Source organism: Enterococcus sp. DIV1096b (assembly GCF_050498765.1).
GTDB classification, from domain to species: domain Bacteria; phylum Bacillota; class Bacilli; order Lactobacillales; family Enterococcaceae; genus Enterococcus_D; species Enterococcus_D entomosocium.
The window spans coordinates 346,030-461,372 of record NZ_JBMHEK010000001.1 but is presented as its reverse complement, the minus strand read 5'-3'; the positions used below and the strand labels follow the sequence as shown (position 1 = coordinate 461,372).

Genomic DNA, 115,343 nt, shown 5'->3' with positions numbered 1-115,343 from the left:
TTTGATTATTAGAAATTTCACGTGATGGCACAAAAGCAGAAAGAACAAATGCTCTTTCTGCTTTAAGATTTTAGTGGAAGAAATGACTTTCTTTGGAAATGTCACTTAGTTTCTTCGTAGAGTTGACTAGATAAGGATACGCGTACGTACCGACGATCCCAAAGACTAGGAACAAAATCGTTAAAATGATCAACTGCGGGATAGCGTTTGGCCAATAGATCCCACCGGCTGATTCTCTTAACAGATTGACCGCATGAGTAAACGGCAGTAGCGGATTAATGAATTGGAAGAACTTCCCAGAGACTTGGATTGGGTAATTTCCTCCCCCACCTGAAATGGAGAGAACCAAAATAATGATGGCGATCCCTTTCCCGAGGTTGCCGAACAGTCCCGCCAGTACGTAGACGATCATCATAAAGGCGAGTCCGACGAGTAATGCGAAGAAGACACTGTACACAGGGTTGTGGACATCGACGCCTAATAAAAACATATTTCCTAGGGTCACGATCAAACTTTGGGCGACTGCCATCGTCAAGAACGTCAGCATCCGTGCCACAAAGGTTTCACGTTGTGTAAAGCGTTTTTTGTCTTTCTTCTCTAAATGATACTCCGTTGTAGCGACACTTGACAATAATAATGCCCCTACCCACAAACACAATGCGGTATAAAATGGTGTGCTAGCTGAACCATTGTTGGCGATTGGGTAGATTTCATTGCTTTTTAATTCCACTGGTTGTTTGAAGAAGTCGGCTTCATCCGTGGCATCAAGTTTCAATAATTTGATGACTTCCCCGAGATCGACTTCATTTTCTCCTGCTCGGATCGCATCAGCGGCTTTGTGGATGCCTGCTTTGATACTTGGCCAATCGTTATTGATTAAATCGACAGCCGCATCCAAGGCTTTTTCAACTTCTGGCAGTTTTTCATCCACCATCGCCATCGTAGAACTGATTTCTGATTTGATGGTTGGCCAATCGTTTTGCAAGAAGTCTACGGCCAGCCCTAATTTTTCTTCGACAACTGGTAATTCGTTGTTGTACAGGTCGGCTCCTTTGTTGATGGCATTGACGATTTCATCCATATGACCATTCAGCATCGTATTGGCATCGTGCAATTCTTGCTTGATGGCAGGCAATTCTTTTTGGTATTTTTCCAAAATCGTCACGGCATTGCTGACCACTGATTTGGTGGAAGACAGCAACGAGTCAAAATCGATTTCTTGGGCTTTTTTCAAGACATCTTCGGCAGTGGTGATGGTTTCGATTAGTTTGGTTAGAATGTCGTTGATGGTTGCAGTGATTGAATCAACATTGATGCTGTTCATAAGATCAGCGATGTTTTGAGCAGCTGCGGTAACTTGATCGAGGTACGCTGTAATTTCATCAACAGACCCATTTTGAACAAGGTTATTCAATTGCGATAAGCGGTCAGATAAAACTCCTAGCGATGTTTTAGCATTGCTTAGTTGCGTAATGATACCTTCTAAATCGGCGTTACTACCGGAATTCTGAATATTGGTTAAAAAGGCAATCAAGGAATCCAAGGCTGCTTGTTGTTGCTGGATGTTCTTTTGAAAGTCAGTGATCGTTGCACTGATTGCTTGACGCTCTTCATCCGTTAGTTCATTGTCAGCTAGTGCTTGACGAATCGTACTTGTCAGCCCAGCGGTAGTTGTTGCCACTTGACTGATCGACTCAATCGTCACCTTCACACTGCTAGAAATACTTGGCAGGGCATCTTGCAACTGTTGGGCCCCATCTTTGGTCGCTGTGGCGAAGCTGGCGGCTTGGTCGCCTAGTTGTTCGATCTGTGGTAACGCGGCTTGAACTTGTTCGATGACTTGCAGTCCTTGTTTGGCGGTATCGATGCCGTCCGTCATGGTGCTGGCAATGTCATCAAAATCATCATCGATCATCTTCAATTGTTTGCCGGCATTTTGGATCTCTGGGATCTTCTCTTGCAAGGTCAAAATGATGCTGGCTTCTTTCTTCAATGTCGGCAGCTTATCGTTTAGGCCAATCAGTTTTTCCCCCATGGCATCCACTTGCGGAATATAATCGGTAAATTCTTCGGCTTTTGCGATCTTTTCTTTGATTTCTGGAAACTTATCGTGCAAGGTGACGATCTCTTTCGTATAACCGTCGATCGTAGCCAAATTGTCATCGGTATCTAAGATCATGGATTTGACTTTGTTGATGCTGACTAAGTTGGAATCAATGTCATAGCCGATTTCATTGAAGACTTTTATTAACGTAGAGCTGGCGGTTTCAATAAAGTTCTGTGAGATCTCTTCTTGAAGGCTGCTAGCTCCTTTCTCGGTGATTTTTGGTGCGATGGCGTTGATTTTTTGGTTGCTGTAATACTCAATGGTCGGTTTTTCAATTGTCCCGCTGGTAAAGCTGATCAGATCATCTGAAAAATCAGCTGGCAGATAAATACCGGCGTAATATTTTCCTGATTTGACCCCTTCTACCAAGTCCTCTTTTGAATCCACGAAACGCCAGCCTAACTGTTTGTTATCATGGAGGGTGTCGATGACTTCATCACCGATATCGATATGCTTGCCTTGAAATTCTGCCCCTTTATCCGCACTATACACGGCGATTGGCAATTCACTGGTGTTGCCATATGGATCCCAAAGTGCTTTGATATTGAACCACGCATAAAGCGAGGGTAAGATCATTAAGGCAATGATCAAAAATGCAGAGATTGGATTGCTGAAAATTCGTTTCCAGTCCAGTTTATATAAATAGAAAACATTCTTTAGTTTATTCATTTTTTTCTTCCCCCACTAGTTCTTCGTCGAAGGATAATTTACCATGTTTTTCCCCCGCCGCCAACGGCTACGATCGACCAAGAAAAGTCCTTTTGACAAATGGACGTTTTTGTCAAAATGAAACCCCTTTACTTTTTGTTTTTTTTCGCTTATTGTTAAACTTTCTTTAACTTTACCATGATGGCGAAAAACAAACCACTCATATCCTTTGAACTGTTTTTTTACCGGTCTTTTCTTCACAAAAAAACTTCCTTTTTCTGCAACGAAAAAGGAAGTTTTTTTAGGTGTTATTTCAGTTGATCCTTTGCCAATAAATCATACACATACTTCAATGAGGTGGCTTCGCCATATAACTGAAGTCCGGCCTTCTCTTCTGGGGAGTAGACTTGATCAAAGCTTTGATCGGGAATCAGCACAACATCGATCTCCGCACGTGTCGCAGCTGTTGCTCCCACAAGAGAATCTTCCATGACTAATGCTTTTTCTGCTGCGACTTGCGCTTTTTCTAAAGTCAGCAAGTAAGGTGCGGGATCAGGTTTATGGGCGGAGACATCATCGCCAAAGGTCTGATAGTCAAAGGCCTGCAACAAATCGAAATGCGCCAACAATTCAGAGGCTCTTTTTTTCATCGTCGAGGTGGCTAGTGCCGTTTGGAAGCCTTTCTCCCTAGCCAATGCGATGGTTTCTTTCGCATAGGGTTTAGTTTTGAAGGTGCCATCAGTTATTTGCTGGGCAATATAGACTTCCCGTTCTGCTCGTAATTCCTGCACCCGCTGCTGACCGCCTACGAGGTCGGCTAATTTACTAGCCGTCTGTTGCCAACTTTGACCACGCCAACCAAAAATATCAGCGGCTGTAATCGGAAGCTGATACTTTTTAAATAGAGCCAACCACCCATCAAAATAGACTTTTTCAGTATCGACTAACAATCCATCAAAATCAAAAATCAAAAGTTCTTTCATAAACGCTCCTTCGTTTTGCTAAGATTTCCCCCTCACTCACTGGGTATCAAGACATTTCCCGACTTTTGTCAGCAGCTGCTTGCACTGCTTTGATGACAGCCGCACGAAAGCCATTTTCCTCTAAGGTTTTGACTGCTTGGATCGTTGTGCCCCCAGGCGAGCTGACACGATCCTTTAAGACACCTGGGTGTTCCTTCGTCTCTAGTACCATCTTCGCTGCGCCTAATACCGCTTGAGCAGCAAATTCATACGCCATCGGCCGCGGCATACCTTCTGCCACTGCTCCATCTGCCAAAGCTTCAATGAATAAATACGTGTAGGCTGGCGAAGAACCACTGACACCAATGACTGCATCGATCATGCTTTCTGGTACTTGCTCGGCTTTCCCAAGGCTTTCAAAAAGTTGTTTGACTTCGTTGGCTTCGGCTTCCGTTACTTGACCGTTGGGGCTGATAGAAGACATCCCTTCGCCGACAAGTGCGGGGGTATTTGGCATGACCCGCACGATTTTGTGCGCACCGATGATTTCTTCCATTTGCGCGATCGTCACACCCGCGGCAATGGATACTAGCAAATGTTCCTCAGTCAATCCTGCTTTTAAATCAGCAAGCAAGCGGGGAAAGACAAAAGGTTTGACTGCTAAGACGAAGATCTCTGCTTTTTCTGTGACATCCGCCAGCTTAGTTGTCCCAGTGATTCCGGTTTCTTTTTCTAATTGTGCCAAAGTCGGCTCGTAGCGATGGTTATAAACCAAGATCTCTGCTGGTTCATACAGCTTTGCTGCAATCAAGCCATTAATGATAGCTTTTGCCATGTTACCGGCTCCTAAAAAGGCGATTTTTCTCATGTATTTCACGCTCCACTTCTGATTTTGATACCACTTTTTGCTAAAAAAGCCTAATCAATGACTAGGCTTCAAATTCGATCATATACGGATGCAAGGCAGTGTTATAGATCCCTTCTGTATATTCTACCACTTCTCCTTGTAGATCATACGAATAACGGGTTCGTTTCAAGGCAGCGACCTCCGGCGTGATCATAAACTTCTGTTGCTCTTCAGTCAACGTCGTTGCCACAAACGCATCTTGAAAGCGATCGATGATCATTCGATGTTCATCCAACAGGCGATACAATGATTTTTCTTCAAAGACCTCGATGGAGGTTCCCTTTAGTTGCTTTGGCAAATGGTACTCATAGTAAATAAAAGGTTGGTGGTCAAAATAGTACATGCGACGTAAACGCATGACTTCTTTGCCCATCAAAGAATACGCAGGGTGTTCAGGCGCAAGTTCGACTAATTCATAGCTGAGGTTTTTCTTTGTGTATTCCTTGCCGGTCTTTTCAAGCAATTGGCTAAACGTCGTGCCTTTTGACAGCTTGTTGTAGGGGCGATTGCTTAAAACCGTCGTCCCACGTCCGCTGCGTTTTTCCACATACTCATCTGCCGCTAACAATTCGATGGCTTTGCGGACAGTGATCTTGCTGACATTGAAGGTAGCTTCCAATTCTGTTTCCGTCGGTAAAAATGAACCAATCGGGTAGCGACCCGACATGATGTCTTCTTTGAGCTTATCGGCAACATCACGGTAAAGAATGTGTTTGCGTTTCATTGCTATCTCGCCTTTCTCTCATTGGATTGGTCTGGTGTTCTCCTTATTCATCAAAGGTAGGAATGTCTTCTGGTTGCGGCTCGATCAAGACTTTCCGTGGCTTGCTGCCTTCAGAAGGGCCAACGACGCCTTGATCTTCTAATTCATCCACTAACCGAGCCGCTCGGTTATAGCCGATGCGAAAACGTCGCTGCAAGAGAGAAACGCTGGCGGTCTGCATTTCCACCACAAGGGCTTTGGCGTCTTCGAACAGCTCATCTTGCGGTTGTCCGCTGCTGCCGGCACTCGTTTCTTCCTCAGTGACCATCATTTTTTCTTCATAATTGGCTTCTTGCTGATCTGTCACGAATTCAACCACTCGTTCGACTTCTTGGTCGGAAATAAAGGCCCCTTGGACCCGAATCGGTTTGTTCTCACCCATCGGCAGATACAGCATGTCGCCGCGGCCCAGCAGTTTTTCGGCCCCGTTCCCATCAATGATGGTCCGAGAATCGACACCGCTGGAAACAGCAAACGCCATCCGTGATGGAACATTGGCTTTGATGATCCCTGTAATGACATCCACACTTGGTCGTTGCGTTGCTAAGATCATATGGATACCAGCTGCCCGCGCCATTTGTGCCAAACGAATGATGGCATCTTCGACTTCGTTGCTAGCAACCATCATCAAGTCAGCTAACTCATCAACGATCACCACAATGAATGGCAAGATCGGACGATTTTCGCCATCTTCTAAATTCTTATTGATTACTAAATCGTTGTAGCCAGTAATATTTCGGACCCCAGTTGCCGCAAATTTTTCGTAGCGTTCTTCCATTTCCTTGACCACTTTTTGCAACGCTTGCGCCGCTTTGCGAGGATTGGTCACAACGGGTGTCAAGAGATGGGGAATCCCATTGTAAACATTTAATTCAACCATTTTCGGGTCGATCATCATCAGTTTGACTTCATGGGGTTTTGCCCGCATCAAAATACTGGTGATGATGCCGTTGATGGCTACGGACTTCCCGCTCCCGGTCGATCCGGCAATCAAGAGATGGGGCATTTTCGTTAAGTCTGCCGTTTGGACACGGCCAGAAATATCGCGTCCTAAAGGTACTTCTAATAGTTTATCTGGATGATCTGGTTGGGCTTCGATCACTTCTCGGAATGAAACCATGCTGACTGCGCTGTTTGGAACTTCGATCCCAATCAATGATTTCCCTGGGATCGGCGCTTCCATCCGCACATCTTTGGCGGCCAAGGCTAAGGCGATATCATCGGTCAACCCGACGATTTTGCTGACTTTGACCCCTACTGCTGGTTGAACTTCGAATTTGGTTACTGCTGGTCCTAAGCTAGCTTTGACGACTTTTGCGTCAACACCGAAGCTTTGGAAGGTGGTTTCTAACACACCAATATTTTGTTCGATCTTTTTGTACTCGCTGCTTTGATCCGTTGAAGGGATCGAATCGAGTAATTGCGCTGAAGGCAATTCATAATCACGATTTTCAGCTTCTTCCGAAATCTCAAATTCCAATACTTCACCATCGTCATCGAGGATCTCCCCGTCTTCGTTGACCTTTTTGCTTGGTCCCGGTTTGTTTCCTGCTGGATGCGGTGCTTGAGCGGCCTCTGGTGCCGCCGCTTGCGGCAATTCTTGGAAGTGGTCGATGGGTACAAAGCTCAGCTGCTCTGGTTCAAAATCAGCTGGCGCTTGCATCTGCTGTTCTTTTGCTGATTTTTCGTCTTCTGTCATTGGTCGGACTTGATTCTTTTCTTTGATCTCCGCCATGACTGCTGCTCGCTCGGCTTCTTTTTTGGCTTCTTTCGCCGCTTGTTTCTCTGATGCTCGTTCCGCTTTGCGGGCTTCTCGTTCGGCTTGCTTTTCTGGAGAGCCTTCTAACAACCGCTGCAGCTTGTCACCAGCTACTTGCAGGTGCTCCACTAACTCGTGGCTGCTCATTTGGCTGAACAAGAACGCCCCGATCAGCATGAGTAAAACAGCGATGATGTAGCTGCCGATCTGGGAAACAAGAAAATAGGTCGCCCCATAAAGCATGGCGCCAATCATTCCGCCCCCGACATTTTGGGTCACTTGGCTGCGCCGGATATCGCCTAACAGCGTCATCCACGTCGTTTGGAAGATATTGGCTTGTTCTCCCACCACATTACTAAAGATTTGCGCATGGAGGATGATCAGTAAACCAAAATACACCAATACACAGCCGATCACTCGCCGAATGCTCTTAAACCGAGCATCGGTCGTTTTGATCGCTAACCAGACACCATAAGCAGCTAGGGCAACACTCAAAAATTGGTACGTGTTTCCGCCAACGATCCGAAACCCGTTGGCAATCAAGGTTCCTAAAAAACCTAAATGGAAAAAGCCAAATATCGAAAACAAGACAAAGAGCAGGCCGACGCCGACCAGCATTAATTTCTCTTGCTGTTTTTGTTGTTTTTTTGTTTTGCGTTTCTTTGCGCGTTTTTTTTGCGCCATTTCTATCCCTCTTTTCATCTTTCCCTATTATAACGAAAAAAGAAGGCGAACAAAAGTTTTCCTGTGAGAAATTTTGGTTAGGTGCTAGAATTTACGCGAAAATTTCTTAAATGATGAAAAAAACACCAGCTGCTAAGCAGCCAGTGCCTCTTGTTGACTTGTTTTAGTTTGGTGTGACGTCTTCGCCAAACCACTTTTCAGAGATTTCAGCAAAGGTACCATTGTCTTGCAATTCTTTCAAACCATCATTGATTTTATCTGCCATGGCTTGATCGTCTTTACGCACACCTACAGCAAAATCTTCTGCTTCAAAAGGGCTTTCGATTTCGTTGAAGTCATCGGTTTTGCCTGTTTGAGTCAAATAATATTCTGCGTAGACGCGGTCGATCAAAAGACCGTCGATCCGACCGTTTTCTAGATCGATAAAGGCTTCATTAAAACTGGCATACAAGGTTGCGTCATTGCCGTCTACAAGATCCTTCAAAACTTCCGGTTGGTTATTGAAGGTCTCATAACCAGAAGAACCTTCTTGGGCACCTAAGACTTTGCCCTCCATATCATCGAAGCTAGTAATGCCGCTGGCTTTTGCTGTGACCAAGACTTGTTTGTTTTCCATATAAGTATCTGTAAACAATACTTTTTCTTCACGAGCTGCGGTTTTGGTATACCCGTTCCAGATCATATCGATGGTGCCATTGCTTAGTTCGGTTTCTTTCATGGACCAATCGATTGGTTGAAATTTGACTTTGGTTCCTGTTAGATCCAAAATCGCTGTGGCTAAATCCACATCAAACCCAACGATGTTGCCTTGGTCGTCTTTAAAGCCCATCGGTACGAAGGTATCGTCTAGGCCGACGATCACTTCTTCTTTGTCAGCGGCACTGGTTGTGGTGTCATTGCTGCTGCCGCACGCCCCTAATAAAAATACACTTGCTGCTGCGATTCCCGTTAATAGTAATTTTTTCATTTTGTTCTCCCCCTTATTCTCCTGCTACTTTTAATAATTGATCGCCGATATTTTCGGCAAAAACCAAATCATGGGTCACCACGATCTGGGTCACTCCTTCTTTTTTCAGATCCAAGATCAGCTGTTCGACTTGCTGTCTCAAGCCTGGATCTAAGGCGCTGGTAGGCTCGTCATAGGCCAACACTTTGGGATTCATCGCCATCGCTCGTGCGATAGCCACCCGTTGCCGCTGCCCCCCAGACAATTGGAAGGGATATTGGGCTAATAGGTCACTTAACCCTAGTTTTTCTGCCAACTGTTCGGCTTTTGCTGTATACGCGGCTTTGTCTTGTTTTAGCACCATTTTTGGTGCCAAAGTGATGTTTTCATAAACCGACAAGTGGGGAAACAATTGGAAGTCTTGGAAGACGACACCGACGACTTGTTCTTGTTCTTTTGTGTCGGTGGGATCAAAGGCTTTGCCATCCAGTAAAAAGCTTCCAGAATCGATCGTTTCTAACCCAGCCAGTGTCCGAAGCAAGGTGGTTTTCCCGCCACCGGAAGGACCGACCACCGCTAAGATACTGCCGTCTTCGATCGTCAGGTCTAGCTGATCGATGACTTTTTTGGCGCCAAATGATTTTGATACTTGTTTTAGTTCTAACATATGTGGTTCCTCCTAACGGTAATAGTCCAGTTTGGTCTCGATTTGTTTTAACAATAACGTGAAGACGCCCGTCATCACCAAGTAAATCAAGCCGACCCCAACTAACGGAAGCAAGGTACTGTCTCGCTCCATGGCGATTTTTCCGATTCGCATCACGTCTGACAAGCCCAAGATGTAGACGAGGGATGTGTCTTTGACAAGATTGATGACTTCATTGCCGACAGATGGCAGGGTGATCTTGACAACTTGTGGGATGATGATTTTTTGGATCGTTTGGATTGGGGATAAACGCAAGACTTTCGCAGCTTCGTATTGTCCGGCTGGAATCGATTGGATCCCCCCACGGAAAATCTCAGCAAAATAAGCAGCGTAATTGATGATAAAGGCGATCAAGGCTGCTTCAAAGCGATCAAAGACGATCCCTAAAATCGGCAGACCGTAGAAAACAAAGATCAACTGCAGCAATAAAGGCGTTCCTCGCATCAACCAAACGTAGACTTGCACGATCAATTTCAAAATACGCAGGCGACTGGCTAAAACAAAGGCAAACAAGATGCCTAAGGGAATGGACCCGATTAAGGTCAGTGCGAACAATTTAACGGTGATTCCGGTTCCTGAAATTAGTTGGGGCATAACATTGACTAAATACTCAAACATGGTGACTTCCTCCTTGATAGGTTTCAATTTCGCTTGGCAGAAAAACAGCTTAGCGACGGCTTACTCCGACGCTTATGTGGCGCTGTGCGTTGGCTGGTGAGGGCAACTGGCAAGTTTCATTTTTCTAAAAAAGAAAAACAAAAAAAGCGCACACTGGCATTTGCCAGAGGACGCTAGATACGTGGTTCCACCTCAATTTGCCTTTCCTTCACAGGAAAAGGCCTCGTGCAGTCTTTGTGATCCTTCCACTTTCGGTTTTCGGTGAGCCGCAAAAAAAGAGAAAAAAAAACGTCCCCTAGCCATTACAGCTAAAGGACGTTATCAACGCGGTTCCACCTTTGTTTATCAGTGCTTCACAGCAACTGAACTCAGAAAGTCATCAATCAATGACTGCTGCTGTAACGGGCAAACCCGGTCTCTCCTACTTTTCTTTCGGAAAAACGACTCCAAGATGTGTTTCACAACCATGCGTTATCTCTTTGCACCAACCAGAGACTCTCTTCAAACAGCAAGCCTTGCTACTCTTCTTTTCGATGTCTGTTTCATTAAGTTGTGTCTTACTTTACTCGCTCTTAAAGAAAATGTCAAACATTTTTTCTGAAATTTTCGAAACTTTGTGGAATGCACCGATTTCGAGGGGAAGATTCAGGGTAAAGAACACGCAACTGCTTAACCGAAGTATGCTTCAGCTAAGGCTTGCCCTTGCTTGATTTTTGCCCATTGCTGCTCAGTCGAAAGCTCATTGCCGCAGTCACAAGAGGCAAAGCCGCATTGATGAGAAAGATAAAGCCGATCCTTAGGAATGATTTGACTAGCTTTGTCTAATAAGGCGATCACTCGCTCTTCATCGTCTAATGTGGCGGTTTTGCTGGATAATAAGCCTAAGACAACTTCCACTTCTGAACGATCTTTCAGCGCTTCTAAAGCCGAGATATCACCGGCACGGTCATCATCCCACTCTAGGAAAAAGCGGTCATAATGCTGATCACGTAAGAATTTTTCGGCGATCGCTTTGTAGGTACCACTGGCTGCCGCGCGGCTTTGGTAATTGCCGCGACAATTGTGGGTCCAGACTTTTAATCCTAATTCGTGGGCGTAATCAGCGACTTCGTTGTTGATCGCCACGAATTCATCGGCTAACGCTTCTAAGCCGTCATTGCCTTGGGTGAAGAAGCTCTTGTCATTGTCTTCAGCAAATAGTTCCCATAAACAATCATCGAACTGAACGATCTCACCACCGGCTTCTCGGTATTCCTGCAAGAATTCCTTGTAGGCGTTAAGCAGCCCTTCCCGCAAGGCTTCTTTCGTTGGATACACCTGACCTTCATCAACGAGGTCGTTAAAGACAGTCAGCTCGGTAAACGCGTGGGCAGCCCCCCAGACGGTGATTTTGACTGGCAGGTCGCCAGCTTGGCGTTTGGTTTCTTTAAACAATGTCAAGTAATGATGGTTTTTGCCAGATAATGGTTCTGTGATTCGGATGCCGATGTCTTTACGCGTCTCAAAATGTCCACCGTCCAAATCTTCAAAGGCATATCCATGATCGGAGATATAGCGCTCAACGCCTTTTAATCCCCAGAGAAAATCCAGATGCCACATCGAGCGACCATGTTCGCCATCTGTGATGACTGTAATGCCGTGTTCTTTTTGCGCTGCAATGATGTCAGCGATCGCTTTTGCTTCCGTTTCTTGGTAGCCAGGAAACGCATCATAAAACGGGTAGCGGATGTCCTCCCGATGCTCGATTTGATTTTTGTAGTCCAATAAATCTTGTGGTCGTAACAATGACCCCACAAGCTGAAATTTGTCTGTTGCCATATCCATTCCTCCTATACAAAGTTTTCAAAATTGTTAGATTTATTCTAGCAAACATCTTATACTATAGATAATACTTATAAACTTATATATTCCATAGGCAATACCTATAACACAAAAAGGAGGTTGCTTCCCATGCGTATCCAGCAGCTTGAATATTTGGAAAAAATCGTAGAGACCGGCTCTTTCAATGAAGCCGCCAAACAGCTTTTCATCAGTCAGCCATCCCTCTCCCAAGCCATGAAAGAGTTGGAAAAAGAGTATGATCTGCAGCTGTTTTACCGCAGTAAATTAGGGGTGACCTTGACCGATGATGGCCGTTCCTTTCTCAACTATGCTCGAAATGTTTTAGACCAAGTCAATCTCTTGGACGAACGCTTTCGCAAAGACAGCCATCGCAAGCATGTTTTCAGTGTTTCCGCACAACACTATGCCTTCGTCGTCCACGCCTTCGTGGAACTGGTCAAACAGTTAGGGGAAGATGAATTTCAATTCACCTTGCGGGAGACCCAGACACAAAATGTATTGGATGATATCCAGACGTTTAAGAGCGAATTGGGGGTCATTTATCTGAATGATTTCAACACGACGGTCCTCACCCGTTTGATCCACGAAAAAGACCTGCAATTCATTCCTTTATTTGAAGCCAAACCCCACGTCTTCATCGGCCGAGAAAATCCACTGACTCAGAAAAAAAGCATCACATTAGCTGATTTGGAACCTTATACCTATTTGTCGTACGAACAAGGGGAAACCAATTCCTTCTACTTTTCTGAAGAGATCTTAAGCACTTTACAACGCAAAAAACACATTCGCATCAGCGATCGTGCCACGATTTTCAATTTGATGGTGGGTCTCAACGGCTATACCATCAGCTCTGGGATCATCAGCAGTGAGCTGAATGATGAAAAAATCGTTGCGATTCCTTTGGAAGTCGATGATGCGATGACACTAGGTTACCTCAAACACAAGAAAATGGAACTGAGTGAGATGGCTTTGGACTATCTCGCCTTGTTGAAACAGCATATCAAAAATTACGGTTTCGACGTCTTTTAAAAAAACGATCCGCAGACAGTCGGTCGGGCTTCCTTGGTAAGGCGTCCCGACCCTGTTGCGGATCGTTTTGTACTGTTTGTTCTTCTTCTGTTCTTAAATTATCTTTCGCTGATGTAGTGGAGAAAAAATCAACGCAATGGTTTCCATTCCCACTCTTCGACTTCGGCGATATCATAGCCGTTTTCTCGAATAAAGTCATGGTGATACGCAACGGTGTCTGCCATTTTTTTGGCAAAGTCCGTTGCTTTTTCTCCATAGACCCATTCGGCGGCGTCTTTGGCTAAGTGGAAGCGATCCAATTCAGAAAGGATCCGCATATCAAACGGTGTCGTGATGTCGCCATTTTCTCGGTACCCATGAATATGAAGCTGTTGGTTGCGACGGCCAAAGAAGATGTCGCGAATCAGTCCTTCATACCCGTGGAAAGCAAACACGATCGGTTTGTCTTTCGTAAAGTAGGCTTCGAATGCTTCATCGCTCAACCCACGAGGATCGACTTCTGGACGACGCAATTTCAATAGATCGACCACATTGATGAAGCGGACTTTCAACTCTGGGAAGGCTTCAATCAGCAAGGAAACAGCAGCTAATGCTTCCAAATTCGGTTCCGTCCCGGCAGCTGCGATCACAATGTCCGGTTCTTGTCCTTCATCCGTCGATGCCCAGTCGATGATTTTCAAGCCATCTTTGACAAGCACTTTCGCTTCATCCGCCGAATAAAACTGCGGACGTGGGTGTTTCGAAGAGACCACTAGATTGATCTTTTCTTCAGAAGCGAGTGTTTCAGCCATGACAGCCATCAAGCTATTGGCATCGGCTGGCAAGTAGACCCGCACAAAGTCGGCTTTTTTCTCTGCAATATGGGTCATGATCCCTGGATCTTGGTGGGTGTACCCATTATGGTCTTGTTGGAAGACCGTTGATGAAGCGATCAAATTCAATGAGGGGTACGGGTTGCGCCAGTCCAGATCATGGGCTTTTCGTAACCATTTGAAGTGCTGCGTGATCATAGAATCAACGACTCTTAGGAACGACTCGTAGCTGGCAAAGAAGCCATGACGCCCCGTCAGCACATAGCCTTCCAAGAAGCCTTCTGCTTGATGTTCTGATAATTGTGAATCAATCACACGGCCCACTGAAGACAGCCATTCATCATAATCAGGATGTTTTGGCTCCAACCATTGGCGGTCCGTGACTTCGAACACATGGTTCAACCGATTGGATTTGGCTTCATCTGGGCCAAAAATGCGGAAGTTGTCAGGATTTTCTTTGATGATGTCACGGGCAAATTTCCCAAAGACCATCATATCTTGGGCAGTCGTTTCCCCTGGTGTCTCAATCGCAATGGCATGTGCTTGCCAATCTGGCAAGCGTAGCGGTTGCGGATCGATCCCCCCGTTGGTGATTGGGTTGACAGCCATCCGTTGCTCCCCTTTTGGCGCCAATTCTTGAATCTCAGCGTTGATGCGGCCGTTTTCGTCAAAAAGCTCTTCTGGACGATAAGACTGCAGCCAATCCGTCAAAGCATCCACGTGTTCCATATGTTTCGCATTGACAGGGATCGGCACTTGGTGGGCACGGAAGCCCCCTTCAATCGGCTCGCCATCCCAGACTTTCGGTCCAGTCCACCCTTTTGGTGTGCGAACGATTAAAACAGGCCAATGAGGCATAGCGGCTTCTTCCGCAGAACCTTTGCGGGCTTCTGCTTGGATCGCGTGGATCTGTTCGATGGCTTGATCCATCTTCTGTGCCAATTGCGGATGAACCGCTTCTGGATCGTCCCCTTCTACGAAATAAGGGGTCCAACCCATGCCTTCAAAATATTTCGTGAGATCTTGGTCGCTTTTACGAGCCAAAATCGTTGGATTGGCAATTTTGGCGCCATTCAAATGCAAGATAGGCAAAATTGCGCCATCATTGACTGGGTTGATAAAGGTATTTGAAAACCAGCTGCCCGCTAACGGTCCGGTTTCGGCTTCACCATCACCGACCACTACTGCTGCAATGACATCGGGATTGTCTAAAATAGCTCCGGTAGCGTGGGCGATGGAATAGCCTAGCTCGCCGCCTTCATGGATCGAACCTGGCGTTTCAGGTGCCGCATGAGAAGCGATCCCACCTGGGAAAGAGAAAGTTTTGAATAAATGTTTCATCCCTGCTTCGTCTTGGGTGGCTTTTGGATAGATCTCGCTGTAGCTGCCGTCTAAATAAGCATTCGCAACCATGACTTGTCCGCCATGGCCCGGTCCTTCGATATAAAACATGTTTAAGTCGTACTTATTGATGACGCGATTGAGATGGGTGTAAATAAAATTTTGTCCGGCGATCGTTCCCCAGTGACCAATTGGATTCACTTTCAAGTCTTTTTCTTCGATGGGGCGGCGCAATAAGGGATTGTCTTTCAAATAGATCTGACCAACGGAAAGGTAGTTGGCTGCTCGCCACCAAGCGTTCATTTTCTGATAATACTCTGGTGTATCGTAGGTTGTCTTCATTGTGCTCCTCCTTTTAGTCCATTGTTCCACTCTTACATAAAAGTCTATGCCCCCTATATTTAAAAGTCAATTTTGCTGATTGCTGGTGCTTTCAAGGGTTTGCTTGCCCGCACTTTACAGCCAGAAGGCAAGAAAGCTTAAGAAAAACGCAAAGAAACCGCCGGCATAGCCAACGGTTCCTTTTGTGATTGTGTACTTATTTGATCGTTACGTATTCTAATCCTACAAGTTTCGCCCATGTTTCGATCTGATCAGAATTTAAGACAAGTGAGACAACGGTGTGATGGCCACCGCCTGTTTCGATCCACTGTTTGACGCCATCGTGGAAGTTTGGTTTTGGCGTCCACATTACTCGTGCAACCGGTAGTTTTGGTGCTTCTTCAGTTGGCTCAAAGGCATCGACTTCATTGATCAATAATTTGTAGTGAGTGCCAAAGTCGGCCATCGAAACCACGACACCTTCGCCGCCTTGGCCGTCAAAGACGAGCCGGGCTGGGTCTTCACGATCCCCCATCGACAATGGCGAAACCACGATTTTTGGTTTGCTGGCTGCTAATACCGGATCGACTTCCATCATGTGGGATTGCAAGATGGCTTCTTTTCCTGGTGTCAGCTCATAGGTGTAGTCTTCCATAAAGCCAGTCGCTTTATTGTGAGCCATGATTTTCATCAAGCGGTCAATAGCGGCTGTTTTCCAGTCCCCTTCACCGGCAAACCCATAGCCTTCTGCCATCAAGCGTTGTACAGCTAAACCAGGCAACTGCTGCATACCATACAAGTCTTCAAAGTTCGTGGTGAATGCCGTATAGCCGCCTGCCTCAAGGAAGCGGCGCAGACCGATTTCTTGTTTGGCTTGTGCTTTGACATGACGTGCCCACTCTTCTTTGTCGTAATCGCCATAATCGAAATCATACAGCTGGCTGTATTCTTCAAAGAGTGCATCGATTTCTTCGTCAGTCACCGCATCGACAACTTGTACCAAATCGCCGATCCCAAAATAATCAACGGTCCAACCAAATTGGATCTGTGCTTCGACTTTGTCGCCTTCCGTCACCCCAACGTTACGCATGTTGTCGCCAAAACGAGCGACTTTAATTTGGAAGCTTTCATTGTAGCCGACTGCCACGTCCATCCAAGCAGCAATTTCTTTTTGGATGGCTTCATTTTTCCAATAACCGACAACGATTTTGTTTTGCTTTTTCAAACGGGCATTGATAAATCCGTATTCTCGGTCACCATGAGCCGCTTGGTTCAAGTTCATAAAGTCCATATCGATGGTTTCCCATGGAATTTGTTCATTGTATTGAGTGGCAAGGTGCAGCAATGGTTTTTGTAATAATTTCGTGCCGCGAATCCACATTTTTGCTGGTGAGAAGGTGTGCATCCAGGTGATCACCCCAGCGACTTCATCCCGATAGTTGACTTCTTTCATGATTTTCGTAATCGTATCGGCAGTAACAGCGAGTTCTTGTAAAACGACTGGATAAGGCAGCTTTGAGCTGTCATTTAAGCTTTTGACCATTTCTTCTGCATGGTCCCGTACTTCTTGTAATGCTTCTTCTCCATATAAGTGCTGTGATCCTACGACGAACCAAAATTCTTTTTTCCCGATTTCTAACATTCTACTTGCTCCTTTTTCGTTATTTTTGCCCGTAATAGGCATTTTCTCCATGTTTGCGTAAATAATGTTTGTCTAAGACCCGCTGCGGCAATTCGGGTGCGTAACTGTTGAGCTGGCGCGTGATAAAATTCATCTTAGCGACTTCTTCTAAGACCACTGCGTTCATCACCGCCGCATCCGCCGTTTTGCCCCAGGTAAACGGTCCATGACCGTGAAGCAAGACACCAGGAATTTCTTCTGGCGTGATGCCGCGTTCCTTAAAGGTTTCGACGATCACCTGTCCTGTTTGTGCTTCATAGCCTTCATCGATCTCGGCTTGCGTCAAAAAGCGGGCACAGGGGACTGCTCCATAAAACGTATCGGCATGGGTCGTGCCCATCGCTGGCAGATCGAGTCCTGCCTGAGCCCAGCTCGTCGCCCAAGTAGAATGGGTATGGACGATCCCACCAATTTCTGGAAATGCTTTGTATAAAACGGCATGCGTCGGCGTATCGGAGGAAGGATTTTTTGCTCCTTCCACTACGTTGCCCTCAAAATCACAAACCACCATATCACTGGCTTGCATGGTTTCATAGTCAACACCGCTAGGTTTGATGACAAACAACTGCTGTTGGCGATCCACAGCTGACACATTGCCCCAGGTGTATTTGATCAATCCTTGCTTCGGCAATGCCAAATTGGCTTGAAAGACTTCTTCTTTTAATCCTTCTAACACAAAATTCCCTTCTTTCTTTTTAAATCAACGCATCGATTGCCGCTTGCTCGATCGGCAACCCTGCTTGGTAACGTTGGGTAAAGACGGTGAATCCCTGAATGTCCGCTTCCGTTGGGACTAACGTCACGCCGTGATCATTTTTAAACACTTGATCTGCTAAAAATGCGGCCAAGGATTGTTCTGGCTTGTGGCGGCGTAGGTATGCTGCTAAAAGGGCGATCCCCCAGGCGCCGCCTTCACCAGCCGTTTCCAGGACCGTAACTGGCGCTTCCATGACAGCTGCCAAGACACGCTGGGCAACTTCTGGCGTCTTGAAGATCCCACCGTGACCAACGATTCGATCGAGGGCAACGTCTTCGGCTTCCAGAATCTTCATCCCGATCTTCATCGCACCAAAGGCACTAAACAGATGTAAGCGCATGAAATTTGCTAAAGTAAAAGAACTCTCTGGCGATCGGACGAAAAGCGGTCGTCCTTCAGGGATCTTGGTGATATTTTCACCAGAATAATAGCCATAAGAGAGCATCCCACCACAGTCTGAATCCCCTTTCAATGCTTCGTTGAACAAGGTCGCAAACAATTCTTCCGTGGAGAGTTTCATTCCAGCTGCGTCGGCAAATTCGCGGAAAAGTTTGACCCAGGCATTGATCTCCGAGGTACAGTTATTCGTATGGACCATCCCCACCAAATCACCAGAAGGCGTCGTGACCAAATCGATCTCTGGATACACTTGCGTTAAGGGTTCTTCTAAAACGATCATGGCAAAAGCCGACGTCCCGGCTGAAACATTCCCGCTTCGCTGTGCCACACTATTCGTGGCAACCATGCCAGTGCCCGCATCGCCTTCTGGCGGACATAACGGGATGCCGGCTTGCAAGGTACCGGTTGGGTCGAGTTTTTTTGCGCCTTCTGCCGTCAATGTGCCGGCTGGTTCGCCTGCTGTCAACACTTGTGGCAAAAGGTCTTTGATCTGCCAAGGATACCCCTGAATGCTGATTTGCGCATCAAATTGCTGCAGCATATTCGCATCATAGTTTTTTGTCGTACTATCGATTGGGAACATCCCAGATGCATCACCGATTCCGATAACTTTTTCTCCTGTCAGCTGCCAATGGACATAGCCGGCTAAGGTAGTGAAAAAAGCGACCTCTGGTACGTGAGCTTCTTGATTCAAAATCGCTTGATACAAGTGCGCGATACTCCAACGCTGCGGGATGTTGTATTGGAACAATGCCGTCAAAGTTTTTTCTGCTTCTTCCGTGATCGCATTGCGCCATGTCCGAAAAGGGACCAACAGCGTGCCTTGCTGATCAAAGGCCATATAGCCGTGCATCATTGCAGAAAAACCGATACTGCCGATCGTCGTCAAAGGTACCTCGAATTGCTGCTGGATATTGTGCGCCAACTCTTGGTAGCTGGCTTGCAGTCCTTGCCAAATCGCTTCTAGCGAGTAGGTCCAAATCCCTTGCTCCAATTGATTTTCCCATTCAAAGCTGCCAGAAGCGATCGTCTGAAACCGCTCATCGATCAAGACAGCTTTGATCCGTGTCGAGCCTAGCTCGATCCCAAGAGACGTGCGCCCGTCAATAATTGCTTGCCTTACTTGTTGCGTCATCTTCTTACTCTCCTTTTTGGTTATTGACTGAACCGCGAACGATCAGCTCTGGTTCAAAATAAAAGTGTTGTGCTTCTGTTGCCTTACCTGTAGTGATCCATTGTGCTGCCAATTCCCCCATCGCTTCTTTCGGGTGAGTCAGTGTGGTGATCGTCGGTGTGGACAAGGTGCTAAGGGGCGAGTCATCGTTTCCTACGATCGAAAAATCAGTAGGAACGTTCTTCCCAGCAGCCGTCAATGCTTGAATCAAACGATGCGCGATCTCATCGTTGTAACAAACGATGCCTGTGACTTGATTATCGGCAGCCGTCAAGCGCTGGATCGCTTGTTCAATAACGGCTTCTTTCGTCTCCGTCGTATACGTCAAGACGTCTTCTGCTGCAAACGTCCGCTTGGCTTGGGTCAACGCTTTGACAAACCCTTTCATCCGATATTTCCCTTGTAAGTCATCGATTTTCGTGATCATCATCAACTGCTGATGCTGTTGTTCTAATAGATAATTGGTTGCTAAAAAAACAGAACGTGTATCGTTGACACAAATATGCGGCAAGTCTAGTTCTTCGTAATAGGCATTGATCATGACGAGAGGAATCCCAGCTTCTTGGAGTGCGACATAATAGGCAAGATTCGGGTTGTACTGGCTGCTCTTAGTTGGTTCAACGATCAACCCGTCTACCCCTTGATCCATCATTTGCTGCAAGCACGCTCTTTCTTGCTCATGGTCATTGTTGGTTGAGCCTAAAAGCAGTGAGTAGCCTTGCTCCCGCAATGTCTGCTCCACGCCACGCATGATCGATGGGAAAATATAATCAGACAAATAGGTCATGATGATCCCAATCGTTTTGCGGTTTTTACGATTGACAGTCTCAGGTTTTGAAACGTAGGTACCTGAGCCCCGTTCTTTTCTTAAATAACCTTCATTGACCAAAACAGCGATCGCTTGGCGCACCGTGTGGCGGCTATAATGAAATTCTTCCTGTAAGGTTGCTTCTGAAGGGATCGCATCGCCTTCTTGATAGGTGCCTAAGCGGATCTTTTCTCTTAAGATATCCGCTAGTTGTTCGTACTTATTCGCCATTTTCATCCCATCTTTCAAAAGTTGTCCGTACATCTAAGATACCAAGAAACCGCTTCCTTGTCAATTGCTGCTAGGGATTTTTTTCTAAAAAACCATAACGAAAAGAAGGAAAACGACAAAATACCCTTATTTTCATCAGAATAAAACGAATAAAAACGCTATTTGTTGTATAATTGAATAAAATATTACTTATTACGTTTAAGGAGGTAAGTATTTTGACGAGAACACCTAATGAAACCTACGAGGAACCCATTATTCTGTATTCAAAAAAATATCGAGAGAATCGCAGACATGATGCCAGCTGTCGTTGGTTCATTACGAAAAAAGGCGTCTGGATAAACAACACCCATCCAAAAATCCCGGATGAAAAGATTCCCATGGCAAAAATTGCCGATGTGGAATTACATATAGGCAAAGGTCTCTTAGTGGACTACCTCCGACTGCAGGTACCAGGTAATTCTCATCTGCTTTATTTCACCAATCGAATCGATGCCCAAAAAGCCTATGAATTTTTAACGGATCATTTGGCAGCACTTGGCGGACAATCAGCCAAAAGTTACGTGGATGAAGAGGCTGGTAAAATCAAATTACTGTCTTATCATTATCGTGATGCTTGGATCATCGCAGAAGATACCCTCACGATCATCGACTACAAAAAGAAAGAAAAGCAGGTTTTGCAGATTCCCCAGATCACCAGTGTCAGTCTGAAAGAAGTTGCCGAATCTGGTCTTTGGAAAGGCAATGGCTTCTTGGAACTGTATATTGGCGGCGGGGCAATCAGAGAAACCCATTCTCGCAGAAGGACGGAACCAAACCACTCCCTTTGCTTTGCCGAAAAAGACCTGCTGATTGCTCGGATCATACAGCGCTATCTCACTAACTTCCCCCGTAAGCATGCGATACTGCCCCCGCGACCAACTGTAACCCCGACGGAACAGGTCATTGCTGATCTTCGCGAACTGAAAATGTTGGTCGATGAAGGAATTTTGACTGAAGAAGAATTTGCCTTAAAGAAAAAACAACTGTTAGGATTATAGAAGCCATCGCTTCGGGAAAAAAGCAGTCCTCCTGCCATGCAAAGGCAGAGATTTCGGTGAAGGGCTGTGCTTTTTTCTGGGAAAATTTTGAACGGTTTTTTTAGAACATGCTATACTAAATGAAGAATACGTAGAGTATCTCAAAGGAGGTCTTTCTCATTTTTTCTTTTAATGACATCAAAGCGCGTTTCCCCCAGGCAACGCTGCATGACAAAGTATCCACAACGAAGGACATCGAATCCATCGCTTTCGGCAAAAAATATATTTGGCTGCCAACTGACCAATTAAGTGACAGTGAAAAACTGCTGATCCAACTGGGAAACGGCTCTTTGCAACCAGAAATCGATAACCGAAACCATCCATGGTATCCGATTTTATTTGAACATCAGCCCGTTCAAGACCAAACGTGGGTCCGAATGCTGCAAGTTCATTTCACCCGAACCATTGACTCCTTGCAATCCGAATGGCTCGCAGAGATCCAGCAAATGCTCCCTAGCGTGGTGGATCTTTTTTTCCTCACCGAAGACCATGCGGTGATCGTAGAAAAACAAGACGACACTAATTTACCCATCGAAGATCTCGACGGCTTATTCGTGGCTTTGGATATGGATTTCGACTGCTATTCTCAGCTGTTCGTCGGTCCCTTCCATCATCCGCGCCACGATTTCACTACCTTATGGGCAAGTGAGTCTACCCTGTTCAAAAATGAGTTAAAAACGAAAACCACCAGTAAAAGTATGGATCTGCCCAAAGTGGTCTTTTCTCTTTTTCGCAATGGCTTTTCCGAGTATATTTCCTTGTTTCGTACCTTATATCTAGATTGGTTTGAAGAAGAGACCGAAACGATCATTCAATCCCTGTGGCGCAATCAAGGCAATGCAAGCTCCACAGCCAAAGAACTGTTCATGCATCGGAATTCTCTCCTATATAAGATCGATAAGTTTCAAACACTGACGCGCTTAAATTTAAAAAATATGGATGATCTGCTGCTTTGCTATTTATTGATCGATCAGTTCACCCATCAGAGCAATTAAACAACCTGCACAAGAAAACGTTTTTTTCTTGTGCAGGTTTCCGTTGCACATTCGAAGCGTTTTCATTTATGCTATTCATGTAAACTAAATGGAAAGAGGTAATCCCAATGGTAGAAATGGCCTTAAAAAATATCCACAAAAAATATGACAATAATGATGCGTATTCGGTAACTGATTTTAATTTAGATATCGCGGATCGCGAATTCATCGTTTTCGTTGGACCTTCTGGTTGTGGAAAATCAACAACCCTTCGAATGATCGCTGGTTTAGAAGATATTTCTGAAGGCGAATTGAGCATCGGTGGAAAAGTAATGAACGATGTGGCACCAAAAGACCGCGACATCGCGATGGTTTTCCAGAACTACGCATTGTATCCCCATATGACTGTTTTCAACAACATGGCATTTGGTTTGAAATTGCGTAAATACGACAAAGAAGAAATCAAAAAACGCGTAGAAAATGCCGCTGAGATCTTAGGTTTGACAGAATACTTAGATCGTAAACCTGCTGCCCTTTCAGGTGGTCAGCGTCAACGGGTTGCCTTAGGCCGTGCCATCGTTCGTGATGCCAAAGTCTTCTTGATGGATGAGCCGTTGTCAAACTTAGATGCGAAATTGCGGGTTGCCATGCGTGCGGAAATCGCAAAATTACACCAACGTTTAGAAACAACGACGATCTATGTAACCCATGACCAAACAGAAGCGATGACCATGGCTGACCGGATCGTTATCATGAAAGATGGTTTCATTCAACAAATCGGTTCACCAAAAGAAGTCTACAACACACCGAAAAACATTTTCGTTGCCGGCTTTATCGGTTCACCAGCAATGAACTTCTTCAATGTTACGTTGAATAACGGTATGATCTCTGATGGTCAAAGTTTGAATTTACGTATTCCTGAAGGCAAGAATAAGATTCTTGTTGAAAAAGGCTACGAAGGCAAACAATTAGTCTTTGGTATTCGTCCAGAAGATATCCACAGTGAACAAATCGCATTGGAAGCTTCTCCTGAAGCAACTGTACGTGCTGAAGTGGTCGTATCTGAACTATTAGGTGCAGAAACAATGCTTTATACACGTGTAGGTGCGACTGAATTTATCTCGAAAGTTGATGCCCGCGACTTCCACCGTCCAGGTGAAACAGTTGATTTAGCTTTCAACATCAACAAAGCGCATTTCTTCGACAAAGATTCAGAAAATGTCATCACACTTCCTTAATTTGTAGTTACCATGCACTGTTCTCGGATTTGCCCCCTAGGCAGTCGCATTTAACTAATATCCACTTTTATTCCTTATTTGTATCCCTCAAAAACAGACAGTCAGCCGACTGTCTGTTTTTGGGTTACTTTATTCTTCCTGAGGCACATAGCGCGCGGCCATGGTTTGAATGATCGGTGTTTGCCGAACTTGAGTAAAAACGATTTTGACAGCAGACACGCCGACCGCTTCAAAGCTGATGATTTTTTGATAGCCGATCGTCACTATTTCGGTCAGTAACTGTGGTCCTGCTACAGTTTGCAGAAAAATTTTTGCTTTTTCTACCCGTTGCCCATATTGAATCGCTTCCTTCAATACAAGTGAATTGATGACGACCGGTTCTGCAAAATGTAGGGTCAGCCATGGCCGTTTGTCTTCCAAGTCCGGTTTCCAATACTGGCCAAACGCTTGAGATAGTTGGAGCTTATCCATTCTGCTGGACACACTGGTTGAAGAACTCGCAAACGTGCCGTTCCTTTCAGTCGTCACCTCTTTCAATTGTTTAATCGAGTGACCTAATTGCTGCAATGCCTTTTGATCCGTTGGATGGATCATACCATCCGGCATCGGCGGCACATTAAGTAGAAAAGAACTATTGCCCCCAACGATCTGCTTGTAAAAAGACCAGAGCTCAGCGCCGCTTTTTACTTGTTGGTCTTCTGATGGATGATAAAACCAGCCGGGGCGAATCGATAAGTTGACCTCAGCAGGGTACCAAGCCAATTCGGCAGCTTCTTTAATGCCGTACTTTTTCAGCGCTTGTTGGCTTCCTAAATCCATTTCCATACTGGAAATCGATTGCCGAAACGCTGTGCTATCGGCTTTTTGCGAATGACTCGCTGTTTTTTCAGCATCCTTTAATGCTGCTGGCACCACACTCCATTCTTGAAGTCTGGTTTGCCCCGCTTCGTTTCCTACCCAACGGACATCCGGTCCGCAAACCGCAATCACTGCATTGGGTTGCAGCTCTCGAATCACTTGATAATACCGTTCCCAATCATAGTTTTGGCGTTTTCCATTGGGTCCTTCACCATTGGCCCCATCTAACCATATTTCGAATATATCACCATAATTGGTTAAAAGTTCTGTCAACTGCGCCGTATAAAAATCATCATAGGCTTGCCCCATTCCATAACAAGCTTCATGCTGATCCCAAGGCGATAAATAAATGCCGAATTTCAGGTCTGCTTGACGGCAAGCATCAGAAAGTTCTTTCACTAAATCACCTTGACCATTGCGCCAGGGCGTTGAAGCGACTGTGTAAGCAGTGTGCTGGCTTGGCCATAAGCAAAAGCCGTCATGGTGTTTACAGGTCAAAATGATTCCCTGCATACCGCTTTGCTTCATTGCAGAAACCCATTGATGACAGTCTAGCTTTTGCGGGTCAAATACCGTTGGCGACTCATTGCCGAGCCCCCATTCACGATTGGTCATCGTATTGAGACCAAAGTGGATAAAGCCATAAAATTCCAGCTGCTGCCACTGCAGTTGTCGTTTACTGGGGCGAATCTGGGTAAGTTCAGCTGGTTCGATAATCTGTTCCTCCATTCTATGAGTTGTTTGCTGCTTTAAAGAAACAGATACAAGATCGATTCTTGACTGTTTCCTCATTGGAAAAGATCCGCCGCCTTTACTGTACTTCCGTCATCTGTCCACTCACTGGCAAACAAAGCTCAAGAACTGACCGAAGCAGCATTCAATCGACGGTTCTTCCCTATCAGGTGATCAAACTACTTTACGATAAAAAGAGTAGTGCTTGCTTGGGGGATTCGCAAGGCACTACTCTAAACAACATATTCAAACGCTAAAAGACACATCTTTTTACGCGAGCCTAGCGATCGTTTTGTAAAAGGGTCAGGCTGTCTGTAAGGACAGCTTCGCCATCTAACAGCTCGTAATCTGTTTCTTTGATTAATTTATATGGCACCGCTTTGACCATGAGAAAGTCTTTTAATCGATTGACTTCGTACTTCGACTGCGGACCGATCAACAAAGCATCGACTGTTTGCTGCTGCAGGATCTGTTCAGCAATGATGGCTGGTGCCGAATAGATATGCACAGCTAGCCCTTTTTCATCTGCGGCCCGCTGCATGTTTTTCACTAAGAGACCCGTAGTGATGCCGGCGGTACAAATCAATAAAATCGTCTTTTGTGCTTGGTCCTCCATAAACAGGCCCTCCTACGAAATTTTCTTTTTCTTATTGTAGATATCCAGCACGACAGCCAGCAGCAAAATCAACCCTTTGATGGCTTGCTGCCAATCGACACCGACCCCTAAGATCGACATCCCATTGTTTAAGACACCCATCACGAGACCACCAACGATCGCCCCCATCACAGTACCAATACCGCCTGAGGTAGAAGCACCGCCGAAATACACTGCGGCCATTGCATCTAATTCCATTGACGTTCCCGCTTGCGGTGTGGCTGCATTCAACCGAGCCGCTAAAACCAAGCCCGCCAAAGCTGCCATCATCCCCATGTTCACGAAGACCCAGAAGGTGATTTTCTTCGTCTTGATTCCCGAAAGTTCGGCTGCTTTTTTGTTGCCGCCGGTTGCATAGATTTGCCGACCAGCGACGGTTTTGTTAGTCAAAAATCCATAGGCAGCCACGATCACCCCTAAGACGATCAAAATGATCGGATACCCTTGATAAGAGGCAAAGATGTAGGTAGCACCGAGAAAAACAACCGCAGTAAAGACGGCTTTAAAGGCAAAGGCTGCCATTGATTCCACTTCAAAAAGATTTTTTTTGCGGCGCTCACGGGTCCGCCATTGGCCTAAAATCAGGATGCCCGTGATCACTACACCTAAAATCATGGAAAGTAAATGGATCTGACCGCCTGCAATATCTGGCAAATAGCCGGTGGAAATTTGTTGGAATGCCTTGGGAAACGGTGCCAATGATTGACCGCCTAAGACGACTTGGGTCAATCCTCGAAACATTAGTAAACCAGACAAGGTCACGATAAATGCTGGGATACCGACATACGCGACCCAGAAGCCTTGCCAGGCACCGATCACTGCGCCCATCAGTAAGCAAAGAGGCACTGCCAACCAAGGACTGATGCCGTTATTGACCATCAAGACGCCTGCAATCGCACCGACAAACGCCATCACGGAGCCTACGGATAGATCGACATGTCCTAACAAGACGACCAAAAGCATACCGGCTGCTAAAACGAGAATATGACTGTTTTGCAACACGAGGTTGGTGATATTCAGCGGCCGCCAGAAAATTCCGTCGGTCATGAGCTGAAAGGCCACCAATAATACTGCTAAGATAATGATCATACTGTATTTGCTAAAGATTTCCAGTGCCTTTTCTTTCAGCGAATGGCTGCGTTCTTTTTTTAATTTATTGGTTGTTTCCATCTCAAACCCCACTCTCTTCTAGTGTCATTAGATTCATCAATCGTTCTTGGTCTGCCTCTTCCCGTAACACTTCGCCCGTGAAGCGGCCTTCGTTCATCGTGTAGATCCGGTCGCACATGCCTAATAGTTCTGGTAACTCCGAGGAGATGATACAGATGGCTTTGCCAGCTGCTGCCATCTCTTCGATGATCGTATAGATTTCGTACTTCGCCCCGACATCGATCCCGCGGGTCGGTTCATCTAAAAATAAGATATCTGGTGTGGTCATCAGCCACTTTGCCAAAACGACTTTTTGCTGATTCCCACCACTCAAACTGCCAACGTTTTGATAGATTGAATTGGTTTTCGTCCGCTTTTTTTTGCGAAATTCTTCTGCCATCGTGACTTCTTTTTCTTTATCGATGACCCCTTGGCGGCTGATTTTGGCAAGACTAGCGATGGTGGTGTTCTCGCGAATATCCATCAGCAGATTCAAGCCCAACGCTTTTCTGTCTTCCGACACATAGGCTAACCCATTTTTGATGGCGGTTGGCACGTCTTTGACAGAAATCGGTTGGCCGTCTTTATAGACTTCCCCCGAAATCGAACTGCCATAGGAATGACCGAAGACACTCATGGCAAACTCTGTCCGTCCCGCACCCATCAAACCGGCGATGCCGATGATCTCTCCTTTGCGGATCATCAAGTTCAAATTTTCATTCACCACACGGGTATGGTCGATTGGATGATGGACCGTCCAATTTTTGACTTCAAAAAACGGTTCACCAATAGCGGGTTTCCGCTCTGGGTAACGATTGGTCAAATCTCGCCCAACCATACCGCGAATGATACGCTCTTCAGAGATTTCGGCCCCGCTCAGCGTCTCGATCGTTTGCCCGTCTCGTAAAATCGTGATGCGATCCGCCACATTGACGATTTCATTCAGCTTGTGGGAGATAATGATCGAGGTGATCCCTTGGTTGCGAAACTCTTTGATCAGCTCTAACAGATTGGCACTTTCTTCTTCATTCAACGCCGCGGTTGGTTCATCTAAAATCAACAATCGGACGGATTTTGAAAATGCTTTGGCAATTTCCACCAGCTGTTGATGCCCGACACCGATTTGTGAAACCAGCGTATTCGGGTCTAATTTCAAGCCAACGATCTTTAAGAGGTTATCTGTTTTCTTTTCGGTCAGATCCCAATCAATAATGCCGTGTTTGGCTTGTTCATTTCCTAGAAAGATATTTTCTTTGATCGACAGGTAAGGACTTAAGGCTAACTCTTGATGAATAATAACAATTCCTTTGTCCTCACTGTCCCGCAAATCTTTGAACTTGCATAACTCCCCTTCATAATAGATCTCTCCATCATAGCTGCCGTAAGGATAGAGTCCGCTTAAGACATTCATCAGCGTGGACTTGCCAGCGCCATTTTCTCCACACAGTGCGTGGATCTCTCCTCGCTCGATCGAGAGGTTGACGTTATCAAGGGCGCGAACCCCTGAAAACTCTTTGACGATGCCTTTCATCATCAAAATATTATCTGCCATGTTCTTTCACCCTTTTCCTTTTTATGTAAAAGTGATGCGCTCCCTTTGTAAGAAAAGCGGAAAGAACGAATACTGGGGATGATTCGTTCTTCCCTGCTGCTTTAGGGGAAACTAGCATCTTTTCTCGCTGGATCTGCACTCCTTGCTTAAATGCCCAGCTCTTCTTCTGTATAGTAATCGGTATCGATCAATTCTTCTTTGTAGTTGTCGCTATCCACAGAAACAGGATTTGACAAGTAGGTTGGTACGACTTTGACGCCATTATCATAGGTTTCAGTATCGTTGACCGGCACTTCCTCGCCATTGGTGATGGCTTCGATCATTTCGATCGTGTTTTTCGCTAACACCCGTGTATCTTTAAAAATCGTTTGGGTTTGTTCGCCCGCGATGATTGATTTCACTCCTGCCACCGTCGCATCTTGACCGGTGATCACAGGCAGTGGTTTATCAGAGGAACCATAGCCCACACCTTTAAGCGATGAGATGATTCCTAGGCTGATTGGATCATAAGGTGAAAGAACAGCATCCAATGTTTGATCCGTATAGTTGGCACTCAACAAATTGTCCATCCGAGCTTGCGCGGTTGAACCATCCCAACGCAAGGTAGCGATTTGGTTGAAGTTGGTTTGACCGGAAGGAACGACTAGCTGTCCGCTGTCAAAGTATTGTTGGAAAACCGAAAGGACCCCATTATAATTGATCAGTGCATTGTTATCATCTGGAGAACCGCCGAATAATTCAATGTTAAATGGTCCTTCACCATCTTTGAGGCCTAATTTGTCTTCAATATAAGACGCTTGCAGCACGCCGACTCCAAAATTATCAAAGGTGGCATAATAATCGACGTATTCCGAGTTCATCAGTAAACGGTCATAGGCGATGACTGTGATGTCTTCGTTATGGGCTTTTTCCAACACGTCCGTCAGTGCCGAACCATCGATCGAGGCGATCACTAAAGTATCAACGCCTTTGGTGATCATGTTCTCAATTTGTGCCACTTGGTTTTCTACTTTGTCTTCTCCATATTGCAGGTCAGTTTTATAGCCAAGCTTCTCTAATTCCTCTACCATATTGTTGCCATCTGCGATCCATCGTTCTGCCGATTTGGTCGGCATCGCGATCCCAACAAATCCTTTGTCTCCGTCACCGTTTGCCCCGCTATCTGATCCATTCCCACAAGCTGCTAACAATCCACCAACCAATAAGGTGGATGCTAGGACGACCAATTTACCAAAAGTACCTTTCATTGTGATCCCTCCATGTCTTTTTCTTACATATTCAGTATAGCTAGTTAAGGAATCGCTTACATTTAGATTTTTTCGAGGTTTCTTGGATTTCTTGAGAAAAAACGGCCCAGTTACCCCCTTTTCTCTTCGGAATCTTGGATTTTTTAAGATTCCCTTGGTTTTTATTTGATTTGATATTTTGTGTAAAGCGCTTCCGTATTTTTTAGTAGAATAGACCATAGAGGTGAAAAAAATGAGGAATATAAAAATTGGGTTGTTCGTCTGTTTGTTTCTAGCTTGCTTGGCTGGTTGCCAAGCAAACAAAGAAACAACCACTGAAACAGCGGAAGAAAGTATTGTGATCGGTTTTTCCCAGTCGGGAACGGAAAGCAGCTGGCGTAAACGCCATACGGAATCGATCCGCACTGAATTAGAGAAGGAAGGCTATGAAGTCCTTTATCGTAACGGTTATATGAATCAAGAGCGACAGATCCAAGATATCCGTAATTTTATCGTGTATCAAGTCGATGCCATCGTCTTTACCCCCATTCAGGAAAACAATTGGGAACCGATTTTGGAAGAAGCGGCCCAAGCTGGGATTCCCGTTTTCGTGGTAGATCGACATGTCAATGTCAGCGATCCCTCTTTATTTTTGACCCATATCGGGCCAAGCTTCAAAGCCGAGGGCAATCGTGCAGGTCTCTACGTTAGTAATTATTATAAAGAGCATGAGAACAAAACAGTCAATGTTTTAGAATTGACGGGACTGGATGCTACGTCCCCGACGTATTTGCGCTCAGAAGGGTTCCGAGAAACCATCAAGCGTGATTATGCCCATAACAATGTGACGATCCAAGTCGTAGACGAATTAAACGGCGATTTCATCCGCCGTAAAGGCAAAGAAGTCATCGAACAATACATCGAAGCAGGCAAAATGGAACAGATTGATGTCTTGTTCAGCCACAATGATGAGATGACGTTGGGTGCCCTAGAAGCCTTAGAAAAAACCGATATTGAGCCGGGGAAGGATTTAGTGATCGTATCGATCGATGCTCAAAAAGAAATGATCGATAAATTGAAGCAAGGAGTGGTCAATTGTGTCGTTGAGTGCAACCCAGATGCCGGGGTGTTCGTCAAAAATGCCATCTCTCGCTACTTGGCTCGCGGCGCCGATGCCATTCCTCGTGAAATCTATGTCCATGAAACAGTTTTTTCCAGTGACATGGATTTCGATCAGATTCCACCGAGAAATTATTGAGGAGATGAAGATGAAAACAAAAAGTATCAAGGGCATCTTTCAACAGACGAATAAACTGATGATCCTCGTCGCCTTTATTCCCCTCGTACTAAGCAGTGTGTTTTACTCGCGGCAGATTTTCATTTAGCAAAATACCATCAACAATATTGAAGAAGCCAATCAACTATCGGAAAAAGTCGATGCCATTGTCTTGGAGGAGATGTGGGACTTAGTCTTTGGCCAAAAAACCGTCGAACAAGTCCAAGAAACCAATGTAATTGAGGAATTGAGAAGCGACCTGCAACACATCCAAGAAAATACCAGCACTGCGAAAGAGCTCAATATTTTAGCGGTCGCCTTTCGGACGCTCGATTCTTTAGAAACCTATCAGCAACAGTTGATCGACAATATTCTCAAGGATGAGCCGGTGGAAAAAAACCAATACGTCATGATCCAAGTGGATTCGGTGATCGATTTGCTATCCGATATTTTGCAGCAATTCGTCGGGGTAGAGATCAGCTTAGCCAGCCAAACCAATCACGAACTAGTCCAATCGGTATTGTTACTGATCCTTTTTCAAGTCGTGTTGCTTTTGATCATCTTTGCGATCATCAATAAAAACCGGCGCTTTGTTCGGGACAATCTGCAAGACCCATTGGATCGGTTATTAGATCTTTCCAACGAACTATCCCAAGGACATTTGAGCTACCGAGCAGAACTGCCAGAAACCCCAGAACTGCGGACCTTGACGAGTAGCTTGAATCGAATGGCAGATGACTTGACCCGGCTCTTGGAAGAAAATGCCTTGAAGCAGTATCACTTAGCCCAAAGTGAGGTGCGGGTCTTACAAGCCCAGATTACCCCACATTTCATCTATAATAGTTTAGATGCGATCGTTTCTTTGATTGAAGCTGCCCGTTACGAGCAAGCAACGGAAATGACCTATGCGTTATCGGATTTTTTCCGTATCTCCTTAAGCAAAGGGCAAGACTGGATTCCTTTGGAAAAAGAATTGCGGCATGTGGGCGATTACTTGAAGATTTTGCAGATTCGCTATGGTAGGATGCTGTCTTACACCATCGAAGATCAAACCGTCAGTCCAGAACTGCAGGTTTTGAAAATGGTCCTGCAGCCCCTAGTTGAAAACGCCGTTTATCATGGCACCAAGTTTGTCCGTCGCGTCGGCATGATTCGAATTACAGTGTCAGAATTGCCTCACCAGATTCAAATGACCATCAGTGACAACGGCATTGGGATCGACCCTGACCGTTTGGAGGAGATTCGTCGTAACCTTAAAGAAACCACTGATCCCGCCTCTGAGAGCGGCTATGGCCTATATAACGTCTATCGCCGTCTCCAGCTGAACTACGGCAGCGAAGCGCAACTGACGATCCACAGTCAATACCAAGAAGGCACCACGATTAACGTCACAGTACCAAAAAGGGAGGAACCCAACCATGTACAAAGTGTTCATAGTTGAAGATGAACATCTGATTCGCGATAGTTTACGCCACCAAATCATGACTCTCGCCAAACAATACCCGATCGTTTATAGCGATGAAGCCGCCGATGGCGAATTGGCGCTAGCTTCGATCCTTGATCTGCGTCCGGATATTATTATCAGCGATATCAAAATGCCGTTTATGGATGGCTTGGTCTTTGCGAAAGAAGCCAAAAAATTATTGCCGCAAGTTCGCATTATTTTTGTTAGCGGCTTTGATGATTTTGACTATGCAAAAACGGCACTGCAGCTGCAAGCAGACGATTACTTACTCAAGCCCATCAAAAACGAAGAATTAGAACAAGCCATCAAAACCGTCGTTCAACACTTAGATGAACAACAAACCACCCATCAGCAATTATCCAAAGAAGACGATTTATTCGAAATGGAAATCAAAAAAAATCACTTTCTGAATCATCTCTTTAAACAAAAGATCACGATCTCAGAAGCTTTTTTGCAAGCAGAAGAACTGGGACGGCGCTTTTCAGGCAAACAGTTTTGTGTGCTGTTAGCAAAAACCCCCTTCAATCAAAGTTTTTCTGACTACACTCGCTTTAGCCAGCAGCTGACCAAAGCCTATGAGCAAGATGATGCCGTCTTGTTCTCCAGTGTCTCTAGCCGCTTCATCAAGTTTTTACTTTTTGACCATGACCGAGAACAAGTTTTAGAAAAAGCCTATCAGATCGCTCAAAGCCTCGTTCATGGTTCTGGGGAAGAAGTGGCAGTGGCGATCGGACCTATAGCAGATCGTTTCTCGGGCATCCCTCTTTCTTATCAGAAAGCTCGTGACATGCTAAAAACCTATGGCAGCATCCGCAAGGAAAAAATCATCAGCTATGAAGATGACATTCGGGAAGGGGAACTGTCCCCCACCAATCCTTTCAAAACCGATCTTGCTTCAAGACTGGCAAATGCTGGGAAACAGACGATCCCTGAGCTGACCGATGAATTGATGGCGCCTCAAGGGACCGTTGAGCGAACGCAAATGTACCGTTTGTTCGTCTTGGTCGAATTGCTGGCATTATTGAAGAAAAAAGACAGTCATTCGCTGCCCCAGATCGTTCAGCACGCCCATGACTTAGACTATCTAGCGGCATTGACCCATGAGCCAGAGAACTATCAAACGACTCTGGCAGAACTGTTGCCGCTATTGACCAAACAACCCATCAATCCTGCAATGGCGAAATATCAAAGCGTCATCAATCAAGCCAAAGCCTTTATCAGTGAGCACTTTTCTGATCCCAATATTTCCTTAAATGTAGTTGCTGAAAAAGTTCATTTGAGTCCGGCGCACTTCAGCACCATCTTCTCGCAAGCCACTGATTCTACGTTTATCGAATACTTGACCGAGCAACGATTGACCTTAGCTAAGGAACTGCTGTTAACGACAAATCTACGGCTATCTGAGATCGCCTTTGATGTTGGCTATAATGACCCAAATTATTTTTCCTTTTTGTTCAAGAAGAAAGAAAGTATCTCACCGAAAGAATACCGTCAAAAAAATGCCTAGTTGAATGAATGGATACAAAAAAAGAGTGAGGGACAGCAAAATCGTCCTCACTCTTTTTTATTTTCTACCTCATTCAGTTATTTCTTCTCCATAGCAGCTTTTAAAGCAGCTGCTAATGGGCTTTCTTGCGGTTCTTCTTGATTGATTTTATTCATCAAGCGGCGTTCTTCGTGTTTCGACAGCTTTTTGCTGCGCTCTTTTTTATCCGCCATTTTTTCGGTGGTCCCATCGAATTTACAGCGGAAATAGGCGCCATTTTTGCCCTCAATGATCTCCATCTTTCGGTGACATTGCGGGCAACGTCGGTTTGAAACTTTCGGGTCTTTCCGACGACGGTACTTGCAGGTGCCACTAGAACAAACATAGATCTTGCCATCACGGGTATTTTTCTCCCGCAATGGTTCGCCGCATTCTGGACACCGTTTTTGGGTCAATGAGAAATCTTGGTACTTGCTTTCGCTTTGCTTGATTTCTTTGACCAGTTGTTTGGTGTCTGCTTCGATTTGTGCGAGGAAGGTTTGGGCAGAATAGGTGCCTTTCGCAATGGCTTCCAGTTCCTTCTCCCATTTTTCCGTCAACTCTGGTGTCACCAAGGAAGGATTGACTAAGACTAACAACTGCTTGCCTTTTGGCGATACTTGCAAGCCGCTTGGGGTCCGCTCCATCAGCTCAGATTTGATCAGCTTTTCAATGATCTCCGCACGGGTTGCCGGCGTACCGAGACTATGTTTTTCCATTTTACCTAAAAGAGTTCCTTCATTCAACGGTTTCGGTGGTGTGGTCAACTCTTTCTGGATGGTGAACTCAGGCTTGACGGTACTGCCTTTTTGCCAAGCTATGTCACTGGTTTCTTCTTCAGAAGTCGTTTTCCATCCCGCTTCTAACACGGTATTGCGGTTGAATACAAAGGTTTCTGAACCAAAGGTCACGGTCACTTTCTGCTGCTGCTTTTTATGGGGTTTCGCAAAGAGCATTAAGAAACGACTAACGATCATTTGATAGATCCGTTGTTCATCGGTAGTTAATTTTTCATAACGTGCCCGCTGTTCCGTTGGCAATAGGGCATGGTGATCGGTAACTTTTTTATCATTGAAGACAGCTTGCTGCACCACTTGTCCGCCATTTTTCAAGTATCCTTTGACTTCTGGGGCAAAATCCGCAACTGCCTGCAGGCGTTCCTTCATGGTTGCCTTCATATCATTAGTCAAATACTTGGAATCCGTCCTTGGGTAAGTGACGATTTTATGGGTTTCATACAAGCTTTGAACAAGCGACAAGGTCTTCTTGGCTGAAAATCCATAACGCTGATTGGCTTCTCGTTGGATCTCGGTCAAATCGTAGGGCAATGGTGCACTTTCTGTTTTGACCTTTTCTTCGATCGCTGTCACGCGACCATTTTGTTGACTCATTTGCTTGACCAATGCTTCGGCGTCGCTGCGTTCTTTTAGTTGATAGGGATTTTTTTGCTGCAGGCGGGCCTTGGCATCGCCTACGTTTAGGGTAATCACATGATAGGTTTGCGGACGGAAACTCTCTATTTGCATTTCCTGACTGCGCACCAAAGCTAAGGTAGGGGTTTGGACCCGACCCGCACTAAGATTGTCTTGATATTTGACCGTCAATGCCCGCGTGACATTCAACCCTACCAGCCAGTCGGCTTTTGCCCGCGCAAGGGCGGAGTAGTAAAGATTGTCGTAGTGCTTGGCTGACTGCAATTTTGCAAAGCCTTCTTTGATGGCTTTAGGGGTTTGCGAAGAAATCCACAAACGTTTGACTGGTTTGTCAAAACGAACCCACTCCAAAATCCAGCGAGCGACTAGCTCCCCTTCTCTTCCCGCATCGGTAGCGATCACGACTTCCCCGACATCTTTTCTTTGAGCCAATTGTTTGATGGCTTTTAGTTGATGACCGGTTTTTGGCAACGGCTTGATCCCGATGGACTTAGGGATCATCGGTAACGTTTCCATCTGCCATGATGCCCACTCTTTGTTTAAATCTTCAGGCATTTTCAAGCCCAATAAATGACCAAGGGCCCAAGTAACGATCGCCTTGGGTCCTTCGTAATAATTTTTATGTTTTTGCTCACAGCCCAAAACTTTGCTGAGGTCTTTGGCAACGCTTGGCTTTTCCGCTAGAATTAGTTGTTTCATAAAAATCTTTCCTGCTTTCGTCGACGACTTGCTGATATTCTTTGAGCAATGCCAGTCCAATATATTGTTGGAGGTAATCGTCGCATTCTTCGCACCAGCGTTCGTCTTCTTCATTCCAAAAAGCCGTCATAAAGTTTGATTTTGCATTTATGTACGAATACTCTTCTCTGATTTCTTGCCATTTTTGTTCATAAAATGACTGCGCCTCGCTGAAAGTTGCAAATGTGAACGCCTCTTGAATATCTGACTGCCATCCCTCAAAAAACCACCACGGTTCATTGTCCCCATACATGACTACTACTTGATACATTCCATTGCTCCTTTCACGATTCCTTCCCCATATTAGTCACTTTTACTTAAACTTGCAAGGAATAAGTTTCAGCATTTAAACATCGCTTAAAGAATTCATTAAACCTTCGTTTTTTTGTACGTTTTATCGGTTGCTTAAGATTACATCATTTCTATGCCCTTATAGTCTAGCACAGAAGTTTCCTGTTGTGAATATAACAGGAAAAGATTAAAAAAATATCAAACAAGATTTATTTTAACCTCGCAAAAAAAAATTTATCTGTGATGGATATGCTACAATAATGGCAACCATGAAACTGCCAGGAGGTGCCCCATGTATCTCGAACAAATCACTTTTCCCGATCAAGAAACCGAGTTTGATTTTTTCCTTTCTATCCAACGGACTGTCTATGATTCTTACTACCCTTTTCAGATTCTCAGTGCCCGCCGTTTTCAGCAGATCGATTTTGAACCAATCACGATTTTATATGGCGGCAATGGTTCTGGCAAAACCACTGCATTGAACGTGATTGCCGAAAAGATCCACGCGCAGCGCTTTGCTGCGTATAATCGGTCGAATTTTTTCGAGGACTATCTATCCTACTGTTCTGCTCGTAGCAACGACGAACCGCAAGAAAAAGTGCTATTGACCAGCGATGACGTCTTTGACTTCATGCTTGATATTCGAAACTTAAATCATGGGATCGATCATCGCCGAGAAGAAGTGTTTCAAGAATACTACCAAGCAAAGTATGCGGACTTTCGTTTCACAGGTTTTGACGATTACCATGAATTGAAGAAAATCAATCTCGCACGATCCAACACACAGTCCAAATTCACCCGCAAGCACTTGATCGACAACGTCCGAGAATATTCCAATGGTGAAAGTGCCTTTCGCTTCTTTCAAGAAAAAATTCGTCCCAACAGTCTTTACTTATTAGATGAACCAGAAAATTCCCTTTCTGCTGATCGCCAGCTGGAACTAGTGCAGTTACTGGAAGATTTTGTCCGCTATGAACAGTGCCAATTCATTATTGCTACCCATAGTCCTTTCGTTTTATCTTTAAAGGAAGCCAAAATCTATGATTTGGATCAAACACCTGTCGATGTTCGGAAGTGGACGCAGTTAGCTAGTGTCCAGCAGTATTACCGCTTTTTTCAAGCACATCAAGCCGAGTTTGATGATCGATCATGACCAAAGCAAACCATTTTCCGTCAAAGATTTCTTTTGGCATTTTTTTCCGCTACACTCACACAAAGACCAAAATCAAATTGATCAGAGCAATATAGAAGGCGACAACTCCCGCAATTTTGCCTCACTTGACTTCTGCTTGGTTATACTGATCGGAATGCTCCGCAATCTGAGCGGACAAAAAGTAGAACTTTTTAAAACAATCAAATACCCTACTAAACCAAATAGTACGGCTAAGGCAAGTTCGTTGATTTGGCTTGAAATGACCTGATTCTGATGAAGCATTACCACCCCTACGGCACTAACGTCCCCTCATTTCATGAGGTTGGCTCTTGTACGATTCATGCCCCTCCCCCTTTCTTTTAAAAATGCCAATGCATCAAAAACATTAATTTTCTGACTAAATTATAGCATATTTTGAATAAAAAAATAAAATCCAAGAACTCGTAAACGAATGTTCTTGGATTTTTATCAATCGAAAAAGATGATTACTTGCTGGCTAATCACCACCAGCAAAAATTTCTTCTTTATTATAAATCGGTGCATGTTTTTTCAAGTCTTCAAGTGTTCCTACTTGTCTCCCTTTGGAGTAAAAACCATCTAACAAGCCTAAAGATTGAAAAATCGTTTGCTTATAGGCAATTTCCGCATTCCATTCCGTGGTATCTAGTATTTGCAAAGCTTTATGGATTGCTTCGATGCCAGATGCTCCTGGCGCACTGATCAGTACCCCATGACTGTTGAGGAGCAACATATTCGGTAAGGCGAGTTGTTCTTTTTTCATGTAATCAGAAACTAATTCTGCTAATTCTGGTGAGCAATTAGGTTCAAAGTCTAGTACAGGAATATAGCCAATTTTTTGGGTCGCTTCTGTTAAGTTAGGCATATCCAATCCGGCGGTTGCCCAAAACATCGAGTGAGGAGAATGGGCATGTAAGACTGCTTTTATCGCTGGATTCGTATCATAAACCGCTTCGTGTAAGTTGATTTCTCGTGTCAGCTGACCAACCCCATCAATCACTGTTCTCGTATGAGGCTCAACGACTAAAATCTGGGCTGGTGAGACCTCTCCTAAATAGGCTTCTGACATCATAGTTGGTGTCATAATAATGTATTCTTTTCCAGTTTCATCGGTTGTTTTAAAAGAAAAATTACCGCCTGCAACATTTGTATTCTTCCGGGTAAAAATCAATTTTACGATTCGTGCTAAATCTTCCCGTTCTCTTTCAAAAATCATCCGTCCATCTGACATATTCAAGACCACCTTTTTTATTTTTCAAACGTTTTGTTGCGTAAGATTGTTTGTACAGCTTCCCTTACTTTAGCTGCTTCTTCCTCTTTTTTCTTTTTTCGTTCATCGTATTCTTTAAAAAGTACTGGACTGCCATATTTGTATACACAGACTGCTAGACCAATCGCTACGACATTAAATAGGTACTGTTGTGTCACCAAAGCTAAGAGATAGCAGCCAATTGCTAGAAAAAGAAGCAATTGCCATTTTATTTTTTCGCTCTTTCCCATTCCTGTCGTCCTTTCCTTTTTGAAAATATTAGCCATTCGTCGCACGTACTTGCGTCGATGGGGTCCCTTGTTCTTCATATCTTTGACTTGGTACCTTTACCTTATTCATATATTTATACAACCAGACAAACATTGCGATAAACACAACGGAACCGACGATACCCAAGATATTTCCTTTAAACGCTTCTGCAAATAAAATTCGAAATTCCGGTCCTTCGATCGAAGACCAAGTGATTTGCTGCCCTTTTTGTATTCCTTCTACTGCGCCGGTTCGATCTGCTAAGCCCGTTAGGATCGGCGTCAAATACGTAGCTGCATATAGATAGATTGGCATCGAAATAACCCCCATGATCAGCATACGAACCAAGTTTCCGCCGGTGAGCAATAATCCACCTACTGCGATCGAATAGTTAATGATTCCTGCTAAAGGCAACACAGCATTTCCCGGCAAGATGATAGCATAGCCAATAAAGACAGGTACCAACAAGATAGCAGTGACCCAAATCTCAGAGCGACCAGCTAATACGGGCCAATCTAACCCAATGTAAACTTCCCGATCTTTAAAGCGTTTTTTCATCATTTCCGACATTGCATCAGCCAGTGGTGAAAGAGACTGCATAAACATTTTTGAGATCATTGGGAACAAAGCCATTGCAGTCGCGATTTGAATAGCTAAGTTCAATGAGCCTGACACGCCATAAGCTGCAGCTAATCCCAAGCCCAAACCAATGAGAAAGCCCATCACCGAATTTTCAGAGAAGATACCGATTTTCTTTTTTAAGGCTTTGGTATCGGCCCGTCGATTAAAGAAAGGAATTTTATCCATAATCACATTGATCGGTAATAAAAGCACTGCTGAAATATTCATCAAGTGGGTCACTGTTACTAAAGGAATACCAGTCAAATCCTCAATGTGGCGTTGGAACATATCCCCCATTTTAAGTTCCAAGATAACCTGTACGATGGCGGTGATAAACCCAGCAAGTAAACTTCCACTGATAAAGTAGACCAGATAGGCAGTCAGCGCTTTGCCCCATACATTCCACATATCGACATTCAACGTCTTGGTCCAGTTCAAAATCAACATGACAAAATTCACGCTAAGAACGACGGCAAAGAAAACAAATGCATAGGACCATGACCAGGTGATACTTGCCGCTCCTGTCCACCCTAAATCTAGCGCAGGCAAGTTCAAGCCAGTATTTTTTGCCAATGCTTCGGAAGCTGGACTAACTGCATTTGACATAAAGCCAATGACCATAGACATCCCAGTAAAAGCAATACCTAACGTGATTGCAGACATAAAGGCTTTTTTGAATTTCATCCCTGCAACCAAGCCTAGGATTAAAATGATTAGCGGCACAAAAATAGCGGAACCTAAACCTAAGATATAATTGATAATGTCTTGAAATACTTGCATTTTTTTCACTTCTTTCTTTTGATAGGATGTTTTGTACTAGCCAATCAATTCTTTGATTTCTTCATAAATCGTATCCATACCCATACCGGTAAGAAACGGAATCCCAGCAAAAACGTGTACACCTAGCTCAGCGGCTTTTTCCAATACTTCATCATCTGGCTGAGCAACATACACATAAATTCCTGTCGACGGCAATTCATTTTGGATCGACTTGTAATCAACTGCTTCAACGGGGAAATCGATTCCGTCATCTTCAAGCATTCCAGCAATTTTACTTGCGATCGTTTGACTTGTTGCAACCCCACTTCCACATGCTACGATCAATCTTCTTTTCATCTTAAATTCCTCCAAAAATTTTATTTTGTATACTGTGTAACTAGCTGATAAATTGCCTGCACTTCTTGTGTTTCAATGAATGCCTTTACAAATCCTTCATCCATAAATAATGCCATTAACGATTGCAGTAAGCCGACTTGCTCTTTTGGTTCTTTGATTCCTAGAAAAAAGAGATCCTTGACCTGCATTTCTTGACTGTCGCCCATTTGCTTCATCTTCACCTCGTTTTTCATACGCACGATCGCAATAAAAGGCTTTTCGACATACGCTGGTTCTGAATGAGGCAAGCCAATATTCAAATACTGTGTAATCAGTCCAGTTGGAAAAGCTTGTTCTCTTGCTAGTAATCCTTCTACATACTGTTCATTCACAAAACCTTGTTGCTGTAATCGTTTTGCTATTTCTTCAAATAGTTCTTTCAACTCCTCTCCTTCCACATCGAGAAAAATTAGCCTTTCATCAAACATGCTCGTATAGCCCACCTATTCTTCCTCCTTGTTCAACTCAAATGATAAATATTGTTAAAGTTTGTTACAATATGTTTTACAATGTAAATATACAATAGTTAATTTTTCTTGTCAACGCTTTCTTTTGGTATTTTTTTCAAACTGATTCCTTTCACCAATACACGAAACTATCAAACTTTAACAAAGATGAACATTTTCCCTTGCTTTTTCCAAAAGTAAATGCTATTAATTAATGTATAAAGAACATCGATAAAAAAGAAACTTAAAAAAATCGTTAATCAACCAGAGGTGAAACTATGTTAAAGAAAGAACGGCAAGAAAAAATTCTAGCGCTAGTGAATCAGCACGATTACTTATCCATTGCAGAAATAGCCAAAACATTAGACGTTTCCGATATGACCATTCGTAGAGATATTACAGAGTTAGCGAATCAATCTTTATTGGTAAAAATCTATGGTGGCGCCCAAAAACTCGAAAAAATCGAACACGAGCTTTCTACTCAAGAAAAAATCGATACGAACGTTGCCGAAAAGAAATTCATCGGAAAAGTAATGAACAGTATCATATCAGACAACGATACTATCTATATCGGTGCGGGAACTACGATGCTCCACGCTTTACCTGAACTAAAAAAAGCAAACTTATTCGTGATCACAAATAGTTTACTTTCTTTTAATTATTTGATTTACAACACAGACTATCGTGTCTTATTGACCGGTGGAGAATTTTCCCGCACGACGGAAGAATTTTATGGGGAAACAGCAGAGAAGAGTTTTGAAAATTTAAATATCGATATCGCTTTTGCTGCTACAAATGGGATCTTTGAAAATAATATCACCACTGCAAATCTTGTTGAAGGTTCGATTCAACGAGTCGCATTCAAACATTCCCGCAAAAAATGCATCGTTGCAGATAGTTCCAAGTTTAATCGCTCTGACGTTTATACCTTCTACTCGCTTTCAGATATCGACTATTTGATCACTGATGATAAACTTTCTGAGACTACTTTTGACTATTATCGTTCCTTTACAGAGATCCTCAAGGAGGAACAAAAATGATTTTAACCATCACAATGAACCCTTCCATGGACTACAACTATCTTGTTCCTTCGCTAAAATTGGATCAAGTAAATCGGGTAGATAACCCACATACATCAATTGGAGGAAAAGGCATCAATGCTGGCAGAGTCATCGCACAATCTGGGGAAGCCGTTTTATTGACAGGTATTTTAGGTGGACCTGTAGGCAAAACGATCCTTGATTCTTTACTAGCTGAAGAACGTTATGTATTGGATTTCCTCACCATCGACGGCAATTCTCGCAATGCGATCACGATCATGCATGACGGTAACACTCATACTGAGCTAGTAGAAAAAGGACTTTATCTGTCGGAGGAAAACGAACAACTTTTTTACCAACACCTTGCAGCAATAATTAAACAACACCCCATCACGGTCGTCTGTATTTCTGGATCAGTAAATTCTGATAATGGACACTTTCACGATCAGTTGCTTCAATTCATCCGTCAATCATTAGGTGAACAAGTCCCGATCCTCATGGATATAGCTGGGGAACAACTAAAAAATTGTTTGACTCAAACGAATGCTCGTCCGAATTTTATTAAACCAAATCAACAGGAATTAGAAGAACTAATGGGTCAAAAATTGCATTCATCGCAAGACATTTTCTCTGTCTTAGAGAGCACTCTTTTCGAAGGGATCGACACCGTCATGGTTTCTCAAGGCGGCGATGGGGCAATCGTTAAACACCAGTCGACTTTTTTTAAGATCGAGATCCCTAAAATCGCCATCGTTAATACGACTGGCTGTGGCGATTCAACCGTTGGTGGTATGGCTGTTGCAATGAATAAACAGTATCCAATAGAACAAGCATTGACCTATTCTATGGCTTGTGGCATGTCTAATGCGCTTTCGAAAACAAACGGTACGATCGATCCTGCACAAGTCGCTGCATTTAGCGAACAGATCCACCTTTTCAAGATCAAAGAATAATCGGCTACCTATTTTTGGTTCTCTTGATTACGCAAAACATTCGTTGGTACAAATAAAAAAAGCCCTAGCTAAGTGCAACTGATTGGTTCAGTGTTCTTAGCTAGGGCAGATTGTGTTAGTGGTTAAACATATTGTAATTCTTTGGCTTCTTTGTAGGCTGCATCGATCAAACCGCCGCCCAAGCATTCCATCCCGTCATAAAAAACGACTGCTTGTCCAGGAGTGATGGCGCGTACTGGTTCGTCAAAAATCACTTCTGCTCGATCTCCATCTAATAGACGCACCGTTACCGGTACATCTTGTTGACGGTAGCGGAATTTTGCTGTGCATGAAAATTCCGTGCCGCGGTCTTGTTCTGTAGTAAAGTGGATTTGGCTTGCTTCCAAGCGATCTGCATACAAAGCGGGGTGATGGAATCCTTGTCCCACATACAAAGTGTTGGTCGCTAAGTCTTTTCCTACGACAAACCATGGTTCTTGAGTGGCACCGCCGCCGCCAATGCCTAAGCCTTGACGTTGTCCGATGGTGTAGTACATCAAGCCATCGTGTTGTCCTTTGACTTCGCCATCTAATGTAACCATATTGCCTTTTTTCGCTGGCAAGTAATTACTCAAAAATTGTTTGAAATTCTTTTCTCCGATAAAGCAGACACCCGTGGAATCTTTTTTCTTGGCTGTTGCTAGACCTGCCCGTTCAGCGATCGCTCGTACTTCTGATTTTTCCATGCCGCCTAGTGGGAACATGGTTTTGCTCAATTGTTCTTGTGACAATTGGCTTAAGAAATACGTTTGATCTTTGTTGTTATCCACGCCTCGCAACATATGAGTTACGCCGTTTTCATCAACGGTCACTTGCGCATAATGGCCAGTTGCTACATAGTCGGCACCAAGATCCATCGCATAATCCAAAAAGGCTTTGAACTTGATTTCCTTGTTACACATGACATCTGGATTTGGCGTCCGTCCGGCACGGTATTCTGCAAGAAAATATTCAAATACACGGTCCCAATATTCTTTTTCGAAATTCACTGAATAATAAGGAATCCCGATTTGCGCAGCCACTTTGGCTACGTCTTTGTAGTCTTCTGTTGCGGTACAAACACCGTTTTCATCGGTATCATCCCAATTTTTCATAAAGATCCCGACAACATCATACCCTTGTTCTTTCAGCAAAAGTGCTGTTACTGACGAGTCTACCCCGCCACTCATTCCAACCACCACACGGGTGTTTTCGTTAGACATGATCGTTTCACCATCATTTCAATTATAGATTCTGAAATCATCTACGATTTGAAGGTCGCAACTTTTCAGTAATTTGCATTATACAACAAAACACAAAAAACTTCACTGTTTGCTGTCTTTTCTTAAAAATTCCTTTTTTAGAAAAGACATCTGGAGAGAAGTTGCTGTTCGTTATTCCACCCACTCAGCCAAATAGAGGAAGCGCTGCTTTTGTGTCTGTCATCGACAGCTGTCCAAACAGTAACAACTTACTTTTCAAATGGTGGTTGTCATAAAATCGTATGAAATTCTTCAGGAAATGCAGAAATGCTCTTATTAGAAAAAGACTATACTTCTCTTAGATACTACTTTACGAGGAGGGGCATTTCATGCGATCGCACACAAGGATATCGAAAACGAGGAGAAACGATGGGAAGAAAGAAAAGAGCCTTGCACTGCTGCTTTTTCTCATCGGTGGTGTTTTTGTCATTCATTACGTGATTGATCAGGTCAGGGATGCTGCGTTTGATCAGACAGCGCTTGTCTCAAAACAGTTCACTCGCCAAGCCAATCAAGCGATTCAACAAGCGATGGCAGATACGCAGCAACTGCCGTTGATTGTACAAACCGATCAACGCTGGGGCAATAACACGTATGGATATGGAGAAGAGCAAAATACGTTTGCGGCAAACGGGTGCGCTATTGCTTCTTTAGCCATGATCGATTCTTTTTGGACGGATCGTCCGCCGAATCCTGACAAACTATTGGAGTGGGCTGGCGATCAATTTTATCTTCCCAAACAAGGAACGAGTTGGCAAATCTTTCCTCAGTTTGCCGAAGCTTTTGGTTACCAATTTGCCGATTTAGGGGATTCATTTGAGGCTGCCTATGAGAAAATGACACAAGGCATCCCCGTTGTGGTCTCGGTTCAAGCAGGAACCTTTACGACATCCGGACATATTATGGTATTGGCTTTGAACAAAGAAGGAACGATTCAAGTATTCGATCCTAATGATTCCCCCGAAAAAGCCCATTATGAGAAAAGCTATCCTAACGATGTCTTTCAAGCAGAAGGAATCCATTATTGGAGCTTTTGGCTTTGATGTTCTGATCGGCTGAAGCTGCAAAAATACACCTTTTGTGGGACAAAAAAAGACTAGCCGCAGCTAGTCTTTTGCTTATCTTGCTATTATTGAACGCGTGGTTCGTTGTTTTCTTGAATACGCGTCGTTGTCCGGTTGAAGGCACCTTTGGCTTTACGTGTTTGTTTTGACGCAAAGTCGCCAGTTGTTTCTGCCGCACTGCTTACTTTGTCTTGAACTGTTTCAGAGTCTTTTTCGAATTGTTCACGTGTTTTGACATCTGCTACATTCACGTTTACTTCGATGACTTCTAAATTCGTCATTTTGTTGACTTGTGTTGAAACAACCTCTTTGATTTGGTCGTAGATCGTGGTCATGTCGCTGCCATATTCTGCAACGATATCAAGATCGACTGCCACTTGTTTTTTCCCAACTTCAACATTGATCCCTGAAGTCACATCATCGGTGTTGACTAATTTACCTGCAATATTTGAGAAGAAACCGCCATCGACTGTTAAGAGTCCGTCTACAGATTCTAATGCAATGCCTACGATTTTTTGAATCACTTTATCTTCGTAAGTTAATTCTCCTTTAACACCTGTTGTTGGTTTTGTTTGGTTTTCCATCGTACATTCCTCCTACTATAATCTTGATATAAATTAAACTAATAATGTTACCAAAGTTAACGGCGCGGTCTTTGAAATTGTTCAAAGAATCCGACTTCTTTGAGATAAAATCCCAGATACGTACCTAGTGCCGTAAATAGCACCAGCAGTATGGTTTTCAAAAAGCCGATCGTTAGAAACAGGATCGCTAGGATCAAACCGAAACCTGCAAAGATAAGCGGGATCTTATAGTGGTAGAACCATTCACTCATACCTGTTCCTCCTAAACTACACGCGGTTGGTCATGGGCTGCTGGCGTTTCTTGCGTATCTTTTAAAACAACTTCCGTTTGGATATTGCTTTCGATACCGAAAAGCTGCTGCAGACTGCTGCTGATCTCACCAACCAAAGCTTCTTGTTTTTGCGGGATGGCTGCTGTTTGTTTCATTTCTCCATCGATTTTTACCGCTACTTTATTCTTGACGATTTTGATTTTTACCGATGGCTGATGGATGAAATCTGCTTGTTTCACCCGCTCGAGCACAAAATGCTCTAACGCCTTCTTCTGAATCACTAAATCGCCTGTCTTATGGGGAATGATCAAGCGGTCTGAGCGTTTTGGATAAAACAAAACGACAAAGAGTGCGATCACTGTAAAAATAGCAAAGCCAACAGATAACCAAAAGAGCAGCATACTCATGGAAGATCCGACCCAAGGATATTCATCCAAAGGAATCAAGTAAACAGGCAATGAAGCCGCTTGCTGATTGGCGATGATCCCAAAATAAAAGACAAGTAAGAGTAAAAGTAATCCGATGATAAAAATCACTTTAGAAATCTTACGCATTGGCAACCTCCTTTACTGCTTTCTACTTAAAGCATACACATTTCTTAAATATCCATCAAATAATAACTCTTGGAATCGATTATTTTTTACATATAAAGTTTATTTTTATCAAAAAAATTTCCTTAATCAAAGCTTGCTGTCAAAGTCATCACAAAAAAAGCAAGCCGTCCGACGTTGTCTTGACGCTTGCTTTTCTTGTTATCTGTTAACGAGCTAGCTTGGCAAGTTCTTGTTGTTTTGCATGATACAGCACCGCCAGTTCATTTTCGGAAACTGGTCGACCGAAGGGACGCGGCTGCGGCAGAAACGCCAATTCCGGCGCATCGACTCCTACGTTGAGATTCTCAGCGATTGGAACACTGTGATGATGGATATGCCCATGCAGATTGCGGCTGTTTTTGGTGATCCCCAGCAGCATAGGATAATGGGTCAATATAAATTGCTGGTGAGCAAACTTCAGCAAAACACCAACATCTTCAAACGCATACTTTTGGGCTCCCAAACAACCAGGATCATGCTTGCGCAAGTACGCAAAGAAAGCCCGGGTATCATGATTGCCTTTGATAAAAACGATTTTGCCCTGCAGCTGTGCTAACAGCGCAGCAATTTCTGGAAAGCCTGCTTCATAAGCAGGGTGCATCGCGACATCCCCTAAATGATAAACGACATCTTTATCCGCAACCACCTCATTCCAGCTAGCGATCATCGTTTCATGCATTTGCGTCACTGTCTCAAAGGGGCGTGGGGCAAAGTCATTGTCCCCGAGCAAGGCTGCATGAAAATAATGGGTATCAGACGTAAAAAATTTCATAGTCGCTCCTTACTTTACTGCTTTTTTCTGTGATTAGGGTCTTCAAATCATCGCTAGCGGCTGCTTTTTCGTTGGCTCCGGAAAGCGTGCATCGATTGTCGCCAATTCGCTTTTGGAAAAAACGATTTTGGCAGCTTCAATGTTCTGCAGCATATGCAGCGAGTCACTGGTTTGTGGGATCGCTAAGACGTGGGGTTGTCGGAGGGTCCATGCCAAAAGCAGCTGAAAAATCGTGCAGCCTTTGGCTTCTGCTAGCTCTTTCAAGACTTCATCATTTTTAAAGTGGTGCCCTAACCGATCGCCTTGAGCAATTGGTGAGTAGGCAATCACCGGAATCTCCGTCTCTGCCTGCCAAGGCAAAAGATCGTATTCGATCCCGCGGGCGCCTAAATTATAGAGTACTTGGTTGGCGGCACATTGATCGCCGTTTTCTAACCGCAACAGCTCCTCCATATCTGCCACGTCAAAATTAGAGACGCCCCATGCGCGAATTTTTCCAGAGTCTTTGGCAGCTTCTAGTGCGTCAACTGTTTCTGCTAACGGTACATCCCCTCGCCAGTGTAACAGATACAGATCAAGATAGTCGGTGCCTAAACGCGCTAAGCTGCGGTCTAAAGCTTTTGGCAATTCATCGGTGGAGGCATTCCAGGGATAGACTTTTGAAATCAAATAAAGATCTGCTCGTGTAAAGGGCTGGATCGCCTTGCCAACTAGCGTTTCTGCGTTTCCCTCGCCGTACATTTCTGCGGTATCGATGACAGCCGCTCCGGCTTTGATGCCCGCTTGCAGCGCATCGATCTCGGCTTTTTCCTTAGCTGGGTCATCCCCCATATGCCAAGTCCCCATTCCAACGGCTAACACGGATTGCTTGTTTAAGGTTCGTTTCATCTGGATTCCTTCTTTCTCGTCTCAACGTATCCACTTTCTGAGAACGGCTTAGGTTTGTTTTCTTTAGTATAAAAAGAAACCGGCAAAGATACAAAAGAAGTGTATCAATCCCTTGCCTGCTTGGCGGAGTGACACACTTCTTGCCCTTTGAACGGTATAGCTGCTTTTGACAAAAGCTTACGCTTTGACAAACAACCCGCGGCTGATAAAACCATCCATTAAAAAGTAAAATTTTTCTTGCAGCATTTTGTGCTGTTCATCTTTGAAAATATTGACTGCTTTTAATCCATTGGCTGTCGTGATGGACATCTTGAAGGTTTGCAGATCTTTTGCAACAGTGATTTTTAATTTAAAGCCTTCTTTGCTTTGGGGTGTTGCTTCAAGGCCACGAATCAATTGGAAGTTGCCGCCGTTCGTTTCTGTAAAGCCATTATCCCGCAACGTATATTTTTTTGCTTCAGGAGCAATGCGGTATTGGGTTGCTGCGCCTAAAACGGTTGCTGTTGTTTCAAATGCCATGTTCTTCACCTCTTTAACATCATTTCTTTCATTATAAATAGTTTTCAGCGAGATTGCTAGCTGTTCTCCTACTTTTTCGTTGCTAAGACAGTTTCTGCTAATAGCTGAGCAAATGCTTCGATTTCCGCCAATGTGTTGCCATAGCCAAAGCTGACTCTGACCGATTCCCGGATAGCTGGATGCTCTTTGCCCACCATCGCTTCTAGCACATGGGAGGGTTCCACATTGCCCGCCGTACAAGCGCTGCCTGTCGAGATGGCGGCCCCTTTTAAGTCCAATTTCATCAGTAACAAGTCACTGCTGACCCCTGGGAAACGCAGATTCAAAATATGCGGCAATTTGTGTGCTGGGTCACCATTCAACTGAACATCGATGCCTTGTGCTGCTAAGGTCTCCATCAGTACATCGGCAAACGTTTGATATTGTTCTGCCGCTGCTTGCTGTGCTTCGGGGGTATGCAAAGAAGCTGCTTTGGCCATCCCCGTGATGGCTGCCAAGTTTTCCGTCCCTGCTCGCCGTTTTTCTTCTTGTTCGCCACCATGGAGTAGCGAAGGTAGCGACAAGCCATCTCGTTTATACAAAAAACCGATCCCTTTTGGTCCATTGATTTTGTGAGCGGAAATGCTTAAGAGATCAATGCTATTTTCATTGATTTCAAGCGGGATCTTGCCATAAGCTTGCACGGCATCGGTATGAAAAACGGCGGGATGCTCCCGTAAAAGGGCGCCAATTTCTGCAATCGGTAGCAAATTGCCCGTTTCATTGTTTGCCGTCATTATGGATACTAAAATCGTATCGGGACGTAAGGCAGCCTCAACTTCACTGACGGCCAATTGCCCCTTTTGATCTACGGGCAAATAGGTCACCTCAAAGCCTGAGCCTTCTAAATAGCGCATACTCTCAATGACCGCCGGATGTTCGATCTGGGTCGTAATGATATGTTTGCCTTGTGCTTGTTTGCTAAGGGCTGTACCGATGATCGCTGTATTATCGCTTTCGGTACCTCCACTGTTAAAAATGATCTCATGTTCCTTGACCCCTAGCTGCTGAGCGATCGCTTGACGAGCCAATTCTAATTGGGTGTGGGCGTCTCGACCATAATGATGAATGCTTGATGGATTGCCAAAAAATGTCTGCATCGTTTCACTCATCACTTTGATCACTTCTGGGTGCAGCGGTGTCGTTGCTGCATGATCTAAGTAAACCATTCTTTTCACCTATCCTTCATTACTGCCATTATAACAAATCTTCCTCAGACGTCTATCGTGAGTGTCCATACGAAAAAACCTGTCAGTCAAAAGCGGAAAAATCGCCAATGATGACAGGCAGCTGAACGCGTTCAGCCTTACGAAAAATCAGGAACGTGTGCTGTTTTGCTTGTGCGAATCACGTCACTTACTGATCGTTTTATTTTTTTCCAGGTTCAGAGGCAATGACAGTCAATTCACCAACCAATTCCCATTTCTTGATCGGGTTTGGCAAAATGCAGCTCGTGCCCATTTTTAGTTCATAGGAATGACCGTCGATCATCAACTGCCCATACCCATCGATCACAGTCATCAAGGTATAATCGGCCTTTTGTGCCAACGATAATTTTCCACGTACTTCCCATTCATACACATTGAAAAATGGCGTTTCAAGATAGGTAACGACTGCTGATTGTCCTTGTTTGACTTCACGGATCGATAATTCTGGCGTCCGTGCAGGAATCGTCGTCACATCGATTGATTGTTGGATATGCAGCTCCCGTGTTTGTCCTTGATCATCAGTACGATCATAGTCGTACACCCGATAAGTCGTATCCGAGCTTTGTTGGGTTTCTAAGATCATGATCCCTTTCCCAATGGCGTGGATCGTTCCACTTGGCACATAGAAGAAATCCCCTTTTTTCACAGGGACTTTTGTTAACAAATCATCCCAACGACCCGCTTCGATCATTTCCGCAAGTTCTTCTTTGGTTTGTGCGTGGTGGCCATAAATGATTTCCGCACCTGGTTCGGCATCAATAATGTACCAGCATTCCGTTTTCCCTAATTCCCCTTCATGGGCTAGCCCATACGTGTCATCAGGATGGACCTGAACGGATAGATCATCTTCCGCGTCTAGAATTTTAATTAATAATGGAAAGACTGGTTCGTCTGAATGTCCAAACAGTTCTTGATGGTCTTGCCAAAGATCCGCCAATGTTTTGCCTTTAAACGGACCATTTTCAATGACGCTCACCCCATGAGGATGCGCACTGATCGCCCAATCTTCACCGATTTTGTCACTCGGTAAATCAAAACCAAAAACAGAATGCAGGCGACTGCCGCCCCAAATTTTTTCTTGAAAAACAGGTTTCATAAACAATGGTTCCATAATTGTTCCCCTCTCTAGTTGTTCGTGCATATTATAGCATGAATCCGCTTATTCGGCAGATTCTTTTAAGTAACATTGCAGGATTTCGTCACGATGACCCAAGTAGCTTTCTCGATGATCCACTGGATGGACCCGATTCGATAAGAAAATAAACGCTTTTTTGTTAGGGATATCTACTGCGAGAAACGTGCCTGTATAGCCTGTATGAAATAATTGGTACGACGCACCCAATAAGTCCCAGCCATAGGTGCGGGGCTTTGTGCTTTCAGGCGTCTGTCTCTGAGCCAGCGCCTGCATGACTTTTTCTGAGAAAAACGGCGCCCCTTGCTGCTGACCATTTGCCAGTAACAGTTGAACGAACAGCGTCAAATCATCCACGGTAGAAAACAACCCGGCGTTGCCGGCATGGTTTCCCAGCACTCGTGCTTTTGGGTCATGGGTGATTCCTCTAAGGATACTGCCGTCTGGCTGCTGCTGGGTAGGCACGATCAATGGCAGCTGTGAAGGAGGAAAAGGCGGAAAGCCGCTGTTCTTCATGCCTAAAGGCGTCAAGACTTCTTCTTGAAAAATCTCGGTCACTGATTTTTGATACAGCTCCTCCAATAAAAAGCCCAGCAAAATCGTACCAGTATCCGTATAGTTGACCGTTTGACCGATCGTATCACTGCTTTCAAGCTGCAAATACGCCTTGCGCAAAGCAGCAGCACCCAACTGGTCTCGATGAGGAATCCACGTGTTGATGGCTGCCGTATGCGTCAGCAAGTGCTTGATCGTTACCCGATCGTCTTTAAACGCTGGCAACCAACGAGTAAGCGGTGCCTCCATCTCGATTTTCCCTTGATCCCACAATTTTAACAGGACGGTGGTTGTACAAATGACTTTCGTCAATGAGGCTAAATCAAACAAATGATCTTTCGTCATGGGTTCGGTTTTCGGAAGAAGCGCTGCCTGTCCGAATACCTGTGTCTCTTGGGTTTCACCGGCGATAAAACGCAGCACCGCTCCTGGGAAAACGGTCGGCATTTTTTCTTGAATGAGCTGTACTGTTTCTGGGTACATTGTCATCATTCCATACTCGCTCCTTTCAGGCTTGTCTTGCTTCTAACTTTAGCACTTTTTAGCAGCAAACAAAACTCGTTATGCCCTTTTTTTCTCCAGCTATTCGCCTCGATCAGCTAATCGATTCGCTTGCTTGGTTTCTTAGACATCAAAAAACATCGACCACTCAAAAGAGTTTCCGATGTTTTTCTTATCTATTTGGATTTATTTTTTTACGATAAACCACCATTCGATACCGATCGCATCGTAGGTCGTCAACAATTGCCGTTTTTTGTCGATGAAAAACTCTTGCTTCTTCTCAGACAAGTGTTTTTCTAATGTATCGATATCTTCTTGACTGATGGAGATTTTCAAGAAGTCTAAGCCAAGCACCTCATGGGTCGGTAAATCGATCGTACCACCTTGTGCTTCCGTCAAGCCAACTTGGAAGTCACCATCATTGAGGATAAATTCCTTCGTTTCGGCTTCTTTTGTTTTCAACCCTAAGCTTTCTTCTAAGAAAAGCTGCTCTTTGGCTAGATTACTGACGTTTAAATACAGCTTGCCAAAATGAGCTTCTTTTGATAAGCCAGCCGCTTTTGCAGGTGCCGCTTTGATCAATTCTGCTTCGTCTTTTGGTACCGCAGTTCCTGCGGGTGCTGTAAATAAGACTTCGATTTTGTTTCCTTCTGGATCCGCTATAATAAAGCCTAATTGATTCGCTTCATAACGAGCTTCTTCGAAAGCAATCGCTTTTTGTTGGGCATTGCTCGCGATAGTTGCCGCTTCTTCTAGCGAGGATACGGCTAAAACGATGCGCTGCATCTTTTTGATCTCACCGAAATGGTCGTTGGCACGCGGGCTTTCTTCCAACCATAAAACTTCTCTATCTAATCCTTTTAGACCAAAGATGGCCAACTCATTTTCTTCTCTTTTCAGCTCAAAGCCAAGTACATCGCGATAAAAGGCAATCGCTTGATCGCGGTCTTTTACCCGAATTGCAACAGTCAGCAACTTCGTACTGCTCCCCAATAAGAAATCTGTCATTGTTTCTCCCCCTACTTACATATGTACTCATTGTACTGATAAAACGAAATTCTAGCAAATGAAATCCCTATCTCTTTTATTCTTTTTTTAGAGAAAATAAGAAGAAACGCACAGAAAAGTCAGAATTTTGCATTTTTATGAGTAGAGAGGAGGCGCTTGGGTGTCGCTAATGGCTTCAACTACAGCCAGCTGCTGCTGGACTTGCCGCGAGGATCTGGGTTCCTAAACGATCGATCCGATCGGTGATACAAACGGCAGCTACCCCTGCTTTTAAGGCTTTCTGAGCACTTTTTAGTTTTGGCAGCATGCCGCCCGTGACTACTTCTTCGGTGATCAAGCGGGGGATCTCTTCAAAAGAAACAGCGGATAACCACTTGCTTTCTTGCTTGATCCCAGGGACATCCGTCAGCAAATACAGTTTTTCGGCTTGTAAGCTGGCTGCGACCTGACAAGCCACTTCATCCGCGTTGATGTTCAACCATTGCCCCTCTGGCGTAATTCCTAGTGGGGCCAAGATCGGGACATGTTTTTTCTCTGTCAAGAGCTGCAAGAAGGCGGCGTTGATTCGCTGAACTTTCCCTACTTGCCCTAATTTCTCCTCATCGATAACTTCTCCTTGGATCAGCTGATCACAGCCAGCATTCAGTCCCACGGCATGGAAGCCAGCTTGCTGGAAAGCAGTCGTAATCAGCGGTTGAACTTGTCCCAAAAGGACCATTCTAGTCACTTCAAGCGTCTGGGGATCGGTCACCCGCAAGCCGTCTTTGATTTTGACTGTCAACGCCATTTTCTCCATCATTTCTGAGATGTAGTGACCACCGCCATGGACGATGACCACTTTTTTGCCCGCAGCTTGCCAATCTGCTATCGTCTCAAAGAATGACGGGGTTAAATTTTCTGAGGCGACACCGCCGATTTTTACTACGATCGTTTCCATCTACTCGCTCCTTTTTGTCTAGTACCTGATTTGTTTCAGGTATGATATAGTGCGTTGATTTTCACATAGTCATACGTCAGATCACAGCCCCAAGCGGTGCCAACACCTGCCCCTTCTTTCAGCTCAACAGCGACTTTGACTTCATTTTCCGCCAACTGTTCTTGCATGATGGTTTCGTCAAAAGCTACCGGCGTCCCTTGGACAAAGACGGGAATGTCGGCTAATGCGATCGATACCGTTGCTGGATCGATGGGTTGCCCACTATAACCCACTGCACATAAGATACGCCCCCAGTTTGGGTCTTTGCCAAAGAGGGCTGTTTTGACCAGCGGCGAACCGACGATGGTTTTGCTGATCATGCGGGCTGCTTCATCGGTCACAGCTCCACTCGTGTGAGCTTCGATCAATTTGCTGGCGCCTTCTCCGTCCTTCGCAATTGCTTTGGCTAAGGCGGTCAGAACTGCTTTAAGCATCCCTTTAAACTCATGGTAAGCTGGCGTATCGGCTTCGATCGTTGGATTTTTGGCTAACCCGTTGGCTAAAACTAACACCATATCATTGGTAGATGTATCGCCATCGACCGTGATTTGATTGAAAGTAACGTCGGTTAATTCTTTCAGCAGTGCTTGCAAGAGTGCTGGAGCGATCGCCGCATCTGTCGTAACAAAGGCCAGCATCGTGGCCATATTGGGATGGATCATACCAGACCCTTTGGCACAGCCCGCAACAGTCACCGTTTTGTCAGCGATTGTTGATTGGATGACACTGCTTTTTTCAGTCAGATCCGTCGTCAAAATCGCTCTTTGGAATTGGTGGGCATCCCCTTGCCTGTTTAGTTGCTGAATCCCTGCAGTGATTTTTTCCATCGGTAAGCTCTTGCCAATGATTCCGGTGGAGGCTACCGCAAAGGCTTCGGGACTCGTATGCAGCTGGTCTGCTGCCAATTCTGCCATCTCTTGTGCATCTTTTAAACCTTGCTCCCCGGTACAAGCATTGGCATTGCCCGCATTGACGATCACGCCTTGCAAGGTGCCTGCTTGCATTTTTTCCTTTGTAACGAGAATGGGTGCCGCTTGTACTTGATTGGTGGTAAAGACTGCCGCAGCACTGGCTGGCACTTCAGAGACGATCCAACCAAGATCGACTTTCTCTTTCTTCAGACCGCAATGCAGACCGTCGGCAAAAAAACCTTTTGGGGTTGCGATCGTTCCTTCGATTTCTTTCATTTTCTTTCCTCCTACTGCCACCTTTTTGCGGATTGTCCACTGGCTGACACGAGTATCCTCACGTGTCTGTTGGCTATTTTATGGGTATAACGGAGCTTGCATAAGACCGGTCGTTTCTGGTATCCCTGCCCATCGATTGAAGTTTTGGATCGCTTGGCCAGCAGCCCCTTTGCCTAAATTATCGATCACTGCGACAACGGTCAACACTTGGGTCAGCGGATTGAAACATAGGCCAATGTCACAAAAATTCGTTCCCGTCACTTGCCGCAGCTCGGGCAGCTTTCCTAACGGTTGCACTCGGACAAACGGATGGTCTTGATACGTTTTTACGTACTGCTCATAAATGTCCTCTTGCGAAATCGCGGCTTTGGTAGGGGCATAAAGCGTCATAAAGATCCCTCTTTTGACAGGCAGTAAGCTGGTAGAAAATTGGATCGGCGGCATTGCCTGATCCCATTGTTGAAACTGTTGCATGATCTCGGGAATATGCTGATGCTGATTTGGCTTATACATCGTCATGTTATCCGCAGCGGTTGCAAAGTGACTGCTGTCAGTCAATTTCTTTCCAGCACCCGATAAGCCCGACTTGCCATCAAAAATCAACGTGCCGCTGAATAGTTTTTGCTGAACCAACGGCGCAGCCGCTAAAATGGCAGCAGTCGCATAACAGCCTGGATTGGCGATCAAATTGCCAGAAGTCGTTGCAAACTCAGGCAGCGAATAGGTCGCTTGTGCCAACAACTCGGCAGGTGCAGCTTCTTGGTGATACCATTTTTGATAGCTATCCCGATCCTTCAATCGCAGATCACCAGAAAGGTCAATCACTGGAAAGTCATTTGCGACAAAAGTCGCTGCGAGTTCTTTGCTGATTCCAGCAGGAGTCGCAAAAAACACGAGTTGATTTTCCTTTTGGATTTTTTCTGCATCAAAAGGTTCGATCAACCGCTCTGTCAGTCCAATTAAATGAGGATACAAAACTGATGAATTTTCATGCATAGAATGACTATGCAAGGTGCCCACCTCCAATTGGGGATGCTGCTGGATCAAACGAATCAATTCAATTCCGGTATACCCTGTTACACCAACGATTGCTGCCTTCAAACACGTCACTCCTCAAAAGAATTTACTTAAGATTATAAGAAACTCCCATCGCTCTGTCAATGATTATTTATAAAACTATTCAAAATAAACTCGCTGTTATTCGGTTTTTATAAGAAAAAATGCCCAAAAAATCTATTTTTATACAATTATGCTAAGATCGCTTGTAAAATCGCCAAGGCTGCTTGCGTTTCCTCTTGCGAGATCGTTAAGGGTGGCAGCAAGCGCAAAACCTTGGTACCCGCCTTTAATGCGAGGAGGCCTTGGTTCCGCAGTTGAGTCAACACGGATTGCAAGCTTTCCGAATCTGCTAATTCGATACCAATCATCAATCCTTTCCCACGAATCGCATGCACCTTAGATAGTCCTTGCAATCCGTCGAAAAACTGCTGCTGACGCAATTGAACATTGACTTGAATGTCCTCTTCTTGCAACACACTGCAGACGGCACTAGCAGCGGCCATCGCTAATTTATTGCCACCAAAGGTCGAACCGTGACTACCGGGTCCAAAAGCCGTTTGCAAATGACTTTTGCCTAGCATTGCTCCGACAGGGATCCCGTTACCAAGCCCTTTTGCTACGGTAAAAAGATCAGGTTCAATGCCATATCCTTCAAAAGCAAACAGTGTTCCTGTCCGTCCCATCCCGGTTTGGATCTCATCCACCACCAGCAGTGCTCCCTGCTCCTGACAAAGGGCTGCCACCCCTTGGACCCACGCCACCTCGGCAGGGATCACGCCGCCTTCGCCTTGGATCAATTCTAAAAACACGGCTGCCGTCTGCTCATCTAAAACGGCTTGCAATGCCTCAAGGTCATTAAACGGTACATAAACCATCTCTGGTACCAGCGGACCAAACCCATCGTGAATACTGCTTTGCCCAGTCAAAGACATCGCGCCAAAGGTCCGACCGTGGAAAGATTGTTCAAAACTGATGACTTTGCTACGGCCAGTCGCTTTGCGAGCCAGCTTTAAAGCAGCTTCGTTCGCCTCAGCGCCACTATTGCAAAAATAAGCCAGATACGGCTCGTCTGAGGCGCTCGTTTGATTTTGGGTCAGCTTTTGGGCAACTTCTTCTTGCAGCTGGCTGTCATACAAATTCGGCACATGCCAAATTTGCTCTGCTTGGGTCATCAACGCGGCTTGCACTTTGGGATGCCCATAACCGAGATTAACGACCCCGATGCCGCTTGTTAAATCTAAATATTGGTTGCCTTGCGAATCTACGACATAGCTGCCGTTGCCTTGCTGGATATCGATGGGTAAACGACTGTAATTAGGAAAAAGATGGCTCATTGATTTCACTCCTTGTCTTGGATCATTCGAAATTATGTATTAATATACATTTTTATCTAGATAATTGCAATAAATATTTAAAATAAAGCCATATAAATTCATAAAAAAAGAAAGCAGTGACAATCACTGCTTTCTTTCAGTCAACCTTTGGCGGTCTGTTTATCATCATTTGGGGAAGAATTTCTTTCATTACAAACAGTGGATCACGCCACTTCTTCTGAAAATTGACTGTTATAAAGGTCTGCATAGAAACCGTTTTGCGCCATCAATTCCTCATGGTTTCCAGTCTCAACAATAGATCCGTGATTCATCACGATGATATTGTCAGCATCACGAATCGTAGAGAGACGGTGAGCAACCACAAAGCTGGTCCGATTTTCTAACAAACGCCCCATTGCTTTCTGGATCAAGATCTCAGTCCGCGTATCGACACTAGAAGTTGCTTCATCCAAAATCAAGACGTCCGGATCCGCTAAGAAGGCGCGGGCGATCGTGATCAGCTGACGTTGACCTTGGGAGATGTTGCTGGCTTCTTCATTCAAGACCGTATCATAGCCTTCTGGCAATTTGCGAACAAAATCATCCACATGGGCAGCCTTCGCCGCAGCAATCACTTGTTCTTTGGTCGCTTTTTCATTTCCATAATGAATGTTGTCATAGATGGAGCCGGTAAACAACCACGTATCTTGCAGCACCATCGAGATATTACTACGCAATTCATCACGAGTCAAGTCTCGGGTATCTCTGCCATCATAACGAATGCTACCGCCAGAAACATCATAAAAACGTTCCAAGAGATTGATCAGCGTGGTTTTCCCAGCGCCGGTTGGTCCTACGATAGCCACCATCTCACCAGCTTTGACATCCAGATTAAAATCGGTCATCAATAATTTGTCTGGGGCATAACCAAATTGAACATGATCGAAACGAACTTTGTATTCACTGTCTTCCACTGGTAAACCAGAAGGCTCATCATTCATTTCTTCTTCATCCAAGACTTCAAAGACCCGTTCGGCAGATGCAACGGTTGATTGGATGGTGTTTAGCAAACTAGCGATTTGAGTGATCGGTTGAGAGAATTGATTGGTGTATTGCAAGAATGCTTGCACATCCCCTAACGTCATGTTCCCATTCGCTACCTTGATTCCACCAAGGACAGCCACGAAGACATAGCCTAAGTTTTTAATGAAGTTCATCAAGGGCATAATGATCGCTGAAATAAATTGGGCTTTCCAACCAGCAGAATACAGACGGTCATTTTCTTCTTCAAAAACGACTTGATCGGCAGCCTCATGGTTGAAGGTTTTGACTACTGTATGACCGCCGTAAGTTTCTTCGACTTGGTCATTGAGCAATCCTAAACTTTTTTGTTGGGCCGCAAAGAATTTTTGCGATTTTGGTGCGACGATCATCACGACGATCAAGCTTAAAGGAACCGTTGCTAAAGCAATCAAAGTCAGTTGCCAACTGATCGTCAGCATCATCCACAAAACCCCGATAAAGGTCACGACACTCGTAATAAATTGGGTCAAGTTTTGTTGCAGGGTACTTGCGATATTATCCATATCATTGATTGCCCGTGACATGATATCCCCATTTGAGTGAGTATCATAGTAAGAGATCGGCAAGCGGTTCATTTTTTCATCTAAGTCTCGACGCAGCTCATAAACCGTTCGTTGAGAGACACGGGTCATAATAAACTGTTGTAGAAAGTTGAAGACGGCTGAAATCACATACATGCCGATCGCGATCAAAATGATTTGACCAACTTTCTCAAAATCGATAGGAAATTCTGTCACCTGTTGGCCGGCTTGCATCTGCTGCGTACCGATCATGACCCCTTTAAAAATTTCAGTGGTCGCTTCCCCTAAAATTTTCGGTGTTTGGATTTGGAAGATCACGGCTGCGATCGCTAAAACGAAGACGGCAATGATAGCGATGGAACGTTTCGACATGTACCCGAAAAGCCGTTTGACCGTCCCCCAAAAGTTTTTTGGTTTTGGTCCTTTGGCACCGATGTTACGGCCCGGGCCGCCACCCATTGGTCCGCCACGGTGTTGTGTTGTTGTTTTCTTTTCACTCATGCAAGATCCTCCTCTCTCAATTGTGAAGAAACGATTTCTTGATAGGTTTCATTGTCTGCCATTAATGATTCATGGGTCCCTTTCCCTACGAGTTGTCCTTCATCTAATACTAAGATCGTATCGGCATCCATGACTGTGCTGACCCGTTGGGCAACCACGACCATGATGCTGTCTTGCATGTCGCGTTTCAGCGCTGCTCGTAAGTTTGCATCGGTTTTGAAGTCCAATGCGGAGAAGGAATCATCAAAGACATAGACATCTGCTTGTTTCACTAACGCACGAGCAATCGCTAAACGTTGACGTTGTCCACCAGAGAAGTTGCCGCCGCCTTGTTCTACACGGCTATCTAAGCCATCTGCCAGTTCGGAGACAAAATCTTTGGCTTGGGCGATCTCTAATGCTTGCCAGATTTCTTCGTCTGTCGCATCAGGTTTTCCGTATTTCATATTTTCACGAATGGTACCGGAAAACAGTACCGCTTTTTGCGGAACAAAGCCCACGACTTCTCGTAGATTGTGCTGGGTGATTTCTGCAATATTGACCCCATTGATTTTGATTGCACCAGACTCCACATCGTACAAACGAGGCAAGAGATTGACTAGTGTCGTTTTCCCTGAGCCCGTCCCACCGATGATGGCAACAAAATCACCAGATTTTGCTTGGAAGTCGATATCTTCCAACGCCAATTTCTCAGCGCCTTGGTAGCGATACGCCACATGGTCAAAAGTCAAGGTTGCTTGATCCCCTTGTAAGCTCAATGTCGCTGGTGTTTTTGGATCGAGAATTTCATCTTCTTCATTTAAGACTTCGTTGATCCGGTCAGCTGATGCTTGGGCTCTTGGCACCATCACGAAGATCATGGACAGCATCATAAAGCTGATCAAAATTTGCATCGCATAAGTCATAAACGCAATCAGGTTCCCGACTTCTAAGGTCATTTCGGCAATATAATGACCACCAAACCATGTGATGGCAATGTTCGTTCCACTCATGATCAACGTCATCAAAGGCATCATCAAGGCCACGATGGTATTTACTTTGATCGCGGTGTGGGTGTAATCTTTGTTGGCTTGATCAAAGCGATTCGCTTCATAATCCGTCTTGTCAAATGCCCGAATAACGCGGACCCCCGTCAAGCCTTCACGAAAGACTAAGTTCAAACGGTCAGTTTTCTTTTGCATACTTTTGAATAAAGGAACGGCAAAATACATAATACCGCCAACTAATACTAGCATGATAGGAATAACGACTAAAAAGATTCGTGTTAATTGGGCATCTTTTTGATAGGCCAAGAAGCTCGCCCCAATCAGTGTGATCGGTGCATTGATCATCATACGTAAAAACATTTGCGTCACCATTTGAATTTGGTTGACGTCGTTAGTGGTTCGTGTGATCAATGATGCGGTCCCAAATTTATCGAAAGAACGAGAAGAAAAATTCTCAACTTTTTGGTAAATGTCCGAACGTAGTTTTTGTCCTAATTTTTGTGATTCTCTTGTTGCGAAATACGTATTTCCTAAAGCGGCGATGATACTGATCAATGAAAAGCCGATCATGTAAAAGCCGGTTTTCCAAATGTAATCAATGTCCCCTGTCGCCACCCCATTGTTGATAATATTGGAAGTCAATGTCGGTAGATACAAATCAGAAACGACTTGGATCACCATAAACACCACTGCCATGATTATGGAAATGACGGATACGCGTTTTATCAGCTTAATCATAGGTTTCCCCTCTTTCTTTTTTTGCGCCCTCTCTTAACCAGCGGACTTTACTGTTGAAATCAGCGATCGCTTCGGCAGGATCATAGTCTGGATCAAATGCTGATTGGCGATAGGCTTCGGCAATCGTCGAAAAGACGGTATGCATCAGCAGCTGGATCAGCATTTTCAACTCATGGTCGTCTTTGACTTTCAATAAATCTTTGTCGACCTCTGACAAAAAGATGGCTTGCTGCTTCTGCCGATCGGCTTTGTGTTCTTGATGCATCTTGTGCTGCATCTCTGGCACGACTTTATGGAAGGAACGATAATCCATACTCATAAATAAATTGCGGTAAAAGTTTGCGTTTTTGCCTTTGAAAACCTCGGCGATCATCCGTGAAAAGTACCATTCGAACCCCGCAAACAGATCCCCGTTTTCATGTTGGATCGATTTCAGCAGATCTCGCTGACTATTTTTTTTCAACGTATGGAAATAATAGTAATAAAGATCTTCTTTGTTTTCGAAGTATTGGTAAAAACTCCCGCGAGGAATCTCGGCATCTTTGATGATGTTGGCGATCGAGGCGTCTTTCAGCGGCAGTCTTGAGAATTCTTTTTTCGCCGCATTTAAGATGCGCTTTTGTTTTTCTGGCGGCAAGTGAAAAAATGTATCGGTCGGCATCACAAGCAACTCCTTTCTAATTTAAAATAAATCACAGCTCTCGATATGACACGTTGTCATATGACACTGTGTCATTATACACCCCTCACCAGAGAATGCAAGAATTTAAATTTGACTTTTTTATGAAGGAATCGATTCTGGTCTTTTTATAAAGGGCGTTATTTGAAAAGAAATAACCAATGAAATTTCTGAAAACAAAAAACCTTCGTTTCCCTGATGGAAAACGAAGGTTGCTATTTTTTCATTCTGCCGATTATAAATAACGATCATTTTTTCTTTCGGCGCCATAAAATCAAGAAAACGATCAGCAGCAGGATAACACCGGCGATCAGTAAGGTATAGCTTGGCGCTTCATTGGTTTTAGGTAATGTTTTTTCACCATCGGCAGTAGCGTTGGCCTCTTTCGAAGAAGTCGTTGTCGCTGTTTCTTGAGCAGTCGTCGATGTTGCCGTCGCTTCTTCAGTCGTACTCGTTTGCGTGCCTGTAGGCAGATACATGGAATCATTTGCCGCTTGAATGATATAAGAGATCCTTCCTGGGACAAAGGCACCTGGATCGACTTGCATCTCTTGTTCCATCTGATTCAAATTGGTCAAAATTGAAATCATCCATTCTTTGGAAACGGCTTGATTCAAATGTAAAAAGACTCCGTCTGCTGGATAGACGACCCGTAAATATTCCTGCAACTGATCCACGACAGGAATCAAGTCAGCAAAACTGGCGTAGCTATTCGCATCAAAAGCCAGTTGCGGCTCAATGGCTTCCCAGGATAACGTCTGATCGACAAACAAGGCGCCGATGATTTTTGCCAAGTAAGCAATATCAAAGCCCATCGCATCACTAGAATAACGTATCGCTAGGCGATTGCCATTGGTCAATTCTTCATCTGTCAACTGGTCCAACTGTTCTTGGGTAAATGCGGTCACACTGCCTTCAGTGATCCCTTGGGTTAAGGCGCTACGCAGCGAACTAGGTTCATCGGCTAACGTGTTGATCTCATTGACGTTTTGCGTCCCTGTCTCTGCTTGGATCGAGGCAATAACGGCTTCGGAATCGACTGGCTCTTGATTCTCGTCAGCTGTAGTTTCTGAAGTAGCGGATTGATCCGTTTCTTGGTTTTCATCTGTACTTTCTTGGGCAGAATTTTGAATCTGCTCACTGTCTGTTTGCCCTTCTGATGAAAGCGTCTCGCTAACGGCAACCGGATTGTCACTTCCACTCGTAGCCGTTTCATCTGCATGAACCATCATTGGTGAAAATGCCAGCGTCATTAGTCCGAACCAAATTATTTTTTTCATCGTCATTGCCTCCTCGTATGGGATTTCTCCCTTTGTAACGAAACTGTAACATAAAGGCCTCGTTTCCGCAATCAATTTAGTAACTTCTTAAAAAAAACCTCCATCTTTATCAGATAGAGGTTTTATCATTATTTTATCGTTGCCACGTGCATCACTGCTTGACCTGCGTTTGTTTCCGCGATCGGTAACAGTTCAACGTTGGCTGCTTGGTCCATATTGGTGATAATAACGAGCATCTCAGAGGCTTTGCCTTTGGCTGTCAGCTGCGCCAAATCGACTTGGGCAACTTGGGTGGCTGGTGTCACCGCTTGGCCTTCCTCCACCAGGATCTCAAAAGGTGCTCCTTGCAATTCGACGGTGTCGACACCCATGTGCAGCAGAATCTCTAGCCCGCTAGCAGTCTTGATCCCCAATGCATGTTTCGTTGGGAAAATCGTCGTGACGGTTCCTGCTGCTGGTGCAAAGATCGCCCCATTGTCTGGCAAGACGAAATACCCGTCGCCCATCATTTTTTGCGAAAATACCGGATCACTTGACGCGCTGATCGATTTTGTCGTACCTGTTGCTACTGCGTATAAGGGTGTATCGATCGTTGTTGCTGATGAATTTGCTGCCGTTTCCTTTGCAGCCGTTTCACTCGTTTCTTTTGGTTGCGGTTGCACAGTGACGGTTGCAGCTGGTTTTGCCTCCTCTGCCTCAATCCCTTTGACTGCTTCTAAGCGATCTTTAGGAATCCCAAAGAAGTAGGTGACAACGAAGCCGCCAGCATAGCCTGCTAACAAGCCGAAAATATAGCCCATCCAACGGCCGTTGGCAATCAATGGAATCAAAGCTAGCCCTGATGGTCCAATCGCCGTTGCGCCGATATTTGTCAAAGCGCCAATGACCGCACCACCGATCCCACCACCAATACAAGCAGTGATAAATGGTCGACCTAATGGCAATGTCACTCCGTAGATCAATGGTTCGCCGATACCTAAGATCCCAACTGGCAATGCACCTTTGATCATTTCAGAAAGCTCTTTGTCTTTACGTAGTCGTACCCATAAGGCGAAAGCTGCTCCGACTTGACCGGCACCAGCCATGGCTAAAATCGGTAATAATTGCGTGCTGCCTGTTGCTTCGATCATTTGGATGTGGATCGGGGTCAAAATTTGATGCAAACCAAACATGACCATTGGTAGGAAGGCCGCCCCTAAGACAAACCCAGAAAACGCACCGCCCACATTCAAGACCCAAGTGATTGAACCGACTAAGCTGTCAGAGATCAGACCTGCCAATGGCATGATCAAGAAAATCTCCGTCAAACCGATGATCAACAAACACAACGTCGGGGTCACGATAATATCGATCGCTTCAGGAATCACTCGATGCAGCACTGCCTCTAATTTCGCCAAAAGCCATACAGCGAAGATCACACCGATGATCCCTCCTTGGTTGGCAGCTAAAGCTTCGCCGGTGAACAAGTTTTGGATCGGGGCTTCTGGGTTCATACCGGTCAGCAAGATGATCGAACCGATCACTCCACCAAGGGTTGGATTGGCTTTAAAGACCTGCGCAGCATTGACCCCAGTAAAGATTGCTAAATAGGTGAACATCCCATTTCTTAGGACGTTTAAAATCATGACATAATAATTCCAAGTGTCTCCATCTAAATTTCCAGCAGTGATCATGTTGGTCAGAACGGAGGCGATCCCTGCAACGAGTCCTGCACCAACGAAGGCTGGAATCATTGGAACAAAGATATTTGAAATGTCTTTCAGCAGCGACTTCAATGGTGATGATTTTTGTTTGGCTTTTTGGGCTGCTTTCATCTCTGCCGTTTTTTCTGATAACGCCTCTTTGCCTGATTTTTGCTGCGGGATCCCTTGCCCTAAATCAACACCGGCTTTTGCCACCATTGCGTTGGCTACTTTGTTGACTTTCCCTGGTCCGATAATGACTTGCAGCTGCTCGTCATTGACGACACCCATCACGCCGGGAATCTCTTTTAACCCTTGTTGATCGACCTTGTCGTGGTCGCGGACGGTCATTCGTACGCGAGTCATACAGTGATTGACTGTTTCTACGTTGTCCATTCCGCCGGCTTCTTGAAAAATCTTCTCCGCTAACTCTTCTACCGTCAGTGTTTCTTTTGCCATTACTTTTCTCCTCCTAACGCCGTTTTGACAAACCCTTGTGCCGTGGCAAGTTTTGCTTGTGCTTCGTCTTTCGTGCTATCCGTCAACAGCATCACGATCGCCAATTTGACATTCTGATCTGCTTCTTCAAATGCTGCAGCGGCTGTTTCATAATCAGCTTCAGTTGCCTGCATGATGATCCGTTTTGAGCGTTCCACCAATTTTTCGTTAGTCGCTTTCACGTCGACCATCAAATTATTGTAGACTTTACCGATCCCTACCATAGATAACGTCGAGATCATATTCAAAATCAATTTTTGGGCAGTTCCTGATTTCAAACGAGTCGAACCCGTCAGAAACTCTGGGCCACAATCGACTTCAATTGGAAAGCTGGCATGTTGAGAGATCTCCGCATCTTTGTTACAAGCGATCGTAGCCGTTGTGGCACCAAGCTCATTGGCGTAATCAAGAGCCCCAATCACGTAAGGCGTTCTACCACTGGCAGCGATCCCGATCACCATGTCATTTGGGTTCAACTTCAGATCGACAAGGTCTTGTTTCCCTAGCGTTAAGGAGTCTTCTGCTCCTTCGACAGCGACCGTCATCGCTTCTTCACCACCGGCGATCAGACCAACCACCATCTCAGGTGATACCCCAAAGGTTGGGACACATTCGGCCGCATCCAAGACGCCTAATCGACCACTTGTCCCAGCGCCAAGATAAATCAAGCGTCCGCCTTTTTTAAAAGCAGCGATAGTTTGTTCAATCACTTTTTCAATACTAGGAATTTCTTTTTCCACTGCATAGGCAACTTTTTGATCTTCTTGGTTCATTTTTTGGCACGCTTCTAAAATCGTCATTTCATCTAAATTGCTCGTTTCGCTATTGCGTCGTTCAGTCGTTAATTTGTCTAAATTGATTTTATTCATTGGAATCATCTCTTTCTAATTTAAATCGCATCCCTGCTTTGATTTGTTGGATCAAAGGCAGATCGGCTGGTATCACCTGAGCGGCGAGGTTGACTTTGGGGTCTGCAGGCAATGGTCGTTTGCACACTTGAATCTCTCCCATATAACGCAAGTACTCTTGGTTATCGATCGTCACAGCACCCATTGGCCGCTCTTGACTAAGTTCAGGTTTGACTTCTGGAATGGCATTGAAACGGGCATCGGCGCTACGCAAGACATCTCGAGCTTCATCGTAACGATTCTGGTGATCCCCTAGTACGTGTTCAAAGTAAGTAGAACCAAGATCTTTGACCCGCAAAACGATCCGCGCTTCTTGCAGATACGTCGCAAACTGCTGCGTACTTTTTGCAGAAACCATGCCATCGCCAATGTAAACAGCATCAACTGAGCCAGTAGCCAACAAGTCGATTGCTGCGGCAAAAGGCGACCAGTTGCGGTGTCTTTCCAGTGTGGGTAATCCTTGAAATAACGGTCCGCGTTTCTTGGCATCTCCTGGAACAAAGGCTTGGACGAAAAAGCCTTGTGCTTTCAACCAGCGGTTCTTCTCCTGAAACCAGTCAGCATCTAGTCCTGTTTCTGGCCGGGGGTAATAATTGTGCCAAGCTTCCAAACGAGTAAAATCGGCTCCATACGCCTGCAGCTCTCGAATGTCTTTTTCCGTTAATGTACTGGCATTCAAACTGATGGTCATTTCTTTTGAAAAAGCAGCGATTTGTTGATTGTCGATGGCATAGTCCATTCGTAAACCAGTGACACCGATCTCCCTTAGTTCCCCCAGATTGTCGATGGAAAAGCCCGCTTCTGCTAAGGCGTTTCCAGAAATATCTACCATTAAAGACAGCTGATGGTCTTTTGCGAAACCTCCCAAGTCCGTCAGACGCTGCCGATAGGTACTGCGATCGTCTTCTGGTATGTGCATGGAGGTGAAAATCCCTTTAAAGCCTGATGCCATCGCAGTCATCTGCTCAAGTTCTGCTGCCGTCAAGTCTTCGTTCATAAATACAGAAAAGCCGAACATCTCTTTGCCTCCTTGGCGAGTCACTTTCGTGATACCGTTTTCTATAAAAGCATTATAACTGATTCTCTTCCTGTTCGCAACTATATTTCATAATTAAATCTTATATATAGAAATATCGTTTCATTTAATAAGAAAGCTTTACCCTTTAAACTTTCTTATGCCCTTCTTTCTGCACTTGTGGTACACTTTATTAGGAACGAAACTTGCTTTCGTCATTTTTACATAGTAGGAGGAATCACATCATCAATGATTACAATGGATGATATTATTCGCGAAGGCAATCCAACCTTGCGTGAAGTAGCAAAAGAAGTACCTTTTCCTTTGAGCGAAGAAGATATCGCACTAGGAAAAGAAATGATGACCTTTTTAGAAAACAGCCAAGACCCAGTCAAGGCAGAAGAACTCGAATTAAGAGGTGGTGTTGGTCTAGCAGCTCCTCAATTAGATATTTCAAAACGAATCACAGCGGTCCTCGTCCCTAGCAGCGACCCAGAAAAAGCAGAACCTGATTTTAAAGATGTTCTTTACAATCCTAAAATTCTAAGTCATTCCGTGCAAGAAGCTTGTTTGGGTGAAGGCGAGGGCTGCCTGTCCGTGGACCGTGAAGTCCCTGGCTACGTGGTACGCCATGCCCGGATCACGATCAGCTATTACGACATCAACGGCAAAAAGAAAAAAGTTCGTTTAAAGAACTATCCTGCGATCGTCGTTCAGCATGAGATCGATCATTTGAACGGGGTCATGTTCTACGATCATATCAATCAACAAAATCCTTTTTCATTGAAAGAAGGCATTTTAGTCATCGACTAACTAAAAAGTCTCTACCGACATTTTGCGGCAGAGACTTTTTTTTCTTCTATATTATTGAGTATCCTCTGGATATCTTCCTTCAAGGTTTTGGCGTTAATTGCCTTTTGCTAGGCTTTCTTGATGATCGGCTTTGATTTTTTCTAATAACGCCGGTTGTTCAAAAAGATCTAACGCGGTCAGCGCTAAAAGTTCAGCCGCGATAGCGATCGACTGCAAGCCTTTTTCACTCTTGGCAGCGGCTTTGAATTCTTCCGAATGACCCGCAATGTAGTCATCTGAAATCGAAACGGTGGGTTGGATCGTCGGGATCACTTGACTGACATTGCCGACATCAGAAGAACCAAGACTTGTTTTGGCTTCCGTATCGATCTCATCGGCAGGTACGCCCGCTTCTTGGGCATGGGCAAAGAAGATCTCATCAAAACTTGGTGTCACGATCACATCGTCGACGGAGTTTTGGAACAAACCGAATTCATAGGTCGCTCCCGTGGCTAAAGCGGCTCCTTTGACGATGTTTTCGACTTTCTCGTAGACATCGTTCAAGGTCGCTCGATTGGCTGCTCGTAAATAAAAACGACCGGCTGCATATTCTGGCACGACATTGGCTGCCACGCCACCATCGGTGATCACACCATGAATATTGACGTCTTTTGGTAAGTGCAGACGCAATCCATTGATCCCGTTAAAGACTTGTAGCAATGCTTCTAACGCGTTGATGCCTTTTTCTGGTGCAGCTGCCGCATGGGAAGCTCGACCATAGAACTTGATATCCACTGGATCATTGGCTAATGACGCTGTCGTTTTGCCATAGCGATGGGCTGGATGGACACAAAGAGCGGCATCGACATCATTGAAGAACCCTTCACGGACAAAACTGCCTTTAGCGGAACCATTTTCCCCACCTTCTTCTCCTGGCGTCCCATAGACTCGAATCTCCCCGCCTAGCTCATCGATGAAAGGTTGCAGGGCACTGGCTGCTAAGACGGAATAAGTCCCGAAGAGATTGTGCCCACAAGCATGACCGATCCCTGGTAACGCATCGTACTCAGCTAAAAAGGCAATCGTTGGGCCCGGTTTTCCACTGACATAGCGGGCATCAAAGCCGGTACGATGTCCTGCGACATCCTTTTTAACAGCAAAGCCTTCTTTTTCTAATTGGGCGATCAGGGCATCGGCTGAGTAAAACTCATAGTTGCTGACTTCTGGGTGATTATGGATATCTAATGCCAAGGCTTGATAAGCGGCTAAACGCTCTTGGATAAATGGTTTAATCGTTGCTTTTGTAATAGTTGCTGTTGTCATAATCAAATCTCTCCTTTTCTTACATGGTTTTTTTCAGTGTTTTTATCAAATTACATAGCACTTATTTTGCTCCAAAGGTTTCCCAAGCAGGAACACTTGATCCTTTTGACGTTTCCTCGATGACTTTTTTCGTATCCTCTGTTTGGTAAGCAGCAACCACTTTTTGGTAAACTTCATTGTCTTCATCTTCTTTACGGGCGGCAATGATGTTGACGTAAGGACGGGCCGTTTCATCAACAGGCTCTAAAAAGATTGCATCTTCGGTAGGCACAAATCCTGCATCTACCGCCATGCCGCTATTGATAACAGAAACATCGACATCGGAAAGTGCCCGGGCTGTTTGCGCTGCATCAAGTTCCGAAATTTCTAAATTCAAACGGTTTTCAGTAATATCCGCGACCGTTGGTGTTTGTCCGGCTGCTTCATCCACTTTGATCAATCCAGCTGATTGTAACAAGAGCAATGCCCGACCACCATTGGTCACATCATTCGGGATCGCAACTTTAGCTCCTTCAGCCAAGTCGTTGACATCCGTCACTTTGTCGGAATAAATGCCTAATGGCGCGTTGACTGTATTGCCGATCGATACGAGATCGGTACCAAATTCTTTATTATAATTGTCCAAGAAAAATTGGTGTTGGAATGAATTGAGGTCAATGGAACCATCAGCTAATGCTGCGTTGGGTTGATTGTAATCAGAGAATTGGACATATTCTAAATTGATGCCTTCGTCTTTTAAACGATCTTTGACATCATCCCAGACATCGGTGTCCGCGCCAATCACTCCTAATTTCACAGTGACTTCTTCTTGATCAGTGGCTGCGGCACTGCCATTGTTTCCGCATCCGGTAATAAATAATAATGCTGCCCCTAAAACGATTGATTGTACGATTTTTTTCATTTTTTCTTCCTCCATAGACTTGCTTGTTTTTTTATTTGTACGTAAGTGGTGGTCAGTGTGATACTCGTTTAATGAGTAGGTTGCTGACAAATTGACTGATAAAAACGAATACTAAGATGATCAAGGTCGCCATGATCGTGACATCGGTCTGGAATCGGTTGTACCCGCGGGTGATGGCTAAGTTACCTAAACCGCCAGCGCCAACTGCTCCTGCCATGGCGGTCAATCCGATCACATTGATCACGGTCAATGCAGAGACCCGAATGATTCCCGCCACGCCTTCTGGCAAATAGACCCGAAAAATGATGCCGAAAGGACTGGTGCCCATCGCTTCGGCTGCTTCCACGACACCGGGGTCAACTTCTAGCAAGGCAATCTCGATCTGCCGAGCAAAGAAAGGAATGATCCCAGCAATCAGAGGAACCAATGCTGCTGTTTCGCCGATCGTCGTTCCCACAAGAAATCGGGTAAAGGTTCCTAGCAACGTCAATAAGATAATAAAAGGGATCGAGCGGACCACATTGATGACCTTATCGAGAAATTCAAAGAGTGGTCGATTTTCTAAAATTCCACTCGGTCGAGTCACTACCAGGACGATCCCTAACAAGATGCCTAAGATGCCCGCGATCAAGGAGGTCCAAAAAACCATATACAAGGTTTGGATCGTTGCTGCGACAAATTCATCTTGGATCGCAACAACATTGGGAAAATATCTTTCTAATAAGGCAGCCATCTAAAATCCTCCTTTAATCACATTGTTTAATGGTTCTGCATGATTTTCTTTTAAAATATTGGTGTACACTCCTTGAGACTTCAAATATTCTAAGGCATGTTTGCGCTGTTGGTACTCTCCGGATAAGCTAACGACCAAGCTGCCGATCGGCACTTCTTGCAAGATCTCCACGTTACCGTAAAGAATATTGGTGGTCACTTTGTAGCGACTGTACAATTGGGCGATCAGTGGCTCATTGGTTTGATCCCCCACGTAGGACAGCTCCACCAGCCATTCATTCGGTGCCAAGGAAGAAAACTTCGAACTGCCGAGGATCGTTTCTAAGGCTTGGTCGATGTGCGTCGCCGTTCGGATGAAATCTTTGGTCAATGGTTTTTCTGGTTGGCTAAAAATCTGAACGCTCGAACCTTGCTCAATAACTTCACCGTCTTCCATCACTGCCACTTTGTTGCAGATTTCTTTGACAACTTGCATTTCATGGGTAATGATCACGATGGTCAAACCGAGAGTCCGATTTAATTTTTTCAACAAAGCCAATATCTGTAAGGTCGTTTTCGGATCAAGGGCGCTAGTTGCCTCATCGCACAGCAAGATCTCTGGATCATTTGCCAAAGCTCTGGCAATGGCGACCCGCTGCTTTTGCCCTCCAGATAGTTGGCTAGGAAACGCTTGGGCTTTTTCTTCCAATCCAACAAGCGCCAGCAGCTCGGTTACTTTTTGATGACGTTCCTGTTTGGACCGTCCCCCATATTTCAAGGAAAAATCCACGTTATCAAAAACATTGCGGCTGTCCATCAAGTTGAAGTGCTGAAAGATCATTCCGATCGTTTTCCGTTTTTCTCGCAGGTCTTTCGCAGAAAGTGTGGTCAGCTCCGTGCCGTTGACGACGACGCTGCCGCTGCTTGGGCGCTGCAATAAGTTGATCACACGGACGAGTGTACTTTTCCCGGCGCCTGAGTAACCCACGATGCCGTACACGTCCCCTTTGTCGATCTCGATCGATACGTTTTTGACCGCTTGGATCGCGGGTTTCTTTGATTGATTGAATGTTACTGATATATCTTTTAATGAAATCATCGTTTTCCCCCTAGTTCTTGTCTTTTTCAATAAAAAAAAGGCATCCTCAAACAAGTCACCTGTGACTTGTTTGAGGACGCCTTTTTGCGTGTTACCACCTCAGTTTAAGCTGTACTCGCATACAGCTCCTTTTCGAGTACGATCATACTCTAGCCAGATAACGGTCGCTACCGTCGTCGCCTTGCAAACTACTGCTCGGAACGAATCACTCCTTGGCCATTTTCTAAAAGTCGTTTGATGCTTCTTTTCAGCTACCGAAGCTCTCTGTTGAAAAAACGTGCTTTTGTACTTACCAATTCTTCGTGTGTGGTGCTATTTGATTTTTGTGTATAAAAAAAGTCCTTTTACCAGCGTTTGCTAGTAAAAGGACGAATACTCGTGTTACCACCTTTTGTTTAGAAGGTTTCCCTTCCCTCAACCCAACGTCTAGCCGTGCTAGAGATTGGTGCACTTTGTAACGGTAGTGCGCATCCGTGATTGCCTACTTATCGACAATCAATCCTCCAAGGCCATTTTTCATCGCTTCTGACTTGACTCTTTCCACCAACCAGAGTCTCTCTTTAAAGTATCCGCGGTTACTTTCCTTCTCAACAGATTCATTATTCTTGTTGAGTTGTACTTTACTGGAAAATGAACGTCTTGTCAACAAAAAATCACAATTTTTTCATCTAAGTGTTCCCCAAGACTGCCGATAGCGTCCTTGCCAGAATGGTTTACGCCTCAATTTTGATAGAGCATGCCTTTTTCTGCTAACTGTTGTTTGGCTTTTTCCAGAGCCGCAGGATCGGTGTAACGCAACGTATGCAAGTGTACCCCATTGGTTAAATCTGAGAGCAAGCGGGCTTCTGCATGTTTGGTTTTGTTGATGAAATCAGTCACGTCTTGGTCTGTTTGAATCTGCAAATTGCCAGTGATCTCTCCATAGATTTCATGTTCAACGATGACATCGACCACTTCCACGCCACAAGCGACAAAAATCCGCAATTCTTCTTCGGTTTGTTCAGGCCGATGCTGCACCGCTAGCTTGCTGACATGCCCCGCCTCATTCAACAGTGCTTGCAGTCGATAGCCGCGAGCAGTGGCCGCGATCGCTTCACCGGCTGCTCGCAGCAAGGCAATGTCCCCAACGATGATTTGGCGACTGACTCCTAGTGATTCTGCCAGTTTGCTGGCACTGATCGCTTTGTCCGCTTGCTTCAATGCCGCTAAAATCGTTTCTCGACGTGTTGCTCCATCCATACTCATTCCTCCAATTGATTCTCTTGATAGGTTTTTGAGTGTTTCATAATTGATTGAAACATGGCTAAAATCGTTTCCTCATAGGCTTGATTTGAAATCGCCTGCCGAATATTTTCCAGCACTTTCTCTTCACGATTTTCATCTAAAACCGGCAACTGACTACTTTTCTTCAATTGCACGATTTCATTAACTGTACTCATGCGTTTTTCTAAAAGATGCGTGAGCTGCCAATCAATGTCATCGATTGCCGCTCGCTGAACAGCCAAAGGATCTTGCTGGTTGTTTTCTTCTTCCAAGTCGATCGTCTTGATGACCCGTGCCGGATTTCCCGCCAGCACAACATTGTCTGGGAATGATTTTGTGACCACACTGCCAGCCCCCACCACGACATTGTTACCTAAGCGCACCCCCGGCAAAATCGTGGCCGCGCCACCGATCCACGCGTTATCGCCAATCACGATCGGTGCCCCTAATTCTAAGCCGCTATTTCGTTTGACCGGATGCAATGGATGAGTCGCCGTAAACAACCGAACATTGGGTGCCAGCATACAGTTGTCACCAAAGGTAATTGGACAAACATCTAATAGCACACAGTCGTAGTTAGCATAGAAGTTTTTGCCGACAGAAATATTGTAGCCATAATCAAAGCGGACATTCGGTTCGATATAGATTCGACCAGTCACAGAGCCGAAAGTTTCTTTTAGTAACTGCTCTTTGATTTTTGTATCAGTTTCTTGGTTGATCAGGTTCATTTGTTCACGGGCATATTTCCGGTCTGCCACCAATTCTGGATCTGGGGAAAAGTACAATTCGCCAGCAATCATTTTCTCTTTTTCGGTACGTTGTGTCATATCATAAACTCCTTCATTCAATTTTCTGGAAAAACGTTTCGGCTGCTGCGGTCAACATGCCATATTCATTCGGGATCGCCAATGGTTCCTTATTGATGACCAACACCTGCTGGCTGTAATCGACTAGCCCTGCAAAAGGATAGACTTTCAGCGAAGTCCCCACGACCACCGTCAGGTCGGCTTGAGCAACGGCTTGAATGGCTCCCTCAATGGTTTCATCCGTAAATCCTTCCCCATAAAGCACGATCGCCGGCCGAATCTGACCGTCACATCCTGCATGGTGCCAATCCTGCAAATACGCTTGCCAAGGTACCGGATTACCGCATTTTCGGCAATAACAGTTGTACAAGGAGCCGTGAAAATCGATTCTTTGGTGACTCCCCGCTTTTTCATGCAGTCCATCGATGTTTTGTGAAACGACCCAAACTGTTTTTTTCGTTTGCAGCGCAGCCATTTTTTGATGAATGATGTTCGGCTGGGCCTGAGGATGGTAGAGGTGCTTGACGAACTGATAAAATGTTTCCGGTTCGTTTTCTAAACAGTCATGGCTTAACAAATACTCTGGCTGGGCCAGTCCTTGATAGACCCCTTTTAAGGAACGGTAATCAGGAATGCCCGATGGGGTTGAAACACCGGCACCCGTCAAAAAGGTCACGGATGATGCGGCGGTGACCGTTGCGATTGCTTGCTCAATAGATACCTTCATCGTTCTAACTTCCTTTATGGCTTTTCTCTTATTCTAACCGAAAAAGAACCGTTTTTGCGAAAAATCAGCCATTTTCTTTTTTAAAAGCAACTAATGCTTTTTCTTGCGGAATTGCTTATAATAAATGCAATAAATACAAGAAGAATGGGAAAACCAAATGAAAATTTTGATTATCGAAGACAACAATGAGATCAGCGAAATGTTGGCTACTATTTTAGCAGCTGACTATACCGTCCAGCAAGCCTATTCAGGCACGGAAGGTCTGCTGCTTTTTCAGCAAGATGCTTTCGACTTGATTTTGCTAGATCGAATGCTCCCCGGTAAAGATGGGACACAAGTCTTGCAAGAGATTCGCCAAACCTCCACGGTCCCCGTCATTATCTTGACTGCCTTAGATGAACCAGCCGATGTTTCCACCCTTTTGCTGGCGGGGGCCAATGATTACTTGACCAAACCCTTCAATGTCGAAGAATTAAAGGCACGTATCATTGTTCAATTGCGAACAAATAAACAACCCCCTCCAGTTGCCAGCAGCCACTCGTATAAAAACATTCAACTGTTGCCTGACTCGTTTCAGCTGCAACGAGGAGAGGCAACGGTTCAGTTAAAGAAAAAGGAGTTTGAGATTTTTTCCCTGCTCTTAGCGAACCCCAAAAAAGTTTATACCAAAGAAATGCTCTATGAAGCTGTTTGGCAAGAACCTTACTACGGTGAAGAAAACACGATCAATGTCCATATCAGCCATTTACGCAGCAAAATCAAAACACTCGATCCAGATGAAGCGTATATCGATACTGTCTGGGGCATCGGCGTCAAGCTAGCTTAAAAAGGAGGAACCTCATGCATATACTTCAGTTTTTCGCCGCTCTGATCGTTGTGTTATTGTTTGGCTATTGGTTTTTCTTACTATATGATCTAAAAAAGTACCACCAGCAATTAACAAGAATCAGCGAAATCGAAACAAATCAAGAGATCCATTTACAGACCCGCGTCCCCGCTTTAAAAGCGATCGCCTTGTTAAACAATCAGATACTTAGAAAAAATAAGCAGCAACACTATCAAATGCTGCAAGAAAACCAGCAGTTGGAACAAGCCATTCAAAATATCTCTCACGACTTACGCACACCTTTGACGGTCGCCAGCGGCTACACACAACTGCTGCAAGCCGATGCGACCCTCACCCCGCAACAACTACAGCTGCTGGATAAAGTCAGCAGCAACCTAGAAAAAGTCGAAAATCATCTGGAACAGTTGTTGACCTATCAGCGTCTCAAAGACAATCAGCTCGCTTTGACTTTGGAAGAATTCAATCTTTCTCGTTTATTGGAAGAAGAACTGCTCCAGCTTTATCCTTCTTTTGAGGAAAACCATTTATCACTGACGGTTGCGATCCAACCCAACATCATGATCATTTCAGATAAAAAAAGCTGGCAACGAATTTTCCAAAATGTCCTTGGTAACCTGCTGGAACATGGCAGTGAAACGGGGACGATCCGCTTGAATCAGCAAGGAGATCGCATCGTTTTCCAACAGGAAAATCAGCTGAGATCACCGATCCAGCACCCAGAAAAATTGACCCACCGCTTTTATACCGAAGACCTTTCACGGCATAAACAGCAAGCCGGACTTGGTCTGTATATCATCGCGGCATTGACTAATGCATTAGACGGCAAGATCCAATTGGATACAACCGAAGAGACGTTTCGTTTGACCCTTTTTTGGCAGCAGTCCGTTGAATCCCACTAACTCATGGCTATACACAAAAAACACCCAATCGCTCGACCTTCACTAGTCGATACGGTTGGGCGTTTTTCTGCTCTTACAATTCTTGTCTCTTAAACACCAGATGCGCAGCCAAGAGGCAAAGCAATAAACTGATCAGGCTCCCAAGAAAAATGGGTTGGACTGTTTCCCATGTTTGGAAAGTAGTCATGGTCACCATCTCTAAACCGCCTTGAAAGTCCAAGTATTCTAAAAACTTCCAGTTGGGTAAAGAGATTCGGGCAATCGCAAAGGCCATCGGAATAAAAATCGTCGCCAACACGCTGACCGCTGTATTTTTGGTCAAATACAAAACTAGCACTGCAAAAGAGGAAGTCGCTAATAAAATCAGTACAAAACTAACGAAATAATACAACAACTTTTCTATCTGTGAAAGGTCATTATAACCAATCCCCCCAATAACCGTTCCCGCTACAAAGCTCACCAAACAAATCGCGACGATCTGTAAGACCAGCACCAATGTATAAACCAAGAATTTCCCAAAAAGATAAGCGGGTTTGGAGACACCAACGGTAATGATATTCTTCATGGTCCCTTTCGTGTACTCACTGCCTAAGACCTGCATCACCAATGGCAAGGAGTAATACAGCAACATGGAAGACAAACTGGTCTGGATCGCCAGAAAGCCAGTCATTTCCGTAAGGCTGCCTGCTGTTTGCGTACTATCCCCAAGAGTGACCCCTACACTACCATTGGAAACAACGGATAAAATCACCAACAATAAAATAATTCCTTCTGTGATCCAAAAACTTTTACTTCTTGATAAACGATACAAATCGGCTCGAATAAAATTCAACATCTTAATTTCCCCCTTCACTTGTTACTAACTCTTTGAAATACGACTCTAGATTTTCCCCTTCAAAAGAAATCCGGTCGATAGCGATCCCTTCATAAACCAGCTGACGGACCAAGTCACGAATCAACACATTCTCTTGATAAATATGAATTTTGTGGTCACTGACGACTTTATATTCGGAAATCAGCTGACTCTCTAGCAAGCGGCTAGCTGTGGCTACATCATCCACTTCTAATTGAATAAACCGTTTCGCCATCAGATCGAATTCGTGTTTGGTCATCTCTTTGATCAGACGCCCCTCACTAATGACCCCAAAACGTGTAGCCACTAGGTACAGCTCTTCTAAAATATGGCTGGAGATCAAAATCGTCATGCCACGTTCTTGATTCAATCGTAAAAGCAGCTCCCGAAATTCAACGATCGCTACAGGATCCAAGCCATTGATCGGCTCATCTAAAATTAGAAAATCCGGCTGATTCAATAAAGCAATCGCTAAGCCCAGTTTTTGTTTCATCCCTAAAGAAAAATCACGGTATTTCTTGTGGCCAACATTGGTCAATCCGACAAACGCCAATGCTTTACTGACCGCCTCAGGTTCCACCACCCCGCTGATTTTGCAATAATAGTTCAAATTTTGTTCAGCGGTCAATTGGTCGTAAGCGACTGGGGTCTCAATCACATTACCGACCCGTTTCAGCATCTGAGTGTACGCTTTGCCGCCTTCAACATCAAACAACTGCAGACTGCCACTAGTTGGTTGGATCAACTGAACGATCGCTTTTAATAGGGTCGTCTTCCCAGCACCATTTCTCCCCACCAATCCATAAATATCTCCCTTAGCGATCGTTAGATCGACATCATGTAGCGCCTGCTGTTTGCCGTAACGTTTGTTTAATCCTTTGATTTTAAGAACATTTTCCATTTTTACTTCCTCCTTGCTTGCTTCTGTGCTCATTCTAGCAAGCAGATCTAAATCAGCTATTAACTAATTATTAATTGATTCTTAACTCGTAGTTTTCTGCAAAAAACAGTTTATTTCTATTATACACAGCTGAAAATGAACCGATCTAGAAAAATCGTCTCTTTTCAGTAAACCCTCCAATAGCAAATGTAGCAGATGATCTTTTCATTACTGCTTTTGCTCTTTGTTTTTTGCCTCACAAAGAAAGAGATTCCTTCATGACAAGGAACAAAAAACGTGGTAAACTAGTCACGAATCAAAGTGAGGTGAAATACATTGGTAGCAGCTATTATTTATTGGGCAATGATCATTATCAGTTTCGGTTGGTTGGCAGTCGGCTTATATTTCTCTATCTTCTATTTAGCACGTAAAGAAAATGGCAATTTATGGGCATTCGGCTTTTTAAATGTCATCACAGCAATCATTCAAGCCAGCGTCCTTGTGGTTTACCGTACCTTCGGACAAGATTGGGGCGTTACACAATACTCAAGCCTCATCTATCTAGCACTTGGCTTATTGCTTGCTTTGACAGTCATCCAAGCTGTTTTAGGCCGTGAACCAAAAGCGAAAGTCGCTTAAGGGTTCCAATAGACACTCGTAAAAACGATCCGCTTTCTCTTTGATAAAAATAGGGAAATGGTCGTTTTTTTGTTAAAAAGAATTGACATTTGGGTGCTTTTCTTCTAAACTCTGAGAAGAATCAAATTAAATACGAGTACCCTTTAACATTTAGGTAGAGGTCGCGAGGTTCATTAATCCTGCTGAGTGAAGCAACACGTTTACAGCAGAGCTAGGGAACATCGCCGAAACAAGGTCGGTTTTGCTTGCATCGATTTTGTTGGGCCGCAAATGAACAATTTGCGGACTGTCTTAGCTTGTCTAAGTTGCGCTATGTTTTGTGAAAGGTTTGTCGACGATGACCTGTCAACAGCCGTTTTCCAATCATGGAGTACGGCTGTTTTTTTGCTTTTTCATCCTTACCTGCTTGTCCAACTCGTGAAAGGAAAGAGAAAAAATGAAAAAAAATAATTGGATCTGGGCAGTCTTCGCCCTCTGTCTAACCCTCATTCAGCTGCCCCTAACCGTGCAAGCGGATGACCAAACGCCTGCGGAACAATTCCGTGTCGGTATGGAGGCAGGCTATGCCCCATTTAACTGGACGCAAACGACGGACGCCAATGGTGCCGTGCCGATTTCTGGGGAAGAAGGCTCGGCGTTTGCCGGCGGTTACGATGTCCAGATCGCCAAACGAATCGCTGAAGGCTTAGGCAAAGAATTAGTGATCGTCAAAACCCAATGGGACGGTCTGCCGCCAGCTTTACAAGCGGGGACTATCGATGCTGTGATCGCTGGTATGTCACCAACTGCCGAACGTCGCGAGCAAATTGATTTTACCGATCCTTACTATGAATCAGATTTGGTGGTAGTGGTTCGTAAAGATGGCGAGTTCGCCGATGCCAAAAGCCTCGCTGATCTTTCGGGGGCAAAAATCACTGCCCAGCTGAATACTTTCCATTATACGGTCATAGATCAAATCCCTGAGGTCCAAAAAGAACAAGCCATGCGGGACTTCTCCTCCATGCGCGTTGCTTTAGCTTCGGGCATCATTGACGGCTACGTCAGCGAACGTCCAGAAGGCGTCACTGCCGTCGGGGCAAATCCTGATTTGAAGATGGTCGAGTTCGATGAAGGCGCCGGTTTTGAAACCAATCCAGAAGACGTCCAAGTAGCAGTCGGAATGCGCAAAGGCGATCCCGATGTTGAAAAAGTCAATGAGATTCTTGCAGGAATTTCTGAAGAAGAACGGGTTTCCCTGATGGATCAAGCAGTCTTAGATCAACCTGCAGATGCCAGCGGAGAAACGGCAGATCAAGGTCTGATCGCTGATTTTAAAAAAATCATTGATGATTACGGCATGCTCTTTTTACGAGGCGCTGGCTTGACCTTATTCATCGCGATCCTTTCAACGATCATCGGATTGATTATCGGTCTTTTAGTCGGTATCTTCCGGACATTGCCGCTTTCAGAAAATCCAGTAGGACGTTTCTTCCAACGCATCGTCAATGGTTTACTGACCATCTATATAGAAGTTTTCCGCGGCACCCCAATGATGGTTCAAGCAATGGTTATTTTCTACGGAACTGCTCTAGCCTTTGGTGTCTCCATGAATCGCACGCTGGCAGCCGTGCTGATCGTTTCTATCAATACGGGTGCCTACATGTCTGAAATCGTTCGTGGGGGGATTTTTGCTGTAGATGACGGCCAATTTGAAGCAGCTCAAGCCATCGGAATGACTCATTGGCAAACCATGATCAAAGTCGTGTTGCCGCAAGTAATGCGCAATATTTTACCAGCTACCGGAAATGAGATCATTATCAATATCAAAGATACTGCCGTCTTAAGTGTTATCAGTGTTGCAGACCTCTTCTTCCAAGGTACATCAGCCGCTGGAACGAACTTCCAATACTTCCAAACATTTGCGATCATCGGTGTGATCTACTTAGTCTTGACCATCAGTGCCACCCAGATCTTACGCTTTGTTGAACGCAAAATGGATGGTCCCAGTGCGTATGTCAAATTAGAAGACATCAACCCGAACGAATAAGGAGGAAGAACATGTCAGCAATCATTGAAATTGACCATTTAAAAAAGAGTTTTGGCGACAACGAAGTCTTAAAAGACATCAGTTTGTCTGTTAATAAAGGAGAAGTTGTCACGATCATCGGTTCTTCTGGTTCAGGAAAATCTACACTTCTTCGCTGCATCAACTTATTAGAAAAACCAACCAGTGGGCAAATCATCTACTTAGGTGAAAATGTGCTGGAAAAAGGCTATGACTTGCCGAAATACCGTACGCATCTAGGAATGGTTTTCCAATCCTTTAACCTATTCAACAATATGAATGTATTAGAAAACTGCGTGACGGGCCAAGTCACTGTTTTGAAACGTGATCGCAAAGAAGCAGAAGCGACTGCCAAAGAAAATCTGGAGCAAGTCGGTATGGCTCAATATGCCAATGCCAAGCCTTCCCAGCTTTCAGGTGGACAAAAACAACGGGTAGCCATTGCCCGTGCCTTATCGATGAATCCAGATGTCATGTTGTTTGATGAGCCGACTTCTGCGCTAGATCCAGAAATGGTCGGTGAAGTGTTGAAGACCATGAATACGTTAGCTCATACTGGCTTGACGATGGTGATCGTTACCCACGAAATGGGCTTTGCCAAAGAAGTGTCTGATCGGGTCATCTTTATGGATCAAGGTGTCATTGCCGAACAAGGGACGCCTGAAGATATCTTTATTCATCCAAAAGAGCAACGCACCAAAGAATTCCTTTCCCGTGTGTTGAATTAATTTTCTGTCTTGAAACACTTAGCGGTCTTCTTCCGAGCTTTTTCGTCCTTTTTCAGTAAGCTTGGAAGAATTCAATGCTAAGTGTTTTTTTATTGCAGGAGGAGTAATTGTCAGAATTTATCAAAAAATCACAAAAAACCATTGCTATTTGTTAGAAACTTTGTTATTTTTTTTAAAACTAAGGAATTATAGGAGCTTTCATTTATGGAAAAAAAGTTACAGTTTAAGGATTACATGTATGTTGGATCAATGCTTTTCGGTCTTTTCTTTGGTGCCGGAAATCTGATTTTCCCCGTTCACATGGGACAAGAAGCTGGCGCGAATGTCGGCTTAGCCAACCTTGGCTTTTTAGTTACAGGGATCGGCTTGCCATTTTTAGGGGTCATTGCTATTGGCGTTTCCCAAAGCAACGGTGTTTTTGAATTAGCTTCTCGGATCAATCGCCGCTATGCAATGATATTTACGATTTTGCTTTATTTAGTGATTGGGCCATTCTTTGCTCTGCCTCGTTTGGCTACTACTTCTTATGAGATCGGGATCGCTCCCCATGTTTCATCAGACATGCAAACTTGGTTATTGGCGTTGTTCTCTGCCCTATTTTTTGGAGCTGCCTGGTGGTTTTCACGCAAACCTAGCAAAATCTTAGATTATGTAGGGAAGTTTCTAAATCCCTTGTTTCTGGTCTTACTAGGAGTTTTGCTCTTTTTTGCCTTTTGGCAACCACTAGGAACCATCAGCGATGCGCCGATCTATCCTAGCTATCAAAGCGATGCTTTCTTTACTGGTTTCACAAACGGCTACAATACTCTCGATGCGCTGGCATCTTTAGCCTTCGGGATCATCATCGTCTCAACGATTCGCAATATGGGGGTTGAGAAACCTGCGACGGTCGCAAAAGACACGATCCTTTCCGGCTCTGTCAGCATCGTGTTGATGGGGATCATCTATACCTTACTTTCTTATATGGGAACCAAAAGTTTAGGCCAGTTTCCCATCAGCGAAAACGGTGGGATCGCTTTGGCACAAATCGCCAACCATTACCTTGGCACTGTCGGCAGTCTGCTATTGGCATTGATCGTCATCTCTGCCTGTTTAAAAACCGCCATTGGTTTGATCACGGCCTTTTCCGAAACCTTTGCTGGATTGTTTCCAAAGCAAAGCTACGGATTCTTTATCGCTTTGACAAGTATCTTACCAGCGATCTTCGCTAATGTCGGCTTGACCAATATCATCGAGTTTTCTATTCCAGTCTTGATGTTTATCTATCCACTGGCGATCACTTTGATTTTGTTGGCGATCATCAGTCCATTATTTAACCATCGTGCCAGTGTCTATCGAATGACGACATACTTCACGTTGATCGCTGCAATCATCGACGGCTTAAATGCGAGTCCTGCAGTGATTACCAACAACGCTTTCGTGCAAGGAATCTTGTCTTTTGCGTCAGATTATCTGCCCTTTTTCCAAATCGGGATGGGGTGGGTCGTACCAGCTGCGATCGGATTTTTGATCGGTTTGCTATGGTCGTGGTTCAAAAAAGACCCTGTTTCAGCCTAAATTAGTTAAAAAGATGAAAATAACCTACCTTTTTTTAAAGGGTAGGCTATTTTTTTGATTAAAAAGACTGACAGTTTCGTAAAAAAAAGATACAATAGAGCCACAAAGGAGGATACCTATGTTTTATGAAGAACTTATGATGGACCCGCAAACATTAATTAAATTTAAAATATTCCGGCGTATGCTGACTCTGCAAAACCCTAGCCACCCAATCGCACAATTGGCAAAGGAAATGGAGTTAAGCTACCAACAAGCTTTTATAGAGTTGACTGAGATCGACCAAGATCTAACTGAGTTAACTCCGGATCATATGTCGATACTCGGTCGTGGCGGTAAATTACAGCCTCAGAATATCGCGGTAACGATCGATGAATACCGCTTCTATTTATTGAATAAAAGCGTTCCGTTCTTATATGTTCTTTACATGCTGAATGAAGACAATCCTACGATCACGGATTTTTGTGCAAAATACGATGTCAGTCGTTCAACGGTGTCTCGCAAATTTGAACATCTAAAAAAACATTTGAAGCAATTTCAGCTTCGCTTTACGTACACTGAATCAAACTTAGTGGGCGATGAGCGTCTTGTGCGGCTCTCCCTATTCAATATCATTTGGTTAGGTACTCGTGGAATAGAATGGCCATTTGCGATCGCTGAGAGTGAGACAGAAAAAATGGTGGATCGATTCACGGAGTATTTCCCAATGACTCATTCTTATCTTGGCCGATTAGAGTTGAAGTATTTCGCCGCCTTGATTCTTTTACGAATCAAAAAAGGGAATTTTGCCAAATACGACAAGCGGTACAATTTCCTGATGAAAAATAATCCATATTTCGATTTTGAGCGTTTGACACAAGTCGTTGATCCTGAAGTTTCAATGACAGACAAACAATTAAAAGGCGAATCAGGGTTTATTTATTTGATGGCGCAAATCTTCCCATTCTACTTGAGTCCTGAAGAAGAAGCTTTGCAACAAACCTTGCAATTCTTTTCAAGCAAACAAAACCCAGTTTATCCGTTAGTCGCAGACTTGTTAGCAGAGATGAAAGCAACCTTCTTTGCTTCACAACCTGGCCTGTTAGACGAGCCATTGGTCGTGGGTAATTTAATCAATGTGACTTTCGGCAACTACGTTTTCCGTCAGCCGTTTCCAAATATCTATCGCTTGCTGACACCCTCGATCAATCGCGGGTCTGCTGAAGAGCAGCTGCAGCAAAAAATCGATGAATTCTTAACGAACTATCGCGAAGAATCAGCGGTGGACTATATCAATGATGAAAACCAAGAGCAGATGGCAACGATGTATACCCACGCCCTGCTGCCGTTTTATGATCAAATCCGTTATTCGAATCGTTTACGGGTAGGGGTTGCGTTAGAAGATAATTTCTTAGTCGTTCAAGGATTGAATCAATTCCTACATGACTTGACCTTCGTAGCAGCAGAACCTTATGATCTAAACCAGCAAGAAAATTATGATGTCATCGTTAGTTCCAATCAGTTGATGAAAAAACTCAAACCAGAAAAAATGAGTTATATTTGGGATTATGCGGCAGACGATCGGCAATACATTGATTTGTATCGTACGTTGAAAAACCGTTTTGATGAAAAGAACCTTTCTCTGTAACCAAACCGTTACGGTTTCTTAAGAACTTCCGAAAAGATTTGTCACAGAATATTCATATTTATCTCGTATACTCTATGTATACCAACAAACAACCCTAACTAACACTTTTTCATTTTTAACTCCTTCCCGTCGGCCACCCACCGACGGGTCTTTTTTTACTTATTTTCGCAGCCAGCAAACTTAAACACTTTCCAATCTTTTCTCCACAAAAAATTCATATTTGGACAGTATAGTATACATAACCCAACAAACAACCCTAACTAACACTTTTCATTTTTACTCCTTGCCTGTCAGCTACCCACTGACAGGCTCCTTTTTTTCTTACGGGGTTTGCCGTATACTAAAGGCAGGAGGTGGCCTATGACAACAGCCATTACGACAGTTGACCAATACATTGCAGCAGCTCCAGCAGAACGACAAGCGATTTTAAGAAAGGTCCGTCAAACCATCAAAGCCGTTTTACCTGAAGCGGTTGAAAAGATCAGTTATCAAATGCCTACTTATCATCAGGGAGAAAATATCGTACATTTTGCCTGCGCCAAACAGCATCTAGGCTTTTATCCCACGCCTTCTGCGATCACGGCCTTCCAAGAGGACTTACAACCATACAAGACCAGTAAAGGGGCGGTCCAGTTTTCTTTTGCACAGCCGATCCCTTACGAACTGATCGCTGTGATGACCGCTTGGCGACTCGCAGAAGTCAAAAACAAGCACGCGTAACTAGCAATTAAAAAACCGCTATGTCTAATGACGCAGCGGTTTTTTGGCTCTATAATTTATGGGACTGATGAATCAGAATTGATTCTTCAGTCCCATTTTCATTTTAGGTATTAAAAAACATATCGTTCTCTAGTATGATTAAATCACCACAAAATAAACAACTGAGAGGACGATATGCTATATGAATGATTCTATCAAAAAAATGCTGAGAATAATAGAGAAAGATTTGATGATTATAGAGGTCTCTTACGAGACCCTTCAGAAGAAAAAGACGTTGGTCGTCGATGCTGTTCTCTCGCCTACTCCTCGTGCTTGTAGAAGTTGTGGTTCTACTGTGGTAGATGGAAACGGGAAAACAATTATAGTGAAAAATGGGAAGAAGGAAACGATTGTCCGTTTTGAACAATACAATCAGATGCCTTTGGTTATGCGCCTAAAAAAGCAGCGCTATACCTGTAAAAACTGCCGAACCCATTGGACTGCTCAAAGTTATTTTGTCCAACCCAGACATTCAATCGCAAATCATGTTAGATATAAAATTGCTTCTTTACTGACTGAAAAAGTATCTTTATCTTTTATTGCGAAAAGCTGTCAGGTATCTTTGACCACCGTTATTCGTACATTGAAAGAGTTTAAAAGCTATTTACCAAAGCAATCTAAGAAGATTCTCCCCAGAGTATTGATGGTTGATGAATTTCGTTCGCATGCTTCCATAGAAGATAAAATGAGCTTTATTTGCGCAGATGGCGAAACAGGAAAATTAATAGATGTTTTGCCTACGCGTAAATTACCTCGATTAACAAGCTATTTCTTAGGTTGTACCAATCCAGAAGAAGTAGAATTCTTGGTGACAGACATGAACGCCGCCTACTTCCAGCTCACCAAACGTGTTCTGCCAAATGCGAAAGTAGTGATTGATCGGTTTCATATTGTCAAACACATGAATCAAGCGTTCAATGAGTTGCGTATCCGTGAAATGAATGAACTTCGTAAAGCCGGACAGAAAAGCCAGGCAGAAAAACTGAAAAAGAACTGGCGCTTTTTGCTAAAAAATCGTGCAAACATCAACCATTATGAATACAAAACATGGAAAAGTTTCCGAGCACCAAAATACCCATTTCTTACTGAAGCAATGATGATTGATCGATTGCTTGAGTTTTCTACGCCCCTGAAGGAGGCGTATCCCTTTTTTCATGAATTAGTTGAAGCCTTTCGAGACAAAGACCCTGACTTGTTTTTCTCCTTATTGACAGAACTTCCCAAAACGTTAGATGACAGCTTTCGGGAGAAGCTTCAAAACCTTCTGACCTATGAAGAAGGCATCACCAACGCAATGATCTATCCTTATTCCAATGGAAAAATAGAAGCGAAGAATACCCACATAAAGACAATGAAACGAGTATCCTACGGATTTAAATCATTCGAGAACATGAGAATTAGAATCTTTTTGATCAATCAATTAATCAAAGTAAGATAACAAAAAATCTGAGCCAGAATGTGGTTCATTCTGACCCAGATTTGATTTTACGCAACTCATCAGTCCTTATTGACAAAGAGCCGGTTTTTTTGCTATGCACAGGCTTGTTTACAAGCCGGGTTTTGTATTCAAGGTGCTAACTTTCAGCACATGATGCAGGGGAATAATCCGCAGCTGCTGACGGTCGCTTTGTAATTTCAAGACAACTTGTTCTTTTGCTACCGTTTTGCCGACGATCCAGCCGGTAACGGTTTCAAAACCACCCAATTTCTCTGTTTTTACTTGCAGCACGACCAGATGCTTGGCAGCGGCTGCCTCTTGCAGCGTTCGCCGGATTTCTTTGACTTTCTCAGACTGATTCTTCTTGTCAGCATCATCACTGAAAAAGGTATCCAGCAACGTTGTGGATGTCATCACAATGAGTTTGCCCAATTGTTTGATGGGCGATGGTTTCTTTTCCATTGGACATTCCTTTCTGCGCGTTGCAGCAGTTTCTAAAACCACACATACGTTCGCATTTCCATGGTTCTATTTTAGCAAATTTTTGATAAAATACAAGCGAACACGCCTTATTTTTCAGAAGAAATAACCTCTAGCCAATAAGGAATCCCCTCTTGCAGCAGTTGATAGGTCTCTTCGAAATCTCCTGTATAATAAGGATCTGGTACTTCCTCAGCCTCTTTGCCAGGAACAACACTCAAATACGAACGGATCTTTGCGGTCGTATCGGCAGGTGCTAGCGCTTGAAGTGTTTCAACATTGTTCGCATCCATGCCGATGATCCAATCAAATGTGGCAAAATCCGCTTCAGTGATCTGCCTTGAAATAAGACCGTCACTAGAGATCCCTGCTTGACGCAGTCTTTTTTTGGTTCCGGGATGAGCAGAATGTCCGACTTCCCATGAGCTGGTCGCTGCCGAATCGATCTGCCAATCCAACTTGTGTTTTGCTATTTCTGCTTTATAAATAGCTTCTGCCATGGGGGAACGGCAAATATTACCTAAACAAACAAATAAAACTTTCGTCATCGCTTACTGCTCCTCTTTTTCATAGATTTGGTGGCCAAAAAATTCCACATCCTTCGCCAAACGAAACAATTGCGTCGCAATCTCTAATGGGGTCTCTGGAAAGTCGTTGTGAATCCAATTTTCCAAAATGCCTCCGCAGCCGTAGGAAAAGAATCGGCTATAAAATAGAATGTCTTGTTTCGTCAATTGCTGCTCTTGATCGACCTCCAAGAACAAGCGCTGAAAAAGCGGTTCTGTGATCTGTAAAAAACCGTTCATTAAGATCTCGCGGTCATAAGCCAGTGATTTGCGGTAAAAGGCCGGCGCTTGTTTCATTGCTTTCAGCATGCGCAAGGCGGCTTCTTCCCAGTTATCAAGGGAGACATCTTCTGTCGTCAAAAAAATCAGGGCATCTTGCCGATAGATCCATTGGATCAAAGCTTTTTTATCAGGAAAATGGTAGTAAAACGTCTGCCGATTGACTTGCGCCTTTTCGGCGATCTCCTGTACGCTGATTTTATTCACTTCTTTGGTCTCACAAAGGGTGATCAATGTCTGGCCAATCACAGCCTTCGTTTGTTTCCCATCCATCATAGGGCACCTCTTTTTCTTCTCTTTCTATCATACCAAATTTTCTAGCAAAAAAAAATCCTATCAAATGGTCCTTTTTCACAGACCTTATCCGAACACTTCGTCAGGGCAATAGATCCCTGTGTGCTTTTTGCATATGGCAGATTTCTGCAAAAAACGCCTGCCTTCATTTGAGGCAGACGCTGCTTTTGATAGTTAAACGGCAGGATGCTCACTGTGCCATTTTGGTTTGAAATTGTTCTCTGCGAATCACGCTGATTTTTTCAGTAAAATTGGCCCAATCGATGGGTCTAGGTGGTGCTAGCCATAAAATATGGTCGATCCCCAACGCACCATAAAATGGCAGGTTTGAAAGAATCAGGTGCGTGTGATCATCTGGGTAACTCTGGAATTGCACATTCAAATCGAGAATTTTTTCAATATTCTTTTTGATCATCTGGTTGTAGGAATCACCAAATGAAAAATCAACACAGACATATAAAGGAACCAAAATCTCTTTTAATGGAATCGTAGAAACTAATAAAATAAGGTATCTAAAAAACAAAAACTCTTTATTGTTCCATAAGATCGGTCGATTACGACTTTCTTCCAGATAGTTGCGGCAAAAGGCAGCATATTCAGGATACGTCTCAAGAAAATACGTGACATCCATGTATTGGTACTCATAGCGAGAACTAAAAGAAAACGACAGGAGCTGGTAATGAATCGTAGTCGTTTCGGCATGAAGCAGTGCCAACGTGTCCGTGGCTAGCGAAAACTGCTGTTGGACTGCCTGAATAAACTGCTCGTTTAATTGTTGGATATAGGTTTGTTCTTGGTCGATGTAGCTATTGTTGTCGATCAACCAGCCTTCAACGATCAAGAAGCGCAAAATATCTCGTGCCTCACGTTCTAGGACTTCTTGATCGGTGATCGTCAAGATCTCTTGTAACCAGCGCTTCAATTCTTCAATAATCACTAAATGTTTGGGTAAGACTAAATCATTTTCCACATTGTTTTGCATGTAATGTCCTTTAGACATCCGCGCTAAAACAATGCCTAGATAATGTTTCTTGCGAATCCGCATGCGGGCAGACTGTTCTGGATTCAGCCAAGTACTTTCATTGAATCGATCAAACGTCTTTTCTTTGTCCAAGATACCTTTTGGGAAAGGGGAATGGTTCAAATAATATTCCTTCATAAAAAAGAGAAAAATAAACTCCCGAATCTCACTTTCTTCACCAACCAGCTGAAACTCTTTCGTCACTTCAATGTCGTATTCTTTCAAGATCAGTTTGAATTGTTTAAATTCTTTATAGACGGGATTATGACTTAGATAGTGATTGGTAGCAAATTCGTATAAAGAAGACAATTGCTCAAAAAAGCATTCTTTCAACATAGAAAATTTTAACGCTTGATCTAGATAATAGGTCAGTAGTGTGTCAGAAGTTGCCAGCCCGGAGGCATTCAATTTAATGACCGTCCCATCGGTCACGATCTCAAATTCCTCATTCAATCCTAGTTCATAAAAATCAAGATTCAATTCTTGAACGGTTTTGTTGATCAGAAATTCCGACATGGTCAATTGATCCATCAATGTTTCCTTCGTTTCAGAAAGAGCGACTGCGTTTTCCAAATATTGTAGCATCATCAATTTTCGTTTGTCCGCCTTATTCAAAAATGTCACAAACATGCGTTTTCAAGCCTCCGTTATTTTTTTGGCCATAAAGAACGTTTCCTGAAAATAAATAGCATAAGCTGGCAAGATACGAAGGTTTGTCATCCCCGTCACCATCCGTATTATTTCCCGGCAGTGCTAAATCGACAGCCAAACGATCCGACGCAAAAACATCTTCCAACATGACTCGTTGTGCTAAGTGCTTCTGTTTTTCCAAAAAACTGCTTTCTGGAAATGCGGATTGTTCCTGTTCTTTTTTCGGAACAGGTTCCGGTTCAGGAGCCGGTGATTCTTTGGATTCTTCCTTTTCTGCAGGCGGTTCATCTGCTTTCTCCGTAATTTCTTCTGGCGGATCCTTTGGGACGATTTCTTCTGAGGGGTCTAGCGGATTATAGATAGTCGCAAAAACAACTTGTTCTGTGACAAGATCGATCATTCCAATAATCATGCAGGCACCAATGACAAAACCAAATCTGCGTTTCATTTCTTCACCCTCCTTATCAACAGAGCTTCTTTTTGATGCTCTTTCTACGGCGCTGAACGTTTCAACAGTTTGTGAACGCCAAGCAGACATCCACTAATTATAAATAAAATAACAAATAAAAGAAACCAATTTTTTTTAGATTGTTGTCTCCATAACATTTCTTGTTTTTTAGCCATCACTCTCGCGCCTTGTGACGTACTGCCCATGGTCGCTGTGTTTTGCGACTGTCCGGCAGTTGCTTGCTCAACAGGAATCGCTGTCAGCACGTAGCGTTCTTCTGTTCGAGTAGGTGTGGGACAAGTAATCAATGTCAACTTTGGTGTCTGGTCATCTGTTAGAACCGACAAGTCGGATTCATCTACGACTTTTTTATCGATAATAATATACTGCTGGCGTTCCTCGAGGTAGGTTACGGACACTTCCATCCCCACCTGTGCTTCTAGCAATTGACCAAATAACAAACTTTGTCTACCGAGATGATGCCCTAAAACGACAAAATTGTTATTTTTTAACAAACGTTCCGGAAACATCACGACACCGCCTTTCAGCAGCTGCTGATTGGTTAGCCCCACCAATAGTGGCTGCTGGAACTCGATCGCTTCAATTGCAACAAAGCCGTACCCGGTGATCGTTGCCGACTGCGGAGCCAATACATCCCCTAGAGCCGGCATTTGAATCGTTTCTTCTTCTGGAATCGTTGTCGGCAGCTGGGTCGCTATCGTCAATTCGCTTGTGCGTAATTGCCAACTGACGATGCTTTCTTTTAAAAAAGGAAGTGCCAACAAGAGGATACCTGCGATGATCAAGCCATCGATCAAGTATTTCTCAAGGTGCTCACGCTTCATCCGTTTCATTTTTTTTCTTTCGTCGGTACCATAAAAGCAGCAGTAAGGCGAGCAGCAGCAACAGACCGCCGATCAAGAAGTAAAGCCACGTGTAATCTGTTTCGATCGTCACATCTTTCTTATTAAGATCACGAGCGACATCTCCCGTCACTGTGAATTCTTTTTCGAAGCTCCATTTATAGAGATAGCTTTCTTCCTCGCCTTCTTCATTCTCCACTTTGTATTGTCCTTCATCGCTTTTCCCACCGTAGGCCACGGAAGTCAACACATAGGTCCCTGCTTCTAAACGTTGTCCTTCCAAGGAAATTGGGTACGAGAAGTTTGAATTAGGTGCCATTTGCATTCGTGAGGTATCTGAAGCATACAAGACGTCACTATCACCTTTCTTCCTCACTTCATTGATCAACCGCAAGGAATTTAAGTAAGCTGCTTCAGGATTTTGCAACGTAACATTGATGGTATTGCGGGCGTTGACTTGTCCCGGTCCAACATCCAGCAGTTTTAGATCCGGCGTGACTTCTGTTGTATTTTGACGGAGTAAAATCGCAACGACATAGGCATACTCATTCTTGATGGCTAACCCTTGGTCTTCTTCACTGTCAGCAGTATCGGTTTCCGCTGTCGTTTCTTTCAAGGTCAAACCACCGGCAATAACCCCTTCAAACGGTTCTGAGGGCATACTGATCTTTAAGGGTAAGGTGATTTGGGATTGTTTCGGGATCGTGATCTCTTCCTCCACTTCAATCAAATCAGCCATATCATAAGGCAAGGTTTCGTCCGCTTCGATGTCGTTTTCGCCATATTCCACGACCCCGTTTAGATTCGTGGTAGCTGAAGCGATCACTGGCGCGATGACGACCTCTTGATCGGTGTCATTGCGCAATTGGACTTCTACAGTTTGAACCGCTCCCGGCTCCATTTTTAAGTCAAAATAAGTCTTTTCTTTATCGATTTGATTCTCTGGAATCACTGGATTGACGGCAAAGTTAAATTCAGAAGCGGTTCCTATGGTTGGTACAAAAAAGAAAATACTTGCGAATAGGAGCGCCAAAAGCTGTTTGATTTTTTTCATGATGGATGTCCCTTCTTTCTATGTATTCTCCTTGAACCTCGAAAAGGTTCAAGGAGAAAGCTGGTACTTATGGGTTGGTTGGTGTGTCTGTTAGTAACCAAGTAAACGTGGTGTTGTATTGGCTGGCATATTTCGTCGTTGAGCCTGGAACTTCCAACTCAATGCTATCCATGGCTGCAGCTAAACTATCGCCCCAGCTCATTAAATAGGTCCCTGCCCCTTCGCCATCTTGGGCACTCATCACTAAGGATTGGGCACCGTTTGGATTCAATGTGATCGTTGCGCTCACATTTGATGGTTTTGGTGACAATGAAGGAGTTACTACAGTTCCCTTCGTCAAACGAATTTGTGCAGCAGTCAATTCTTGATCTTCCGCTGTTTTGAACTGACCATTTTGGCGAACATTCAATGTCCAACCGCTCTCTGTTCCCCGATTGTCTGTCACTTGGACAAAATTCGGTCCTTCTTGATTATCACCAACTGAATCCACATATTTTTGAGTTTCCGCATGGTAGATCTCTGTTTTTGAGGTGATTTTTTGTGTGCCAAAGTAAAGGCTTGAAGCAAAATCAATCGATAGCGGTCCGTTCGTTCCTGGATTTGGTCCATCTGGGTCCGTTGGATCCACTGGTTTGATCGGATTTTCTGGATCTGGATCCGTTGGGCTGATTGGATTAGTTGGATCCGTATTTGGTTCAAAGGTGATTTGTCCATTTGAGTTGTATTCTGCACTGTCCGCTGCTTGTGCCAGCACTGGTGCTACTAGGCTTAAGCCTAATACTGAGAGAAATGCTAGTGTTTTTTTCATGTCTATACTCCTTATCCTTCCGTTCCTGGTGTATCTGATAATACCCAAGTCAATGTAGTCGTGTAGCTAACGGCATCTTTTGGGGTGCTGCCTGGTACAGAAAGTGCGACTGCTTTGGTAATATCGGCTTGTACTTCTTGATCATCTTTGTCTATTTCAGTGATCGACTCAACACTTCCCCAAGCGTTGACCCATGTTCCAGCACCTGTTTGCTTTGCTGCAGTCATCACCACTGATTCAGCACCGGCTGCATCCAACGTGATCGTTGCTTCTGCCACGGGAGCTGTGACGCCAACCGCATTTGATTTAACGTCAGGACTTGTTAGGGTGATGACAGAACCTGTCAATTCTTTATTCAAGGTCGTCTCATTTTTAAATTGACCATTTTGCTTCACAGACAACCGCCAACCGGCATTACTACCGCGATTATCAGTTACTTGGACATAATTGGCAGTTTTTAATGTAGAAGCTGTGCCATCATCGTTCAAGTACCCTTGTGCTCGTGCATAATAGACTTCGTTTTTATTAGAGATTTTATTGACACCAAAATCTAAGCTAGAGGCATAATCGATCGATAATGGGCCATTCGTTCCAGGATTTGGTCCATCGGGATCGGTTGGATCCACAGGATTGACCGGGTTTTCTGGATCTGGATTTTCTGGATTGACTGGGTTCGTCGGATCAGTATTCGGAATAAAATCAACCGCCCCATTTGAGGTGTAAGAAGCCGCTTCGGCTGCTGAAACCTCGGTTGCTGCACTCGCTGCTGCCAAGACGGCAAGACTTACAAAGACCCATGCTGTTTTTTTCATTTCTATTTGACACTCCTTTATCTGTTTTACTGAAAATCAGTGATTTTAATTGCTTTCAGGGACATTCTTTAAATTCCAAGTCAATGTCGTCCGATACTCTTTGGCTAATTTTACAGAACTGCCTGGTACGTTTAATTTTACTGCCGTTGACCCTTCCGTTGCATCGTTCCCAAACTTGTAAATCCAAGTGCCCATTCCTTTTCCGACAGGTGCATTGACCAAGGTGATTTCACTACCGGGTACAAAGGTATGACTTGCAGTAACTGTTGGTGCATACTGCATATCGGTGACTGAAGTTGCTGCACCTGAGGCGATCGATAATGAAGCGCCGACTAGCTCTTCGTCATCAGCCGTTTTGAATTGTCCGTTTTGCACAACACTCAATGACCAACCTTCTTGCGTTCCTCGTTTATCTGTTACTTGCACATAGTTTGGTCCAGCAGCGCCAGCTGTGAACTCTTGCAGCTGTGCGTAATAATCTTTTGTTTCAGAAGTAATCAGTTGGTTGCCAAATTGAAAACTTGAAGCAAAATCAATCGATAATGGTCCAGCTGTTCCAGGATTTGGTCCATCTGGATCGGTTGGATCGACGGGATCCACTGGTTTTTCTGGATCGGTCGGATCAACTGGATTGGTTGGATTCGGGTCCGCTTCAAAAGTGATTGCTCCATTTGAAGTGTATTCAGCGGCATTAACGGTTGTTGGTAACAGAGCAGTGCTCATCAATAGAATGCCTGCCGTCAAGAAAAGTTTTTTCATTTTTTGTTCTCCTTTTGATTAAAATGATTCCTGCTGCCAACAAAACGACAAGACCACTGCTTTGATAGCTATTGAAGTGATCTGATCCTGTTGCCGGCAGAATATTGTTGCCTTTTTGATTAATTTGTTTATTCCCTGGCTGTTCTTTTACGGGCTCTTCTGGCTCCTCAACTGGTTCTTCATAGACGCCGAAAAAGGAAGTAATGCCATTGCTGTCATAAGCACCTGCTTCGGCTGCTGAAACGAGCTGAGGAAATATTAATAGACAGCCAGCAATAATACCGATCATGATTTTTTTCATTTGTTTTCCTGCCTTTATGGGTTGCCAGGTGCCGAAACCAGCTGCCAGCTCAAGGTTCCTTGATAGTCCCCAACTTTTTGCTGTTCGACTGGAACGGTAAGCTTGATTCCTTCATTCTGACTTTCGCCCCAGTGCTGATTCACGACGTATGTGCCATTTTCTGTCAATTCCGTTTCCTCGATAATCATTTCCCCACTGGTTATCATCTGTTCTTGACCGTTTGTCACAAAGCGGAAGACATCGGTTAATTGATCTGTCCCATCCGTTAATGGCTGTTGCTCTTTGACCGTCAAGCGCCATGGACTCCGTTCGGACCCTCTCGTATCTTTCACCGCTAGCTCGCCTGTGATCGTTGGCCAATAATCTTGTGTTTCTGTGGCAACTTTCTGCTGCCCAAAATCAAAGTCTGTTGGCACACTGCTTAAAATAAGCTCGCCGGCAACTGCGACATTGACGACTTTTTCTGCCCGTTGACTGCCTGCTTCATAATGGTAGGCCGTTGATACATTTTTCAACAGCTCATCTTCCGTTGCTTGCTGGATCGCGGCAAAAGCTTGCGGATCGACAGTCGGTGGTATATTTGCCCGATTATCTGCAAAAATCGTGGTTGCTTGGGTATAGTCTGCCAAAGCGGCTTCATCTGTCAGCGCCGTTGCTTCTGGTAAGGTCAAACGGACATCTTTTGCATAGACGGCAAATTGCCGATCAGCAGAAATGACACTTTCATTTTTGACCACCACCAGATTAACGGTGGTTTCCGCCTGATTCTGATCGTTTTCCCCTACTGAAAAAGTGATCGCTTGTTTGCGGTAGACCGCTGTTTCTAACGGTTCTTGAATCGCAGCTAAGACCTCATCTGTCAGCGTATCCTTAAAGAAAGGACGCCCGCTGGCTTCGAGATAAGTCACGGCTTGTTCTTTGCTCAGCGATTGTGCCTCTTGTTCTGTAATGATCACATTGCGGGCTTGGACTTCCGCCTTATTTGAGTAGCGGACACTGATATCGTAACTATACTCCCCATCAGGACTCGTCCAATCAACTGGTTCTGAATCTGGTTGTTCTGTCAACTGCTGATCCGTGCTATCCAGCTTGCTGGATTTGATTTGACCGGCATAGACCCATGAACCGGACGTTTGGGTTTCTGGTGTAAACGTCAATGTTGGCAATTCCGTTACCGTGTAGGGAATCAATAAACGCCCTTTTTGCACCTGTGTCCCCGCCTGCTCAGTTCCCCATGCTTGCAAGGTCAGCGGCGTATTGTTCTCTTTGACTGCCGTTACATTGTGACTAATGGCGCCAATCCCGTTAGCGACTCCCGGTGTTTCGACTTCGTAGTTAATGATCGAACCTGGTATCGCAATACCGTACCCGTTGGCTGCATTGGTCACATCGTTGTCCCCGATGAAGGTTTTCCCAGTCGCTTTTTCGATCCCGCTGAAGTTGATTGGCGTGATCGCTGCAGCATTAGCAGCAGTTGGATTTATAGTCAGTACTTGATAGGCACTAACCGCTCCAAACCACGTCCCTTGACTGTTGACTCGAGAACCTGCATCATTGGTCGTCGTTTTCAGCCACGTTAAATGATCTTTGTCCGTATCTGGTGTTGCGAAATCTGAAAGATTGATTCGCCCCGTTCCCGGCGGTGACTCAATCGTCCCTTTGTCTTCCACCGTTAACTTCGCGCCTGAAATCAAATTCGTTGCAGAAGAAATACCGATACCGGCATCCTTGGAAAGATGGATGTCACCGAACTGATGATAGGTCGTTGCGTGATTCGCAGCAGTGGCTGAACGGCCATTTTTGATGTCTCCCCCATTGGCCATTAGCTTGATGCCGTTTGTCACATTCAATTCGGTAAAGTTGACGATTCCCAGACCCGTCACAGCGATTGGATCAGTTTGATAAGAAGCTGTCCCATCGACATTTTCACCAAAGCTCATCTTCACTTGATTGCTGCTGTTGGCTACGATCGTGTTCGTAAAGTTGTCTGACGCATTTCCGCCTGAAATCCCATTGATACTTTTGGCTCCTTGAACCCGCATCTCGACATCTCTTAAAATTCGATTTGAAGAAATGTTTGAATAATTTGTTGTATACAAGTTACCGATACTTGATCCTTCAGCTTGTATATTAATATTGATTTTACCGCTTCTTGTGTTGGCGGCCGTTGAACCACCATCGCCATAGATCGTTGCACCATTCAGTGCATCTGACCCCGGCTTTGTGTATATGTTCAATGTAATCGTATTGGTACTATCAGTCCCAACGATGTTGGTACTGTTAAACGGATTTCCACCTGAGATATTCGTTCCTGAAGGAAGCTTAAATTCCCCTTCATAATCCCTTAGGTCGATTGTTAATTGTGCATCCCCTAGCAGCGAACCTGCATTCGTGATTCCCCCAGAAAAAGCACTTGGACCTGTCCGAGGTGTTCCAGAAAAATCTCCGCCGTAAATTCGATTATCAGAATTTCCATTGATCGTGTGTCCCGAAAAATATCCATATGATGCACCCATTGAGGCATTGATGATACCATCATGAACAGTGACTGAAACGTCCCCTGTAATTTTGGCATCCCCCCAACCGCCGCCACTAAGAAACCAGTCGACTTGACCGTAATTTACTTCAGCATGTGAATTACCGAATACACGTTTACCGGTATATCCTGCACCTTCCAAAGTATCAACGATCCCGCCATTCAAGATGTTTGCCGTGTTTCCCTCGATGATTCCTGAAAAACCACCACCATAGGTCCAACGAGCGACTACATTGTTTAAGACTGTTTTTGTATCCCCATAAATATAAAGGTTGGTTGCTTGCACACCATTGGTACCGCCTCCGCCTACGATATCAAACGTTCCGACACCATTTGCTCGTGAATTCAAGCTATTTGAATAGGCGATACCATCTTTATAAGATCGTCCCCCATAACTGTAGACGAATCCAGGTCCGCCGACCGTGCGAGAATCATTTAATACGCCGACTTCGACAGTTGTGCTGCCGTCAATAAAGCCACCATACCCAGCTGCCCGCGTATACGATAAGTTGTCTCCTCCATAGCTGACACAGCCTTCTAGGATTTTCGTCGTAATATCACCGTATACTTTAAAGCGAGCAGTGGTTTCAGCGTAAGCCCGGCGATCAGTTGGTGTCATCGCGTCATACACACTATCGGATCCAGTTTGCAGACTGGTAACACTTACGTCCATTCCTGCTCCGCCATCGACACGATTGAACGACCCTTGATTGTAGTCACCTGCTTTAATCGTATTTTCAATACTCCCAGTAATCGTTCCATTGGTTCGATTGGCACCAATAAAATAGGCTGCTCCTGTAGAATAGGCGCTAGTGTCTACTTGGTTCGTAATCGCTGTTTGCTCTCGTGTCTGTCCAATATTTCCTTCTCTGGAACCACCATAATAATTCAATCCTGTACCGGTCCAACCACCCACTCCTGTGAGAGTATTGTGGACTGTTCCACCAATGTTCCCGTATTGAACACCGCCATAATAGGTTCCTAAACGGAAATTGGTGTTCGTTGTTTGAAAGACTGTTGCGACATTACCGGTAACATTGGCTGTATTTGAAGTAGTGGTTCCGACACCGCCCCCATAATAATTGGTCAGTGTGCCATTTAGTCGATTGATCGTGACACTGGTATTCCCATCAATCGTACCGATATTGGCACCTCCTGCAATCGTACTGATGCCGCCCACCGTATTATTTACGACAACCGCTGTATTCCCAGTCAATGTACCACCGCTTTGATTCCCACCATAGATGTTCCAAGTTCCAGAGCCTGTCGCATTTACAGTGATCGTCGGATTTCCAGTAAGGTCGCCATTGTTGCTTCCTCCATAAATAGAAAGGCCATTGCCGGTGGAACCACCGTTCAAGGAAAGACTATGCCCATTCATGTACATTCTCGTCCCCGTATAGTTGAGGTTTCGAATCACTACATCAGAACCGAAGTAGATGTCCGTACCAAAAGGAACGGTTCGACTACCCGAAGTCAACGTTGTTGCATCTGTGATGGGATCATCACTATGCCCTGTGATGATTAAGCGGCTTATTTTTCCTTGTAGTGCATAAAAAGTCATATTTGTATTATCCACTGTATCTGGAATCGTTTTTGAAGTCAGATTTGTTGGCAAAGACGGTAAAGCTGAGCCAGAGCCAACATACAAAGCAAATTCTTGGCCATTGCCGTTTTGATACATATCGAACAACGCTTGACGAATCCCTTCAGCACTATTGGTGTATTCTGCATATGCTGAATCATCTCCAGCTGGACTTGGTACAGCGATCACTTTCGTTTTATCGGCTTCTGCAATGATCTCTTTAATCGATTGTTCTGCCAACGAGATGTCCGCCGCTCTTGCCTTAACAGTCGGTTTAAAAACAGCAGTCAAGGTTTGATTCTCCGTGAGAATCAATTCGGTCAGCGCTTGACTTGTATAGACCGTACCGTCTAACGCCCATCCTTCAAAATTCCTATCATCTTCAAAAGCCGGCAGTTCACTTTCTTTTAATGCTTCCCCTTTATTTTTGCTGATCTGGATGCGAGTTTTTCCGGTAGCAAATACATGCTCCTTGTCTGTCAGAAAGGTCACCTGTACTTCTTCTACAGCTTCCGATGAAACTTCTGTTTCAGCTGAAGCTGTGTCAGTGGCTCCTGTAGACGAATCTGTCGAAGCAGGTTCGCTAGATGCTTGCACGTCAGTTTCGTTCGTCTCTTCCAGACTGTCGATCGATGAAACGACAGGGTCAGAAGAAGACATACTTTGTTCTTCACTTGTTTTTGTAACACTTTCGGCTTGTGCCACTACCATTGCATATGAAAAACACGGACCTGATGTTAGTAGAAAAACAAGTAAAGTTGTTAAAAACCGTTTCACTTTATCCCTCCTATCTTAAAAAAATAAACGTATCGCGCAGTGCACGCCCTGTGTTACAACTCTTAGTTTAGCGAGTTGACGAAAGAGAATTATAATTCTTTTTTTCTTCCATTCAAAATTATGATTATAATTGTTTTTTCATAATTCCAATTTTTGTAACTTCCACATCTTACAGCTATTAACTACTCATCAATTAAAAAAAAGCTCAAATTATCAAGATGAATTACCGACTCTTTTCAAAAAAATGCTTTTCTCTTTCATAAATCATACAAAAAACGAGGGATAAATCAACACCATAAATTAAATTAAGATGAGAAAAATAAATAGAAAGTTAAAATATTTGACAAAAACTAATGTTCCAAAGGTCTTTTATATAAGCCAAAAATAGTAAGTTAAAAGAACGCTTCCCGTCTTCTCTCCGTAGTTAATGATAATGTTATAATCAAAAAATGAATAAAAAACGTTATTTAAAAATTCCAGCACACATAAAATAACAAAATAAAAAATATTATTTTTTTTATAAATCACTGATTTAGATAAAAAAAGGAGTGTTATCGTTTGAAATAACGCAAAAAAAGCCTCAAACAGCGTACCTTGTTCGAGGCTTTTTCAACTATTTTTCCTTTAATTGATCAATTAAATAAATGATCCACCATCCACAAAAGTGGTATAAATATGCTCGTCCGCCACTGGTTCCCCTTGGATCGATTGTACGATTTTCTCAGCTGCCACCATGCCCCATCGATGTTTCGAATAGGAGATCGTCGCTAAGCGCGGCTGCACAAAAGCGCCTAATTCCGTGTTATCAAACCCGATGATGCGGATCTCTTTTCCGATGCGATAGTCGGTCTCGCGGACATATTTGTAGACACCGATCGCCATTTCATCATTGAAGGCAAAGATATCAATGGGAAACTGGGGATCATTTGCTAAGAGCTGTTTTGCCGCTCGATAACCAGAAGGTTCCGTGAAGTCACCAGGAATGACTTCATAAGGAATACCAAAGCGCGTCAATTCTTTCGTACTGGCTTCCAAGCGCTCCCGACTGTCGTAGCCTTTTTCTGGCCCTGCTAAGAGGAAGACTTTTTGGCTTTGTCCAGCGATCAAGCGATCGATCGCCAGCGCCGCCCCTCCTTTATTGTCTAACAAGACTTGATGGATATTTTCATGAGACAAGACACGGTCTAACACGACGATTTGATGTCCTCGTTGGGCGTATTGCTCGATTTCCTTTGCTGGAAACGTCCAATCCAAAATGATGGCACCGTCCACCATCCGCTCAGGAATAAACAAGTGTGATTTCTTGCCGCTGCAGACGATCATTTCATAGCCGAAAAGTTCCAACCCTTTCTTGATGCCATCTAGCAATTCCCCATAAAAACTTCCGGCATAATCGGCGAGATAAACACCGATGATGTTGGTTTGTCTGCGTTTCAGTGTGCGAGCAGCCATGTTCGGAACATAGTTCAATTCGTTTGCGATCGCTTGAATCCGCGCACGGGTTTCCTCGGTCACTTTTGGACTGCCATTCAATGCATACGAAACGGTGGATATGGAGACACCCGCTTTTTGGGCAATATCTTTGATTCCTACCATGGCTTCTCCTTTCTTAACGATAAATATCGATCGTATTGGTTTGGTTTTCGCTTAATTTGGCGCAAAGCGCTGCTTTCTTCAGGACAAACGCACCTTGGCGGTAGCGATTTTCCGCAAACTCAGTGGACATTTCTTCGCCGTTGATCAATATTTTCGGCGTACTTGACGAATGATAGACGATTTCGACCGGCCGATCATAGAGTCGATACGTCAGTGTCAATCCTGCTAATTCCGCTGGCAAGACGGGATCAAGTTCAACGTGATCAACAAAGGTCCGAATGCCTAACACATTGCTGATCAACTGATTCATATAGATCCCCGGTCCACTAGAATAGATGCGCCAGCCGCCTTTGACGCCGACTGTTGCCTCCTTAAGTTTACCAAAATTTTCTTGGGCTTCAACCCTTGTTTTGAAATCGCCATCAGAACTACTGAAATACGCATTTGCTTGACGGATTTCCGCATTTTCGACCCGTTGAGCGATTTGGATCGGATTGATGACCCCAAGTGCTTGCCAAGTCTCTTCTTCTCGACCTAATTTCGCCATGGCCTCTGTAAAGCGGATGTGGGCGTGAACGTACTGTAAACCGATTTCTCGTCCAAAATTGGCTGCTTGTTCTGCCCGCTTGAAGTTGGTGCTGACACCACCCGCATAAGTCGCTGGACGATTCATCAAGCGCACCCCATCTGGAAATTGCAAATGCTCCTTGATGATCGCCACATGATGATCGGCTTGTTCGGGAGATAACAGCTCGCCGATCATGCTTTGCTGCATCGGCAGCAAGCGGTATTGGATACCGGTTTTCTTGTCAGTCGGATGGACCATCAGTTCCACGTGCTCGCTATCTTCCATATAGACAAATCCTGGCAAAGTCCCATCAGCTAACATGTATTTTTCAAAGTCATGTTTGATTCCCGCAGACAGTTCCGTTAAATGTTTGGCATACTCTGGGTCAACTGACTGCAACTGGTTGGCTAATTTTTTCAATACTTCATAGGTCAAGGCAACGGTCCAGCTGCTGGCCATTTGTTTCTTCAACTTACTGTTATTTGGCTGCAAGGTGTCATCCCAATCGCCATCACCATAACAAGACAGGTACGTTCCTTCCAAAAAGTTCGCTTCGATATACGCCACTTCTTTTTTCAAATGATCAAACAAAGAAGCATTGGTTCTGGTTTTCAAGAAGGTTGTGCGATCCGTATAAGGCAGTTCTTTTTCCAAAATCGCAAAATCTTTGGTTTTTTCGAGATAGTCACTAACGACTTTCATTGGCCAGACAATCACATCTCCGTGGCTCTCATCAGCTTTTTGTTTCTCATAGCGATCAAACATAAACCATTGTGGCCAGTTGCCGTCATCTGCAAATTGATTTTCAAACAAATGCTCGATGATGGATGCCACCATCTCAGGACGATTAAGTGCTAAGAAATACTCAGTCGGTCCTTGGGAAACGTCTCGAGTCCCCCAAGCAGCACCACCGTACTGTTCAAGGCCATGAGGAGACAAGTAATGAACAAGCATATTATGGGTGTACCAACGTGCCAAGTGATTGAAGGATGCGACGTCCGCCTGCGAATGTTTCAATTCAAACTGATTCAACAAATCATCGACAAAGGCCGTATAGGCAGTGTCTTCTTGCTGGCGATCTAATGTTTCGGAAACAAAGGGTTCACCAGTCAGTGTGCCTTGGATCACGAAGGAAACCGTCGCCTGTTCTGCAAAGGTCAATACGGTCGTGCTATCGTCGGCTGCCACATTGAAAATCGTTTCATCGGTCAGTTCAAAAGGTTGAGCCGCATGGAGATAATACGTCAATTCTGGATAAGTTTCCGCAATCGGTGAATCCGCTGTTCCTTTGATGGTGAGCAATTGTTGATCTTGCGAAATGGTAGCAGTCGGTACAGCTTCATCGATCCCCATCACAAATTGATTAGTGATGGCCCAGGTGTAGGCACGACCTTGTTCACTAGTGATGGTCGTTGCAATCGTGCGTCCATTTGCTTTCGTGAAAGTCGTTACTTGAATGACATCATCTGCTGTTTTGTAGTACCACGTCGCCGAATTCAAGCCCATTTCAAAGACAGATGGCATCGTTAAAATCCGCCATTGATCGCCGTCTTTCAAATAGATCCGCTGACCGGAACGTTTGAAAAGATTCAATGAGTTGCGGCTATTGCTCAACAATTTGTTCATGTTCGTATTGCCTAATACGATTTGGGAGTTAAACATCCCCGTCATGTAAACGGTCGTGCTCAAAATGGGTTGATCGACGATCAGATCTTGTCCGCTCATCAAAATATGTCCATGGGAGCGTTCCATCTGTCCTTCCTTTTCCTTCAACACGACATGGTGATAGTCAGGGGTAAAAAAGGAATACAGCTGTTCGTCAACGATTTCCACTGCTTCTTGCTGAGGAAATCGCTCGTTGATTTCTTCTGTGGTAAATGTCAGCCCTGTGAGCGGTTGATCAAAGTTTTTTCGTGGCTGCGCCGTTGCTTGCAACGAGTCGAAGGACAAGGCTTGATACGTTTCTTTCAACGTTTCAAGTGCAAACTGCGGTTCATTGACTGCCGTCGCTTGATTGGCTTTGACCGCTGCGTAAAAAACGATTTCCGTCGGTGTCTCACTTACCGACAACCATTGCGTTTGCAGTGCCGTATAAGCAAATTCGTATTGATATACTTCATTGGCTAATGTTTCTTGGCTAAGTGCAGCTGGTTGATTCGTTGCTTTATAGCTGCGACCGAAAAATTGATAGCCATCCGTCGAGAAGCCTTTTAAGGCTTGGAAGCTGCCTTGTTCCACCAGTGGAAATTGACCATTTTGTGGTTGATTTTGACGCGAAGAAAGCACGATGTGATCCTTATCATGGCTAACATGATGGTCGATATATTGCGAAACATAGGCTTCATTGGATTGAACAGCCCCTTTGGCGGCATTGCCAAGATCTTGTCCGTAAACCAGTTCCGCTTCCCCAGAACCACTCAATTGAACCCGCCAGAACCAGCAATCTTGGGCCAATTGGAAATCAACTTGGTAATCGATGGACTGGTACGTCCCAGTCCAAGTCAGCTGTTTGTCTGAGTAAGCAAAGGCACTGTCAGCATTTGAGCCGATCAAGGGAATAAAGTGCCATCCCCCCGCCTCACGCAGTCGTAGATAGATTTGATTCAAACTACCATCTAGCGCATTTCCGTTCAACTGATTGATCATCACACCGTGACTTTGAATCTCATATAAATCACCGTTTGGTAAAAACGTCACGGTCGTATTTTCATTATTCATCACTATTTTTTTCGTCATAGAAACCTTCCTATCTTACCTAACTAATTGCAGGGTTGTTTGTTGGGTGTCTCGGCTGTTCCCACCAATCATGATGTGGAATTTCCCTGGATCACTGCTTGCTTGTTGGTTGCTGTGAACATAGCGCAGCAGTTCTTCCGTGATCTCAAATTGAACGGTGGCTGATTCGCCAGCTTCTAGCCAAATTTTCTTAAAGCCTTTCAGTTCTTTCACTGGGCGAACCACTTCACCGACTAAATCGCGAATGTAGCATTGGACCGTTTCCCAGACCGCTGCTGTTCCTTGGTTCGTAACAGTGATGGATGCCGTGACTGTTTGATCTTTGGTCATGGTCGGCTGATCCAACGTCACCGTAGAATACGCAACTGGGCTATAGCTCAAGCCGAAGCCAAATGGATATTTGGCATAATTGGAGACATCCAAATATTTTGAGACATATTTTTCATCCGGTGCACTTTCATATGGACGACCGGTATTGTCAACGTTGTAATACACAGGGACTTGTCCAACGGTTTCCGGGAATGACATACTCAAGCGGCCGCTTGGATTGTATTCTCCCCACAAGATCTGAGCAAGTGCGTTTCCGCCTTCGGTTCCAGGGAACCAAGCCTCGACGATCGCTTTGGCTGCATCAACCCCTTGCAAGTCAAGAGGACGACCGTTATAAAGGGTTACGATCAATTGCTCGTTGTATTCTTTCAAGGTTTCAACCAAGGACAATTGGGCTTGCGGCAAGCGAATGTCGCTGCGACTGGCAGCTTCACCGCTCATCCATTCTTGCTCTCCTAGCGCTAAGACAACTTTATCCGCTTCTTTCACTAATTCGATCGCTTCTTGGATCGCTGCTTCAGACGGCGCAAAATAATCAAAGGGCTCTTGACCGATCAACAGATCCGCACCCAAGGATTGAGCCCCCGCCACTAACGTCACCACTTCTTCTTGTTTCCCTTGCCAAGACCAAGCACCTAATAGATCACGGGAGTGAGCACCCGGGCCCACAATCGCCACTTTTTCGGTTTTCTGCAACGGCAGGACACCTTCATTTTTCAACAACACCATTGATTTCTTTGCGATATCTCTGGCGATCTCTCGGTGTTCTTGAGACAGAACAGTGGCTGCTTCAGCGGCTTCATCAGCACCGCGGTATGGATTTTCAAATAGACCTAGTTCATTTTTCAAGGTCAAGATTCTTAGCACGGCTTCATCGACTAAGGCTTCCTCAACAGTGCCTTCTGCGATCAGCTCTTTCAAGTTATCAGTGTAGCAAGTCGTCATCATCTCGATATCGACCCCAGCTTTGATGGCTAATTCAGCGGCGTGTTTTTCATCTTCCGCTGCGCCATGGGCGATCACTTCTTTGATTGCTGCCCAGTCAGAGATCACAACGCCTTCAAACCCGAATTCTTCTCGCAAAACATCGCGGAAAAGCCAGCGATTGGCTGTTGCTGGAATACCGTCCACCGTATTGAAGGAGGTCATCACCAGTTTGGCACCGGCATCAAGGGCCGCTTTATAGCCCGGTAAATAACTTTCTCGCAGTTGGCGTTCTGACATATTGACCGTGTTGTAATCGCGACCGCCGATAGCCGCACCGTAAGCCGCAAAATGTTTGACACACGCAGCCACGCGGTTGAAATCTGTTCGCAGATCATCCCCTTGATAGCCTTTGACAAAGGCTTCAGCGAAGCGACTGTTCAAGTAAGGATCTTCCCCCGTCGATTCCATGACACGGCCCCAACGTGGGTCTCTTACTAAGTCCACCATCGGTGAAAAGGTCACATGCAAGCCAGAAACAGCTGCTTCTTTGGCAGATACTTCCGCCATCTTCTCCGCTGCTGCCAAATCCCATGAACTACCTAATCCTAATGGAATCGGAAAAATCGTCCGAAAGCCGTGAATGATGTCCGCCATCAATATCGTTGGGATATTCAAGCGGTTATTTTCGATATACTCTTTTTGGACGCGGATCGCTTCTTTTGCACCAGAAACACCTAGCGTTGTTCCCGCATTGTTGATGTTCTCTTGTGTCAGTCCTAAGTCGCCCATTGGGCCGGTTTTCTCTTCTGCTTTATCTGAATAAAAAGCCGCTGCCAGTTGCAGCAACTGATCGATTTTTTCATCTAAGGTCATTTCTGAAAGTAGTTCGGTTAATTTCTGCTGTTCCATTTTTATTCATCCTTTGCTTTCTTCAAATTGGACTTCTGCTTCTAAAGGAAAATGATCGGAGGGAAAACGACGATCACAAGAATCCGTTAGACAGGCGGTTTTGACCACCGTGAAGCCTTTCGTATAGATATAATCAATTTCTTCTAGTTCTTGCCATGGTAACGTATAAATAAAATTTTGATAGGAGCCTTTTGGCCCGTGATGGGGCTTCTGTCCATGTTCTTTGGCATTTTGAAAATGTTGCTCTAAGTACCGATGCACCCGCTCGGTTGGCTCCGCATTCAAGTCGCCCATCAGCAATACAGGATAGCGTTCGATTTGATCTGCCAGCTGCTCAAAGATCACTTTCATCCCTTCAAAACGAGCCATTTCTGAAATATTATCTAAATGGGTCGTGATGACAAGAAACGGCGGATTCTTTTTTTCCTGTAAGACTGCCCAAACACATAAGCGTGAATACGCAGCTTCTGGATGAATACTTGGTTCAGTCGGTGTCAATGACAACCAAAACGAACCTGAAGCTAATAACTCGAAAGCCTCTTTTTGATAATACAGTCCAATGCCTTCGCCTAAGCCATCACCATCTCGTTCAGCCGTGACGGAAGCATACTGCGCTAACTTTGCTAAATCTGCAAATTGGCTGGGACGAGCTTCTTGGATCGCCAGAACATCCCAGTCGTAGTAATCGATCAAGGAGCAAACCGCCTCCGATCGATAGTGCCATTGCCATTCTTGGTCATAGTCGGTATCGACTCGTAGATTGTAGGTTGCTACTTTCATCTTCATTCATTTCCTTTGAGTAATTTTTTGATTTGCTGCATTTCACGACGGATTTGTTTCGCTTCGCCGCCGCCATGCCCTTTATTTAAGTAAATACGCAATTCTTTCGGTCCAGGAATCTTTTTATAGGAAACGAAGAAATCTTCCATGGGACAGATTGGATCAGCACTGCCGACCGATGTATAAACAGGACCAGTTATCTGATGAGCAAAATACTTCAAATCAAAATAACTCATGACTTGATAGATCGTTTCCCGCATTTCTGGAAATTGTTCGATATACTCTTGAATCACATGGTAACTTCCTGTTTTTTGTTCGATCCGATGGACAAGATTGGAGTGGCTTGGCACATCGGCAAACGTCGCAAAAATCGGGACGTTCGTTAATGCGTTGACCAATAAGGCGATGCCGCCGCCTTGTGAGCCGCCTCTTAAAATAATGCGCTGCGGATCGATTTCCGGTATCTGTTGAAGGACTTCTAGTGTGCGCAAACTATCTGCGACCAATCGCTTCATATAAAAATCTTCTTTTTTCAAGATGCCGCGTCCAAAAGGTGCTTCATGCTGCGTGGTTTCATAAGGAACTTGATCTTGCGTGCGTCCCCCTTGTCCACGATTGTCGATGACAAGACAGCCGCAGCCGATCAGTAACCAATGAGCGAATTGGAACGGTTCTTGCATATGATTCATATAGCCTAAAAAATCAATCACGATTGGACAATCTGCCGCTTGTTCTGGCAGCAGCAGATGCCCATAGATCGTTTCATTACCAAGACTTTGAAAAGAAATCGTAAAACAATCGATCCCTTTCAGCAAAGGCGCTTGTTTGGTTCTTTCAAAGGCTAGCGGAAGGGCGTCAAGTTCTTGTTGGACCGAAGCCCAAAAGCAGGATCGATCAATTGCGGTCGATTCAGTCATTTGTCTCTTCCCCCTTCGCTAATACTTTATTGAAAAACAACACCTGTACAAAGGCTGATCCTGAAATGCCTAAACAAACAAATAAGAATAGGTTTACTTTGCTGCACAATACAAAAACAATGATTGGGATCACCAGTAAAATGATCGCATTCGCCGTACTGCTAAGAACCGCATACGCCGTTTCTTTCGCTGTTTCTTGCAATGATTGCGCAAACAAGCTGTACAAGAGAACGAACACGACGAGATACAGCGCAGCCAAGCTGACGAGGATCACGGCTAAAACGCCAAAGTAAGGTGTAAGCATCATCAAGGAATAGATCAAACCGGCAAAGACTGCGACATACGCAATAACAAGACCTTCTAAGAAGAGACCACGTTTGAGGTTGCTTAAGAATGCTTGCTTGTATCGTTGCCAAATCGGGACATCTCGTTCCTTGTACAATTGATCGATCGTCTGATACAGCGCGATCAATGCTGGCCCTGCGAGAATCAGCGTCATTGCTGGAATCATAAAGAGAAAACTAACAATGATCATATCTGCTAGAAAAGCAAAGACCCGATAGTACCATCCTTCATAAGAAAATAGTCGATTCATTATGATCCTCCAATCAAAACTTGCTGATTTGTGCTGCGGGTGCTGCGTAAACCTGTTTCTTGCCTTCTTGTGATTTTGGGTCGTTTCTCAACGTACGGGTTTCTGGGTTGCAGGTCTCACTACGTGAGCCAATCGCAGTGATTCTTTGTACGGACACTACGCTCCCTGCAGTCGCCTAGTACTTTGAAACATCAAATTTTGCGCAAAGTGCGCGCAAAACCTGTGTTTCTTTGGTTGGTCACTACGCTCCTTACAGTCGCCTAGTACTTTTCATCATCTGCTCGTCTCCGCTTTCGCTTCGCCTACAGTTGCACTAAGTAAAACACACTAAGTGCAGCTTGCATGTCTCACTACGCGAGCCAATCGCAGTGCTTCTTTGTATGGACACTACGCTCCCTGCGGTCGCCTAGTACTTTTCATCATCTGCTCTGTCTCACTACGTGAGCCAATCGCAGTGATTCAAAGTAAAGGGAGAGGAAAGGTCTTTTTTTGGCTTCCTTTCCTCTCCTATGGGGGTTATTCTAGTCGTTCGCGGTTTTCGGCCATTTTTTCAGTTTTAATGTCTTTGATTGCGTCCCAGTTGTTTGAATCTAAGAAGCTTTCAAAGTCGGTTAGTGTGCTGTCAAATGTTCCTTCATCTTTTGAACGAATCAATGAGATGATCGTGCTGTTGATTTTGGTTTTGATGGCTGTGTTTGAACGTGCTTCTGCAGTTCCGGCATCTGGATCCGTATTTTCGATCACAAAGTGTGGATACAATTTGCCTTCGCCCCATTCTTGCATTTGAGTCAACGCATTTTCAGTTTTGACTTTCAGTGCATTGACACGGTCATTGTTAAAGTAGTTGAAGCGGCTGATACCATATTTTTTGTTGTAGCCTTCGTTGTCGGTTTGTTCCATTTCTTTGATTTCTGGCAAGTAATCGATTTTGCCTTCATCGTTGTATTCATACGTCACGCCTTCAACACCGAATTTTGTCAAAATTTGTCCTGGTTCATCGATCAAGTACGTGAAGAGTTGGGTTACTTTTGCTGGATCCGCCGCATCTTTTGTGATGTAGTTGATCAACCAGCCAGAGATTCCTGTTTGGTTCAAGGTTGCTTCACGACCAGAAGTGCTGGCAGGTCCGTCGATTGCGATGTACCGCGTGTCAGAGTTTTTCATGAATTCAGTGAAGTTCCCACCTTGTCCGCTCGTTCCTGCGACTAAGATCGTTGCATAGTCCCCTTGTTTTACTTTTTCATCATAGGTTGGACCGTCATCGGTAAAGCTGTCATCACTGATGTTGCCGTCACGATACACTTGATTAAAGGTTTTCAACCATGAGATATATTCTTCATCTAAGTTACGATCGTAGAAAGCACCATCTTCATCTTCTAACGGAACACCTAAGAAGTCTTGCAATTTATCTAAGAATGGTCCTGCTGTTTCGCCGATCGTTGTGAAGCCCATTGGTGTCAAATCAGGGAATTTCTCGCTGATTTCTTTCATGACTTTCACATAGTTTTCTGGAGTCGAAACATCTGGTTTGCCCAATGCTTCATAGACATCTTCACGGATCACAAAGTTATCGTTGACGGGAATATTGCCGCTTTCGTAGTCCGCTGCTGTGTTGGAATAGTTTGGATAGCCATAAGTTTTGCCATCATCTAAAGCAAACCATTTGAAGGTATCTTCGGTCACGACATTCATCAAATACGGATCGTATTGTTCCGCTAAATCGTTTAATGAGTATGCCCAGCTATCAGCTTTTGTGGCTGCTTGACTGGTTTTATCCATCAACGTCACGATATCAGGCATATCACCACTTGAAATCAAAGCATTTAATTTCGAATCATCACCTGAAATAAATTCAATATCAATGTTCAAATCTTTTTTGATTTGGGCTGTCGTCACATCTTCACCAAATGGCAAAGCTGTCCAGTCTGAATTGATGTACCATGTGATCTTGGTTGGTTCTTCTTTGGTATCGAGTTTCCATGCTGGTGTCTTTTCATCTAACTCATACCGATCTTTGATAGAAAAATCCGAACTGCTGGCATTGTCTGAGCTGCCGCCACATGCTGCTAAGCTAAGTAATGCTGATGCTGCCAATAAACCGCCTACTACTTTTTTCATGTCTATCCCTCTTTCTATTCTTTTACTGCACCGGCCATCATACCGCCGATAAAGTGTTTTTGAAGCAATGGATATATAATTAAAATTGGCACTGTCGTGATGACGATCGTAGCCAACTGAACCCCACGGGTCGTTGCTTGGACGATAAAGTCGGTACTACCGCTTTCAGTCATCGTACTCAAGTTGGATTGGACGATGATTTCATAAATCTTCATTTGCAGCGGATAGAGATACTCTTTTGTGATATACAGTTTTGTTGTCATAAAATCGTTCCATTGGCCAACCCCGTTGAACAAGATGATGGTTGCCAGTGCCGGTTTCGTTAATGGTAAGAAGATTTTATAAAAGATTTGGAATTCACTTGCACCGTCGATCTTCGCCGATTCTTCGAGTGAAGGCGGAATCTCACGGAAAAAGTTCATTAAAATCACGACATCATAATAGCTGAACAAAGCTGGAATAATGTAGACCCAGAAAGAATCCAGTAATCCTAGCGAGCGAATCAGCAAGTACGTTGGAATCATCCCACCACTGAAGTACATGGTGATGACCCCCATCGTTGTATAAATGTTGCGGCCAACCAAGCGTGATTTACTCAATCCGTAAGCCACGATCGCACAAAACAAGGTATGGGTCGCAGCCCCAAGAACCGTTTTTAACACTGAGATCAAGAAGGCACGGGGGATACTTGCGTCGGAAAAAACTTTCCGATAGTTTTCCCAGGTAAAGCCTTTGGGCCATAACACGAGGCCGTTGCCCGCTAATCCAGAACTAGAAGACACGGAGGAAACCAAGATATTCCAAATCGGTACAATGATCATTAACGAGAATAAAATCAAGATCACGGTATTGAAGAAGTAAAACCACGTGTTTTCTTTTGCTTTTCTTTTGATCATGTTTTTTCCTCCTATAAGATAACTGAATTGCCGTTGTTCAACTTGCGGGTCACTCGATCCGTGATCACCAATAAGATGACGGAAATGACCGCGATCCCCAAGCCGACAGCAGTTGCATAAGAGAAATCACCTTGCGTCAACCCCATTTTATAAACAAAGGAGTTGATAACTTCTGAACGGTTTTGGTTCTGTGAATTCATCAAAACTAATGTTTGATCTAGGTTTGACCCTAAGATACCGCTCACATTCAGAATCAAGTTTAAGGAGATGATCGGTGTCAGTAATGGCAATGTGATCGAACGAATCTGTCTTAGCTTGCTGGCACCATCGATTCGTGCGGCTTCATAAAACGTTGGATCGATCCGCGACATACCTGCCAAGTAAAGAATCGTTCCCCAGCCGACTTCTTTCCATAGATCAGAAAGGACCGCGATCCACCAATATTTGCTTGGATCCAATAGATGATTGACCCCTTTGTCCATCAATCCTACGGACATCAACACTTGGTTGATAAAGCCGTTCGTTGACAGCCAAGAGATCATCATCCCACCTAGCACGATCCATGAGAAAAAATGGGGAATGTATGAAACCGTTTGAATAAATTTCTTCAAGCGGCCATCTTGCATTTCAAAAATCATAATGGCTAACACAATCGGGATCGCAAAACCTAATCCTAATTTCAATAAGCTGATGGCTAACGTATTTCTAACTGCTTCCCAGAAAAAACTGTCATTCATAATGATACGGAAATTCTCTAACCCAACCCATGGTGCTGATGAAATCGTGTCAATCACCGTATAGTTTTTGAAAGCGATTATAATTCCGTAGATCGGAATATAATTAAATACGATCATAAATGCCACGCCGGGAAAAACCATCCAGTGAAGCTGCCGTTGACTATAAAACTTTTGCAGTTTACTCATACACAAAATCTCCTTCTTTCTATCCTCGCAACACTACGTATATCTCCACACTTCGGTGAAACGTTTCTACAAAAAGATTATATCCGCTGCCATTCGAAAATGCAAGCCTTTCCAATTATTTTTTTCAGGTTTTCTTTTTTCACAAATTTCGTTGAGTTCCTCACAAACATAAAAGCTATTATATCAACATTTTTATAAGAAATAATTTCTCCAAACACTTCCTTTTAATCAAATTTCACAAATGATGTATTTTTTCAACATCTATTGATCCTCAGGAATCATTAAAAAATAAAAAGAAACGTTTCACCAAAAGCGCAAAAAAGCAGCAATCATCGCTGATTGCTGCTTCCTTCTATTCACTTCTTTGGGGATAGCCAAAATGGTCATAGGCTAACGGTGTTGCGATCCGCCCACGCGAGGTGCGTTTCAAAAATCCTTTTTGGATCAAAAACGGTTCGTACATATCTTCCACTGTTTCGGTTTCTTCCCCGATAT

The 115,343-nt window shown here is 44.3% G+C and carries 101 protein-coding genes, 1 pseudogene, 1 riboswitch and 2 other annotated features (1 of these 105 running past the window's edge); of the genes and pseudogenes, 21 read left to right on the top strand and 81 right to left on the bottom strand.

What is annotated here, in order from left to right; translation table 11 throughout:
* Positions 1-70: 70 nt before the first annotated feature.
* The 10 genes from IGJ17_RS02170 to IGJ17_RS02125 all read right to left on the bottom strand — a co-directional run bounded on the left by IGJ17_RS02170 (position 71) and on the right by IGJ17_RS02125 (position 11,924).
* The gene (locus IGJ17_RS02170; protein WP_081118311.1) at positions 71-2,776 is read right to left on the bottom strand and encodes a YhgE/Pip domain-containing protein; all 2,706 of its coding nucleotides are present in this window, start codon (positions 2,774-2,776) and stop codon (positions 71-73) included.
* Between the two features lie 15 nt (positions 2,777-2,791).
* Positions 2,792-3,016, bottom strand: a complete 225-nt coding sequence (locus IGJ17_RS02165) for a hypothetical protein (protein WP_223347157.1) — start codon at positions 3,014-3,016, stop codon at positions 2,792-2,794.
* Positions 3,017-3,063: 47 nt separating this feature from the next.
* Positions 3,064-3,738, bottom strand: coding sequence for an HAD family hydrolase (locus tag IGJ17_RS02160; RefSeq protein ID WP_005232216.1), 675 nt, complete (start codon positions 3,736-3,738; stop codon positions 3,064-3,066).
* Between the two features lie 46 nt (positions 3,739-3,784).
* Positions 3,785-4,585, bottom strand: coding sequence for a pyrroline-5-carboxylate reductase (proC, locus tag IGJ17_RS02155; RefSeq protein ID WP_008376116.1), 801 nt, complete (start codon positions 4,583-4,585; stop codon positions 3,785-3,787).
* 61 nt (positions 4,586-4,646) lie between these two features.
* Entirely contained in the window at positions 4,647-5,348 is a 702-nt protein-coding gene (locus IGJ17_RS02150; RefSeq protein ID WP_005232219.1) for a GntR family transcriptional regulator, read from the bottom strand.
* 43 nt (positions 5,349-5,391) lie between these two features.
* Positions 5,392-7,830: a DNA translocase FtsK gene (locus IGJ17_RS02145; protein ID WP_429947009.1), complete on the bottom strand. Its 2,439-nt coding sequence runs from the start codon at positions 7,828-7,830 to the stop codon at positions 5,392-5,394.
* Positions 7,831-7,993: 163 nt separating this feature from the next.
* Positions 7,994-8,797 (bottom strand): amino acid ABC transporter substrate-binding protein, encoded by an 804-nt coding sequence (locus IGJ17_RS02140; protein ID WP_005227273.1) that lies wholly within the window; start codon positions 8,795-8,797, stop codon positions 7,994-7,996.
* Between the two features lie 13 nt (positions 8,798-8,810).
* Positions 8,811-9,443, bottom strand: coding sequence for an amino acid ABC transporter ATP-binding protein (locus IGJ17_RS02135; protein ID WP_429947008.1), 633 nt, complete (start codon positions 9,441-9,443; stop codon positions 8,811-8,813).
* Positions 9,444-9,455: 12 nt separating this feature from the next.
* Positions 9,456-10,100 (bottom strand): amino acid ABC transporter permease, encoded by a 645-nt coding sequence (locus IGJ17_RS02130; protein WP_005232226.1) that lies wholly within the window; start codon positions 10,098-10,100, stop codon positions 9,456-9,458.
* 308 nt (positions 10,101-10,408) lie between these two features.
* Positions 10,409-10,643: a binding site (T-box leader), on the bottom strand.
* 126 nt (positions 10,644-10,769) lie between these two features.
* Positions 10,770-11,924 (bottom strand): cobalamin-independent methionine synthase II family protein, encoded by a 1,155-nt coding sequence (locus IGJ17_RS02125; RefSeq protein WP_016619666.1) that lies wholly within the window; start codon positions 11,922-11,924, stop codon positions 10,770-10,772.
* 126 nt (positions 11,925-12,050) lie between these two features.
* Here IGJ17_RS02125 and IGJ17_RS02120 point away from each other — a divergent pair, with 126 nt between their 5' ends.
* Positions 12,051-12,971 (top strand): LysR family transcriptional regulator, encoded by a 921-nt coding sequence (locus tag IGJ17_RS02120; protein ID WP_005227268.1) that lies wholly within the window; start codon positions 12,051-12,053, stop codon positions 12,969-12,971.
* A 128-nt stretch (positions 12,972-13,099) separates the two neighbouring features.
* On the opposite strand, the gene IGJ17_RS02115 is transcribed toward IGJ17_RS02120, so the two are convergent.
* From IGJ17_RS02115 to IGJ17_RS02095, 5 genes are all read right to left on the bottom strand, one after another.
* Complete coding sequence (locus IGJ17_RS02115; protein WP_429947006.1) at positions 13,100-15,466, bottom strand: phosphoketolase family protein; 2,367 nt, start codon at positions 15,464-15,466, stop codon at positions 13,100-13,102.
* Between the two features lie 196 nt (positions 15,467-15,662).
* On the bottom strand, positions 15,663-17,087 hold the full coding sequence (gene araA, locus IGJ17_RS02110) for an L-arabinose isomerase (RefSeq protein WP_034878099.1): 1,425 nt from the start codon (positions 17,085-17,087) through the stop codon (positions 15,663-15,665).
* 19 nt (positions 17,088-17,106) lie between these two features.
* Entirely contained in the window at positions 17,107-17,802 is a 696-nt protein-coding gene (locus tag IGJ17_RS02105; protein WP_008376133.1) for an L-ribulose-5-phosphate 4-epimerase, read from the bottom strand.
* A gap of 19 nt (positions 17,803-17,821) precedes the next feature.
* Positions 17,822-19,417 (bottom strand): xylulokinase, encoded by a 1,596-nt coding sequence (locus IGJ17_RS02100; RefSeq protein ID WP_429947005.1) that lies wholly within the window; start codon positions 19,415-19,417, stop codon positions 17,822-17,824.
* 4 nt (positions 19,418-19,421) lie between these two features.
* Positions 19,422-20,528, bottom strand: a complete 1,107-nt coding sequence (locus IGJ17_RS02095; protein WP_429947004.1) for a GntR family transcriptional regulator — start codon at positions 20,526-20,528, stop codon at positions 19,422-19,424.
* Between the two features lie 182 nt (positions 20,529-20,710).
* On the opposite strand from IGJ17_RS02095, the gene IGJ17_RS02090 reads away from it, so the two are divergent.
* The 3 genes from IGJ17_RS02090 to IGJ17_RS02080 all read left to right on the top strand — a co-directional run bounded on the left by IGJ17_RS02090 (position 20,711) and on the right by IGJ17_RS02080 (position 23,783).
* A complete protein-coding gene (locus IGJ17_RS02090; protein ID WP_008376140.1) occupies positions 20,711-21,532 on the top strand; it encodes an SHOCT domain-containing protein in 822 nt (273 codons plus the stop codon).
* A 329-nt stretch (positions 21,533-21,861) separates the two neighbouring features.
* A complete protein-coding gene (locus tag IGJ17_RS02085; protein WP_008376141.1) occupies positions 21,862-22,566 on the top strand; it encodes a helix-turn-helix domain-containing protein in 705 nt (234 codons plus the stop codon).
* 107 nt (positions 22,567-22,673) lie between these two features.
* Positions 22,674-23,783 carry an ABC transporter ATP-binding protein gene (locus IGJ17_RS02080; RefSeq protein ID WP_008376142.1) on the top strand — a complete coding sequence of 370 codons (1,110 nt, stop codon included), beginning with the start codon at positions 22,674-22,676 and terminating at the stop codon, positions 23,781-23,783.
* Positions 23,784-23,912: 129 nt separating this feature from the next.
* On the opposite strand, the gene IGJ17_RS02075 is transcribed toward IGJ17_RS02080, so the two are convergent.
* From IGJ17_RS02075 to chvE, 5 genes are all read right to left on the bottom strand, one after another.
* A complete protein-coding gene (locus tag IGJ17_RS02075; protein WP_016619659.1) occupies positions 23,913-25,433 on the bottom strand; it encodes an alpha-L-fucosidase in 1,521 nt (506 codons plus the stop codon).
* A 220-nt stretch (positions 25,434-25,653) separates the two neighbouring features.
* Complete coding sequence (locus tag IGJ17_RS02070; protein ID WP_008376144.1) at positions 25,654-25,989, bottom strand: PTS sugar transporter subunit IIB; 336 nt, start codon at positions 25,987-25,989, stop codon at positions 25,654-25,656.
* A 12-nt stretch (positions 25,990-26,001) separates the two neighbouring features.
* Positions 26,002-27,198, bottom strand: coding sequence for a multiple monosaccharide ABC transporter permease (mmsB, locus tag IGJ17_RS02065; protein ID WP_005227258.1), 1,197 nt, complete (start codon positions 27,196-27,198; stop codon positions 26,002-26,004).
* Position 27,199: 1 nt separating this feature from the next.
* Positions 27,200-28,729, bottom strand: a complete 1,530-nt coding sequence (mmsA, locus tag IGJ17_RS02060) for a multiple monosaccharide ABC transporter ATP-binding protein (protein ID WP_429947002.1) — start codon at positions 28,727-28,729, stop codon at positions 27,200-27,202.
* Between the two features lie 146 nt (positions 28,730-28,875).
* Complete coding sequence (gene chvE / locus IGJ17_RS02055) at positions 28,876-29,976, bottom strand: multiple monosaccharide ABC transporter substrate-binding protein (RefSeq protein ID WP_086372573.1); 1,101 nt, start codon at positions 29,974-29,976, stop codon at positions 28,876-28,878.
* Between the two features lie 232 nt (positions 29,977-30,208).
* Between chvE and IGJ17_RS02050 the strand changes: the two genes are divergently transcribed.
* From IGJ17_RS02050 to IGJ17_RS02040, 3 genes and pseudogenes are all read left to right on the top strand, one after another.
* Complete coding sequence (locus tag IGJ17_RS02050) at positions 30,209-31,213, top strand: ABC transporter substrate-binding protein (protein WP_194199303.1); 1,005 nt, start codon at positions 30,209-30,211, stop codon at positions 31,211-31,213.
* Positions 31,214-31,223: 10 nt separating this feature from the next.
* Positions 31,224-32,672 (top strand): annotated as a pseudogene (locus IGJ17_RS02045) (sensor histidine kinase).
* Positions 32,650-34,203, top strand: coding sequence for a response regulator (locus IGJ17_RS02040; RefSeq protein ID WP_005232247.1), 1,554 nt, complete (start codon positions 32,650-32,652; stop codon positions 34,201-34,203). The pseudogene IGJ17_RS02045 and the gene IGJ17_RS02040 overlap by 23 nt, the downstream one beginning before the upstream one ends.
* A 77-nt stretch (positions 34,204-34,280) precedes the next feature.
* Here IGJ17_RS02040 and IGJ17_RS02035 read toward each other — a convergent pair whose 3' ends face one another.
* Positions 34,281-36,353 (bottom strand): DNA topoisomerase III, encoded by a 2,073-nt coding sequence (locus IGJ17_RS02035; RefSeq protein ID WP_005232250.1) that lies wholly within the window; start codon positions 36,351-36,353, stop codon positions 34,281-34,283.
* The gene (locus tag IGJ17_RS02030; RefSeq protein WP_005227251.1) at positions 36,286-36,663 is read right to left on the bottom strand and encodes a DUF1033 family protein; all 378 of its coding nucleotides are present in this window, start codon (positions 36,661-36,663) and stop codon (positions 36,286-36,288) included. Before IGJ17_RS02030 ends, IGJ17_RS02035 begins: the two co-directional genes overlap by 68 nt.
* 312 nt (positions 36,664-36,975) lie before the next feature.
* Between IGJ17_RS02030 and IGJ17_RS02025 the strand changes: the two genes are divergently transcribed.
* On the top strand, positions 36,976-37,836 hold the full coding sequence (locus tag IGJ17_RS02025) for an AAA family ATPase (RefSeq protein WP_429961049.1): 861 nt from the start codon (positions 36,976-36,978) through the stop codon (positions 37,834-37,836).
* Between the two features lie 496 nt (positions 37,837-38,332).
* On the opposite strand, the gene IGJ17_RS02020 is transcribed toward IGJ17_RS02025, so the two are convergent.
* The 5 genes from IGJ17_RS02020 to IGJ17_RS02000 are packed head-to-tail and all read right to left on the bottom strand — an operon-like array spanning position 38,333 to position 41,592.
* Positions 38,333-39,085 carry a class II aldolase/adducin family protein gene (locus tag IGJ17_RS02020; RefSeq protein ID WP_008376153.1) on the bottom strand — a complete coding sequence of 251 codons (753 nt, stop codon included), beginning with the start codon at positions 39,083-39,085 and terminating at the stop codon, positions 38,333-38,335.
* A gap of 17 nt (positions 39,086-39,102) precedes the next feature.
* Positions 39,103-39,354 (bottom strand): hypothetical protein, encoded by a 252-nt coding sequence (locus tag IGJ17_RS02015; protein ID WP_008376154.1) that lies wholly within the window; start codon positions 39,352-39,354, stop codon positions 39,103-39,105.
* 28 nt (positions 39,355-39,382) lie between these two features.
* Positions 39,383-40,774, bottom strand: a complete 1,392-nt coding sequence (locus IGJ17_RS02010) for a PTS galactitol transporter subunit IIC (RefSeq protein ID WP_087664823.1) — start codon at positions 40,772-40,774, stop codon at positions 39,383-39,385.
* 36 nt (positions 40,775-40,810) lie between these two features.
* A complete protein-coding gene (locus IGJ17_RS02005) occupies positions 40,811-41,110 on the bottom strand; it encodes a PTS sugar transporter subunit IIB (protein ID WP_005227245.1) in 300 nt (99 codons plus the stop codon).
* Positions 41,111-41,130: 20 nt separating this feature from the next.
* Positions 41,131-41,592: a PTS sugar transporter subunit IIA gene (locus IGJ17_RS02000; protein WP_087664821.1), complete on the bottom strand. Its 462-nt coding sequence runs from the start codon at positions 41,590-41,592 to the stop codon at positions 41,131-41,133.
* A 281-nt stretch (positions 41,593-41,873) separates the two neighbouring features.
* Between IGJ17_RS02000 and IGJ17_RS01995 the strand changes: the two genes are divergently transcribed.
* Both IGJ17_RS01995 and IGJ17_RS01990 read left to right on the top strand, forming a co-directional pair.
* Positions 41,874-42,635 carry a DeoR/GlpR family DNA-binding transcription regulator gene (locus tag IGJ17_RS01995; protein ID WP_429961048.1) on the top strand — a complete coding sequence of 254 codons (762 nt, stop codon included), beginning with the start codon at positions 41,874-41,876 and terminating at the stop codon, positions 42,633-42,635.
* Entirely contained in the window at positions 42,632-43,588 is a 957-nt protein-coding gene (locus IGJ17_RS01990) for a 1-phosphofructokinase family hexose kinase (RefSeq protein WP_429947000.1), read from the top strand. The genes IGJ17_RS01995 and IGJ17_RS01990 overlap by 4 nt, the downstream gene beginning before the upstream one ends.
* A gap of 122 nt (positions 43,589-43,710) precedes the next feature.
* On the opposite strand, the gene mnmA is transcribed toward IGJ17_RS01990, so the two are convergent.
* Positions 43,711-44,829, bottom strand: a complete 1,119-nt coding sequence (gene mnmA / locus IGJ17_RS01985) for a tRNA 2-thiouridine(34) synthase MnmA (RefSeq protein ID WP_026008140.1) — start codon at positions 44,827-44,829, stop codon at positions 43,711-43,713.
* Positions 44,830-45,197: 368 nt separating this feature from the next.
* Between mnmA and IGJ17_RS01980 the strand changes: the two genes are divergently transcribed.
* Complete coding sequence (locus IGJ17_RS01980; RefSeq protein ID WP_061053675.1) at positions 45,198-45,911, top strand: C39 family peptidase; 714 nt, start codon at positions 45,198-45,200, stop codon at positions 45,909-45,911.
* Positions 45,912-45,997: 86 nt separating this feature from the next.
* Here the strand turns inward: IGJ17_RS01980 and IGJ17_RS01975 are convergent, their stop codons facing one another.
* From IGJ17_RS01975 to IGJ17_RS01875, 21 genes are all read right to left on the bottom strand, one after another.
* Positions 45,998-46,516, bottom strand: coding sequence for an Asp23/Gls24 family envelope stress response protein (locus IGJ17_RS01975; RefSeq protein ID WP_005232258.1), 519 nt, complete (start codon positions 46,514-46,516; stop codon positions 45,998-46,000).
* A 56-nt stretch (positions 46,517-46,572) separates the two neighbouring features.
* A complete protein-coding gene (locus tag IGJ17_RS01970) occupies positions 46,573-46,767 on the bottom strand; it encodes a DUF2273 domain-containing protein (RefSeq protein WP_005232259.1) in 195 nt (64 codons plus the stop codon).
* An 11-nt stretch (positions 46,768-46,778) separates the two neighbouring features.
* Positions 46,779-47,342: an alkaline shock response membrane anchor protein AmaP gene (amaP, locus tag IGJ17_RS01965; RefSeq protein ID WP_005232260.1), complete on the bottom strand. Its 564-nt coding sequence runs from the start codon at positions 47,340-47,342 to the stop codon at positions 46,779-46,781.
* 205 nt (positions 47,343-47,547) lie between these two features.
* Complete coding sequence (locus tag IGJ17_RS01960; protein WP_087664819.1) at positions 47,548-48,153, bottom strand: metallophosphoesterase; 606 nt, start codon at positions 48,151-48,153, stop codon at positions 47,548-47,550.
* A 42-nt stretch (positions 48,154-48,195) separates the two neighbouring features.
* Positions 48,196-49,041: an aldo/keto reductase gene (locus IGJ17_RS01955; RefSeq protein WP_016611429.1), complete on the bottom strand. Its 846-nt coding sequence runs from the start codon at positions 49,039-49,041 to the stop codon at positions 48,196-48,198.
* 177 nt (positions 49,042-49,218) lie between these two features.
* Positions 49,219-49,560, bottom strand: coding sequence for a DUF1831 domain-containing protein (locus IGJ17_RS01950; RefSeq protein ID WP_005232263.1), 342 nt, complete (start codon positions 49,558-49,560; stop codon positions 49,219-49,221).
* Between the two features lie 68 nt (positions 49,561-49,628).
* Positions 49,629-50,768: a cysteine desulfurase family protein gene (locus tag IGJ17_RS01945; RefSeq protein WP_087664818.1), complete on the bottom strand. Its 1,140-nt coding sequence runs from the start codon at positions 50,766-50,768 to the stop codon at positions 49,629-49,631.
* Between the two features lie 199 nt (positions 50,769-50,967).
* A complete protein-coding gene (gene manA / locus IGJ17_RS01940) occupies positions 50,968-51,921 on the bottom strand; it encodes a mannose-6-phosphate isomerase, class I (protein ID WP_176257035.1) in 954 nt (317 codons plus the stop codon).
* A gap of 45 nt (positions 51,922-51,966) precedes the next feature.
* Positions 51,967-52,983 (bottom strand): serine hydrolase domain-containing protein, encoded by a 1,017-nt coding sequence (locus tag IGJ17_RS01935; protein ID WP_429961623.1) that lies wholly within the window; start codon positions 52,981-52,983, stop codon positions 51,967-51,969.
* Between the two features lie 198 nt (positions 52,984-53,181).
* The gene (locus IGJ17_RS01930; protein ID WP_086372563.1) at positions 53,182-54,003 is read right to left on the bottom strand and encodes a VOC family protein; all 822 of its coding nucleotides are present in this window, start codon (positions 54,001-54,003) and stop codon (positions 53,182-53,184) included.
* A 175-nt stretch (positions 54,004-54,178) separates the two neighbouring features.
* Positions 54,179-54,940, bottom strand: a complete 762-nt coding sequence (gene argB, locus IGJ17_RS01925; RefSeq protein ID WP_005232286.1) for an acetylglutamate kinase — start codon at positions 54,938-54,940, stop codon at positions 54,179-54,181.
* A gap of 35 nt (positions 54,941-54,975) precedes the next feature.
* A complete protein-coding gene (argJ, locus tag IGJ17_RS01920; protein ID WP_034878112.1) occupies positions 54,976-56,166 on the bottom strand; it encodes a bifunctional glutamate N-acetyltransferase/amino-acid acetyltransferase ArgJ in 1,191 nt (396 codons plus the stop codon).
* Between the two features lie 78 nt (positions 56,167-56,244).
* Positions 56,245-57,267, bottom strand: coding sequence for an N-acetyl-gamma-glutamyl-phosphate reductase (argC, locus tag IGJ17_RS01915; protein WP_429946998.1), 1,023 nt, complete (start codon positions 57,265-57,267; stop codon positions 56,245-56,247).
* Between the two features lie 146 nt (positions 57,268-57,413).
* The gene (locus tag IGJ17_RS01910; protein WP_429946997.1) at positions 57,414-58,559 is read right to left on the bottom strand and encodes an acetylornithine transaminase; all 1,146 of its coding nucleotides are present in this window, start codon (positions 58,557-58,559) and stop codon (positions 57,414-57,416) included.
* Between the two features lie 203 nt (positions 58,560-58,762).
* Complete coding sequence (locus IGJ17_RS01905) at positions 58,763-60,643, bottom strand: ABC transporter ATP-binding protein (RefSeq protein ID WP_061053672.1); 1,881 nt, start codon at positions 60,641-60,643, stop codon at positions 58,763-58,765.
* The gene (locus IGJ17_RS01900) at positions 60,640-62,367 is read right to left on the bottom strand and encodes an ABC transporter ATP-binding protein (protein WP_008376197.1); all 1,728 of its coding nucleotides are present in this window, start codon (positions 62,365-62,367) and stop codon (positions 60,640-60,642) included. The genes IGJ17_RS01905 and IGJ17_RS01900 overlap by 4 nt, the downstream gene beginning before the upstream one ends.
* A complete protein-coding gene (locus tag IGJ17_RS01895) occupies positions 62,360-63,028 on the bottom strand; it encodes a TetR/AcrR family transcriptional regulator (protein WP_005232294.1) in 669 nt (222 codons plus the stop codon). Before IGJ17_RS01895 ends, IGJ17_RS01900 begins: the two co-directional genes overlap by 8 nt.
* Positions 63,029-63,294: 266 nt before the next feature.
* Positions 63,295-64,326, bottom strand: coding sequence for an LPXTG cell wall anchor domain-containing protein (locus IGJ17_RS01890; RefSeq protein ID WP_101698787.1), 1,032 nt, complete (start codon positions 64,324-64,326; stop codon positions 63,295-63,297).
* A gap of 128 nt (positions 64,327-64,454) precedes the next feature.
* On the bottom strand, positions 64,455-66,467 hold the full coding sequence (locus IGJ17_RS01885; RefSeq protein WP_429961047.1) for a glucose PTS transporter subunit IIA: 2,013 nt from the start codon (positions 66,465-66,467) through the stop codon (positions 64,455-64,457).
* Entirely contained in the window at positions 66,467-67,375 is a 909-nt protein-coding gene (gene murQ, locus IGJ17_RS01880) for an N-acetylmuramic acid 6-phosphate etherase (RefSeq protein ID WP_008376205.1), read from the bottom strand. The genes IGJ17_RS01885 and murQ overlap by 1 nt, the downstream gene beginning before the upstream one ends.
* On the bottom strand, positions 67,368-68,432 hold the full coding sequence (locus IGJ17_RS01875; RefSeq protein ID WP_429946994.1) for a DUF871 domain-containing protein: 1,065 nt from the start codon (positions 68,430-68,432) through the stop codon (positions 67,368-67,370). The genes murQ and IGJ17_RS01875 overlap by 8 nt, the downstream gene beginning before the upstream one ends.
* Before the next feature lie 246 nt (positions 68,433-68,678).
* Between IGJ17_RS01875 and def the strand changes: the two genes are divergently transcribed.
* The gene (gene def, locus IGJ17_RS01870; protein WP_008376209.1) at positions 68,679-69,242 is read left to right on the top strand and encodes a peptide deformylase; all 564 of its coding nucleotides are present in this window, start codon (positions 68,679-68,681) and stop codon (positions 69,240-69,242) included.
* Between the two features lie 93 nt (positions 69,243-69,335).
* Here the strand turns inward: def and IGJ17_RS01865 are convergent, their stop codons facing one another.
* From IGJ17_RS01865 to IGJ17_RS01835, 7 genes are all read right to left on the bottom strand, one after another.
* On the bottom strand, positions 69,336-70,544 hold the full coding sequence (locus tag IGJ17_RS01865; RefSeq protein WP_005232314.1) for a M20 family metallopeptidase: 1,209 nt from the start codon (positions 70,542-70,544) through the stop codon (positions 69,336-69,338).
* 61 nt (positions 70,545-70,605) lie between these two features.
* The gene (locus IGJ17_RS01860; RefSeq protein WP_008376213.1) at positions 70,606-71,445 is read right to left on the bottom strand and encodes a MetQ/NlpA family ABC transporter substrate-binding protein; all 840 of its coding nucleotides are present in this window, start codon (positions 71,443-71,445) and stop codon (positions 70,606-70,608) included.
* Between the two features lie 52 nt (positions 71,446-71,497).
* Complete coding sequence (locus tag IGJ17_RS01855) at positions 71,498-72,178, bottom strand: methionine ABC transporter permease (protein WP_005232318.1); 681 nt, start codon at positions 72,176-72,178, stop codon at positions 71,498-71,500.
* A complete protein-coding gene (locus IGJ17_RS01850) occupies positions 72,179-73,255 on the bottom strand; it encodes a methionine ABC transporter ATP-binding protein (protein WP_008376218.1) in 1,077 nt (358 codons plus the stop codon). It abuts the gene before it with no gap.
* Between the two features lie 361 nt (positions 73,256-73,616).
* Positions 73,617-73,855, bottom strand: a binding site (T-box leader).
* 120 nt (positions 73,856-73,975) lie between these two features.
* Entirely contained in the window at positions 73,976-74,500 is a 525-nt protein-coding gene (locus IGJ17_RS01845; RefSeq protein ID WP_016611442.1) for a transcription repressor NadR, read from the bottom strand.
* A complete protein-coding gene (locus IGJ17_RS01840; protein WP_008376222.1) occupies positions 74,497-75,345 on the bottom strand; it encodes a chorismate mutase in 849 nt (282 codons plus the stop codon). Before IGJ17_RS01840 ends, IGJ17_RS01845 begins: the two co-directional genes overlap by 4 nt.
* Positions 75,346-75,358: 13 nt before the next feature.
* Positions 75,359-76,051, bottom strand: a complete 693-nt coding sequence (locus IGJ17_RS01835) for an NAD-dependent protein deacylase (protein ID WP_429961046.1) — start codon at positions 76,049-76,051, stop codon at positions 75,359-75,361.
* A gap of 157 nt (positions 76,052-76,208) precedes the next feature.
* On the opposite strand from IGJ17_RS01835, the gene IGJ17_RS01830 reads away from it, so the two are divergent.
* Positions 76,209-76,877 (top strand): response regulator transcription factor, encoded by a 669-nt coding sequence (locus IGJ17_RS01830; protein WP_005232327.1) that lies wholly within the window; start codon positions 76,209-76,211, stop codon positions 76,875-76,877.
* Between the two features lie 14 nt (positions 76,878-76,891).
* Positions 76,892-77,797 (top strand): sensor histidine kinase, encoded by a 906-nt coding sequence (locus tag IGJ17_RS01825; RefSeq protein ID WP_005232328.1) that lies wholly within the window; start codon positions 76,892-76,894, stop codon positions 77,795-77,797.
* A gap of 73 nt (positions 77,798-77,870) precedes the next feature.
* Here IGJ17_RS01825 and IGJ17_RS01820 read toward each other — a convergent pair whose 3' ends face one another.
* Both IGJ17_RS01820 and IGJ17_RS01815 read right to left on the bottom strand, forming a co-directional pair.
* Complete coding sequence (locus IGJ17_RS01820) at positions 77,871-78,632, bottom strand: ABC transporter permease (protein ID WP_429946993.1); 762 nt, start codon at positions 78,630-78,632, stop codon at positions 77,871-77,873.
* A 1-nt stretch (position 78,633) separates the two neighbouring features.
* Entirely contained in the window at positions 78,634-79,551 is a 918-nt protein-coding gene (locus tag IGJ17_RS01815) for an ABC transporter ATP-binding protein (protein WP_034878119.1), read from the bottom strand.
* A 315-nt stretch (positions 79,552-79,866) separates the two neighbouring features.
* Between IGJ17_RS01815 and IGJ17_RS01810 the strand changes: the two genes are divergently transcribed.
* The 7 genes from IGJ17_RS01810 to IGJ17_RS01780 all read left to right on the top strand — a co-directional run bounded on the left by IGJ17_RS01810 (position 79,867) and on the right by IGJ17_RS01780 (position 88,319).
* Positions 79,867-80,169, top strand: coding sequence for a hypothetical protein (locus tag IGJ17_RS01810; RefSeq protein WP_429961045.1), 303 nt, complete (start codon positions 79,867-79,869; stop codon positions 80,167-80,169).
* Between the two features lie 147 nt (positions 80,170-80,316).
* A riboswitch (Lysine riboswitch) is annotated at positions 80,317-80,490 on the top strand.
* Between the two features lie 115 nt (positions 80,491-80,605).
* Positions 80,606-82,195, top strand: a complete 1,590-nt coding sequence (locus IGJ17_RS01805) for an ABC transporter permease subunit (protein WP_005232337.1) — start codon at positions 80,606-80,608, stop codon at positions 82,193-82,195.
* 11 nt (positions 82,196-82,206) lie between these two features.
* Complete coding sequence (locus IGJ17_RS01800) at positions 82,207-82,941, top strand: amino acid ABC transporter ATP-binding protein (protein ID WP_005227196.1); 735 nt, start codon at positions 82,207-82,209, stop codon at positions 82,939-82,941.
* Positions 82,942-83,145: 204 nt separating this feature from the next.
* Positions 83,146-84,498, top strand: a complete 1,353-nt coding sequence (gene brnQ / locus IGJ17_RS01795) for a branched-chain amino acid transport system II carrier protein (RefSeq protein ID WP_429946990.1) — start codon at positions 83,146-83,148, stop codon at positions 84,496-84,498.
* A 118-nt stretch (positions 84,499-84,616) separates the two neighbouring features.
* Positions 84,617-86,122 carry a helix-turn-helix domain-containing protein gene (locus IGJ17_RS01790; protein ID WP_005232342.1) on the top strand — a complete coding sequence of 502 codons (1,506 nt, stop codon included), beginning with the start codon at positions 84,617-84,619 and terminating at the stop codon, positions 86,120-86,122.
* A 360-nt stretch (positions 86,123-86,482) separates the two neighbouring features.
* On the top strand, positions 86,483-86,842 hold the full coding sequence (locus IGJ17_RS01785) for an iron chaperone (RefSeq protein WP_005232344.1): 360 nt from the start codon (positions 86,483-86,485) through the stop codon (positions 86,840-86,842).
* A 181-nt stretch (positions 86,843-87,023) separates the two neighbouring features.
* A complete protein-coding gene (locus IGJ17_RS01780) occupies positions 87,024-88,319 on the top strand; it encodes an ISL3 family transposase (protein WP_429946989.1) in 1,296 nt (431 codons plus the stop codon).
* Between the two features lie 108 nt (positions 88,320-88,427).
* Here IGJ17_RS01780 and IGJ17_RS01775 read toward each other — a convergent pair whose 3' ends face one another.
* From IGJ17_RS01775 to ruvB, 23 genes are all read right to left on the bottom strand, one after another.
* The gene (locus tag IGJ17_RS01775; RefSeq protein ID WP_005232346.1) at positions 88,428-88,781 is read right to left on the bottom strand and encodes a hypothetical protein; all 354 of its coding nucleotides are present in this window, start codon (positions 88,779-88,781) and stop codon (positions 88,428-88,430) included.
* A gap of 107 nt (positions 88,782-88,888) precedes the next feature.
* Entirely contained in the window at positions 88,889-89,347 is a 459-nt protein-coding gene (locus IGJ17_RS01770; RefSeq protein WP_005232347.1) for a low molecular weight protein-tyrosine-phosphatase, read from the bottom strand.
* Between the two features lie 3 nt (positions 89,348-89,350).
* Positions 89,351-89,920 (bottom strand): TetR/AcrR family transcriptional regulator, encoded by a 570-nt coding sequence (locus IGJ17_RS01765; protein ID WP_005227190.1) that lies wholly within the window; start codon positions 89,918-89,920, stop codon positions 89,351-89,353.
* Between the two features lie 208 nt (positions 89,921-90,128).
* Positions 90,129-91,589 carry a helix-turn-helix domain-containing protein gene (locus IGJ17_RS01760; protein ID WP_016619638.1) on the bottom strand — a complete coding sequence of 487 codons (1,461 nt, stop codon included), beginning with the start codon at positions 91,587-91,589 and terminating at the stop codon, positions 90,129-90,131.
* A complete protein-coding gene (locus IGJ17_RS01755) occupies positions 91,567-92,058 on the bottom strand; it encodes a hypothetical protein (protein ID WP_008376250.1) in 492 nt (163 codons plus the stop codon). The genes IGJ17_RS01760 and IGJ17_RS01755 overlap by 23 nt, the downstream gene beginning before the upstream one ends.
* A 44-nt stretch (positions 92,059-92,102) precedes the next feature.
* Entirely contained in the window at positions 92,103-92,903 is an 801-nt protein-coding gene (locus IGJ17_RS01750; RefSeq protein WP_008376252.1) for a class A sortase, read from the bottom strand.
* Positions 92,893-93,975 (bottom strand): DUF916 and DUF3324 domain-containing protein, encoded by a 1,083-nt coding sequence (locus IGJ17_RS01745; RefSeq protein ID WP_008376254.1) that lies wholly within the window; start codon positions 93,973-93,975, stop codon positions 92,893-92,895. The genes IGJ17_RS01750 and IGJ17_RS01745 overlap by 11 nt, the downstream gene beginning before the upstream one ends.
* Positions 93,976-94,042: 67 nt before the next feature.
* The gene (locus tag IGJ17_RS01740) at positions 94,043-94,783 is read right to left on the bottom strand and encodes a WxL domain-containing protein (protein ID WP_429946988.1); all 741 of its coding nucleotides are present in this window, start codon (positions 94,781-94,783) and stop codon (positions 94,043-94,045) included.
* Between the two features lie 11 nt (positions 94,784-94,794).
* Positions 94,795-95,595, bottom strand: a complete 801-nt coding sequence (locus tag IGJ17_RS01735) for a WxL domain-containing protein (RefSeq protein ID WP_005232359.1) — start codon at positions 95,593-95,595, stop codon at positions 94,795-94,797.
* A gap of 45 nt (positions 95,596-95,640) precedes the next feature.
* Positions 95,641-96,354, bottom strand: a complete 714-nt coding sequence (locus tag IGJ17_RS01730; RefSeq protein ID WP_429946987.1) for a WxL domain-containing protein — start codon at positions 96,352-96,354, stop codon at positions 95,641-95,643.
* Positions 96,287-96,655 (bottom strand): LPXTG cell wall anchor domain-containing protein, encoded by a 369-nt coding sequence (locus IGJ17_RS01725; protein ID WP_086316816.1) that lies wholly within the window; start codon positions 96,653-96,655, stop codon positions 96,287-96,289. The genes IGJ17_RS01730 and IGJ17_RS01725 overlap by 68 nt, the downstream gene beginning before the upstream one ends.
* A 14-nt stretch (positions 96,656-96,669) precedes the next feature.
* Positions 96,670-101,553 carry a hypothetical protein gene (locus tag IGJ17_RS01720; protein ID WP_254907471.1) on the bottom strand — a complete coding sequence of 1,628 codons (4,884 nt, stop codon included), beginning with the start codon at positions 101,551-101,553 and terminating at the stop codon, positions 96,670-96,672.
* A gap of 636 nt (positions 101,554-102,189) precedes the next feature.
* Complete coding sequence (locus tag IGJ17_RS01715) at positions 102,190-103,149, bottom strand: LacI family DNA-binding transcriptional regulator (RefSeq protein ID WP_005227180.1); 960 nt, start codon at positions 103,147-103,149, stop codon at positions 102,190-102,192.
* A gap of 13 nt (positions 103,150-103,162) precedes the next feature.
* Positions 103,163-106,453, bottom strand: a complete 3,291-nt coding sequence (locus IGJ17_RS01710) for a GH36-type glycosyl hydrolase domain-containing protein (RefSeq protein ID WP_429946984.1) — start codon at positions 106,451-106,453, stop codon at positions 103,163-103,165.
* A 15-nt stretch (positions 106,454-106,468) separates the two neighbouring features.
* The gene (locus IGJ17_RS01705; RefSeq protein ID WP_086316814.1) at positions 106,469-108,619 is read right to left on the bottom strand and encodes a glycoside hydrolase family 3 N-terminal domain-containing protein; all 2,151 of its coding nucleotides are present in this window, start codon (positions 108,617-108,619) and stop codon (positions 106,469-106,471) included.
* A 6-nt stretch (positions 108,620-108,625) separates the two neighbouring features.
* On the bottom strand, positions 108,626-109,405 hold the full coding sequence (locus tag IGJ17_RS01700; RefSeq protein ID WP_005232373.1) for an endonuclease/exonuclease/phosphatase family protein: 780 nt from the start codon (positions 109,403-109,405) through the stop codon (positions 108,626-108,628).
* Complete coding sequence (locus IGJ17_RS01695) at positions 109,402-110,316, bottom strand: acetylxylan esterase (RefSeq protein WP_429946983.1); 915 nt, start codon at positions 110,314-110,316, stop codon at positions 109,402-109,404. The genes IGJ17_RS01700 and IGJ17_RS01695 overlap by 4 nt, the downstream gene beginning before the upstream one ends.
* Positions 110,309-110,911 (bottom strand): DUF624 domain-containing protein, encoded by a 603-nt coding sequence (locus IGJ17_RS01690; protein ID WP_005232377.1) that lies wholly within the window; start codon positions 110,909-110,911, stop codon positions 110,309-110,311. Before IGJ17_RS01690 ends, IGJ17_RS01695 begins: the two co-directional genes overlap by 8 nt.
* A gap of 13 nt (positions 110,912-110,924) precedes the next feature.
* A complete protein-coding gene (locus IGJ17_RS01685; RefSeq protein ID WP_016619626.1) occupies positions 110,925-111,068 on the bottom strand; it encodes a hypothetical protein in 144 nt (47 codons plus the stop codon).
* Between the two features lie 359 nt (positions 111,069-111,427).
* A complete protein-coding gene (locus IGJ17_RS01680; RefSeq protein ID WP_008376282.1) occupies positions 111,428-113,029 on the bottom strand; it encodes a sugar ABC transporter substrate-binding protein in 1,602 nt (533 codons plus the stop codon).
* A gap of 14 nt (positions 113,030-113,043) precedes the next feature.
* Positions 113,044-113,925: a carbohydrate ABC transporter permease gene (locus IGJ17_RS01675; protein ID WP_005227173.1), complete on the bottom strand. Its 882-nt coding sequence runs from the start codon at positions 113,923-113,925 to the stop codon at positions 113,044-113,046.
* Between the two features lie 11 nt (positions 113,926-113,936).
* The gene (locus tag IGJ17_RS01670; RefSeq protein ID WP_005232388.1) at positions 113,937-114,848 is read right to left on the bottom strand and encodes an ABC transporter permease; all 912 of its coding nucleotides are present in this window, start codon (positions 114,846-114,848) and stop codon (positions 113,937-113,939) included.
* Positions 114,849-115,200: 352 nt separating this feature from the next.
* Positions 115,201-115,343: the 3' portion of a Holliday junction branch migration DNA helicase RuvB gene (ruvB, locus tag IGJ17_RS01665; protein ID WP_005227171.1), read on the bottom strand. Its footprint extends 859 nt past the window's final position; only the last 143 of its 1,002 coding nucleotides appear in the window; the start codon falls outside the window, past its right edge — the gene reads right to left on this strand; the stop codon is at positions 115,201-115,203.

Coding starts and splice junctions, on each gene's coding strand:
- IGJ17_RS02170 (WP_081118311.1), bottom strand. CDS start 2,776: ATGAATAAACTAAAGAATGTTTTCTATTTATATAAACTGGACTGGAAA.
- IGJ17_RS02160 (WP_005232216.1), bottom strand. CDS start 3,738: ATGAAAGAACTTTTGATTTTTGATTTTGATGGATTGTTAGTCGATACT.
- proC (WP_008376116.1), bottom strand. CDS start 4,585: ATGAGAAAAATCGCCTTTTTAGGAGCCGGTAACATGGCAAAAGCTATC.
- IGJ17_RS02150 (WP_005232219.1), bottom strand. CDS start 5,348: ATGAAACGCAAACACATTCTTTACCGTGATGTTGCCGATAAGCTCAAA.
- IGJ17_RS02145 (WP_429947009.1), bottom strand. CDS start 7,830: ATGGCGCAAAAAAAACGCGCAAAGAAACGCAAAACAAAAAAACAACAA.
- IGJ17_RS02140 (WP_005227273.1), bottom strand. CDS start 8,797: ATGAAAAAATTACTATTAACGGGAATCGCAGCAGCAAGTGTATTTTTA.
- IGJ17_RS02135 (WP_429947008.1), bottom strand. CDS start 9,443: ATGTTAGAACTAAAACAAGTATCAAAATCATTTGGCGCCAAAAAAGTC.
- IGJ17_RS02130 (WP_005232226.1), bottom strand. CDS start 10,100: ATGTTTGAGTATTTAGTCAATGTTATGCCCCAACTAATTTCAGGAACC.
- IGJ17_RS02125 (WP_016619666.1), bottom strand. CDS start 11,924: ATGGATATGGCAACAGACAAATTTCAGCTTGTGGGGTCATTGTTACGA.
- IGJ17_RS02120 (WP_005227268.1), top strand. CDS start 12,051: ATGCGTATCCAGCAGCTTGAATATTTGGAAAAAATCGTAGAGACCGGC.
- IGJ17_RS02115 (WP_429947006.1), bottom strand. CDS start 15,466: ATGAAGACAACCTACGATACACCAGAGTATTATCAGAAAATGAACGCT.
- araA (WP_034878099.1), bottom strand. CDS start 17,087: ATGTTAGAAATCGGGAAAAAAGAATTTTGGTTCGTCGTAGGATCACAG.
- IGJ17_RS02100 (WP_429947005.1), bottom strand. CDS start 19,417: ATGACGCAACAAGTAAGGCAAGCAATTATTGACGGGCGCACGTCTCTT.
- IGJ17_RS02095 (WP_429947004.1), bottom strand. CDS start 20,528: ATGTACGGACAACTTTTGAAAGATGGGATGAAAATGGCGAATAAGTAC.
- IGJ17_RS02080 (WP_008376142.1), top strand. CDS start 22,674: ATGGTAGAAATGGCCTTAAAAAATATCCACAAAAAATATGACAATAAT.
- IGJ17_RS02075 (WP_016619659.1), bottom strand. CDS start 25,433: ATGAGGAAACAGTCAAGAATCGATCTTGTATCTGTTTCTTTAAAGCAG.
- IGJ17_RS02070 (WP_008376144.1), bottom strand. CDS start 25,989: ATGGAGGACCAAGCACAAAAGACGATTTTATTGATTTGTACCGCCGGC.
- mmsB (WP_005227258.1), bottom strand. CDS start 27,198: ATGGAAACAACCAATAAATTAAAAAAAGAACGCAGCCATTCGCTGAAA.
- mmsA (WP_429947002.1), bottom strand. CDS start 28,729: ATGGCAGATAATATTTTGATGATGAAAGGCATCGTCAAAGAGTTTTCA.
- chvE (WP_086372573.1), bottom strand. CDS start 29,976: ATGAAAGGTACTTTTGGTAAATTGGTCGTCCTAGCATCCACCTTATTG.
- IGJ17_RS02050 (WP_194199303.1), top strand. CDS start 30,209: ATGAGGAATATAAAAATTGGGTTGTTCGTCTGTTTGTTTCTAGCTTGC.
- IGJ17_RS02040 (WP_005232247.1), top strand. CDS start 32,650: ATGTACAAAGTGTTCATAGTTGAAGATGAACATCTGATTCGCGATAGT.
- IGJ17_RS02035 (WP_005232250.1), bottom strand. CDS start 36,353: ATGAAACAACTAATTCTAGCGGAAAAGCCAAGCGTTGCCAAAGACCTC.
- IGJ17_RS02030 (WP_005227251.1), bottom strand. CDS start 36,663: ATGTATCAAGTAGTAGTCATGTATGGGGACAATGAACCGTGGTGGTTT.
- IGJ17_RS02025 (WP_429961049.1), top strand. CDS start 36,976: ATGTATCTCGAACAAATCACTTTTCCCGATCAAGAAACCGAGTTTGAT.
- IGJ17_RS02020 (WP_008376153.1), bottom strand. CDS start 39,085: ATGTCAGATGGACGGATGATTTTTGAAAGAGAACGGGAAGATTTAGCA.
- IGJ17_RS02015 (WP_008376154.1), bottom strand. CDS start 39,354: ATGGGAAAGAGCGAAAAAATAAAATGGCAATTGCTTCTTTTTCTAGCA.
- IGJ17_RS02010 (WP_087664823.1), bottom strand. CDS start 40,774: ATGCAAGTATTTCAAGACATTATCAATTATATCTTAGGTTTAGGTTCC.
- IGJ17_RS02005 (WP_005227245.1), bottom strand. CDS start 41,110: ATGAAAAGAAGATTGATCGTAGCATGTGGAAGTGGGGTTGCAACAAGT.
- IGJ17_RS01995 (WP_429961048.1), top strand. CDS start 41,874: ATGTTAAAGAAAGAACGGCAAGAAAAAATTCTAGCGCTAGTGAATCAG.
- IGJ17_RS01990 (WP_429947000.1), top strand. CDS start 42,632: ATGATTTTAACCATCACAATGAACCCTTCCATGGACTACAACTATCTT.
- mnmA (WP_026008140.1), bottom strand. CDS start 44,829: ATGTCTAACGAAAACACCCGTGTGGTGGTTGGAATGAGTGGCGGGGTA.
- IGJ17_RS01980 (WP_061053675.1), top strand. CDS start 45,198: ATGCGATCGCACACAAGGATATCGAAAACGAGGAGAAACGATGGGAAG.
- IGJ17_RS01975 (WP_005232258.1), bottom strand. CDS start 46,516: ATGGAAAACCAAACAAAACCAACAACAGGTGTTAAAGGAGAATTAACT.
- IGJ17_RS01970 (WP_005232259.1), bottom strand. CDS start 46,767: ATGAGTGAATGGTTCTACCACTATAAGATCCCGCTTATCTTTGCAGGT.
- amaP (WP_005232260.1), bottom strand. CDS start 47,342: ATGCGTAAGATTTCTAAAGTGATTTTTATCATCGGATTACTTTTACTC.
- IGJ17_RS01960 (WP_087664819.1), bottom strand. CDS start 48,153: ATGAAATTTTTTACGTCTGATACCCATTATTTTCATGCAGCCTTGCTC.
- IGJ17_RS01955 (WP_016611429.1), bottom strand. CDS start 49,041: ATGAAACGAACCTTAAACAAGCAATCCGTGTTAGCCGTTGGAATGGGG.
- IGJ17_RS01950 (WP_005232263.1), bottom strand. CDS start 49,560: ATGGCATTTGAAACAACAGCAACCGTTTTAGGCGCAGCAACCCAATAC.
- IGJ17_RS01945 (WP_087664818.1), bottom strand. CDS start 50,768: ATGGTTTACTTAGATCATGCAGCAACGACACCGCTGCACCCAGAAGTG.
- IGJ17_RS01935 (WP_429961623.1), bottom strand. CDS start 52,983: ATGACAATGTACCCAGAAACAGTACAGCTCATTCAAGAAAAAATGCCG.
- IGJ17_RS01930 (WP_086372563.1), bottom strand. CDS start 54,003: ATGACAGATTTCTTATTGGGGAGCAGTACGAAGTTGCTGACTGTTGCA.
- argB (WP_005232286.1), bottom strand. CDS start 54,940: ATGGAAACGATCGTAGTAAAAATCGGCGGTGTCGCCTCAGAAAATTTA.
- argJ (WP_034878112.1), bottom strand. CDS start 56,166: ATGAAAGAAATCGAAGGAACGATCGCAACCCCAAAAGGTTTTTTTGCC.
- IGJ17_RS01910 (WP_429946997.1), bottom strand. CDS start 58,559: ATGAGCCATCTTTTTCCTAATTACAGTCGTTTACCCATCGATATCCAG.
- IGJ17_RS01905 (WP_061053672.1), bottom strand. CDS start 60,643: ATGAGTGAAAAGAAAACAACAACACAACACCGTGGCGGACCAATGGGT.
- IGJ17_RS01900 (WP_008376197.1), bottom strand. CDS start 62,367: ATGATTAAGCTGATAAAACGCGTATCCGTCATTTCCATAATCATGGCA.
- IGJ17_RS01895 (WP_005232294.1), bottom strand. CDS start 63,028: ATGCCGACCGATACATTTTTTCACTTGCCGCCAGAAAAACAAAAGCGC.
- IGJ17_RS01890 (WP_101698787.1), bottom strand. CDS start 64,326: ATGAAAAAAATAATTTGGTTCGGACTAATGACGCTGGCATTTTCACCA.
- IGJ17_RS01885 (WP_429961047.1), bottom strand. CDS start 66,467: ATGGCAAAAGAAACACTGACGGTAGAAGAGTTAGCGGAGAAGATTTTT.
- murQ (WP_008376205.1), bottom strand. CDS start 67,375: ATGAATAAAATCAATTTAGACAAATTAACGACTGAACGACGCAATAGC.
- IGJ17_RS01875 (WP_429946994.1), bottom strand. CDS start 68,432: ATGTTCGGCTTTTCTGTATTTATGAACGAAGACTTGACGGCAGCAGAA.
- def (WP_008376209.1), top strand. CDS start 68,679: ATGATTACAATGGATGATATTATTCGCGAAGGCAATCCAACCTTGCGT.
- IGJ17_RS01865 (WP_005232314.1), bottom strand. CDS start 70,544: ATGACAACAGCAACTATTACAAAAGCAACGATTAAACCATTTATCCAA.
- IGJ17_RS01860 (WP_008376213.1), bottom strand. CDS start 71,445: ATGAAAAAAATCGTACAATCAATCGTTTTAGGGGCAGCATTATTATTT.
- IGJ17_RS01855 (WP_005232318.1), bottom strand. CDS start 72,178: ATGGCTGCCTTATTAGAAAGATATTTTCCCAATGTTGTTGCGATCCAA.
- IGJ17_RS01850 (WP_008376218.1), bottom strand. CDS start 73,255: ATGATTTCATTAAAAGATATATCAGTAACATTCAATCAATCAAAGAAA.
- IGJ17_RS01845 (WP_016611442.1), bottom strand. CDS start 74,500: ATGAGTATGGATGGAGCAACACGTCGAGAAACGATTTTAGCGGCATTG.
- IGJ17_RS01840 (WP_008376222.1), bottom strand. CDS start 75,345: ATGACACAACGTACCGAAAAAGAGAAAATGATTGCTGGCGAATTGTAC.
- IGJ17_RS01835 (WP_429961046.1), bottom strand. CDS start 76,051: ATGAAGGTATCTATTGAGCAAGCAATCGCAACGGTCACCGCCGCATCA.
- IGJ17_RS01830 (WP_005232327.1), top strand. CDS start 76,209: ATGAAAATTTTGATTATCGAAGACAACAATGAGATCAGCGAAATGTTG.
- IGJ17_RS01825 (WP_005232328.1), top strand. CDS start 76,892: ATGCATATACTTCAGTTTTTCGCCGCTCTGATCGTTGTGTTATTGTTT.
- IGJ17_RS01820 (WP_429946993.1), bottom strand. CDS start 78,632: ATGTTGAATTTTATTCGAGCCGATTTGTATCGTTTATCAAGAAGTAAA.
- IGJ17_RS01815 (WP_034878119.1), bottom strand. CDS start 79,551: ATGGAAAATGTTCTTAAAATCAAAGGATTAAACAAACGTTACGGCAAA.
- IGJ17_RS01805 (WP_005232337.1), top strand. CDS start 80,606: ATGAAAAAAAATAATTGGATCTGGGCAGTCTTCGCCCTCTGTCTAACC.
- IGJ17_RS01800 (WP_005227196.1), top strand. CDS start 82,207: ATGTCAGCAATCATTGAAATTGACCATTTAAAAAAGAGTTTTGGCGAC.
- brnQ (WP_429946990.1), top strand. CDS start 83,146: ATGGAAAAAAAGTTACAGTTTAAGGATTACATGTATGTTGGATCAATG.
- IGJ17_RS01790 (WP_005232342.1), top strand. CDS start 84,617: ATGTTTTATGAAGAACTTATGATGGACCCGCAAACATTAATTAAATTT.
- IGJ17_RS01785 (WP_005232344.1), top strand. CDS start 86,483: ATGACAACAGCCATTACGACAGTTGACCAATACATTGCAGCAGCTCCA.
- IGJ17_RS01780 (WP_429946989.1), top strand. CDS start 87,024: ATGAATGATTCTATCAAAAAAATGCTGAGAATAATAGAGAAAGATTTG.
- IGJ17_RS01775 (WP_005232346.1), bottom strand. CDS start 88,781: ATGGAAAAGAAACCATCGCCCATCAAACAATTGGGCAAACTCATTGTG.
- IGJ17_RS01770 (WP_005232347.1), bottom strand. CDS start 89,347: ATGACGAAAGTTTTATTTGTTTGTTTAGGTAATATTTGCCGTTCCCCC.
- IGJ17_RS01765 (WP_005227190.1), bottom strand. CDS start 89,920: ATGATGGATGGGAAACAAACGAAGGCTGTGATTGGCCAGACATTGATC.
- IGJ17_RS01760 (WP_016619638.1), bottom strand. CDS start 91,589: ATGTTTGTGACATTTTTGAATAAGGCGGACAAACGAAAATTGATGATG.
- IGJ17_RS01755 (WP_008376250.1), bottom strand. CDS start 92,058: ATGAAACGCAGATTTGGTTTTGTCATTGGTGCCTGCATGATTATTGGA.
- IGJ17_RS01750 (WP_008376252.1), bottom strand. CDS start 92,903: ATGAAGCGTGAGCACCTTGAGAAATACTTGATCGATGGCTTGATCATC.
- IGJ17_RS01745 (WP_008376254.1), bottom strand. CDS start 93,975: ATGAAAAAAATCAAACAGCTTTTGGCGCTCCTATTCGCAAGTATTTTC.
- IGJ17_RS01740 (WP_429946988.1), bottom strand. CDS start 94,783: ATGAAAAAAACACTAGCATTTCTCTCAGTATTAGGCTTAAGCCTAGTA.
- IGJ17_RS01735 (WP_005232359.1), bottom strand. CDS start 95,595: ATGAAAAAAACAGCATGGGTCTTTGTAAGTCTTGCCGTCTTGGCAGCA.
- IGJ17_RS01730 (WP_429946987.1), bottom strand. CDS start 96,354: ATGAAAAAACTTTTCTTGACGGCAGGCATTCTATTGATGAGCACTGCT.
- IGJ17_RS01725 (WP_086316816.1), bottom strand. CDS start 96,655: ATGAAAAAAATCATGATCGGTATTATTGCTGGCTGTCTATTAATATTT.
- IGJ17_RS01715 (WP_005227180.1), bottom strand. CDS start 103,149: ATGGTAGGAATCAAAGATATTGCCCAAAAAGCGGGTGTCTCCATATCC.
- IGJ17_RS01710 (WP_429946984.1), bottom strand. CDS start 106,453: ATGACGAAAAAAATAGTGATGAATAATGAAAATACGACCGTGACGTTT.
- IGJ17_RS01705 (WP_086316814.1), bottom strand. CDS start 108,619: ATGGAACAGCAGAAATTAACCGAACTACTTTCAGAAATGACCTTAGAT.
- IGJ17_RS01700 (WP_005232373.1), bottom strand. CDS start 109,405: ATGAAGATGAAAGTAGCAACCTACAATCTACGAGTCGATACCGACTAT.
- IGJ17_RS01695 (WP_429946983.1), bottom strand. CDS start 110,316: ATGACTGAATCGACCGCAATTGATCGATCCTGCTTTTGGGCTTCGGTC.
- IGJ17_RS01690 (WP_005232377.1), bottom strand. CDS start 110,911: ATGAATCGACTATTTTCTTATGAAGGATGGTACTATCGGGTCTTTGCT.
- IGJ17_RS01680 (WP_008376282.1), bottom strand. CDS start 113,029: ATGAAAAAAGTAGTAGGCGGTTTATTGGCAGCATCAGCATTACTTAGC.
- IGJ17_RS01675 (WP_005227173.1), bottom strand. CDS start 113,925: ATGATCAAAAGAAAAGCAAAAGAAAACACGTGGTTTTACTTCTTCAAT.
- IGJ17_RS01670 (WP_005232388.1), bottom strand. CDS start 114,848: ATGAGTAAACTGCAAAAGTTTTATAGTCAACGGCAGCTTCACTGGATG.